The 83,729-nt window shown below is 71.3% G+C and carries 69 protein-coding genes and 1 pseudogene; 46 read left to right on the forward strand and 24 right to left on the reverse strand.

Going from position 1 to position 83,729, the window contains the following annotated elements; all coding sequences use genetic code 11:
• From BLT21_RS15050 to BLT21_RS15060, 3 genes and pseudogenes are all read left to right on the forward strand, one after another.
• Positions 1-773: pseudogene (locus BLT21_RS15050) on the forward strand (HNH endonuclease); the annotation flags it as partial.
• A gap of 133 nt (positions 774-906) precedes the next feature.
• The gene (locus BLT21_RS15055) at positions 907-2,403 is read left to right on the forward strand and encodes a helix-turn-helix transcriptional regulator (RefSeq protein WP_091503759.1); all 1,497 of its coding nucleotides are present in this window, start codon (positions 907-909) and stop codon (positions 2,401-2,403) included.
• 51 nt (positions 2,404-2,454) lie between these two features.
• On the forward strand, positions 2,455-3,201 hold the full coding sequence (locus BLT21_RS15060) for a GntR family transcriptional regulator (protein ID WP_091503762.1): 747 nt from the start codon (positions 2,455-2,457) through the stop codon (positions 3,199-3,201).
• Here the strand turns inward: BLT21_RS15060 and BLT21_RS15065 are convergent.
• Both BLT21_RS15065 and BLT21_RS15070 read right to left on the reverse strand, forming a co-directional pair.
• Positions 3,152-3,853, reverse strand: coding sequence for a sugar isomerase domain-containing protein (locus BLT21_RS15065; protein ID WP_091503764.1), 702 nt, complete (start codon positions 3,851-3,853; stop codon positions 3,152-3,154). The genes BLT21_RS15060 and BLT21_RS15065 overlap by 50 nt on opposite strands.
• Positions 3,844-5,661: a PTS transporter subunit IIC gene (locus BLT21_RS15070; RefSeq protein WP_091503767.1), complete on the reverse strand. Its 1,818-nt coding sequence runs from the start codon at positions 5,659-5,661 to the stop codon at positions 3,844-3,846. The genes BLT21_RS15065 and BLT21_RS15070 overlap by 10 nt, the downstream gene beginning before the upstream one ends.
• 137 nt (positions 5,662-5,798) lie before the next feature.
• On the opposite strand from BLT21_RS15070, the gene BLT21_RS15075 reads away from it, so the two are divergent.
• The 8 genes from BLT21_RS15075 (at position 5,799) to BLT21_RS15110 (ending at position 12,852) form a co-directional block, all read left to right on the forward strand.
• Positions 5,799-6,095 (forward strand): DUF7882 family protein, encoded by a 297-nt coding sequence (locus BLT21_RS15075; RefSeq protein ID WP_091503770.1) that lies wholly within the window; start codon positions 5,799-5,801, stop codon positions 6,093-6,095.
• 86 nt (positions 6,096-6,181) lie between these two features.
• The gene (locus BLT21_RS15080) at positions 6,182-6,550 is read left to right on the forward strand and encodes a hypothetical protein (RefSeq protein ID WP_143025005.1); all 369 of its coding nucleotides are present in this window, start codon (positions 6,182-6,184) and stop codon (positions 6,548-6,550) included.
• 50 nt (positions 6,551-6,600) lie between these two features.
• Entirely contained in the window at positions 6,601-7,128 is a 528-nt protein-coding gene (locus tag BLT21_RS15085; RefSeq protein WP_143025006.1) for a hypothetical protein, read from the forward strand.
• Positions 7,129-7,268: 140 nt separating this feature from the next.
• A complete protein-coding gene (locus BLT21_RS15090) occupies positions 7,269-8,279 on the forward strand; it encodes an SDR family oxidoreductase (RefSeq protein ID WP_091503777.1) in 1,011 nt (336 codons plus the stop codon).
• Positions 8,280-8,421: 142 nt separating this feature from the next.
• Positions 8,422-9,258 carry a nitrilase-related carbon-nitrogen hydrolase gene (locus BLT21_RS15095; protein WP_091503930.1) on the forward strand — a complete coding sequence of 279 codons (837 nt, stop codon included), beginning with the start codon at positions 8,422-8,424 and terminating at the stop codon, positions 9,256-9,258.
• Between the two features lie 32 nt (positions 9,259-9,290).
• On the forward strand, positions 9,291-10,766 hold the full coding sequence (locus BLT21_RS15100) for a purine-cytosine permease family protein (RefSeq protein WP_091503779.1): 1,476 nt from the start codon (positions 9,291-9,293) through the stop codon (positions 10,764-10,766).
• Positions 10,767-10,826: 60 nt separating this feature from the next.
• A complete protein-coding gene (locus BLT21_RS15105) occupies positions 10,827-11,348 on the forward strand; it encodes an ASCH domain-containing protein (RefSeq protein ID WP_091503781.1) in 522 nt (173 codons plus the stop codon).
• 199 nt (positions 11,349-11,547) lie between these two features.
• Complete coding sequence (locus BLT21_RS15110; RefSeq protein WP_091503784.1) at positions 11,548-12,852, forward strand: alpha/beta hydrolase; 1,305 nt, start codon at positions 11,548-11,550, stop codon at positions 12,850-12,852.
• On the opposite strand, the gene BLT21_RS15115 is transcribed toward BLT21_RS15110, so the two are convergent.
• Together BLT21_RS15115 and BLT21_RS15120 are read right to left on the reverse strand one after the other, a co-directional pair.
• Positions 12,849-15,407, reverse strand: coding sequence for a bifunctional lysylphosphatidylglycerol flippase/synthetase MprF (locus BLT21_RS15115; RefSeq protein ID WP_256336120.1), 2,559 nt, complete (start codon positions 15,405-15,407; stop codon positions 12,849-12,851). The genes BLT21_RS15110 and BLT21_RS15115 overlap by 4 nt on opposite strands.
• A gap of 21 nt (positions 15,408-15,428) precedes the next feature.
• Positions 15,429-16,328, reverse strand: coding sequence for a hemagglutinin (locus tag BLT21_RS15120; RefSeq protein ID WP_143025007.1), 900 nt, complete (start codon positions 16,326-16,328; stop codon positions 15,429-15,431).
• Between the two features lie 189 nt (positions 16,329-16,517).
• On the opposite strand from BLT21_RS15120, the gene BLT21_RS15125 reads away from it, so the two are divergent.
• The 5 genes from BLT21_RS15125 (at position 16,518) to BLT21_RS15145 (ending at position 22,340) form a co-directional block, all read left to right on the forward strand.
• Positions 16,518-16,688 (forward strand): CsbD family protein, encoded by a 171-nt coding sequence (locus BLT21_RS15125; RefSeq protein WP_091503792.1) that lies wholly within the window; start codon positions 16,518-16,520, stop codon positions 16,686-16,688.
• 176 nt (positions 16,689-16,864) lie between these two features.
• Positions 16,865-17,416 carry a sigma factor-like helix-turn-helix DNA-binding protein gene (locus tag BLT21_RS15130; RefSeq protein WP_091503795.1) on the forward strand — a complete coding sequence of 184 codons (552 nt, stop codon included), beginning with the start codon at positions 16,865-16,867 and terminating at the stop codon, positions 17,414-17,416.
• A gap of 69 nt (positions 17,417-17,485) precedes the next feature.
• Complete coding sequence (locus BLT21_RS15135; protein ID WP_091503798.1) at positions 17,486-18,496, forward strand: LLM class flavin-dependent oxidoreductase; 1,011 nt, start codon at positions 17,486-17,488, stop codon at positions 18,494-18,496.
• Positions 18,493-20,145 carry an alpha-amylase family protein gene (locus tag BLT21_RS15140; RefSeq protein ID WP_091503801.1) on the forward strand — a complete coding sequence of 551 codons (1,653 nt, stop codon included), beginning with the start codon at positions 18,493-18,495 and terminating at the stop codon, positions 20,143-20,145. Before BLT21_RS15135 ends, BLT21_RS15140 begins: the two co-directional genes overlap by 4 nt.
• Positions 20,146-20,612: 467 nt before the next feature.
• Entirely contained in the window at positions 20,613-22,340 is a 1,728-nt protein-coding gene (locus tag BLT21_RS15145; protein WP_091503804.1) for a sensor histidine kinase, read from the forward strand.
• A gap of 91 nt (positions 22,341-22,431) precedes the next feature.
• On the opposite strand, the gene BLT21_RS15150 is transcribed toward BLT21_RS15145, so the two are convergent.
• Together BLT21_RS15150 and BLT21_RS15155 are read right to left on the reverse strand one after the other, a co-directional pair.
• Positions 22,432-23,493 carry a PAS domain-containing sensor histidine kinase gene (locus BLT21_RS15150; protein WP_176786953.1) on the reverse strand — a complete coding sequence of 354 codons (1,062 nt, stop codon included), beginning with the start codon at positions 23,491-23,493 and terminating at the stop codon, positions 22,432-22,434.
• A 107-nt stretch (positions 23,494-23,600) separates the two neighbouring features.
• Positions 23,601-25,238 (reverse strand): sensor histidine kinase, encoded by a 1,638-nt coding sequence (locus BLT21_RS15155; protein WP_176786954.1) that lies wholly within the window; start codon positions 25,236-25,238, stop codon positions 23,601-23,603.
• A 224-nt stretch (positions 25,239-25,462) separates the two neighbouring features.
• Between BLT21_RS15155 and rplM the strand changes: the two genes are divergently transcribed.
• The 3 genes from rplM to glmM are packed head-to-tail and all read left to right on the forward strand — an operon-like array spanning position 25,463 to position 27,791.
• Positions 25,463-25,909 carry a 50S ribosomal protein L13 gene (rplM, locus tag BLT21_RS15160; RefSeq protein ID WP_091503812.1) on the forward strand — a complete coding sequence of 149 codons (447 nt, stop codon included), beginning with the start codon at positions 25,463-25,465 and terminating at the stop codon, positions 25,907-25,909.
• A 29-nt stretch (positions 25,910-25,938) separates the two neighbouring features.
• Positions 25,939-26,427, forward strand: a complete 489-nt coding sequence (rpsI, locus tag BLT21_RS15165; RefSeq protein WP_091503815.1) for a 30S ribosomal protein S9 — start codon at positions 25,939-25,941, stop codon at positions 26,425-26,427.
• Between the two features lie 5 nt (positions 26,428-26,432).
• Entirely contained in the window at positions 26,433-27,791 is a 1,359-nt protein-coding gene (glmM, locus tag BLT21_RS15170) for a phosphoglucosamine mutase (protein ID WP_091503818.1), read from the forward strand.
• Positions 27,792-27,827: 36 nt separating this feature from the next.
• On the opposite strand, the gene BLT21_RS15175 is transcribed toward glmM, so the two are convergent.
• Positions 27,828-29,033 (reverse strand): NAD(P)/FAD-dependent oxidoreductase, encoded by a 1,206-nt coding sequence (locus tag BLT21_RS15175; RefSeq protein WP_091503820.1) that lies wholly within the window; start codon positions 29,031-29,033, stop codon positions 27,828-27,830.
• 586 nt (positions 29,034-29,619) lie between these two features.
• Here BLT21_RS15175 and BLT21_RS15180 point away from each other — a divergent pair.
• Positions 29,620-31,482, forward strand: coding sequence for a glycoside hydrolase family 71 protein (locus BLT21_RS15180; protein ID WP_143025008.1), 1,863 nt, complete (start codon positions 29,620-29,622; stop codon positions 31,480-31,482).
• A gap of 12 nt (positions 31,483-31,494) precedes the next feature.
• Here BLT21_RS15180 and BLT21_RS15185 read toward each other — a convergent pair whose 3' ends face one another.
• A complete protein-coding gene (locus tag BLT21_RS15185) occupies positions 31,495-32,946 on the reverse strand; it encodes a tyrosine-protein kinase domain-containing protein (protein WP_176786955.1) in 1,452 nt (483 codons plus the stop codon).
• A 124-nt stretch (positions 32,947-33,070) separates the two neighbouring features.
• On the opposite strand from BLT21_RS15185, the gene BLT21_RS15190 reads away from it, so the two are divergent.
• The gene (locus tag BLT21_RS15190) at positions 33,071-34,612 is read left to right on the forward strand and encodes a hypothetical protein (RefSeq protein ID WP_143025010.1); all 1,542 of its coding nucleotides are present in this window, start codon (positions 33,071-33,073) and stop codon (positions 34,610-34,612) included.
• On the opposite strand, the gene BLT21_RS15195 is transcribed toward BLT21_RS15190, so the two are convergent.
• From BLT21_RS15195 to BLT21_RS15210, 4 genes are all read right to left on the reverse strand, one after another.
• Positions 34,544-35,521: a GDP-L-fucose synthase family protein gene (locus BLT21_RS15195; protein ID WP_091503831.1), complete on the reverse strand. Its 978-nt coding sequence runs from the start codon at positions 35,519-35,521 to the stop codon at positions 34,544-34,546. The two genes, BLT21_RS15190 and BLT21_RS15195, sit on opposite strands and share 69 nt — an antisense overlap.
• On the reverse strand, positions 35,518-36,543 hold the full coding sequence (gene gmd / locus BLT21_RS15200; protein WP_091503834.1) for a GDP-mannose 4,6-dehydratase: 1,026 nt from the start codon (positions 36,541-36,543) through the stop codon (positions 35,518-35,520). The genes BLT21_RS15195 and gmd overlap by 4 nt, the downstream gene beginning before the upstream one ends.
• A 136-nt stretch (positions 36,544-36,679) precedes the next feature.
• Complete coding sequence (locus tag BLT21_RS15205) at positions 36,680-37,780, reverse strand: glycosyltransferase (RefSeq protein WP_091503837.1); 1,101 nt, start codon at positions 37,778-37,780, stop codon at positions 36,680-36,682.
• Complete coding sequence (locus BLT21_RS15210) at positions 37,777-38,313, reverse strand: LbetaH domain-containing protein (protein WP_091503839.1); 537 nt, start codon at positions 38,311-38,313, stop codon at positions 37,777-37,779. Before BLT21_RS15210 ends, BLT21_RS15205 begins: the two co-directional genes overlap by 4 nt.
• Positions 38,314-38,434: 121 nt before the next feature.
• Between BLT21_RS15210 and BLT21_RS15215 the strand changes: the two genes are divergently transcribed.
• From BLT21_RS15215 to BLT21_RS15225, 3 genes are read left to right on the forward strand one after another with little or no spacing between them, the layout of a single operon-like run.
• Positions 38,435-39,709, forward strand: coding sequence for a polysaccharide biosynthesis protein (locus BLT21_RS15215; protein WP_091503841.1), 1,275 nt, complete (start codon positions 38,435-38,437; stop codon positions 39,707-39,709).
• Entirely contained in the window at positions 39,702-40,406 is a 705-nt protein-coding gene (locus BLT21_RS15220) for an acyltransferase (protein ID WP_091503843.1), read from the forward strand. Before BLT21_RS15215 ends, BLT21_RS15220 begins: the two co-directional genes overlap by 8 nt.
• A 41-nt stretch (positions 40,407-40,447) precedes the next feature.
• Positions 40,448-41,164 (forward strand): SGNH/GDSL hydrolase family protein, encoded by a 717-nt coding sequence (locus BLT21_RS15225; protein ID WP_091503846.1) that lies wholly within the window; start codon positions 40,448-40,450, stop codon positions 41,162-41,164.
• Between the two features lie 28 nt (positions 41,165-41,192).
• Here BLT21_RS15225 and BLT21_RS15230 read toward each other — a convergent pair whose 3' ends face one another.
• Positions 41,193-41,921 carry a CDP-alcohol phosphatidyltransferase family protein gene (locus BLT21_RS15230; protein ID WP_176786956.1) on the reverse strand — a complete coding sequence of 243 codons (729 nt, stop codon included), beginning with the start codon at positions 41,919-41,921 and terminating at the stop codon, positions 41,193-41,195.
• A gap of 181 nt (positions 41,922-42,102) precedes the next feature.
• Here BLT21_RS15230 and BLT21_RS15585 point away from each other — a divergent pair, with 181 nt between their 5' ends.
• Positions 42,103-47,616, forward strand: a complete 5,514-nt coding sequence (locus tag BLT21_RS15585; protein ID WP_218125837.1) for a LamG-like jellyroll fold domain-containing protein — start codon at positions 42,103-42,105, stop codon at positions 47,614-47,616.
• A 382-nt stretch (positions 47,617-47,998) separates the two neighbouring features.
• On the opposite strand, the gene BLT21_RS15240 is transcribed toward BLT21_RS15585, so the two are convergent.
• Entirely contained in the window at positions 47,999-49,315 is a 1,317-nt protein-coding gene (locus tag BLT21_RS15240) for a glycosyltransferase (protein ID WP_091503851.1), read from the reverse strand.
• Positions 49,315-50,793 carry a sugar transferase gene (locus BLT21_RS15245; protein WP_091503854.1) on the reverse strand — a complete coding sequence of 493 codons (1,479 nt, stop codon included), beginning with the start codon at positions 50,791-50,793 and terminating at the stop codon, positions 49,315-49,317. The genes BLT21_RS15240 and BLT21_RS15245 overlap by 1 nt, the downstream gene beginning before the upstream one ends.
• A gap of 378 nt (positions 50,794-51,171) precedes the next feature.
• Here BLT21_RS15245 and BLT21_RS15250 point away from each other — a divergent pair, with 378 nt between their 5' ends.
• Together BLT21_RS15250 and BLT21_RS15255 are read left to right on the forward strand one after the other, a co-directional pair.
• Positions 51,172-51,618: an FAD synthase family protein gene (locus BLT21_RS15250; protein ID WP_091503857.1), complete on the forward strand. Its 447-nt coding sequence runs from the start codon at positions 51,172-51,174 to the stop codon at positions 51,616-51,618.
• Between the two features lie 135 nt (positions 51,619-51,753).
• The gene (locus BLT21_RS15255) at positions 51,754-53,493 is read left to right on the forward strand and encodes an ATP-binding protein (RefSeq protein ID WP_143025013.1); all 1,740 of its coding nucleotides are present in this window, start codon (positions 51,754-51,756) and stop codon (positions 53,491-53,493) included.
• Here BLT21_RS15255 and BLT21_RS15260 read toward each other — a convergent pair.
• On the reverse strand, positions 53,454-54,398 hold the full coding sequence (locus BLT21_RS15260; protein ID WP_091503863.1) for a Ppx/GppA phosphatase family protein: 945 nt from the start codon (positions 54,396-54,398) through the stop codon (positions 53,454-53,456). The two genes, BLT21_RS15255 and BLT21_RS15260, sit on opposite strands and share 40 nt — an antisense overlap.
• A 67-nt stretch (positions 54,399-54,465) precedes the next feature.
• Here BLT21_RS15260 and coaA point away from each other — a divergent pair, with 67 nt between their 5' ends.
• The 10 genes from coaA to BLT21_RS15310 all read left to right on the forward strand — a co-directional run bounded on the left by coaA (position 54,466) and on the right by BLT21_RS15310 (position 64,217).
• Complete coding sequence (gene coaA, locus BLT21_RS15265; protein ID WP_091503865.1) at positions 54,466-55,422, forward strand: type I pantothenate kinase; 957 nt, start codon at positions 54,466-54,468, stop codon at positions 55,420-55,422.
• A 1,056-nt stretch (positions 55,423-56,478) separates the two neighbouring features.
• On the forward strand, positions 56,479-57,588 hold the full coding sequence (locus BLT21_RS15270; RefSeq protein ID WP_091503868.1) for an esterase/lipase family protein: 1,110 nt from the start codon (positions 56,479-56,481) through the stop codon (positions 57,586-57,588).
• 76 nt (positions 57,589-57,664) lie between these two features.
• Positions 57,665-59,515, forward strand: a complete 1,851-nt coding sequence (gene glmS, locus BLT21_RS15275) for a glutamine--fructose-6-phosphate transaminase (isomerizing) (RefSeq protein ID WP_091503870.1) — start codon at positions 57,665-57,667, stop codon at positions 59,513-59,515.
• A 25-nt stretch (positions 59,516-59,540) separates the two neighbouring features.
• The gene (locus BLT21_RS15280; protein ID WP_091503873.1) at positions 59,541-59,897 is read left to right on the forward strand and encodes a holo-ACP synthase; all 357 of its coding nucleotides are present in this window, start codon (positions 59,541-59,543) and stop codon (positions 59,895-59,897) included.
• Positions 59,894-61,030: an alanine racemase gene (gene alr / locus BLT21_RS15285; protein WP_091503876.1), complete on the forward strand. Its 1,137-nt coding sequence runs from the start codon at positions 59,894-59,896 to the stop codon at positions 61,028-61,030. Before BLT21_RS15280 ends, alr begins: the two co-directional genes overlap by 4 nt.
• A complete protein-coding gene (gene tsaE, locus BLT21_RS15290) occupies positions 61,027-61,530 on the forward strand; it encodes a tRNA (adenosine(37)-N6)-threonylcarbamoyltransferase complex ATPase subunit type 1 TsaE (RefSeq protein WP_091503878.1) in 504 nt (167 codons plus the stop codon). Before alr ends, tsaE begins: the two co-directional genes overlap by 4 nt.
• A 35-nt stretch (positions 61,531-61,565) precedes the next feature.
• On the forward strand, positions 61,566-62,243 hold the full coding sequence (gene tsaB / locus BLT21_RS15295; RefSeq protein WP_091503880.1) for a tRNA (adenosine(37)-N6)-threonylcarbamoyltransferase complex dimerization subunit type 1 TsaB: 678 nt from the start codon (positions 61,566-61,568) through the stop codon (positions 62,241-62,243).
• Positions 62,240-62,707: a ribosomal protein S18-alanine N-acetyltransferase gene (gene rimI / locus BLT21_RS15300; RefSeq protein ID WP_091503883.1), complete on the forward strand. Its 468-nt coding sequence runs from the start codon at positions 62,240-62,242 to the stop codon at positions 62,705-62,707. The genes tsaB and rimI overlap by 4 nt, the downstream gene beginning before the upstream one ends.
• Positions 62,704-63,771 carry a tRNA (adenosine(37)-N6)-threonylcarbamoyltransferase complex transferase subunit TsaD gene (tsaD, locus tag BLT21_RS15305; protein WP_091503885.1) on the forward strand — a complete coding sequence of 356 codons (1,068 nt, stop codon included), beginning with the start codon at positions 62,704-62,706 and terminating at the stop codon, positions 63,769-63,771. Before rimI ends, tsaD begins: the two co-directional genes overlap by 4 nt.
• On the forward strand, positions 63,768-64,217 hold the full coding sequence (locus tag BLT21_RS15310) for a hypothetical protein (RefSeq protein WP_091503888.1): 450 nt from the start codon (positions 63,768-63,770) through the stop codon (positions 64,215-64,217). The genes tsaD and BLT21_RS15310 overlap by 4 nt, the downstream gene beginning before the upstream one ends.
• Before the next feature lies 1 nt (position 64,218).
• Here the strand turns inward: BLT21_RS15310 and BLT21_RS15315 are convergent, their stop codons facing one another.
• A complete protein-coding gene (locus tag BLT21_RS15315) occupies positions 64,219-65,421 on the reverse strand; it encodes a THUMP-like domain-containing protein (RefSeq protein WP_091503891.1) in 1,203 nt (400 codons plus the stop codon).
• A gap of 142 nt (positions 65,422-65,563) precedes the next feature.
• Here BLT21_RS15315 and groES point away from each other — a divergent pair, with 142 nt between their 5' ends.
• The 3 genes from groES to BLT21_RS15330 all read left to right on the forward strand — a co-directional run bounded on the left by groES (position 65,564) and on the right by BLT21_RS15330 (position 68,478).
• Complete coding sequence (groES, locus tag BLT21_RS15320; RefSeq protein ID WP_023954390.1) at positions 65,564-65,860, forward strand: co-chaperone GroES; 297 nt, start codon at positions 65,564-65,566, stop codon at positions 65,858-65,860.
• 139 nt (positions 65,861-65,999) lie between these two features.
• On the forward strand, positions 66,000-66,941 hold the full coding sequence (rarD, locus tag BLT21_RS15325; RefSeq protein ID WP_091503894.1) for an EamA family transporter RarD: 942 nt from the start codon (positions 66,000-66,002) through the stop codon (positions 66,939-66,941).
• A gap of 175 nt (positions 66,942-67,116) precedes the next feature.
• Positions 67,117-68,478: an ABC transporter substrate-binding protein gene (locus tag BLT21_RS15330; protein ID WP_091503897.1), complete on the forward strand. Its 1,362-nt coding sequence runs from the start codon at positions 67,117-67,119 to the stop codon at positions 68,476-68,478.
• Positions 68,479-68,676: 198 nt separating this feature from the next.
• Here the strand turns inward: BLT21_RS15330 and BLT21_RS15335 are convergent, their stop codons facing one another.
• From BLT21_RS15335 to BLT21_RS15355, 5 genes are all read right to left on the reverse strand, one after another.
• A complete protein-coding gene (locus tag BLT21_RS15335; protein ID WP_091503900.1) occupies positions 68,677-68,997 on the reverse strand; it encodes a hypothetical protein in 321 nt (106 codons plus the stop codon).
• A gap of 274 nt (positions 68,998-69,271) precedes the next feature.
• Positions 69,272-69,994: an ABC transporter ATP-binding protein gene (locus tag BLT21_RS15340; protein WP_091503903.1), complete on the reverse strand. Its 723-nt coding sequence runs from the start codon at positions 69,992-69,994 to the stop codon at positions 69,272-69,274.
• Positions 69,991-71,007, reverse strand: coding sequence for an ABC transporter ATP-binding protein (locus BLT21_RS15345; RefSeq protein ID WP_091503905.1), 1,017 nt, complete (start codon positions 71,005-71,007; stop codon positions 69,991-69,993). Before BLT21_RS15345 ends, BLT21_RS15340 begins: the two co-directional genes overlap by 4 nt.
• A complete protein-coding gene (locus BLT21_RS15350; RefSeq protein WP_091503908.1) occupies positions 70,997-71,977 on the reverse strand; it encodes a branched-chain amino acid ABC transporter permease in 981 nt (326 codons plus the stop codon). The genes BLT21_RS15345 and BLT21_RS15350 overlap by 11 nt, the downstream gene beginning before the upstream one ends.
• Positions 71,978-71,982: 5 nt before the next feature.
• On the reverse strand, positions 71,983-73,302 hold the full coding sequence (locus BLT21_RS15355) for a branched-chain amino acid ABC transporter permease (RefSeq protein WP_371113460.1): 1,320 nt from the start codon (positions 73,300-73,302) through the stop codon (positions 71,983-71,985).
• A 200-nt stretch (positions 73,303-73,502) separates the two neighbouring features.
• Here BLT21_RS15355 and guaB point away from each other — a divergent pair, with 200 nt between their 5' ends.
• Positions 73,503-75,008, forward strand: a complete 1,506-nt coding sequence (gene guaB, locus BLT21_RS15360; protein ID WP_091503912.1) for an IMP dehydrogenase — start codon at positions 73,503-73,505, stop codon at positions 75,006-75,008.
• Positions 75,009-75,124: 116 nt separating this feature from the next.
• On the opposite strand, the gene BLT21_RS15365 is transcribed toward guaB, so the two are convergent.
• A complete protein-coding gene (locus BLT21_RS15365) occupies positions 75,125-75,958 on the reverse strand; it encodes an endonuclease domain-containing protein (RefSeq protein WP_091503915.1) in 834 nt (277 codons plus the stop codon).
• A gap of 214 nt (positions 75,959-76,172) precedes the next feature.
• Positions 76,173-77,288: an FAD-dependent oxidoreductase gene (locus tag BLT21_RS15370; RefSeq protein WP_091503918.1), complete on the reverse strand. Its 1,116-nt coding sequence runs from the start codon at positions 77,286-77,288 to the stop codon at positions 76,173-76,175.
• Between the two features lie 102 nt (positions 77,289-77,390).
• Between BLT21_RS15370 and BLT21_RS15375 the strand changes: the two genes are divergently transcribed.
• Genes BLT21_RS15375 through guaA form a run of 5 tightly spaced genes read left to right on the forward strand, consistent with a single transcriptional unit; the run spans position 77,391 to position 83,286 of the window.
• The gene (locus BLT21_RS15375) at positions 77,391-79,079 is read left to right on the forward strand and encodes an ABC-F family ATP-binding cassette domain-containing protein (RefSeq protein WP_091503921.1); all 1,689 of its coding nucleotides are present in this window, start codon (positions 77,391-77,393) and stop codon (positions 79,077-79,079) included.
• A gap of 57 nt (positions 79,080-79,136) precedes the next feature.
• A complete protein-coding gene (locus tag BLT21_RS15380) occupies positions 79,137-80,255 on the forward strand; it encodes a GuaB3 family IMP dehydrogenase-related protein (protein ID WP_091503932.1) in 1,119 nt (372 codons plus the stop codon).
• Position 80,256: 1 nt separating this feature from the next.
• On the forward strand, positions 80,257-81,177 hold the full coding sequence (locus BLT21_RS15385; protein ID WP_371113461.1) for an SURF1 family protein: 921 nt from the start codon (positions 80,257-80,259) through the stop codon (positions 81,175-81,177).
• 10 nt (positions 81,178-81,187) lie between these two features.
• On the forward strand, positions 81,188-81,709 hold the full coding sequence (locus tag BLT21_RS15390; RefSeq protein ID WP_091503924.1) for a DUF3817 domain-containing protein: 522 nt from the start codon (positions 81,188-81,190) through the stop codon (positions 81,707-81,709).
• Positions 81,706-83,286: a glutamine-hydrolyzing GMP synthase gene (gene guaA, locus BLT21_RS15395; RefSeq protein ID WP_091503927.1), complete on the forward strand. Its 1,581-nt coding sequence runs from the start codon at positions 81,706-81,708 to the stop codon at positions 83,284-83,286. The genes BLT21_RS15390 and guaA overlap by 4 nt, the downstream gene beginning before the upstream one ends.
• The last annotated feature ends 443 nt before the right edge of the window (positions 83,287-83,729 follow it).

An 83,729-nucleotide genomic window follows, 5' to 3' on the forward strand; every position in this document is an offset into this window, starting at 1 on the left:
GGATGTCGAACCTGGTGGCGACGCTGCCGACGGTGATCGCTGCGGGGATGTTCGACCGGCTCACGCAGATGGGCCACGCCGTCAAGGACGCTGGGGCGGATGCTGCGGCTGATGGTGGCGCGGGTGCCGTGGCGGAGCCCGATCTGCGGACGATGGATCAGCTCCGCGCCGACATCCTGGGCGACCTCGTCCTCGCCGGGGCACCCGCCGTCGACCCCACCCACGGCGCCGACCGGTCCGGAGGGCTGGGCGCGATCCGCGCGCGGGTTCAGGTCGCGATCACCGCGGAAACGCTCACCGGCTCGGACGAGCACCCGGCGGAGGTCGTCGGGGCAGGGTTGATCGACGCCGACACCGCCCGCCTCCTCGCCGGACAGACCCGCGAATGGGACCGGCTGTTCGTCGATCCGATCACCCGCACCCCGGCGGAGATCGACACGTACCGGCCAACCGCGGCGATGGCGAAGCTGCTGAAAGCCCGGGACCAGCACTGCCGGTTCCCCGGATGCCGCCTCGCCGCGATCCGCTGCGAGATCGACCACACCATCGACTACGCCCTGGGTGGCCATACCCACCTCGCGAACCTCGCCCACCTCTGCCAACGCCACCACTCGATGAAGCAATTCACCAGCTGGCGACTCCGACAGGTCGGCGGGGGCGTTCTGGAGTGGACCTCACCGGGTGGCCGGATCTACCGAGAAGACGTCCCGCTACCCACGGTGTGCTTCATGCCGGGGTCGGGCGGACCGCCCGGGGCGGCGCCTCCCTTCTGATCGCCCGCGCTCGGACCGACGTCGGTGGGCGACGAATTTCGGCGAGCCGCGTCACGAAATGCCTCGGACGGAATCTCTCTGTGCGGCGACGCGACGGACGCGTCCCGCGATCGAGCGAAACCGGAGACCCATCGTGACCACCGAGCGCCGTGCCACCCCGCATCCCACTCCGCATCCCGACTCCCACGCGACCACGCACCCGAGCCGCGCGCTCGAGCTCCGCGAGACCGTGCGACGCGTCGTCGGAGGCTCCCTGCCGGGCGAGCGCAGCGGCCCGCCGGCGCAGCGCGACCTCGCGCAACTGCGCACCCTCGACCCGGGCGACGCGCCGCAGCTGTGGACCGAGTCGAACGTCCACCTGCTCGAAGCGATGCTGATCGCCCGCGTGCGCCTCGACGACATCGAGGGCGCGCTCGCCCTCGTCGAGACGCACTTCACCGACGGGCGGCTGCGCACCCGGGCGGTGCTCGGACTCGACACCCTCGCGTCGCTGTTCGCCGCCGTCGGCGAAGCGTACGCGGCGGCGGGACGACCGCGCGACGCCGGCCTCTATGCCTCGCACGCTCTCATGTTCGCCGACAGCGACCCCGTGCGATACCGGGCCTCGGCCGTGCAGACGCTGATCTTCGCCCTCAACGGCGAGTTCGACGCCGCCACGACGACGCGGGCGCTCTGCGACGGCCTGGCTCGCGACAACGGCTGGAGCCCGCTCGACACCGACTACGCCCTCGTCCTCGGCGAGGTCCTGCTGGCCGTCGCCGCCTTCGACGCCGACCGCGTCGCTCGGGCCTCCGGTCTGCTCCGCTCCATCGCCCCGCGCGACCCCTACGCTCAGCACGCCGCCGCGACCGCCGACGCGATCACGCGCATCCTGCACGGCGATATCGCGGCCGGAGTCGCGGGCTTGCGCACGGTCATCGGCGGCGCCTGGTCGCACCTCAGCCACCGGCTGGTGCGCGACCTCGCGCTGTCTGTGCTGGCCGACGCGACCCTCGCGCAGGGGTCCGCTCGCCGGGCGCTGTCCGTGCTCGACGGCCGCGACGCGGCGCCCGACCACACCGTCTGCTTCGATGCGCAGCGCGCCGCAGCCCATCTCGCGCTCGGCGACGACCGCGCTGCCCTCGACGTCACCGACGCGTGCCTCGCGCTCGGCGCCGCTCACTGCCCCCGCACCCTCGCGGGCGTGCTCGTCCGCCGTGCGATCGCCCGGGAACGACGGGGGCAGGCGGATGCGGCGGACGACCTCTTCGACGAGGCCACCGCCCTCGTCTTCCACACCGGCGGCTCTCTCGCGCCGTTCGTGACGGTGCCGCAGACGTCCCTCGCCGTCCTCTTCGCCCGGCTCGCATCGCGACGTCCCACCCTCGCCCCTCAGATCGAGGCCGTCCGGCAGCAGCTGCGCGCCGCGGTCCCCGACACCGTGCCGGCGGGCCTTCCCGCGCTGACCCCGCGCGAGGGATCGGTCGCGGTCGCGCTGCGCGGCGGCAAGACGTACGCGCAGATCGCCGACGATTTCGTGGTGTCGGTGAACACCGTCAAGTCGCAGATGCGGTCGCTGTTCGCGAAGCTCGGCGTCTCCAGTCGCAACGAGGCGATCGCCGTCCTCGAACGCCACGGCTTCTACCTCTGATCGGTCGCGCCCGGTGGGAGCGCCGGCGAGGGGGGATGGGATGATCGAGGAGTGACCGCGCCCAAGTACCGCGAGCTCGCCGACATGCTGCTCGGGCGCATCGGCGACGCGGCGATCGGCGACCCCATGCCGAGCGAGCGCCAGCTCGCCGACGAGACGGGCGTCTCGCGCATGACGGCCCGGCGGGCGATCGACGAGCTCGTGCGGCAGGGACTCCTCACGCGCGAGGTGGGCCGCGGCACGTTCGTCTCGCGACCCGCGGTGACGATGCCCCTGCAGCTGACGAGCTTCACCGAGGACATGCGTGCCCGCGGCCACGTGCCGTCGAGCAGGGTGCTGCGCAGCGAGACCGCCCCGGCCGACCCGGCATCGGCCGATGTCTTCGGCATCCGTCCGGGCGACCCGCTGCTCGTGCTCGCCCGGCTCCGCCTCGCAGACGGCATCCCGATGGCGATCGAGCGCAGTCAGCTCCGCGTCGACCGGTTCCCCGGCCTCGAGCAGCACGACTTCGCCGTCGACTCGCTCTATCGCGTGCTCCTCGACGAGTACGGCGTCCGCTTCGAAGCCGGCGAGCAGGTGATTCGAGCCGGCATAGTGCGCGACGACGACGCGGCGACCCTCCGTCTCGCGCCGGGCGCCGCCGTGCTCGAGCTCATCCGCACGTCGAAGTCGCACGGCGAGGTCGTCGAGCGCACGGTGTCGACCTACTCCGCCGCCCGCTTCGAGCTCTCGGCGCAGATCGCGCCCGTCACAGCTCCGGGATCCGCGCCGCGAAGCGCTCTGAGAGTTCGGCGTTGACACCGTCGTTGCCCGGCACGTTCGCGCTCCGCCAACGTGGCGCGTCGGGCGCGAGCTCGTAGACGCGCTGCAGCACGAGCGTCCAGACCGTGTTGGTCGCCAGGCTCGACACGGGCGCCGTCACCGGGGCATCGGGCGGCCAGGTGGCGTCGCCGGCGGGCACGGCGGTGTCGATGACGATGTCGGCGACCTCGGTCAGCCGGTGCCGCGCACGCCGGGGTGCCGCCTCGTTCGCGGCGAGCGAGGTCACGGCCACGACCGTGGCCCCGGCGGCGCGTCCCGCCTCGGCGATCTCGACCGGGAACGGGTTCGTGCCCGAGTTCGAGAACACGACGATCGTGTCGGCCGCCTCGATCCCCGCCGCGGCTGCGGCTTCCGCGCCCAGTCCCGCCTCACGCTCGGCGAGCGTCGCGGCGGCCGCTCCGAGGAAGGGAAGCACCCGCGGGTGCCAGATCGGCCGCACGAACGCGAGACCGCCCGCGCGGAAGAACGTCTCGAGCACCGCGGCCAGCGAGTGCCCGGCGCCGGCGGGCCGCACGAGGCCGCCGGCCGCGGCGGTGCGGGCGATGGCCTCGGCGGCCGCCTCGATGGTGTCGACGTTGCGTCGGCCGACGGCGTCGACGAACTCTCCCAGACCGGTCATCACAGCCATCCCTTCTCCTCGAGCCCCGCGCGCAGCTGCTCGCGGATGTGCGCGACGTCGACGAAGTTCGTGATCGCCACCGTAACCGGTGCGATGCCGGCGACCTCCGACAGGTACGACGGCTGGCCGATCACGAGGTCGGGCCGCCGCCCGCGCGCCGAGCCGATGTCGGTGTTGTCGACGGATGCCGTCACGCCGAGCTGCTCGAGCGCGCGCTGCGTCGTCGTGCGCAGGATGAGGCTCGAGCCCATGCCGGCGCCGCAGACGGCGAGCACCTCGAGCGTCTCGGGCCGATCGGTCACGCGCGGTACGGTCGCCGTCGCCGCCCCGGCCGCACCGGTCGGTGCGGCGACCTCATCCGCTGCCACGATCTGCGACGACGGCGTCCCCCCGGGCTCGGGGGAGGCTCCGGCCTCCGGCGACGTGCCGCGAGGCGCCCGCCGTCCGAGCACGATCAGGACGGCGACGGTCGCCGCGACCACGGCGGCGGCGATGACCCACAGGGCCGCCGTCGCGCCGAGCGGCGCGAGCAGGCCGCCGAGCCCGCGCAGCGTCCAGCCGACCACGAACCAGTCGGCGTCGGCGAGGGTCGCCAGCTCGGGCGCGGTGTCGCCCCAAACGCCCCAGCCGATCCATTGCCCGAACGCGAGCACGACCCCGTTGAGCACACCGCCGAAGACCGCCCCGCGCCATCCCGCGACCGCGTTCCCGAAGACGCCGCCCGCACCGCCGCCGAAGAACAGCATGATCATCGGCGGGACGAGCACGAACCATCCGGCTCCCGCGAACACTCCCATCAGGATCAGGAACGTCACGGTCGAGGCGAGGAAGCCGATCATCACGGCGGTCGGCGCCCGCGTGAAGGTCACCGGCAGATCGAGGGCCGGCTTCGCGCCGGGAAGTGCACGCTCGGACAGTCCCTTGAACGCGGGCACGATCTCGGAGAGGAACATGCGTACACCGAACAGCAGGATCGCGATGCCCGCGGCGAAGCGCAGCGCCTGCAACAGCGCCCACACCCACGGCAGCACCGCGGCGTCGCCCATCTGCTCGGCCACGACCGCGGGGTCGGCGAAGAGGATGGCGGCGAGCATGATGATGCCGATGACGAAGGCCGTTGAGACGTTGATGTCCTTGAAGAACGACAGTGCCCGCGGCAGCTTCAGCTGCTCGGCGTCGTGACGCACCGGATCGCCGAGGCGCAACGCCTTCGCGCCGTACCCGGCGGCGATCGCGATGGTCGAGTCGGTGTGCGCGAGCCCCACCTCGTCGTCGCCCATGACGCGGCGCATCAGCGGCGCGGTCCACAGTGGCTGCAGCACCCAATAGCAGCCGATCAGCAGCGATCCGACTCCCGCGAGCACCCATCGGTCCACGTCGCCGAAAGCTTCGACGAGGCTCGCCGCGATCACGACGCTCATCCAGTACATGAGGTGCCCGGTGAGGTAGACGAACCGCGCCGCGCGGAAGACGCGGACGAGGGCGAGGTGCACCACGAAGCCGCCCGCGATGATGAGCGGCACCACCGAGCCCTGACCGGAAGTGAAGTCCGCCAGGGTGGCCTGCGCCGTCGGGGGCTCGAGGCCGAGCGCGCTCGCGACGATCACCTGGAAGCTGACCAGGCCCCCGACGAAGATCTCGACGCCGATGTTGAGCACGACGACGCCGATGGTGGCTCGTAGGCCGCCGGCGACGACCTGTTCGATCGGCTTGCGCTGCAGCGCGAGCCCGACGATCGCGATGATGCCGATGAGCACGGCGACCTGGCTGAAGAGGTTGTCGGTGATGACCTGGACGATGTCCTCGAAGGCGGGCATTGGGCTTCCCCTGACGCGGAGCGGGTGCGGACGATGATGGAGCTGAGCGCAATGGTATAGCCCATTAGAAACCGTCGCATCATATCCGCGCACATCGTGTCGACGCCGATGTCTTCAGGTCGGCTTAAGCTCGTGCGGTGGGCAGATTCTTCTACGACAACGCGGCCAATTCCGTCGAGGTCGACGACCGCGCTCTGGCGCACCTGCGGCTCGTCGTGATGACGAAGCTGCGCCGCGGCGAGCCGTTCATGTTCGAGACCAGTTCGCCGCACGGCACCAGTCGGCGCGACTTCTGGATGCACCCGACGATCTCCGTGCAGTTCCAGTTCGCGGGCAGCCGTCAGCCGCAGATCAACCCCAAGTGGGTCGACGTCCTGATGGAGTCGGCGAACAGTGCGGACGGGCTGCGGATGGTTCCCGAGCCGCAGGGCTGAGCGCGCGGCGCGATAGTTCGACGGATAGTCGGATTCGGTCCAGGAAAACAGGCGATCTCGTTCGGGATGTGGCATCATTCGACGTGATGAGCGCAGACACCCCTCGGGTCCCCGTACGGACCAAGACCCTCCTCGAGGAATGGGTCGCGGAGTTCTTGGCGCAGGGCGAGGCGCCCGGTGTCACGGTCAAGGTCGCGATCCAAGACGGCTCCGACGGTCTCGACACCGGCCTGGTCATCGTGCACCTCGCAAACGCCCCTGCCGACATCTACATGCAGCCCCGCGCGATCGACGATCCCGAGTGGGAGGCGACGCTGACGGCCCGCTCCGACGACCTCACGCTCACCCCGTACGAGATGGCGGGGCTCGCGGCCGAGGTTGCCTTCGCGGGCAACCTCTGCACCTTCCTGCAGTTCAAGTCGATCGAGTGGGATCGCATGTCGGGCATGCGCTGACGCGCACCGCCCCCCTTGTAGCGCCGGCGGTGCTCGCCTAGCATCGCCGGATGTCTCGAATCCGATCGTCCCTGCTCGTCGCGGGTGCAGCGGTGGCCCTCTGTGCGCTAGCGGCGTGCACGCCCGTGAGCGACGGCGACGCCGACGCAGGATCGCCGCCGGCGAGCATCCCGTCGGAGTCCGCCACAACTCCGTCCGTGCTCCCGACGACCCCGAGCGCCACCCCGACACCCGATCCGTGGATCGGCTACTTCGAGGATGAGGCCCGGGACAACCCCACCGACATCCCGACGTTGTTCTGGGGCTCCTTCGGCGACGTCGACCAGGTGGCGGTCAACAAGACGACGCACGAGAGCCTCGAACCCGGGCCCTACGTCGTCGAGATCCGCTGCGCCGGCCCCGAGCGCATCGTCGCCACCGTCGAGACCCCGGACGGCACGCCCCTCGTCGACGACGCCGAGGTGGCCTGCCCGGGTGCCGTGACGCTGCCGGTCGACCTCGCCGAACCCGGGATGTCGGTGACCCTCGACAGTGAGGGCGAGACCGGCGCCTACCTCGTCGGTATCTCGCCGAGCTGAGCGCGTCATCGCCGGGAGTGATCGTCCGTAGACCATTCCGTCGCGCCTGGCAACAGCTGCGTCCGCGCGCCGTGTGATGCCGACAATGGTCGCCTGATCGCGAGCTTCCACCGTGGATGCCTCGGTGGAAGGAGATCGTCATGGTCGCAGCGGACGGGCGCGGAGTCGCCGTCGTCACCGGAGGAAGCGCCGGCCTGGGCCGCTCGATCGTGCGTGAACTCGCCGAGCGTGGGTGGGACGTCGCCGTGCTGGCGCGCGGGCGCGACGGCATCGACGGAGCCGTGAGCGACGTCGCGCGTTCCGGGCGTCGCGGCCTCGCGGTCTCGGTCGACGTCTCCGACGCCGAGGCTGTCGACCGTGCGGCGGCGGAAGTCGAGGACACCCTCGGTCCGATCGATCTCTGGGTCAACAACGTCATGTCCGGCACGATCGCGCCGTTCCTCGACACGTCGGCCGACGACTTCGACCGGGCCACGGCCGTGACCTATCTCGGCACGGTCAACGGCACGCGGGCGGCGCTCCGGCGCATGCGCGACCGCGATCGGGGCCACGTCATCCAGATCGGGTCGGCGCTCGCGCACCGCGGCATCCCGCTGCAGGCGGCGTACTGCGGCGCGAAGCACGCCGTGCACGGCTTCACCGACGCGGTGGTCTCCGAGCTCACCCATGAGAAGAGCAGCATCGCCGTCTCGATCGTCGACATGCCGGCGCTCAACACGACGCAGTTCGGATGGGTGAAGTCCGGCTTCTCGCGGCATCCGCAGCCCGTCCCGCCGATCTTCCAGCCGGAGGTCGGTGCGCGCGCGGTCGCCGACGTCGCCGACCGTCCCCGCCGGCGCACGTGGGTGGGGGAGTCGACCGTCGGCCTCATCCTGGGAACGCGTGTGGCCGGCCGGTTCCTCGACTGGTACCTCGCCAAGAACGCGTGGGAGGGACAGTTCGCGCCCGACTCGGACGCGTCGGACTCGCCGCCCAACCTGTACGAGCCGGTGGCCGGCGATCACGGTGCGCACGGCGCGTTCGACGATCGGGCGTGGAACGGCAGCCCGCAGACGTGGGCCATCCGGCACCGTGCCCCGCTCTATGCCGCGGCCTCCGCTGCGATCGTCGGGGCGATCGCCGGCGCTGCGTCGCTCGTACGTCGGCCCTGACCGCCGATCGCGGGCCGCGAACCGCGTCACGAACCATCGGCTCGGCTTGTGATTCCCACCGGAGGGCCCCCCGTTGTGCGATGGCTCCGCCCCGCCCTACCGTGACTCGGGCAGGTGACGAGAAGGGCGGGCGATGACCGGGATGCGCGATGAGTCCGCGGAGCGCGCACGAGAGCACGTCGGCACGGTCCGATGCATCGCGCTCGGCCCCGAGATCGTCTTCGGTGACGTCGACGGCAACCTCGAGCGCATCGTGGCGGCTCTCCGGGCCGTTCGATCCGACGAGCCCCAGCTCGTCGTCGCCACGGAGCTCGCCACGAGCGGGTACGTCTTCACCGGCCGCGCCGAGGCGGAGCGCCTGGCGATGGCGAGCGACGATGCCCGTTGGCGAGACGTCGTCGACGCCCTCGGCGCCCGCACCGTCGCGGTGATCGGATTCTGCGAGCGCGCCGACGGCGGACTCTTCAACAGCGCGCTCGTCGCCACGGCCGCCGGGATCGCAGCGGTCTACCGCAAGTCGCACCTCTGGGCCGACGAGAAGAAGGTCTTCGAGAGCGGCCAGTCCGCGGGTCTCGTCGTCGAGACGCCGATCGGGCGCGTGGGGGTGGCGATCTGCTACGACAACGAGTTCCCCGAGGTACCGCGCCATCTCGCGCTCGCGGGCGCCGACATCCTCGCGCTCCCGGTGAACTGGCCGCTCGTCGACCGTCCGACGGGCGAGCGCGCGCCCGAGCTCATCCAGGCGATGGCGGCGGCGAGGTCGTCGCGTCTGCCGACGGTCGTCGCCGATCGCACCGGATCCGAGCGCGGCGTCGTGTGGACCGGGGGCACCGCGATCATCGACGGCGACGGCTGGATCGTCGCGGGAGCCGATGGCGCGCCGGATGCCTCGGCCGCCGTCGCGATCACCCCGGGCGTGAAAGCTCTCGGCGACCTCAACGACCTCTTCGCCGACCGCCGCGCCGACCTGTACGGCTGACCGACCGACCTCTTCCCGAAAAGAGTCCCGCCATGAGCGAACCGCGCATCGACATCGCGCACACCCCCGCCGCCCTCCCGACGACGACCGGGATCGAGGTCAAATCGATCGACTGGGTGCCGCTTGCCGAGCGCACCGGCACACCCGGCAGCCTGTTCTCGCTCTGGTTCATGTCGAACGCGAACCTCACGACCCTCGCGACGGGCATGGTCGGGGTCGCGATGGGTGCGAACCTCCTGACCGCCCTGCTCGCCATCCTGCTCGGCGTCGCGGTCGGCACGGTGTTCACGGCCTTCCACTCCGCTCAGGGGCCGCAGCTCGGCTTACCGCAGATGATCCAGTCGCGCGCGCAGTTCGGATACCGCGGCGTCGCGCTCATCTGCCTCGTCGTCATCGCGAGCATCGTCGGCTTCAACATCTTCAATCTGCTGCTCGCCGGCGATGTCCTCGCGCAGACCACCGGCACCGAGCTGAGCTCGCTCTGGTACGTGCTGATCGCCGTGCTCGCCGTGACGCTCGCGATCGTCGGGTACCACTGGATCCACCGGGTGCAGAAGTGGCTCACGTGGCTGTTCCTCGCAACCTTCGGCATCTTCACGATCGTCGCGCTCATCGCGATCCCGTTGCCCGCGGGTGCGCTCGCCGGCGGCGGCTTCGCCTGGCCGGCCTTCCTCGTGCAGTTCGCCGCCGCGGCCGCGTATGCCCTCGGGTGGGCGCCGTACGTCTCGGACTACTCGCGCTACCTGCCGCCGCAGACCAGCCCGCGAGCCGCCCTCGTCTTCACCGCATCCGGGGTCATCGTCGGGGCCGGGTGGCTGATGGCCCTCGGCGCGTTCGTCGCGTCGCTGTTCGCAGGCGCAGACCCCGTCGGTGCGATCTCGGCGGCGGCCGACGCGATCGTCCCCGGGCTCGGGGTCGTGCTGCTGTGGTCGTCGCTCCCCGCGCTCGTCACCGTCATCACGATCAACGTGTATGCCGCGAGCATCGAGCTGATCACGGTCGCATCCTCGTTCGTCACCGTGCGTCCGACGCGCGCCGTCCGCATCGTCGCCTGTCTCGTCATCGGCGCATCCGGCCTGCTCGGTGCACTCCTGGCGACCGGGGAGTTCCTCGACTCCTTCGGCAGCTTCCTCGTCGTGCTCCTCTACGTCCTCGTGCCGTGGACCTCGGTCAACCTCGTCGACTACTACGCCGTCCGCCGCGGCCACTACGCGATCGGCGAGATGTTCCGACCGCACGGCATCTACGGCGCCTGGGGGTGGCGCGGCCTGCTCTCGTACGCGATCGGCATCGTCGCCATGGTGCCCTTCGTCGTGACGACCTGGTTCGTCGGCCCGATCGCGCAGGCCATCGGCGGCATCGACGTCGCCCTGTTCGTCGGCCTGATCGCCTCGGCGGTCGCGTATCTGCTGCTCGCCCGCGGCCTCGACCTCACCGCGGAGCGCGCTCTGGCCGACGAGCAGGCCGGCGCGCAGGGGGTGCACTCCGTCGCCTTCGGGACGCGCTGACGCGACGGCGCACGGCTCCGGATCCGTTGAGGCGCGCATCACCGATGCGAGAATCCGGGCATGACCGAAACTGGCGGATCCTCGCACGCCCTTCCCGTCGACCACGACGCCGCCGCCGAGATGTGGGAGCAGTACCGCACGGCGCATCCCGAGGCTGTGCGGGCCGCGCCCGACTACACCGTCGAGCACTTCGGCGACTCGCCGCGCCTCGCGGACGAACTGCTCGGGATCGTCCTGGCGGGCGGCAAGCGCGCGACCGCCGAGCTGGTGTCCGACTTCGTCGCCCGTGGCCAGCTCATCCCGCGCCTGGGCTCGCACTGGATCGCCTGCGACAGCACGGGGGCGCCCCGCGTCGTCATCCGCAGTACCGAGCTGCGACTCGGCCCGTTCTCGAGCGCGGATGCCGCCTTCGCCGCCGACGAAGGAGAGGACGACCGGTCACTCGACAGCTGGAGCCGCGAGCATCGACGGTACTTCACGCGCGTGTCGGCCGCGCGCGGTGCGGAATGGTCCGAGGAGGAAGACATCGTCTTCGAGCGCTTCTCGGTGGTGTGGCCGCCCGAGGTCGCCGATCCCCGCTGACACCACCGACACCACCGACACGACCGACACCACCGCTCCGTGGGGCTCGGCCTGCGCCGGCCGGCTTCTCGCGAGCTGATGAAAGAGCCACGAATAACACTGCGCGCCCCGTGGCGCCCGGACGCCCGGGATTACGCTGTGCTCGGATCGGCGATCCCGCCGCACCGCCCCGGCTCGACGCGATCCTCGGGAGGTCGATGTGAACTGGCTGCTCGACATCGGCATCCTCTCGGGTCCCGCCGTCGTGCTGACGTGCGCCGCCGCCGGTCTGGCGGTCGCGCTGCTCGTGGCGGTGCGTCCGAGTCGGCGGTGGAACCGGCGACGCTGGGTGCTCACCGCGGCTGTCGCCGCGCTGGTCGCCGGGCTGTTCGGGATCGCCCTGACGTGGCTGCTGGCCGATCACTACGACCTGTTCGGGGTGGTGCTGACGTCCGACACCCGGATGTGGGTCGCCCTCGGCTTCGCGGGCACGGGCATCGCGCTCGCGTCGCTCTGGCGCCCGACGTGGCGCCGAGCGATCGCCGCACCGCTCGCGGCCGTGCTCTTCGTCGTGACCGCCGCGATGGGGGTCAACATCGCGTTCGGGCAGTACCCCACCGTGCGCACCGCTCTCGGCCTGCCCGCTTTCGGCGCCGCCGATCTGCCCGCCGTCGGTGACGACTCCGATCGGCCGACGATCGCCGACTGGACTCCGCCCTCCGGGATGCCGTCGCACGGCGAGGTCGGCACCGTCACCATCCCCGCGACCGCCTCGGGCTTCACCGCGCGACCGGCCGTCATCTACCGCCCCCCGGCCGCGCTCACCGACGACCCGCCCCTGCTGCCCGTGCTCATCATGATGTCGGGTCAGCCGGGTCAGCCCCAGGACCCGCTCATCGCCGCGCACCTGCAGCAGTCGCTCGACGCCTACGCCGCCGCACATGACGGACTGGCGCCGATCGTCGTCTCGCCCGACCAGCTCGGAACGCCCGATGCGAACCCGATGTGCATCGACTCGCCGCTCGGGAACTCGGCCACCTATCTCACCGTCGATGTGCCGACGTGGATCTCGGCCAACCTGCCCGTGCTCGACTCTCCGGAGTACTGGGGCATCGGCGGCCTCTCCCAGGGCGGCACGTGCTCGATCCAGCTCGGCGCCGCCCATCCCGAGCTGTTCAGCGCCATCCTCGACGCCTCCGGCGAGGAGTTCCCCTCGCTCGGCGACGAGGCCACGACCGTCGCGCAGGGGTTCGGAGGGGACACCGCGGCATACGAGGCGGCGAAGCCGGCAGCGATCATGGCCGCTCACGCGCCCTACGAGGGCATGACCGCCGTGTTCGGGGTCGGCAGCGAGGACGCGGGGTTCCTCCCGGGGGTCCAGCGCATCTATCAGGAGGCGCAGGACGCCGGGATGGATGCGACCTATATCGAGGCGCAGGGCAGCGCGCATGACGCGACCTCGTGGTCGTACATATTCGAAAAAGGGCTCGGCATCATCGCCGACCACTGGGGTCTGAACCGCTAGCCCGCGGCGCGCAGCCCGCCGGCCATCCGCACGGCCTGGGGGAGCGTCAGCGTCGGGAGGTAGCAGCGGGTCAGGGCGACGCCCAGCGCCGGCAGCATCGCGGGATCGGGATACACGGCCCACAGGGGCACGAACTCCGGCTGGAACTTGCGCTTGAAGTTCAACAACGACCGGAACCCGTACGCGGGCTCGAGCAGACCGCCCAGCAGATCGAGCAGTCGCGCCATGCTCGTGCGGGACGCGTCGTCGCCGAGCTGCGTCGACGCCAGCGGCGAACCCGACAGGCTGAGCAGCGTCAGCCCGTCCGCTTTCATCCGATCGGCGGCGGCGCCGATCGCGAATTCCATGATGCCGTTCATCGCATCACCCCGCCGGCGCATGAAGTCGAGGGTGTAACCCGTGACGCCGCCGTGCTCGAACATCGGCAGCCAGCTGGTCACCGCCTCGATGCGCCCGCTCTCGTGCACCGCCAGCATCAGCCGTACGGCGGGGTCGTCGAGCTCGTCGACCCCGCCCAGGGTGAACTCCATCTCGGGGAGCGACCGATCGGCGACCCAGCCCTCCGAGATCTCGCGGATCTGCGCGTGCTGCGCCGGTGTCAGTTCGCGCCACGACGTCCACTCGGCGACGATGCCCGACCGCGAGGCGCGGTTCGTGGCCGTCCGGATGTCCTGCCGCTTCTTGCCGGCCGTGTTCCAGTCGGGCAGGCGCAGCACGGCCTCCTCGGCCACCGGCATCCGCTGCCAGCCGAGATGGTCGAACACACTGCCCGGGCGTGCGTCGACGCTGTAGAACACGGCGGTCCAGCCGTGCGCGCCGCAGAACTCCACGAATCCCGACACGACATCGGGGCGGTCGTGGTCGGGGCCGAACGGACCGCCCAGCGTCACGGCGATCGTCCCGCGCACGCGGTACGCGACCGCCGCGTCGGCGTCGGATGCGAACCAGTAGGCGTTGCCCCGCCACGTCGACATGAACGAGAGCGTGTCGCCGCCCCCGCGCTCGAGCACCTCGCGCGCACGCAGTCGGTCGGGGGCGTCGAGCACCGTGCGGGGGGTGAGGAGCACCCGTGCGACCGCGACGATCAGCAGGACCCAGAACGCCAGCGACGGCAGATACCACAGCGCCTGGGCCGCGCCGCTCTCGGGCACGAACTCGACGATGTCCGACGGGATGAGCGTCGGGGGCACGAGTCGCAGCGGGAGGGCGCGCAGGACCGTGACCGCATCGACCTCCGGGCGGAAGCCCGCGGCGAGGGCGAGGGTGCCCGCGTACGACGCGGCGAGGACGGCGCCGGTCCCGACGGCGACGGTCAGGACGAACGCGCGCTGCGCCGATGCAGCCGTCGAGACCCGGGCGGCACCCCGGAACACGATGAGGACGATCGCGACGACGAGCGGCACCACCGCTCCGACGATCACCCCGGTGAGCGTCTGCCACACGAAATCGGCCGTCTCGGCATCGACGGCCTCGCCGATGGCGGCCACCGTCTCGGGCTCGATCACCAGGAAGGTGTAGACCATGCCCGCGAAGATCGCGAGATTCATCGCGACGGCCACCGCGAGCGCGACGCGACGCCCGCTGCGGATGCCCCACGCCGCGAGCAGCAGCACGAGCAACGGCAGCAGCGCGACCAGGCTCGACCAGCCCTGCAGGTCGGCGATCGTCGAGAAGTCGTCGGGGCAGGGCGCGCCGGGCGAGCCGAAGGCGCAGACCTGACCGTCGACGACGCTCAGCGGGTCGATCGACAGGTAGCCGTAGATCGACAGCAGGCCCGCCCCCGCGCCCGACGCCGTCGCGACGACGGGACCCACCGCCGTAATGGCGACGATGGCCGCCAGCAGCACCCGCTTCTCGTAGAACGAGCTGCGCACGAGCCGGAATCCCACGCCCCGCCCACCGAGAGCGAAGCCGAGCGCGAAGCCGACCGGGATCGCGAGCAGCGAGAAGAGGTCGTTCGCTCCGCCCGAATAGAGATACAGCGTCATCGCGGTGAAGAGTGCCAGCAGTCTCGTGCGACGACGCCACAGCGCTCCGAAGAACGCGCTCGCGGCGACGGCCGTGGCCAGCAGTGGGGCGGTGGGCGAGAACACGTCGACGGCGGGTGCGTTCAGCGGGATGCCGGCCAGGTAGCTCTGCTCGAAGAGGTCGATCGCGAAGCCGAGGAACGACGCCGCCACCCCTCCCACGACATAGGCGATGACCGTGCGGATGCTGCCCATCGCGCGCTCTGCGGCACCGATGACGACGAACACGAGGATGACGAAGACCACGAGCGCAGGAACGCTCTCGACGACGAAGAGCGAGGTGACCGAGCTCCACCAGTGCCGGAGCGCCCGGCCGCCCAGGTCGGCGTCGTCGACGGACGCGAAGCCCCAGTCGATCGACGGGAACGCCAGGCCGGCGATGCTCAGCCCGATCGTCAGGATCGCGATGACGAGGGCGACCGGGCGTTTCCGCAGCCAGCCGCGCGCATGTCCGGCCGCCGACCGCAGGTCGCGGAGACCCCGCGCGAGACCGTCGCGAGCGGTCGTCGCCGCACCGGGGGATGACATCACGTCACGCACCATAGTGGCTCAGCCTGTGCGCACCGACCCGAACCACGTCGCGAAGTAGTAAGCGAAATTCCGGTTGCCGTACGACGAGCAGGGACCGCCCGCTCCCCATCCTGCGGCGAGGGCCGCGGGGTCGGGCTGATAGGGCGTGTAGTTGTACAGCGCCGCGGTCGCGTCGTTGCGGATGACGACCTCGGAGCCGCCGCAATCGGGGTTCGGGTGGAAAGCGATGAAGTGCGGGCCCGGCTGACGCATGAAGTTCGACGCGCGGTAGGAGGCGAGGTCGGTCGCGCCCGCGACGATCTGGGCGCCGACCCCCTCGTATTCGGGATCGCACGGCGCCGTGTCGGGGCAGCTCGCGCCCATCGCGGCGCGGAGCCGGGCCTCCGAGGGTGCACGTGCCGCACGGCCCTCGACGAGCGACTGCTCCTTCTGAAGCGTCACCAGGATGACGCGCGCCGAGATCCCGCAGGCCTCCTGCACCCGGTGGATGATCTCGGCGACCGGCAGCTCGCCGCCCTCGATCGCGCGGCACACGACCTCGCCGGTGCGCGCCGACACCCGCTCCTCGCGCGACGAGATCCCCGCCGTCGCGACGTTCAGGCATGCCCCGTTCACGCAGTCGCCGATCCGTGCGTCGAGGAAGTCCTGGATCTCGGACGTCGTCAGCGCATCGGTGTCGAAGAACAGCTCGTCGTCGATGAGGTCCCCCGGGTCGATCGCCCCCGCGTTCGGGGGGAGGTCTCGCGCCTCGCCGCCCGGAGGGGGCGCCGCCGGCGGCACGCTCGCCTCGAGGAGCGAAGCCGCGGTCACCCCGATGGCGACGATGAACGTGACGAGCAGCATCGGCACCAGGACCAGGACGGTGATGATCCCGATGCGACGGCGTCGCCGCTTCAGCATCCGGGATCGCGCAGCCATACGTCGATCGTGTCGCACGCGGGCCCGAGAAACCTGGGAGCGCACGTGGCCGTCCTCTAGCGCATCAGCGGCCAGAACGCGAGCGGGTGCGCGGGCGGCGGGGGGCGACCTACCGTGGACGGACCGGGATGAAGCGTCCCGGCATCCGGGAGCACACGCACCGGACGCAGATCGACGGAAGGGGCCGATATGGGACTCGACGACAAGATCAAGAACGCAGCTCAGGACATTGCCGGCAAGGCGAAGGAAGCCACCGGCAAGGCCACCGACAACGAGCGTCTCGAAGCCGAAGGTCACAAGGACCAGACCGCCGCCAACGTCAAGAAGGCCGGCGAGAACGTCAAGGATGCCTTCAAGTAAGACGCTCCTTCACGCGAACACCCCGGGTCCCCGCGACCCGGGGTGTTCTGCGTCTCCGGGCCCGCACCGGAGCCCGGCGCCCGCCGCGATCCATTCACTCGATTACATTCGCTAGCATCCCCGTGGCGATCCCACAAGCGTTTCGGGTGCGGCCGCCCGGGGGGCACGCTGATCACATGACAGACCTGCTCGTGCCGGACACCGCGGCCGACGAGCCCGAGCGCTCCGGTTCGGACGCCGAGATCGACTCCCTCCTGCTCGCCGCCGCGCGGGGCGACCGAGAGGCGTTCGCAGCCGTCTACGACGCCACCGCCGGCGCCGCGTTCGGACTCGCACTGCGCGTCATCGGCAGCCGGGGCGCCGCGGAGGGCGTCGTGAGCGCGGCGTTCCTCGAGGTGTGGCGCACCGCCCGCTCGTTCGCCGCGTCGGGGATGCCGGCGCGGACCTGGGTGCTCGCCGCCGTCGGCCGCCTGGCGCTCGCATCCGTCCGGGACGCCGCCGGGGTCGTCGAGACGGGACCCGTCGACGTTCGCATCCCGGTCGATCCCCTGCAGGCGCGGATGGCGGAGCTCACCCCCGCGCAGCGCCAGGTCATCGCCCTGGCATCGTTCGCCGGATGCAGTCAGGCCGAGATCGCCGAGCGCACCGGGCATCCGGTCGGCGCGGTCAAGACCCGCATGCGCGAAGCCCTCACCCGCCTGCAGGACGCCTCGCCGCGGACCCGCTGACCCGATACCGCACCCGCGCCCCAGGAGCAACCGGAAGCGTCCGGCATCGGCGCCCGGAAAGACTGGGGCATGGCCTTCATCGGATACCACGCTTCGCACGAACAACTCGCGCCCAGCGCGCTCCTGGAGGCTGTGATCGCGGCCGAGCGGCTCGGGTTCGACGGCGCCTTCAGCGCCGACCACCTCTCGCCCTGGACGCCGCAGCAGGGACACTCGGGCAACACGATCGCCTGGCTGGGGGCGGCGCTCGCGTCGACGCGCTTCTCGATCGGCTCGGTCGCGACTCCCGGCCAGCTCTACCACCCCGTCGTCAGCGCCCAGGCGATCGCGACCCTCGCCGAGATGTTCCCCGGCCGGTACTTCGCGGCCCTCGGCAGCGGCGAGCTCCTCAATGAGCACGTCACGGGAGCGCTCTGGCCGTCCAAGGACGAGCGCACCGCACGGCTCGGCGAATGCGTCGAGGTGATGCGCGGCCTCCTCGCGGGGGAGACCGTGAACCACGACGGCCGCGTGCGCGTGCACGAGGCGCGGCTGTGGAGCCTGCCCGCCGGCCCCTCGACCCTGATGGCCACCGCCGCCTCCGCCGCGACCGCGCGCTGGGCCGCCGGGTGGGCCGACGGTCTCGTCACCGTCGGCACGCGCCGGGACCAGGTCGCCGAGATCGCGGACGCGTACCTCGACGCCGGGGGCCTCGGCCCGACCTGCCTGCAGGTGCACATCGCGCTCGCCGCGACGATCGACGAGGCGACCGCGCTGGTGCGCGACCAATGGCTGCACGGTGTCGTGACACCGCCGGAGGCGTGGGACATCGCGCAGCCCGAGGAGTTCGCCGCCCGGGCGGGTGAGCCGAGCGACGCCGAACTCGCCGAGCACGTCATCGTCGCGACCGACTCGCCGAGCGGCATCGCCGAGCTCGCGGACCGCCTGGCCGACCTCATGGCCGCCGGTTTCGATCGCCTCTACATCCACGAGATCGCGCAGGACCAGCGGGCCTTCCTCGGTGAGCGGGCCACGAAACTGCTCGATGCGCTGCGCGAGCGGCTCGACGGCGCCGCAGACGAGAGGGGAGGCGCGCGATGAAGATCGCCGACACGAGCGACCTGTGGTGGAAGAACGCCGTGCTCTATTGCGTCGACGTCGAGAAGTACCTCGATGACGACGGCGACGGCGACGGCGACCTGCAGGGCCTCGCGCGCCGGCTGCCGTACCTCGCCGACCTGGGCGTCACGTGCCTCTGGCTCATGCCGTTCTATCCGACTCCCGGGCGCGACAACGGCTACGACGTCTCGGACTACTACGGCGTGGACCCGCGCGTGGGGAGCCACGGCGACTTCGTCGAGCTCATCCGCACGGCGGAGGACCGCGGCATCCGCGTCATCGTCGACCTGGTCATGAACCACACTTCCGACAAGCATCCGTGGTTCGTGTCCGCGCGTCGCAGTCGCACCTCGCCCTACCGCGACTACTACGTGTGGCGTGACGAGATCCCCGACGACCCCCGCGAGACGCAGTTCCCCGGCGAGGAGGACGGCGTCTGGGAATGGGACGAGAAGACGCAGCAGTACTACCTCCACAGCTTCTACTCCCATCAGCCCGATCTGAACGCCGAGAATCCCGCCGTCCAGCGCGAGCTCGCGCGGGTCATGGGATTTTGGCTGCAGCTCGGCGTCTCGGGCTTCCGGGTCGACGCCGTCCCCTCGTTCGTCTCGTCGCCCGAACGACGCGAACCGCAGCGCGACCACGATGTGCTGCGCGCCCTGCGACGGTTCGCGCAGCGCCGCTCGAGCGAGGCGATGCTCGTCGGCGAGGTCAACGTGCCGCACGACGAACAGGCCGCGTACTTCGGCGAGGACGGCGACGGCGAGCTGCACATGCAGTTCGACTTCGCGAGCAACCAGGCGATGTACCTCGCTCTCGCGCGCGAGGACCCCGCCCCGCTGCGCGCGTCGCTCGAGAGCCGCCCCGGGATCTCGACGATCTCGCAGTGGGCCAATTTCGTCCGGAACCACGACGAGCTCACCCTCGATCAGCTCACCGACGGCGAGCGCGACGAGGTCTTCGCCGCCTTCGCCCCCGACGAGTCGATGCAGGTCTTCGGCCGAGGCATCCGCCGCCGGCTCCCGCCCATGCTCGGCGGCGACCCGCGTCGCGTGCGCCTGGTCTACAGTCTCCTCTTCTCCCTGCCGGGCACCCCGGTGCTGCTGTACGGCGAGGAGATCGGCATGGGCGAGAACCTCGACATCGACGAGCGCGACGCGGTGCGGGTGCCGATGCAGTGGCGGCCCGACGGCGGCTTCTCCACGGCACCCCCGTCGAAGCACCCGCTCCCCGCGCCCGACGGCCCGTACGGGCCGCAGCACGTGAACGTCGAGGCCCAGCTTCTGGCACCCGACTCGCTCTTCGCTTTCGTCCGCGGTCTCGCGCGCACGTATCGGCAGTCGCCGGAGATCGGCTGGGGGGATCTCGAGATCCTGCCCGTGACCGCCGAGCGCGTGCTCGCGCACGGCGCGCGCACGGGCGACAGCCGTTTCGTCGCCGTGCACAACTTCGGCGGCGAGCCCGTGGCGTTCGACCTCGACCTGGGCGACGAGCCCGAGGGCACCGAGCTCGTGTGCCTCGCCTCGGGGGAGAGCTGGACCCTCGCGGACGGCACGACGTCGATGGAGCTCGACGGCTACGGCGCCCGGCGGATGCGCGTGACCCGGCCCGGCGACGGCCGCCTCCGCTGACCCGCCGTCGACTCCTCCCCACCGGCGTCGCGAGCGCCGTCGTCCCCGAGTGACTCCGGAGCGCCCGGGAGCGCGGTGCGGAGATCGCACACTGGAGTCGGCGCCCGGCACCGGGTGAATCCGGGGGTGAAACTCCCGGATCACGACGCGTTCGCCTGCGCGCTGCTCGCAGGATGGACCTCGGGAAACCCGTGGGGAAGGGGGCCCCGGGTCCGTGTCCGCGCGAGCGGTGCGGCACCGGGAACGGGGAGCCGGTTGGGGAACGGCTCGTCTCACCGGCACGGTGCGGCCCCTCGGGGCCGGCCGTGCCGGCAGTCCGCGGATCGGGCGGCCGGGGGGACCGCCCGATCCCGACCCCCGGGCGGCGTCCTGGGGCTCGCGCACGTCGCACGAACGGTCGCGGTGATAGCATCGCGCCGACATCGGCCGAATCCGACGGCCGGCGTCGTCCGGGAGAGATCCGTCGCATGGCGATCTGGTGGAACGCGGTCTCCGGCGGTGCGTTCTACACCCGCTGGAGCGCCCTGACGTCGCTGATCGTGGCGGCGCTCTTCTCCGTGCCCACCGTCGGCACACCCGACCTCGACGGTTACCTCCGGGCCGTCGCGGTCGCCGCCCTCGGCTGGCTTCCCCTGGCCGCGCTCATCGTTCCCGTCGTGGTCGCGGAGCTGCGATCGAGACATGCGCCGTTGCGGGGAGCCCTCGTCATCCTCTCGCTCGTCGTCGTCTCGGCGCTGCGTCCCGGGATCAACGACACGCTCAGCCGGGCGCTCTTCGACGTCACCCCGACCGGGGCGCCGATGGCACGGGTCCTGACCAATCTCGCCACGGCCCTCGCGCTCTTCTCGATCGTGGCGGTCATCACCTCTCGCCATGCCGCGTCGCGAGCAGCGAAGGCGCGGCTGGACATCGCTTTCACGCACCTGCGCGCCGACGGGACGGCCCGCGCGGAGCACGCCCGGCGCCTCCGGCAGGCGATCGTCGACACTGCGGACTCCCTCCGCGTCGAGCGCGACGCGATGCTGGCCGGGACGATCGACTTCGACGGCGTGCGCGCATACGCGGATCGGGTGCGCGGGGCGAGTCATCGGCTCGATGCGCTCGTCCGAGCGGCGCCACAGGCCGGCGTCGATGCCGGTGGCAGCGTCAGTGCCGGCCGCGGCGAACAGTCGCGGCCGCACACGCGTGCGACCCACGGCCCTCTGCGGCTGCCCGCTCCGCCGTGGCTCAGCGTGCTGGGCTTGTACGGCTGCGTGTGCTTCCCGTTCGCCGTCGTCGTCGGAGGTCCGTTCATCGCCGCGACCGGCGTGCTCGGTGGACTCCTCCTCGACCTGGCCACCGGCGCGGTCCTCCGTCGCGGCGCTCCGGCCACGAGGCGCATCGCGGTCTTCGTGGCGACCTGGGCCTCGAGTGGCACCGTCATGGCGGTCCTCACGATCCTGCTCCTTCCCGGGATCGGCTTCCTGGCGGCGGTACCCGTCCTCGCGGTCCCGGTCGTCGCCGTCCTGCTGAGCCTGTGCCGCGACGCTCTCCAGCGGGTGCGCCGCGACGAGGAGCGCGCGGCGACCTCCCTCGTCGATGCGGCAACCCGGAGCGCCGCCGCCGCGCATCGCGCCGACGCGGAGTCGGCCCGCGCGGTCGACGTGCTGCACGGCCGGGTGCAGGGGGCATGCGTCGTGTTCGCCGCCGCCGTCGACGAGCGAGCCGCGGAGCCCGCCGACGCCTCCGCCTTCATCGCCCGGACGGACCGGGCGTTCGACGAGCTCATCGCTCCGCAGCCGGCCGCGACCATTTCCGTGCGGACGGCCCTCGGAGAACTGGTGGGGGCGTGGTCCTCCGTCCTCGACGTCGCCGTCCGACTCGACCCCGTCGCCGAGGCCGCACTCGACACGGCGTCGCCGGAACGCGTCGTCGACATCGTCGTGTCGACGGTCAACGAGGCGTTCGTCAATGCGGTGAAGCATTCCGCGGCCCGCCGGGCGCGCGTCGAGGTCGAGCCGTCGCCGCACGCCGGGGGGATCGTACTGGTGCGGGTCTCCGCGCCCGGCTCCCTGGATCCGCGGGCGCGGCGAGGGCTGGGCAGTGCGTCGGCCCGGGTGTTCGCCGACGGCGGCGAGGTCGTGTTCGAGCGGCGGATCGCGGTCATCCGGCAGCACGTGTCGGGGGTTACGCAAGTAGGCCCGTGGATCACGTAAGTAGGGCCGCTCGACACGCGAGTGCTGAGGTCTGACCACGAGAGGACGCGTCAGCGCGTCCGTCGCTGCCGTCGCGCCATGACGGCAGCGGTCAGCTCGCCGCCGGCAGCCGCAGGCTGACGGTCGTGCCGCATCCGGGCGAGCTCGCGATCGTCGCGTCGCCGCCGAGACGCCGGAGGATGTCGCGTACGCTCGCGAGCCCCACCCCCGTGCCCCCGTCATCGGGGTCGGACAGGCGCCCGCGCGCATAGGGCTCGAAGATCGTCGCGACATCCGACGGGTCGATGCCGCGGCCGGTGTCGGCGACGCTCACGACCGTGTCGTCGACGCCCTCCGCGACGGTGACGACGATCGCGTCCTCGCTGTACTTCGCGGCGTTGTCGATGACGTTCGCCAGGGCGCGGCGGAGCATCGCCCGGTCGGTCGAGACGTTCGCCCGACCCGATCCCTCCACGTGCACGCGCTCGTTCACGTCGCCGGGCAGCACGAGGTGGGCCGCCTCATGGACGAGCGGCAGGATGTCGGTGTCGGTGTCGGCGCTCGCACCGCCGTGACCGCCGCGGACGTGCGCCGACAGCTCGCCGACCATCGCGATGATGTGGTCGGTGACGCGCGAGACGTGCTGCAGGAGCCCCGCCTGCGCCTCGGGGATCTCGTCCTCGAGCAGGTCCACGTACCCGCGCAGCGCCGTGATGGGCGAGAGCAGGTCGTGGGCGAAGGCGCGGAGGAAGCCGTCCTTCTCGTCGTCGAGGCGCTTCGCGTCGCTCAGGTCGCGCACGATCTTCACGAAGCCGCCGGGCTCTCCGTCCTCGTCCTGCACGGCGGTGATGAGCACGTGGGCCCAGAAGAGCGAGCCGTCGCGCCGGACGCGCCACCCGGTGTCCTCGACGGACCCTTCTGCGCGCGCGACCGCGAGCAGTCGCATCGGCCACCCCCGGTCCCGGTCCTCCGCGCGGTAGAACCGCGAGAACGGCGTGCCGACGACATCCGTCGCCGAGTACCCCTTGAGCCGTTCGGCGCCGCGGTTCCACGACTGCACGACGCCCGCGTCGTCCAGCTCGACGATCGCGACCGAGGTGACCTGCTCCGCCCAGTCCGCCGTCGCGGGCTCGCCGGCGGCCGGCCGGACGGTCGTGGCGGAAAGAGCGCTCATCGTCATCACCTCGTGGGTGCCGAGGTCTCGGATCCCTCGGCGTCGAGCCCATTCTTTCGACGCGTCGGATGTCGTGCCGGGACTTGACAGGGCGCTCGGCGCACCCGTCACGCGGGCGGAGCGACGGGAAGGACGATGGCCATCGCCGTGCCTCCCGACGCCGACGCTCCGACGCGCACCCGGCCGCCGTGCGCGACGACGGCGTTGCGGACCACCGAGAGCCCGATCCCGAACCCCTGGACGGCGTTCTTGCGTGCGAAGTCGGTGCGGTAGAACGGGTCGAACACGCGCGTGCGCTCGACCGAGGTCAGGCCGGGGCCGCTGTCGCTGACCACGATGTGCACCCCCGACTCGTCGATACGCTGCCCGATCACGACGGCCGAGGCCGGCGGACTGAACTTGACCGCGTTGACCAGCAGCTCCTCGAGCGACTGACGGATGCGGACAGGGTCGAGTACGACGCGCTCGGCGGTCGCTCCGACCTGCTGGATGGAGCTGCCGCGGTGCTCGGCCCGCGGCGACACCGCACGAACCGCCGAGGCGATGAGCTCGCTGAGGGTCACCGGGCGCGGCGAGACCTGGGTGTCGGCGGACGCGGCTGCGAGGAGTTCGTTGATCCGGTCTGTGAGCACCAGGACGTTGCGCTCCACCATCGACAGATATCGGGATGCGGTCGGGTCGGCGGCGCGCACGTGGTCGGTGAGCAGGTCGAGGTAGCCCGTCACGCTGGTCAGGGGCGTGCGCAGCTCGTGCGACACCGTGCGCAGGAAGTCGTGGCGTATCTGGGCCGCATCGGCGAGCTCGGTGACGTCGTGGGCGGCGACGAGCGTGCCGAGCAGCGAGCCGTCCGCACGACGCACCCGGTCGGCGTCGGCCAGGATGGCGCGCTGGGCCGCCGGTGGTCCGACCCACTCGACGGCCTGGCCGACGCGTTCGCCGCGCAGAGCGCGGGGGATCAGCTGCTCGTGGTGCGGCACCGGCGTCGAGCGGTCGGCCGCGAGGACGGCGTCGCCCGCGTAGGGCGGCTCGCTGAGCGAGAACCCCATCTCGCGCGAGAGGTCTTCGGCCGTGCGGTTGGCGAGGACGAGCCGACCGGCATCGTCGTAGAGAACCACCCCGCTGCGCACCGTGTCGAGCACCGTGCGCAGGACGAGCTCGTTGTCGTGGGCCTGTTCGAGCGCGCGAGCGCGCTCCTCGTGCAGCGCCCGCGCCCGCCTGTTGCTGCGGCGCAGCTGCTGCGCCGCGATGTTCACCACGACCGCGACGGCGAGGATGAGGCCGGGCAGGGTGAAGACGTTGACCCACTCCAGCGCCGTCGTCGGCCAGGTCCCCCGGACGACGAAGGGGAGCGACGTCATGAAGGCGGCGCCGCCGACCGCTGCGCTGAAGGCGACGGGCGGGAAGCCGTAGGCGATCCACAGGATCGGGAAGATCGCCAGCATCCCGACCGCGGGGAGCAGCCAGATGACCTCGGTACGCAGCAGCGCCACCGCGACGATGTCGGCGACGGCGACGAGGAGCAGCCACGACGAGCGGAACCGTTCCCACGGCACGGCGGCCGCCACGACGGTCGTCGCGACGATGAGGAGCGCGGCCGCGCCGACCAGCGGCGAGGACAGCGCCCGGGGCGCGCCGATTGCGAGGGCGGCGTAGACGACCGCCGCTCCGATGACGAAGGGGAGCTGCGCCCGCAGCAGCACGCGCGTGCGTCCGTGGCGTGTGCGCTCACGTTCGAGCAGGGGCATCCGGGGTCTCCGATCGGGGTGCATGAGAGATCGAGGACGGCCCGGGGGGACGAGCACGGCTTTGATAACGTCGATCGATAGCGTACGCTGTCTCTTTGGTGCCCATGCCCGCTGGCTCGGCACCGCGAACGTGAGCCCTCCACTGGCGTGTTCGTCCTCGGACCGAACCACCCCGGAGCGGGATTCACGAACTCCTCCGTTCGAATCAAGAAAGCAGCACTACTGTGACGCGCACTTTCACCCCCAAGGCTGGCGAGATCCAGCGCGAGTGGCTGGTCATCGACGCAACCGACGTCGTCCTCGGCCGCCTCGCCTCGCACGCCGCCGTCCTCCTTCGCGGCAAGCACAAGGCGTCCTTCGCCCCGCACGTCGACACCGGTGACTTCGTCATCGTCATCAACGCCGACAAGGTGGCGCTGACGGGCCAGAAGCTCCAGAAGAAGATGGCCTACCGCCACTCGGGCTACCCGGGCGGCCTCAAGGCCGTCTCCTACTCGGAGCTCCTCGAGAAGAACCCCGCCCGCGCGGTCGAGAAGGCCATCCGCGGCATGCTCCCCAAGAACAGCCTGGGCCGCCAGCAGCTCTCGAAGCTGAAGGTCTACGCCGGTGCCGAGCACCCGCACGCTGCGCAGCAGCCCACCACCTACACCTTCGACCAGGTCGCCCAGTAAGCGCCGCGAAAACACTCAAGGAAACACTGATGGCGAAGATCGCTGACTCCCTCGAGGAGACCCCCCAGAACTACTCGACCGAGACGCCCGCCGCGGAGGCTGCCGCCGCCGCCCCGCGTCCGGTCCTCTCGGTCCCCGGCGCAGCCGTGGGTCGACGCAAGCAGGCCATCGCCCGCGTGCGTCTGATCCCCGGCTCGGGCACCATCACGGTCAACGGGCGCACGCTCGAGGACTACTTCCCGAACAAGCTGCACCAGCAGCTGATCAACGACCCGTTCACGGTGCTCGAGCTCGCCGGCTCGTACGACGTCATCGCCCGCATCTCCGGCGGTGGCCCCTCGGGCCAGGCCGGCGCCCTGCGCCTGGGCATCGCGCGTGCTCTCAACGAGATCGACGCCGAGAACAACCGCCCGACCCTGAAGAAGGCCGGCTTCCTCTCGCGTGACGCTCGCGTCAAGGAGCGCAAGAAGGCCGGTCTCAAGAAGGCGCGTAAGGCTCCTCAGTACTCGAAGCGTTAAGCTCCGTGGCGCTGTTCGGTACGGACGGTGTTCGGGGGCTGGCCAACGGCCCCCTCACCGCCGAACTCGCACTCACCCTGGCCCAGGCGACTGCCGTCGTCCTGGGCCAGGGCCGTATCGCGGAGGCGCGTAAGTCCGCGGGCAAGCGGCTCACCGCCGTCGTCGCGCGCGATCCTCGGGTGTCGGGTGAGTTCCTCTCGGCCGCCGTCGCGGCCGGCCTTGCATCGTCCGGAGTCGACGTCCTCGACGCGGGCGTGCTCCCGACGCCCGCAGCCGCGTTCCTCATCGGCGACATCGACGCCGATTTCGGCGTGATGGTCTCGGCGTCGCACAACCCGGCCCCCGACAACGGCATCAAGATCTTCGCGCGCGGCGGCGTCAAGCTCCCCGACGAGGTCGAGAAGCGCATCGAGGAGGCCTTGACCGGCCCCAAGCTGCAGCCCACCGGTGCCGACGTCGGCCGCATCCGTGTGTTCGCGGACGCGGAGGACCGATACGTCGTCCACCTGCTCGGTTCGCTACCGCACACGCTCGACGGGCTCCACGTCGTGCTCGACTGCGCCCACGGCGCGGCATCCGGCGTCTCGCCGCAGACGTTCCGCGACGCCGGGGCGAAGGTGACCGTCATCGGCGCAGACCCCGACGGACTGAACATCAACGACGGCGTCGGGTCCACCCACCTCGACCGGGTGGCCGCCGAGGTCATCCGCACGGGCGCCGACATCGGCATCGCGCACGACGGCGACGCGGACCGCTGTCTCGCGGTCGACGCCGAGGGCCGGGTCATCGACGGCGACCAGATCATGGCCATCCTCGCGGTGGCGATGAAGCAGCGGGGACGACTGCCGTTCAACACCCTCGTCGCGACCGTCATGAGCAACCTCGGCCTGCACCGTGCGATGGCCGACCACGGCATCACGGTCGAGCAGACCGCCGTCGGCGACCGCTACGTGCTCGAGCGCATGAACCAGGGACGCTTCGGTCTGGGCGGCGAGCAGAGCGGGCATGTCATCATGAGCCGGTACGCGACGACCGGCGACGGCCTGCTGACCGGTCTGCACCTCGCGGCGGAGATGGCCCGGCAGGGCAAGACCGCCGCTGAGCTCGCCGCGGTCATGACGGTCTACCCGCAGGTGCTCGTGAACGTCCGCGGCGTCGACCGCGACCGGGTCGCGAGTGATGACGGCCTGCAGGCCGCCGTGGCCGCGGCCACGCAGCGCCTGGGCGACTCCGGCCGTGTGCTGCTGAGGGCCTCGGGCACCGAGCCGCTCGTCCGGGTGATGGTCGAGGCGACGACCGAGTCGGAGGCGCAGCTGATCGCCGACGAGCTCGCCGCCGTCGTGGCGGACCGGCTCGCGCTCTAGGCCCGCGTCGCGACGTGGCTCCGCGGGCGCCGGCTCTCAGCCGATGCGTCCGCGGAGCTCCGCCTCCGAGGTCGGCGCGTCCGCGATGACCAGGCGCGCTGCGTCCGTGGCCTCGGCGACGTTCCACAGCAGAACTCCCACCGGCCGACCGGACGCGTCGCGGTAGTAGACCACCGTCCGCGGCCCGGTCTCGTCGGCGCCGGCCTCGACCACGAGCGTGTCGAGCTCGGGATCGAGCGTGCCGACGGCCTCCCATCGAACGCCGAAGACCTGCGAGTAGAAGAACGGCGTGTGCCGGTAGGCCTCCCCGCCGCCCGCCATGGCGCGGCCCGCCGCCCGTCCCATCTCCTGTGCGTTGTCGACGTGCTCGACGCGCGTCCGACCGAGCAGCCGGTCGGGGTACGACGCGATGTCACCCGCCGCCCAGATCGCGGCATCCGAGGTCTGGAGCGTCTCGTCGACCACGACGCCGTCGTCGACCGTGAGGCCTGCCCGCTCGGCGAGGTCGGTCACGGGTGAGGCTCCGAGCCCGAGGACGACCGCGTCTCCGCGGAGACGCGATCCGTCGTCGAGGACGACCTGCACCGCGCCGTCCGTGTCGGAGGCGGCCGGCTCGACGCCCTCGACGCGGCGTCCGGCCATCAGGCGGACGCCGCCGTCGACGAACAGGGCCTGGTACCGCTCCGCCAGCTCGCGCGGGAACGTGTCCTCGCCCAGCACGGCTCCGGGGAAGACGAGATCGACGGCGACGCCGTTCTGCACGAGTGCGGCGGCGAGCTCGGCGCCGATGTAACCGCCTCCGACGACCACGATGCGGCGCCCGTCGACGGCGAGCTCGCGCAGGCGGCGGTAGTCCTCCGCCGAGCGGAAGAAGAGGATGCGGTCGCTCTCGGGCACGTTGATCTCCCGCGGCCGCGCACCGGTCGCCAGCAGCAGCCGCCGGTAGCCGAACCGGTCGCCCGCGTCGGTCTCGACCCACCGGGCATCACGATCGATGGCCGTCACGCGGCTCTGCAGACGCACGTCGGCGTCGGCGTCGGACGCCGTGCCGAGCGGTACCTGGTCCCAGGTGAAGTCGGAGTCGGTCCAGAGCTTCTTCGACAGCGCGGGGCGCGCGTACGGCTCGTCGACGTCGGCGCTCAGGATGCCGATCGTGCCCGCCTCGTCGATCTCGCGGATTCCACGAGCGGCGGCATCGGACACCATCCCGCCGCCGACGATCAGATAGTCGTAGCTCTGCATGGGGCCCACGCTAGAGGGGCCGGCGGATCGAGCCCACCGTGTGCTGCCGGTGGTCCGGACGCGTATGATGCGCCGTCCGAGGACCCACCGCCCGGACGCGCTTTCCCCAACCGCGTCCGGGCAGTGAGCCAGCCCGTCGCACTGACCCCAAACCAGTCGACGGACCCAACTGCGGACCTCATCGGATGTCGGTCCGGTCGGTCTCGGAACTGATTTCAGAGTAGAGGTCGCGAGCCGGGAAAACGGCCGCTTCGGTCAACGTTGAGGCAACGTTGCGTTCGCCTTTGCACTACCTTGCGGTTACGCGTGTGTAAACAGCATTTTGACCGTTTCGGATGCCGTGGCACACTCGTGGGGATTGCTGGGGGAGGGACTCGGCAGGCGGTGCGCGCTTGTCGAGGTGATTGCTACCCACGAGGAAGACATGAAACCCGCCAATCAAGATCCCCAAAACTCCCATCGACGACGACCTTCGCGGGTCATCGTCACGACACTCGCAACACTCGCGCTCGTGCTCGGCGGAGCCGGCTCAGCGCAGGCATCCGGCGTCGTCGCCCCCCAAGCGACAGCGCCCCGTACGGTCACCGTGACACTCTCTCCGAGCGACACGGCGACTGTCTCGTCGCGCACTCCCAAGACCGTCCTGCGCACGCAGGCGCTCAGCGCGACGTCCACGCAGGACCGGTCCTACGCGCGCTTCGCGCTGCCGGCGAACGTCGACACGACCAAGCCCGTGACGGCCTCGCTCGCCGTCACGGTGCGCCACACGACCGCGACTGCGGCCGGCGTCGACGTCTTCGCCGAGCGCGGGTCGTGGTCGAGCTCGACCCTCACCTATGCCAACCGGCCGAGCGAGGCGGGCGACCGCATCAGTCGGTCGGTGCCCACGGCGAAGACGGGCTCGAGGCTGACGGTGTCGCTCGGCGATGTCGCACAGGTGTCGTCGAAGGGGCAGCTGTCGCTGCGCCTCAGCTACCGGCAGAAGCATGTGTCGACGACCTTCTACCGCACGGGCGACAAAGCCCCGTCGCTGAAGGTCACCTACACGCCGAAGCCCGCCGCGACGCCCACCCCGACGCCGACGAAACCGCCGAGCTCGCCGTCGCCCACCGCGCAGCCGGCGCCGCCGGCGACGGTCGACACGTCGCGCAAGGTGTTCGCGCACTACTTCCCGCCCTACCCGGTCTCGATCGACAACAAGCCGGCGGACAGCGACTACTACACGCGCAACTACCTCAGCCCCGACGGTGAGAACGGCAAGCACGCCCAGTACGGGGGACTGCTTCGTGACCGGCCGACGGCCGTGTCCCCGTCGTCGTCGTCCACCTGGAAGCTCGACAACCTGCGGCGCGAGGTGTCACAGGCCAAGAGCGCAGGTATCGACGGCTTCACGGTCAACATCATGAGCGTCAGCGGATCGAACTGGGATGCGACGAAGAACCTCTTCACAGCCGCCGAACGGCAGGGCGGGTTCTCTGTCGTGCCGATGATCGACGCGTCGGCATCCGTGCGCAACACCGACCCCGCGACGATCGCCGACCGGCTCGCCGAGCTGTACCGGTCGTCCGCTGCGTTCCGGGTGGGCGACCGCATGCTGCTGTCGTCGTTCGCGGCCGAGAAGCAGAGCGTCGACTGGTGGTCGCGCATCATCGACCGGCTCCAGCGGGTGCACGGCGTGCCGATCAGTTTCCAGGCCGTGTTCCTCAACGCCTCCGACGCCAACATGTCGGCGTTCCGGAACATCGCCGCCGGCTACGGCAACTGGGGCGTCCGCACCGCTTGGCACACCGCGAACGGCCCCGACTACGCCGCGCGCGCGGCGGCCCTGGGCAAGACATGGATCGCGCCGGTGTCGGTGCAGGACTACCGGCCGCGCGCCGGCGTCTTCGCCGAGTCGGGCAACACCGACAATCTGCGGGCCTCGTGGCAGCGGGCGATCGACTCCTCGGCGCAGTACGTGCAGCTGGTGACGTGGAACGACTACAGCGAGAGCACCCAGTTCGCGCCGTCGGCCGACCACGGCGACACGTTCCTCGACATCAGCCGGCCCTACGTCGACTGGTTCCACAGCGGGACGCAGCCGCGCGTGACGCAGGACCAGGCCTTCCTGGTGCATCGCACGCAGTTCGCCGCGGCGAAGCCGACGCTCGCTCACCTGCTCGCGACGCCGACTCTGGGCGGCACCTCGGGCAGTCCGACGGACGAGGTCGAGGCGGTCGTCTACCTCACCTCACCGGCCGTCGTGACCGTGACCGTCGGGGGCACCTCGACACGGTTCGACGCTCCCGCCGGTCGGTCGGTGTACACGGTGCCGCTGCGCGCCGGCGCGGTGTCGGCGACCGTCGAGCGCTCGGGCAAGAAGGTCGTGTCGCTCACGTCGCCCTACCGCGTCACCGACAAGCCCCAGGTGCAGGACCTCAGCTACTACGGAGTGAGCAGCCTGGGCTGATCCGACGATCCATCAACGCCGCCCCGCGGTCGACGGCTCCTCGTGGAGCTCCTCGGCCGTGGGGCGGTCGTCGTCGGCGGCGCGGGTCATCCCGTCCGGTCGCGGCGACTCGCCGCGGCCGCGCTGGCGCCGTGACGCTTCGGGCGCGAGGGAGTAGGTCGAGTAGCTGCGCCGGTCGGCGCGCGTCGGGCGGGCGAGGTTGAGCACCGCGCCGTGGATCGTCGCTCCGACCGAAGCGAGGCGCGCCACCGCGCGGCGAACGTCGCGCTCGCGCGCGCGGCCTGCACCGACGACGAGCACGGCGCCGCCGAAGAGGCGGGCCAGCACGGCGGCATCGGCGACGGGGTGCACCGGCGGGGCATCGATGATCACGATGTCGTGGGCGGCGCGCAGGGTCTCGAGCACGTCGAGCGCGCGGTCCGACTCGAGCAGCTCGGACGGGTTCGGGGGGATCGGGCCGGCCAGCATCACGTGCAACCGGTCGGGCCCCCACGCCACGAGCGCGTCGTCGAGGCTCGCCTCGCCCGCGATGACGCTCGTGAAGCCGAGGTCGGGCGGGAGGTCGAGGATGCGGCCGAGACTCGGGCGGCGCAGGTCGGCCTCGACGAGACAGACCGACGCGCCGGTCGCGGCGAGGGCGACGGCGGCGTTGGCGGCCGTCGTGCTCTTGCCCTCGCTCGGCACCGACGAGGTGAACACGAACACGCGGTGCTCGTGCGAGGCCTGGACGAAGCGCAGGTTGCCGCGCAGCCGGCGGTAGTCCTCCGAGCGCAGCGAATGGGGCGCCGCCAGCAGTGCGAGCGGCGCACGGTCGGCGGTGCGGTCGGCGCTCACCGTTCCGATGATCGCGGCGCCCGAGGCCTCCTGGGCCTGTTCGACGGTGCGGACCCGCGTGCCGAACATCAGACGCAGAAGCACGACGACGGCCGCGGCGACGAGTCCGCCGAGCGTCCCCAGGATGACGAGCATCGTGGTGTGAGGCGCGGAGGGCAGGTTGGGCGGCACGGCGTTCTCGATCACCCGCAGGCGTACCGGCGAGCTGCCGTCGACCTGCGGCGACAGGGTCGGCACGACCTCGGACAGCTTGGCCGCGACGAGGTTCGCGATGCGCGCGGCCTCCCGGGGTGACGGGTCGACCGCCGAGATCGAGATCATCGACGTGTTCAGCGGAACCGAGGTCGACACCCGTGAGCGCAGCTTCGCCGTCGAGTCGTCGAGCCCGAGCTCGTCGATCACGGGTGCGAGCACGATCTCGCGCGTCGCGACCGTGCTCAGGTTGCGTGCCTGCTGCTGCGAGAAGTTGCTCCCCTGGGCGAGCTCACCCGTCGTCGAGCTGCCGGTCACCGCGACGAAGACGTCGGCGCGCGCCGTGTACTCGCGCGGCACCGACCAGGCGTAGGCGAGTGCAGCGGCGGCGCCCAGCGCCATCAGCACGACCACCGTCATCCAGTGGTAGCGGATCACCCGCAGAAAACGATTGGACTCCATAGCGTCCCCCATTCGCGCGTCGATCTCTCGACGCGGCCCCAATACGCCGCGTGTGAGAACACGCGGACCCCCGTCTGACATGATATCGAGGGGGAGGCTCGTGGGGAAGCACACCGGGACGATCGACGACGCGGTCATGCGCGCCGACGCACCGCTGCACGGCGGCGCGCGCGTCGCGCTGCTCGCGCTGTCGGTCGGCGTGCTGAGCGTCGTGCTGCCGGTCGCGCTCGTCTCCGACATCCCCGACCAGGGCCGCAGCGACGCGTGGATCGTGACGCTGCTCATCATGATCTACGGGGGCGTGCGGCTGTCGGTGTCGTGGGTGTCGGGCCGGCCGCACCTGTTCGACTTCTTCTTCTGGGTGTTCGGCTACATCTTCATGGGACTCGCCCCCACGGCGCAGATCCGTGCGGATGCGGTGTCGACCACGACGCCCGGCATCGATTCGGCCTTCGACCTGCCCACCGCGGGCATCGTGGCGCTGGGCTTCGGCTGTTACGAGCTCGCGCGCGCGGGCTGGATGATCCTCCAGCACGCGCGTCCGCCGCGGGCGGCTCGCGAGCCCCGTGCGGTCGGTCCCGTCCGCGCCATCGCCCTCGCGGTCGTCGGCCTGGGCATCAGCGCCTTCTTCGTCGCGCAGCTCGGGCCGGCGGCGGCGCTCGGCAGCCGTGAGGCGGCCTTCGCCGCCCGCGAGGCCCGGTGGCCCGACCCGGCGATACGCGCCGTCATGTACGCCGCGGCCGTCTACCCCCTGCTCATCGCGACCGGCGCCATGGCCCAGCTGCGACGTGCCGCGCGGTCGCGCGCCGCACGCATCGCCTTCACGCTCGCGGCGCTGACCGCGGCCGTCGTGCTGCTGCTCATCGTGAATCCGATCGCCAGCGCGCGCTACACCTTCGGCACCGTCGCCGTTGCGCTCGCGATCTTCGCGGGCGCCGTGGCGACCCGCCTGCGGGCGCGCATCACGATGCTGCTCGCGATCGTCGCGTTCCTGTTCGTCTTCCCGATCGCCGACGCGTTCCGCACCGACGAGGTGCGGGTGAACCGCACCAGCTTCTTCGGCGAGTACCTCGCCAACCCCGACTACGACGCGTTCTGGCAGATCGCGAACTCGCTCGCCTACTGGCTCGACGGCCTCGTCGAGCCGGCTCGGCAGTTCCTCGGCAGCATCCTGTTCTGGGTGCCCCGCGTCGTGTGGCCCGACAAACCCACCGACACCGGCATCGTTCTCGCGGAGTATCGCGGCTACACCTTCGACAACCTCTCGGCGCCGCTGTGGGCGGAGGCCATGGTCAATGGCGGCGTCATCGCCGTCGTCATCGTCTTCATCGCTCTCGGCATCCTGCTGCGGGCGATGGACGTGCGCATCGTGCCCGCCTTCGCGGGCGGCGGCGTCTGGGCCATCGTCGGCGCGGTGCTTCCGGTGTACATGACGATCCTCATGCGAGGCTCGCTGCTGCAGGCCACCGGCGCGACCACCGTGATGATCGCGTGCCTGCTCCTCGTCGCCGGGCGTCTGGGTTCACCCGGCGACGAGGGGTCGGAGAGCCGCTCCGTGACCGGAGCGGCCGGTTCAGGCGGCGCGCAGCTCGGCGTGGCTGCGCCGGTACCAGGCGATCGTCCGGGCGAGACCGCCGCGTAGACCGATGCCCGGCGTCCAGCCGGTCGAGCGCAGCAGCGAGATGTCGAGCAGCTTCTGAGGCGTGCCGTCGGGCTTGCTCGTGTCCCAGCGCGTCTCGCCGTGATAGCCGACGATGTCGGCGATCTGCTCGGCGACCTCGCGGATGGTGGTGTCGCGGCCGGTGCCGACGTTGACGTGCGAGTCCCCGTCGTAATGCTCCATGAGGTGAAGGATGGCCGACGCCAGATCATCGGCGTGCATGAACTCGCGCCGCGGCGTGCCCGATCCCCAGTTCGTCACGATCGGACTCCCCGAGGCGGCGGCCTCGTCGTACCGGCGGATGAGCGCCGGCAGCACGTGCGACCCGAGCGGCGAGAAGTTGTCGTTCGGACCGTAGAGGTTCGTCGGCATCGCCGAGATCCAGGGCAGGCCGTACTGGCGGCGGACCGCCTGAGCGTTCAGGATGCCGGCGATCTTCGCGATCGCGTACGCGTCGTTCGTGGGCTCGAGGTGACCGGTCAGCAGGCTGTCCTCGCGCAGCGGCTGCGGCGCGAACTTCGGGTAGATGCACGACGAGCCGAGGAAGACCAGGCGCTCGACCCCCGTCTCGGCCGCGGCATCCATCACGTTCGATTGGATGCGCAGGTTCACGCTCAGGAAGTCGACCGGGTAGGTGCTGTTGGCGAGTATCCCGCCGACCTTGGCCGCGGCGAGCACGACGTAGCGCGGCCGCTGCTCGCGGAAGAACCGGAAGACCGCGTCGCGCTCGGTCAGGTCGAGCTCCGACGAGGTGCGGATCACGAGGCGGTCGAAGCCCTCGGTCTCCAGCCGTCGGAGGACAGCGCTGCCAGCGAGGCCACGATGACCCGCGACGAAGAACGTCGCGTGGCGGTCGAGGCGGCCCGGGGCGTACGCGAGCCCGTCGCTCACGCGGCCCAGCCCGCGAGGGCGACCGTGTCGATCCAGGGACGCCCGGCGTACTCGAGGGCGCGGATGTCGGCGTCGACCATGATGCGGGCGAGTTCGAGCGGGCCCACGGTGGCCTTCCAGCCGAGCTTCTCCTCGGCCTTGCGGGGATCGCCGATGAGCGCGTCGACCTCGGTCGGGCGCAGGTAGCGCTCGTCGAAGCGGACGTGGCGCTGCCAGTCGAGACCGGCGTGCTCGAACGCGGCCTCGAGGAAGTCGCGCACCGTGATGCCGATACCGGTCGCGAGCACGAAGTCCTCCGGCTCGTCGGCCTGCAGCATCCGCCACATGCCCTCGACGTACTCGGCGGCGTAGCCCCAGTCGCGAACGGCGTCGATGTTGCCGAGGTAGACGTGGTCCTGCACACCGAGCTTGATGGCCGCGACGGCGCGCGTGATCTTCCGCGTCACGAACGTCTCGCCGCGGCGGGGCGACTCGTGGTTGAAGAGGATGCCGTTGACGGCGAACATGTCGTACGCCTCGCGGTAGTTCTTCGTGATCCAGTAGCTGTAGAGCTTGGCCGCGGCGTACGGCGAACGCGGGTAGAACGGCGTGGTCTCGCTCTGCGGCGGGGGAGTGGCCCCGTACAGCTCGGACGACGACGCCTGGTAGAAACGCGTCTGGATGCCGGCCATGCGCACGGCCTCGAGCAGTCGCACCGATCCCGTGCCCGTCGTGTCGGCGGTGTGCTCGGGCTCGTCGAACGAGACCCGCACGTGCGACTGGGCCCCGAGGTTGTAGACCTCGTCGGGCTGGATCTGCGAGAGCAGCGTGGTCATGCGCACGCCGTCGCTCAGGTCGCCGTAGTGCAGGAACAGTCGTGCGCCGACCTCGTGCGGGTCGACGTACAGGTGGTCGATGCGCGACGTGTTGAACGTCGACGCACGGCGGACGAGACCGTGAACCTCGTACCCCTTGGCGAGCAGGAGCTCGGCGAGGTAGGAGCCGTCCTGGCCCGTGATGCCGGTGATGAATGCGCGCTTCATGAGCGTTCTCCCCAAAGCCTCGGCGCTGCAGCCCCGTCGCGCGACCCGAGCAGACCCCTCCGCTCGGCGCGTGCCGATCCCCAAATCGACGGTGTTGCGAGTATAGGGAGGCCGAGCGCCGCACCACAAGCGCGACTCACTCGGAGTACAGCGACTCGAGCCTCTCCGCGATCGCGGGCATCGTGAACCGCTCCCGGGTGAGGGTCCGTCCGCGAGCGCCCCGGGTGCGGGCATCGGCCGGGTCGTGCAGCAGGCTGCGCATGGCCGCGACGAGAGCCTCGACTCCGCCGTCGGTGACGTGCCCGGCGCCGGCTTCCCGGACGGCCGGGGCGAGCCCGCAGCTGTCGGTGACGACGACGGGCAGGCCCGCCGACATCGCCTCGAGCACCGACATCGGGTAGGGCTCGTCGACCGCCGGCAGCACGTAACCGCTCGCCCGCCGCATCCGCTCGCCGGTCCGCGCCGGTTCGAGCGCGCCCTCCCAGCGGATGCGCTCGGCGAGTCCCGACCGCGCGATCGCCGCCGTCACGGCGTCGCCCTCGCCCTCGTCGGGGCCGACGAGCGTGAAGCGGACGTCGGGGAACTCCCCGGCCAGCCGTGCCGACGCCTCGACGAAGTGCACGGGACGTTTCCGCGGCGCGAGGCGGGCGAGGTAGAGCAGCTCGCGGCTGTCGGGGTGCGCCTCGGGCGACTCCGGCACGCCGTTCGGCAGATCCACCAGGTGCGCCCGTCCGCGGCCGACGGAGCCGAGCGACACGCGCTCGCGCTCGGTGAGGTACGTGACGGCGCGGGCCGCGGCGAGCGCGGGGCGGGTGAGGGCCGCATCGAGCGGCACCGCGAGCGGATTGCCGGTCTCGTCGATCATCCCGTGCGTCTGCAGCACGGTGGCGACGCCCCGCACCTGCGCGATGCGCGCCGCCGGCAGGGTCACGAGGTCGCGCGCGGCGTGCACGTGGACGACATCGAACTCGGTCGCGTGACGTCGCAGGGCGGCCAGCAGTCCCGGCGATCCGATGCCCGCGAACCCGATGCCGGGCACGAGGGCGCGTGCCGGGTACAGCCGCGCGGGGATGCCGTCGACCTCGTCCGGCACGATGTCGTAGCCGCGCGCCGCACCGGCGAGGACGACGTCGTGACCGCGGTCGCGGAGGGCGGCCAGCTGGTTGAGCGCGACCCGGACGGGTCCGCCGTACTCGCCATGCGGGCTGACGAGGGTGACGACCGCGAGGACCCTCACGATCGCACGACCGCGGCGGGAGCGAGCACGGTACCGCCGTCGGGGACGTCGCGCACGACGAGCGCCGTCGCGCCCACGAGTGCGCCCGCGCCGATGCGGACTCCGCGCAGGACCGTCGCGCGCGCGGCGACCCAGGCTCCGTCGCCCACGACGATGGGGGCGTTGTCGAACTCGAAGGTCGGCGACCGGTGGTCGTGGCTCCCGGTGCACAGGAGGGCGCTCTGCGAGATGCACACGTCGCTGCCGATCGTGACGGGCTCGAGGTTCAGGATCCACACGCGCTCGCCGATCCACGAGTCGTCGCCGACCTCGAGCTTCCAGGGCCAGTGCACCCGCACCCCGGCGCGGAGATTCACCCCGCTGCCGATGCGCGCGCCGAACGCCCGCAGCACCGCGATGCGCACGCGCACCGGCACGAACCACGGCATCACCGCGATCGCCGATGCGACCTGCCAGGCCGCCTGCCACGCGGGCCCCCGGCCCTTGTCGTATCCCCTGCCGCTGAACCCCGCGAGCCGTCGCCGTTCCCCCATGGCGCCTCATCGTACACACGGGCGAGCACGCGACTGGAGACAGATGGCCGCCGGATGCGGTACGGTCTCCTCCGTACGGACAGGCGTGGGGACGCGGTCCGGATTCGGGGGTATTGGGGGAATGTCCGACGTGCGACGGCGACTGCGCCGTCTCTCCGGCGGGCTCGGCAGGATGTCGGGTTTCGCTCTGTCCATCGCGCTGCTGGCCGTCGCGTCGCTCGCAGCGATCCCGGTCATGGTGGCGGCCGAGGGCGACCGGGGCTGGGGGGCGATCGCGCTCGGGCAGGCCGTCGGAGCCATCGCCGCCGCCGCCATCGGCTTCGGATGGGGCGTGTCGGGGCCTGCTCGCATCGCCGTCGCCGACGAGCCGCATCGCCGCACCGCCTACGTCGAGTCCGTGCGAGCGCGACTCGTGCTCTTCGCGCCGATCGCCGCGTCGAGCGGTCTCGCCGCCGCCGCGCTGTCGCCGCAGTCCGCGGGTCTGGCCGTCCTCGGAGCGGTCACCGCCGCCGCCGCCGGCGTCTCGGCCAACTGGTACTTCGTCGGCCGGGGCGCTCCGTACGCGCTGCTGCTCGCCGAGACGCTGCCGCGCGTGGCGGGCACAGCGGTGGGCATCGCGCTGATGCTCGGCGGCAGCGGCGCCGCAGCCGGACTCGCCGGCATGCTCGGCGGCATGATCGCGGCTTTCGCGTGCTCGACGACGTGGATCCTGGTGCGCACGCGCCGTCATCGTGCGCTCGCACCGAGACCGGCCCGCTTGACGCGCATCCTGGCCGACCAGCGGCACGGCATGGGCTCGGCCCTCGGCTCCGCGGTGTACATCGCCGTCCCGCTCGTCGTGGTCACGATCGTCGCGCCCGCAGCCCAGCCGGTGTTCGCGCTCGTCGACAAGTTCCAGCGGCAGGTCGGCGTCGCCCTGCAGCCCGTGATCACCGTCGCGCAGGGGTGGGTGCCGCGCCGGGACACCGTCCAGAGCGCGTCGCGTGCCCGCAGCGTTCTCGTCGTGGGCGGCGGGATGGCCCTCGTCATCGGGGTGGCCGTGCTGCTCGCGGGCGCACCGGCGCTGACCTGGCTCGGCAGCGGCGAGATCGAGGTGGCCACGATCGCCATCGTGCTCATGGCGCTCTTCGTCGCCGTCAACTTCTTCGAGTCGCTCGTCGCGAAGGCCCTCCTACCCTCGCTCGGTCGCCTGCGCATCGGCGCGCGGGCGACGATTGTGAGCACCCTCGTCGTGGTGCCGCTCGTCGCCGTCGGCGCCGTCTTCTGGGGTGCGCCCGGCGCGCTCGCAGCGGTCGTCGGCGGTCTCCTCACGCGCGGGATCGTCGAGGCGGTCGCCGCGGCCCGCACCATCCGCTCGAGCAAGACCGTCGTCATCCGGGAGGAGATCGATGCCTGACAAGGTGCGCGACCTGCTGAGGCTCGCCCTGTGGCTGCTGCCCGCCAGCCCCGTGAAGAACGCGTTGCTGCGGCGCGCGGGCCACCGCGTCCATCCCACCGCTCGGGCGCGCGCGAGCATCGTCTGGCGGGCCGCGAGCGTCGAGCTCGGCCCGGGGTCGTCGTTCGGCTCCGCCAACGTGGTCAAGAACATGCGCGAGATCCGTCTCGGGCGCGACGCCATGATCGGACGCTGGAACCTGATCTCGTCGCATCCGTCGTTCATCCGGCACCTGCCCGAGGGTGGGGTGCTCGTGCTCGGGGACCACGCCAAGATCACCAGCCGTCACCAGCTCGACTGTTCGGGCTCGGTGCGGCTCGGCGCTTTCGCCTCGATGGCCGGTCACCAGAGCCGCGTCATGTCGCACAGCGTCGATCTGCGCCGCAACGCCCAGGCGGCGTTCCCCGTCGCGATCGGCGAGCGGGCGTTCGTCGGAACCCGCGTGCTGATCCTGGGCGGCGCGGTGCTGCCGCGCCGATCGGTGCTGGGCGCCGGATCGGTCCTGACGCGCGCCCGGGGGGTGCCGGACCCCGGGTTGTGGGCGGGCGTGCCCGCCACCCGTCGCGGCGACGTGTCGGGTGCCTGGTTCGACCGCGACGAGACCTCGACCCACGACCTGTGGATCGCCGAGACCGACACGATCGTGAGCACGCGGTGAGCGCCACGTCCCGCTCACGCCGCGTCACGAGATCGGGGCGGGTGCCGAGATCACGCCGCGTCGGTGCGCACTGGTGGCAGCACGACTGGGGCGGCATGCCGGTGTGGGGCGTCGCGCTCTCGGCCGTCGCGATCGGCGGCCTCATCGCAGGCGGCGCCGCGCTGCGGCCCAGCACGGCGGCGGAGGAGGCCCCGTCGCCCATCGTCGTGTTCCTGGGCGACTCGTACACCGCGGGGGTGGGCGCGAGCGACAAGTCGCTCGGCTGGGTGAATCTCGTCGGCGAGGCGGAGGGGTGGCGGGTGCGCAATCTGGCGCGCGGCGGCACCGGTTTCGCATCCGAGGTGACGGGCGAGGCCGCTCCGGCCGCCTGCGGGCGGGCCGACTGTCCGGACTTCGGTGAGATGGCCCTCGAGGGGTCGTCGCTCCTGCCGGACATCGTCGTCATCTCGGGTGGCCGCAACGACATCGGCGATACTCCGGTCGACGCCGACGTCGACGCCTTCTTCGACACCGTCGCCGCGGCCTACCCCGGCAGCCGCATCTACGTCACCGACGTGCTGTGGCACCAGCAGGCGCCCGAGGCCGTCGAACGGCTCACATCGGTGGTGCGCGACGATGCCGAGCGCATCGGGGCGACGTGGCTCGACATCGGCCAGCCGTTGGCGGGCGGCGGGGGACTGCTCGCGCCCGACGGCATCCATCCCAACGACGCGGGCCACGAGGCCATCGCCCAGGCCGTCATCGCCGCTCTCGGCTGAGGCGATGGCACAGCCCTGAGCCGTCGGCTCACGTCGCCTCAGGGGCGGCGGGGGCGGGCGCGCCGTTCGCGGCCGCCAGCGACCGGAACCACTTGCGCGCGAGCAGGACCGTGATGCCCGTCGTCGCGATCAGCAGCAGCGCGTAGACCACGACGAACAGGTCGGGAGCGCCCCAGAGCACGAAGGCGACGGCCAGGATGCCGTAGTCGGCGGGGAGCAGCAGCACGGCGCGCAGCGTCGACGGCGGCGGTGTCGTCCCGGACGCGGGCGCGAGGAGCGAGTAGAGGGTCAGCCCGGCGAAGAGGACGACGGCCACGAGCGCGTACGCCAACGGCAGGAGCAGCCACGCGCCCCCGCTGCGGCCGCCGGCGGTGAACCCGATGAGCACGGCGGCGTGCACGGCGACCATCTTGCCCGCGTCGACCACGTGGTCGAGCCACTCGCCGGCGCGCGACGAGGCGCCCGTGAGGCGGGCGACCTGGCCGTCGGCCGCATCGAGGGCGAACCCGATCACGAGGAGCGCCGCCGCCACGATGCCGCTCGCGATGCTCGCCGGAACGGCGGCGACCACCGCGAGGCCCGCGATGGTGGCGAGGGCCGAGACGCCCGTGACGGCGTTCGGTCCGACCCCGGTCGCCGCGGCCGCAGCCGCGAATACGCGGCCGAGGGGGCGGTTCACCCACCGCGAATACAGCGATACCCCTCGTTTGCCCTTCTGGGCCTGTCGCAGGCTGCTCCACGCTTCGTCGAATCGCATTGTTCTCCCCAAATCCATCGGTCGTTCATATTCGACCTATGCGTCCCCTGAGCCACAGTGTACGATGCACGAAGTCGGACTGGTGCTGGGGCACCGGTTCGAGCTTGGGGATCGACGCACGACGGGGGTCGTGCGTTCTGGGGGAGCGTCCGCGAGGACGCGCAACACTTGGGGAACACTCGTGCGTACACGCATCGCGGCCGTCGCCGCTGCCGTCCTGGCTCTCATCATCGGTGTCGGCGTCGTCGGCGTCACCGCTCCGGCATCCGCTCTGTCACCGGGGGTGTCGTTCGCCGCCGAGGATCAATCGACCTGGCAGACGAACGGCACCGTCTACGCGCTCGGCGCAGCCGGGGGCAAGGTCGTCGCCGGCGGCACCTTCTCGCAGATCCGCCCGCCGGCGGGGCGCACGGATGCCGCACGGGCGCAGAGCGCTCTCGTGATCCTCGACGCCGAGACCGGTGAGCCCGACGCCTGCCAGCTCGGCGTCACCCTCAGCGGCGGCACCCCGACGATCCGCGCGATCACGGTCAGCGCCGACCAGTCGCGTGTCTACATCGCGGGCAACTTCTCCGCCGTCGGCGGCGTCAACATCGCGCGCATCGCCGTCCTCGACGTCCAGGCGTGCACCGTCGCCCCGTTCCGGGCACCGCTGCCCGGCTCGACCGTGACGGCGCTCGCGCTGCATGGCAACGTGCTCTACGCCGGCGGCCTCTTCAAGACCGTCGGGGGCCAGACCCGCGAGGCCTTCGCGGCATTCAACGCGACGACCGGTGCGCTGCTGCCCTGGACCGCCAACGCGGTCCGCGGCCGCACCGACCTTCCGAAAGAGGTCAACGAGGGCCGGGCGATCGCCGTGTCGCCCGACGGCGCCAAGGTGGTCGTCGGCGGCGACCTCTTCTCGATCAACGGCCAGTACTCGCACTCGATCGCGATCGTCAGCGGCGCGAGCCTGAGCGACGGCACGGGCGGCGAGGTGCTCCGCACCTACGGTCCGGGCTTCATCCCCGACACCTCGGTCACGAAGACCATCATCGACGGCGGCGACGGACGCTTCTACATCGGCAACGAGGGCACCGGCGGCGGCGTCTTCGACGGTAAGGCCGCGTTCTCGTGGGCGACCGGCGACCAGGTGTGGCGCGACACGTGCCTCGGAGCGACGCAGTCGCTCGTGATGTACCAGGGCACGCTCTACTCGGCCAGCCACGCGCATGACTGCAGCGGTATCAACGCATTCAACGACGGCATCCGCCGCTACTTCATGGCGCAGAACCCCGACTCGATGGAGGTGCTCGGCTGGCTTCCGCTCGGCAACGACGGCATCGGCGAGGGCATCGGCCCCCGCGCGCTCGCCGTCGCCACCGGGAACGCGAGCGGACAGCGCTACCTGTGGTCGGGTGGTGACTTCACCACGATCAACGGTCGCGCGCAGCAGGGGCTCACCCGCTTCGGGCCGCAGGACACCGGCGCCCCGCCCACGCCCGTCGTCAGCGCGCAGGCCACGAGCGACGGCACGATCCAGGTCCGCTTCCGCACCGTCGTCGACGCCGACGACAGCCACCTGACGTACAGCGTGTACCGCGGCAACGCGACCGACCCGATCTGGACCGGCACCGGCAAGTCGCTGTGGTGGGAGCGCCCGCAGATCACCTTCGTCGACGCGAACGTCACGCCGGGGGCGAGCTACTCGTACCGTGTGACCGCCAGCGACGGCACCAACACCTCGGCCCGCTCCGCAGCGGTGAGCGCGACGGCCCGAGCGGCCGGCGCCGACTATCCCGCAGCCGTCCGCGCAGACGGTCCGACGAGCCTGTGGTCGGGTTCCACCAACGGCACCTGGGTCCACGACTCGGGCGCCGCACAGACCCGCACCGACGCGGTCCCCGCGATCCTCATGGACGGCGCGACCGTCTCGACCAACGGCGCGGTTCCCGCTGCGGGCGGCTCGCTGCAGTTCGACGGCGTCGACGACTACGCCATCACCGACCAGCTGCGCCCCGGGCCCTCGACCTACACCGTCGAGGCGTGGATCAACACGACGACGACCGCGGGCGGCAAGATCGCCGGCTTCGGCAACGGGCGTCCTCGCACCGGCTCGAACACCTCCAACCTCAGCGGGTCGTACGACCGGCACGTCTACATGCAGAACGACGGGCGCGTCACCTTCGGCGTCTGGATCGGCAGCGCCTCGACCGTGACCAGCCCGCAGCCGCTCAACGACGGCCAGTGGCACCACATCGTCGCGACGCAGGGCGCGAGCGGGATGGCGCTCTACGTCGACGGTCTGCGCGTGAGCTCCAACAGCAACCGCGACCAGCAGGGCTACTGGGGCGTCTGGCGCGTCGGCGGCGACCAGCTCAGCGGCTGGCCCGGCCAGCCCGCCAGCAACTTCTTCGGCGGACTCATCGACGAGGTCGCGGTCTACCCGACGGCGCTTCCCGCCGCCCGCGTCGCGGCGCACTATCAGGCCTCGGGTCGCACGCTCGATCTGAACGACGCACCGGCAGACGCCTATGGTGCCGCGGTCTTCGGGGCCGAGCCCTCGCTGTACTGGCGCTTCGACGACTCCGGGGCCGTCGCGGCCGACTCGTCGCTGTTCGGCACGAGTCCGGGCGCCTACAACTCGGGCGTGCAGACCCAGCCCTCGGGCGCGGTCTCCGGCAGCGGATCGATCACGCTCCCGGGCAACGATTCGGGCACCGTGGCGATCGCGCAGCGCACCGCGCCGTCGCCGACGACCTCGGGTGAGATCTGGTTCCGCACCGACACGACGGCGGGCGGCAAGCTCTTCGGCTTCGAGAACGTCCCGACCGGCACGGGCTCGAACTACGACAAGCAGCTGTACATGACCAACGACGGACGCCTCATCTGGGGCTCCTACCCGGGGTACGTCGCGACGGTGGAATCCTCGAAGTCGTACAACGACAACGTCTGGCACCACGCCGTCGCCGTCATCGACGAGACGGGGCGCAAGCTCTACGTCGACGGCGAGCTCGTGGCCGCGAACGGTCAGACCGGCGCCGAGACCGGTGAAGGCTACTGGCGGGTCGGCGGGGGCAACCTCGGCGGCTGGCCCGGCCAGCCCCAGTCGTTCTACTTCGACGGTGAGCTCGACGAGTTCGCGATCTACCCGACGACGCTCGACGCGGCCACCGTGGCACGTCACCACGCGATCGGCATCGCCGACACCGTGCCTCCCACGGTCCCGACGGCGCTGACCGCGCAGGCTCTCGCCGACGGCGTGCACCTCTCGTGGGCGGCCGCGACCGACGATCACGCGGTCGTCTCGTACACCGTCTACCGCGGCACGACGGCCGACTTCGCGCTCAGTGAAGACACCCGGCTCGGGACGAGCACGACGACCGGGTTCGTCGACTCGGCGCAGGTGCCCGGCACGCGGTACTACCGTGTCGTCGCGGTCGACGCCGCCGGCAACGTCGGACCGGCCACGGACGCCGTACAGGTCGACCTCCCCGACACGACGGCGCCGCAGACGCCGGCTGCACCCGTCGCCACCGTCGGGGCAGGGGAGATCTCGCTGACGTGGAACGCGGTCGCCGATGACGTCGCGGTGACGGGCTACACCGTCCACCGCGGTACGACGGCCGACTTCACGACGGATGCCGCGAACGTCGTCGGCACGACGGCGACCACCGGATTCACCGACCCGTCGCCCGCGCCCGGCACGTACTACTACCGCGTCACCGCATCCGACGCGGCGGGCAACGTCAGCGCGGCCTCGCCGGCCTCGCTTCCGGCGACGGTGACCGCTCCCGACACGACGCCGCCGACGGCGCCGGCCACAGCCACGGCCACGCTGGTCGACGGCACCGTGCAGGTGCGGTGGACCGCGGCCTCGGACGACCGCGGCGTGACGGCCTATCGCGTGCACCGCGGCTCCGACGCCGCCTTCGTCGCCGACGGGTCCAACCGTGTCGCCGAGGTCACCGACCTGAAGTTCGACGACCCCGGTCTCGCGCCCGGCGTGTACCACTACAAGATCACGGCGGTCGACGCGGCCGGCAACGTCGGAACCGCGGCATCCGTCGCGGTGACGATCGAGTCGGTCGAGCCGGTGGTCGTCACGGTTCCCGTGGCCGACGACGCGATGGTGGTGCAGGGCGTGCCCGGCACGAACTACGGTGCGAGCACGCAGATCTCGAGCCGCGGCGGCACCAGCCAGATCGAGTCGCTGCTGTCGGCTCCGCTGCCGTCGGCACCGAGCGGAACGGCTCTGACGCGGGTCACGCTGAAGCTCCGGACCTCGACCGACCCGTCCGCGGGAACCGTCGAGCCCACCGACTTCGCGGTGATCGGCGACGCGTGGAACGAGTCGACCGTCACGTGGAACACCCGTCCCACGACGCCGGGCGCCGCCGCCGGGCGCCTCGGTCAGGCGCCTGCCGTGAACACGGCGTACAGCGTCGATCTCTCGACGGCATCGCTGCGGCCCTTCCTCGGACAGAACGCGACGCTCCGGATGACGGGCACCGGTGCCGACAACCTGCGGCTGTGGTCGTCGGAGGCGGCGAACAGCTCGTACCGTCCCGTGCTCGTGCTCGAGTTCACGCCGCTGTCGGCACCCGACACGGCGGCGCCCACCGCACCGACGGCCGTCCAGGCCGCCGCTACGGGTTCGACGGTCGGCCTCTCGTGGACCGCCGCGACGGACGACCGCGGGGTCGTGCGCTACGACGTCCACCGCAGCACGACGCCGGGCTTCGCGGTGTCGGGTGCGAACCGCATCACCCAGACGGCCGGGACGACCGCGCAGGACGGCCCGCTGCAGCCGGGCACCTACGTGTACCGCGTCGTCGCGTTCGACGCCGCGGGCAACGCCGGCCCCGCATCGAGCGAGGTGACGGTCACCGTGACCGCGCCCGACACGACGGCGCCCTCGGTTCCGGGGGCCCCGGCCGTGACGGTGAACGGCGGTTCGGCCCAGGTCTCGTGGTCGGCGAGCAGCGACGACGTCGGGGTCACCGGGTACGAGCTCCACCGTGGCACCAGCGCCGGCTTCGCCGCCGATGCGGCCTCGCGGATCGCCACGGTCGCGGCCACGACGTACACCGACGCAGGACTCGCTCCGGGGACGTACTGGTACCGGGTCGTCGCGCGCGACGCGGCGGGGAACGCCAGTGCGGCATCGGCCGCGGCCTCGGCGACCGTGGTGGCGCCGGTGCAGACGGTGACGACGACCGTCGCGATCGACGCGGACGCCGCCGGCTACGCCAACACGCCGACGCAGAACTACGCGACCTCGAACCAGCTCGTCTCGCGAGGCGACGTGGGCCAGCAGAGCTTCCTCAAGCTCGCGCTGCCCACCCTCCCGGCCGGTGCGACGCTCGTCTCCGCGACCCTGGGCGTGCGGACCTCGACCGACCCGTCGGCGGGCAGCACGGGTGCTCACGACATCCACCTGATGGATGGCGCGTGGGACGAGGCCACGCTGACTTGGAACAACCGCCCGACCACGGTGCGCGGCACCGGCCCGATCGGGACGCTGTCGAGCGCGCCCGCGACCAACACGCCCTACAGCGTGGCGCTGGCCACCGACCAGCTCGCCCCGCTTCTCGGTCAGACCATCACTCTGCGCCTCTCGACCACGTCCGCCGACAACCTGCGGGTGTTCTCCCGCGAGGCGACGTCGGCCGGTCAGCGGCCGAGCCTGACCATCACCTACACCCTGCCCTGACGGGCCGGGGGCGGCATCCGCCGCACCCGGAGGCCCGGATGACGCGCCCGACGTCATCCGGGCCTTCGGCGTGCCGGGGGTGGGTCTGCGCCACGTGACGTACGTCGACGCGAGCCGCCCGAGCACCGTCACCATGACGAGGCACACATCTATATACGGGCGGCCCCGCAGGATGCTGTCGGGGAGCGCGCGGGCGGGACCCCTTCACGACCCGTGGCGCCGCGCCGTCCGCGTTCGTGCGGTGCGCACGGAACGACTCAGCACACGGGCAGCGGAGACGACGGCACCCGGACGACGGGACGAGCGACGCGGTCTCGGAGACGCCGAAGCGGGGGCCGCCGAAGCGACCCCCGCCGGGGGCGAGTCGGACGACGTTGTCCGCTCACGAGGGTGCGCGCTGCACCGTCACGGGTGCAGCGGCGCCGCGCTGTCGAGCTCGACGCGCCGTGCGCCGGGCAGAGGACGCGCGGGTGTCGGCGATCGCGGACGAGATCGTGCGCGCGAAGGCGCTGACCGCGGCGTCCTCGGTCAGGATGCGTCGCCGATAGCTCTGAGCGGCCAGTCCGTAGCGGGCTGCCCGGTCGGGATCGGCGGCCAGCTCCTCGGCTGCCGCCACGAGGGCGGCGGGCGCGGCCGCGGGGACGATCGGACCGGCGCCGGCCGCATCCATCTCCGCGTGCGTCGTGCTCGATGCGTCCACCGCGGCGAGCACGGGGCGGCCGACGGCGAAGTACGAGGTCAGCTTGCTCGGCACCGACATCTCGGTGAGGCCGGGGCGCTCGTTCACGAGCAGCACGTCGGCCGCGGCGAGCACGCGCAGGAAGTCCTCCTCGGGGAGCGGGTCCACGAAGGTGACCGCACCCGCGCCCTGTCGCTGCTCGAGTGCGGCACGCTGCCCGCCGTCACCGACGAGCACGAACCGAACCCGCGACCCGCGGTCGCGCGCGATGACGGCCGCGTCCACGACGTTCTCGAGGCCCTGCTTCGCACCGATCGCGCCGGTGTGCAGCACGATCACCTCGTCGTCGCCCCAGCCCATCCGCCGCCGCGTCGCAGCGACGTCGTGCGAGGCCGGTTCGGGTACGTGCGACCAGTTGCGCACGACATCGATCGGGCGGGCGACCCCCAATCGCTCCTCGAGAGCGGTGCGGAACCGGCGATGGATCACGACGACCCGCTCGGATGCCGCGAGCAGGCTCGCCTCGACGGCGCCGATGGCACCGGCGCCGGTGCCAGACCCCGCTTCCTGAACGCCGAGCGCGTAGATGTCCTGCACCCACGTCACGACCGGGATGCGCTGCATCCGGGCGCGCAGCGCCACCAGGCGGGACGCGAGCAGTGCGGGCGAGACGACGACGACGGCCTCGGGCGCGTCCCACCGGCAGAGCACGGCGCGCAGCCCGAAAGCGACCTCGAATGCGGCGCGCTTGAGCGCGCTGGGAGTCCGGGGGACGTAGTGGCGCAAGCGCCGGACGTCGACGCCGGAGACGGCCGCCGTGCGCGGCAGATCGCGGTACTCCTCGGGCGTCCGCCACCACGGGTAGTGCGGGTAGGACGTCAGGACGCGGACGTCCCAGCCCTCGCGCGCCAATCCCTCGGCCATCCCTGTCGTGTACGGGCTGATGCCGGTGGGCTCCGGGGCGTAGTTGATGCCGACGAAAAGCACGGCGGCCGTCGTCGGCTGCTGCTCGGGACTCATCAGTAGGCTCCCACCGGTCGGAGCATCACCTTGACGGTGCGCCACATGATCATGAGGTCGAGGGTCACCGACCAGTTCTCGACGTATCGGAGGTCGAGCGCGACGCTGTCCTCCCACGAGAGGTCGCTGCGTCCGCTCACCTGCCACAGTCCGGTGATGCCGGGCTTGATGTAGAGGCGGCGGAAGACACGGCCCTGGTAGTTGCGGACCTCGGAGGGCAGCGGCGGCCGCGGCCCCGAGATGCTCATGTCGCCGCGCAGGACGTTGAAGAACTGCGGCAGCTCGTCGAGCGAGTATCGGCGCAGCACGCGCCCCACCCGAGTGACCCGGGGGTCGGCTCGCAGCTTGAACAGCGGACCGGCCCCGTCGTTCGCGGGGAGCAGCTCGGCGAGCTCCTGCTCGGCCGTGTCGGTCATCGACCGGAACTTGAGCATCGTGAACTCGCGTCCGTCGCGTCCGACGCGGCGCTGGCGGAAGAAGACCGGACCGGGCGAGTCGAGCTTGATCGCGACGGCGATGGCCGGGGTGATCAGCGCGACGGCCGCGCAGGCGGCGGCGCTGACGATGAGGTCGAGCAGCCGCTTCAACGTGTGCGCGGCGCCCTCGAAGACCGGGATCTTCACGTGGATGAGAGGCAGGCCCTCGATCGGGGTGAGGCTGATGCGCGGGCCGGCGACGTCGGCGAGTCTGCTCGACATGATGAGTTCGGCAGCGGTCCCCTCGAGCTGCCACGCGAGCGAGCGCGAGAAGTCCGGATCGTCGTCGGGCACGCTCGCGACGACGATCGTGTCGGCGCCGACCTCCCGGGCGACGCGGGCGATGTCCTCGGCGGTGCGCACGGCGTGGACGCGGCCCGGGTCGGCGACGGCACCATCGTCGGTCAGCGCTACCGCGATCACGGTGTACCCGTTGTCGGCGAGGGCGAGCTGGCGGGTGACGTAGTCGACATCGCGGCGCCGGCCGGCGATGAGGGTGGGCGAGGCGTACTCGCCCACGCGTCGACGCGTGCGCAGCCATGAGCGCCACCGCCACCGCGCCACGAGCAGGGCGAGCAGCCCGGCCGGCAGCGCGACGATCATCTGCATCCGCAGGCCGCCCCACTGCGCGACCTCGAAGACCACCGCGAGCGTGGCGAAAGCGACGCCGGTGGCGTTGGCGACGCGCTTGTACTCGCTCGATCCCGCGCCCATGATGCGCGGCTCGCGCGACCCGAACAGCGTCAGCGCGGAGAGCCACACGACCAGCGTCGCCGCGGCCGTCGTCGCGGCCGTGTCGGCCGACATGCCGAAGCGCGTCGACGCGAGACCGGCCGCGGCGACTGCTGCTCCCGCGACGAGCGTGTCGGTGACGCGCAGACGCCGGGCGTAGCGGCGCTCGCGCTGACGGCGCAGTGCGAGACTCGGCAGGCGTCGCGGTGAGACGGCCGGATCGCGTCGATCGTCGGATCCGACCTCCGCCCGATCGTCGACCGCGGTCATCGGTTCGATCCGTGTCCGCGGGAATCGACCCGCGTGACCGCATGGCTGACGCGCATGAAGTGCTCCCCCCAATGGAACATCGCGACGAAGTCGCTCAGATCGATCGTGCGTTCCCAGGCGCATGACCGAGTGCGTCGGATTTCTCCGCGGCCGTTCCCACAACGACCCGCTCTCGTTTTCTACACCATGAAGGTGCCCGAGGGGAAGCCCTGATCCGCCGCGATGCGCGGCGAATGTCGTCGACGTGTCCGCGACACGCCGACTACCGAAAGTCGCCGAATGCGGTGTACTGTCTGTCGCACCGGCGCGATGTCGGTATTGGGGAATGCGCTCGTCGGGTGGGACCGACGGGCGGGTCACGAGCGTTTTGGGGGCGCCATGACACAGCGAATCGGGTATGCCGCGGGGGCGTTCGATGTCTTCCACATCGGCCATCTGCAGATCCTTCGGCGTGCCCGCGAGCACTGCGACATCCTCATCGCCGGGGTGGTGAGCGACGAGATGCTTCTGCGCACCAAGGGCATCTCGTCGTTCATCCCGACCGACGAGCGCGCCGAGATCGTGCGGCACATCGACTTCGTCGACGACGTCCACATCGAGCGCGTGCCCGACAAGCTCGACGCCTGGCGGGAGGTCGGGTTCACGCACTTCTTCAAGGGCGACGACTGGCGCGACACCGAACGCGGGCGCGAACTCGAGCGTCGGTTCGCCACGGTCGGGGTCGAGGTCGTCTACTTCCCGTACACCGCGCACACTTCGAGCACGCAACTGCGACGCGCGCTGTCGGCCGCCGCCGACCGCGGGCGCGCTGCCGCCAGCGCCTGAGGGGGTTCCCGCCGCGCCACGCGGTCGGGCGATGTCTTTCCGAGTTCGCTAGGATTTCCGCCAGCGAATGATCGACCCGCGAATGTCGAGGGGGCGGATGTGACCCGGGGGCGGACGTCGCGACGTCGTCCGCGCGTGCGAACCGGGGTCGTGATCTGGTGGGATGCCGTATCGAGCGGACGGTTCCTCACCCCCTGGAGCGCCGTCGTCGCGGTTCCGCTGGCGGTCATCGTCCTCGCCCCGTATGCGACGGTCGAGACGCCGCGCGAGTTCCTGACGGCGCAGCTCGCCTCCTTGATCGTCGCGCTGCTGCTCAGCGGTGCGCTGTTCCTCGTGGCGCTCGCCGAGCGGCGCATGTCATCGTCGACAGCACGCGGTGTGCTGGTCCTCGTCGCCCTCGTCGCGGCAGCCGTCTGCCGGCCGTTCCTCAACGACATGCTGGCGGTCGGCGCATTCGGCCTCGGACCCGACCCCGCGTGGGCCGAGCGCATCGTCACCAATGTCGTCGCGTGGGTCAGCATCCTCTCCTTGGTCGCCGTCACGGAACAGCTCTACGCGAGCTCGCGCGTCGCCCGTTCGCGCCTGGCCGAGGCGCTGCGCACGGTCACGGACGAGCAGCTCCGCGCCGGCCGCTACGAACGCGAGAGCCGCGACTTCCTCGCCGCCGAGATCGCGACTCTGCGCGTCGCGCTCACGACCCTCCTCTCGACCGCCCTCGACTTCGACCGCGTCCGAGATTTCTCCGGAATCGTCCGCGATGCCAGCCACCGCGCGCGGCGGCGTGCCGGTCTCGAACTCGCCGACGTCGCTCCCGAGGGCGGATCCGCTCCGTTCCCGGGCGGGACGCGCGTCTTCTGGGAGCGGCTCCGGCCGCCCGCCGTCGGCCTGGTCGGCGCGATCTTCGCCGCCGGCAGTGCGCCGTTCGCGCTGCGGGCAGGCGGGCCCGGCCTCGCCGTCGTCGTCATCGTCGGCGTCATCGCGCTGTGCCTCGTGGCCGACAGCGCGACGCGGCGGCTGTCGCGGCGCCGATCGCGGCGGGAGCGCGGGATCGTGCTCGTGGCGGGGTGGGCGGTCGCGGGTCTGCTCGTCTCGGCGATCGGCTCGGCCATCATCGACGGGCACGCGCTGATCTTCTTCATCCCCGTCGTCTCGCTCCCCGGGGTCGCCGTCATCGCTGCGCTGTGCGCCGAGGCGGTCCACCGGGGCACGGTCGAGTCGCGGCGCCTCGGCCGGGCGCTGCGCGTCGTCGTGCGATCGGCGGCGGACCGGGCCTCGGGGACGCGGCAGAACCTCGTACACGCGTCCGACGTCCTCCACGGCCGCGTGCAGGGGACGTGCGTGGTGCTCGCCGCCCAGGTCGACGACGAGGTCGCGACGCCCGCCGACATCCGCGCTTTCGAGGTCGCCGTCGGGGAGGGCCTCTCCGCCGCCCTCGGGACGGGGCTCCCGTCCGATGTGCGGCCGGCCGATCTGGCCGAGACGGTCGCGATCTGGGAGCCGGTGCTGACGGTCTCATCGGATGTCGATGCGGCCGCGACGAGCGCGATGACGGACGCACTCGTGTCGACCCGCGTCGTCGCCGTCGTCGCCGAAGGACTGGTCAACGCCGTCAAGCATGCTGCGGCGCGGTCCGCCACCATCGAGGTACGCAGTGCGGAGGACGGGGCGGTGCTGGCGGTGCGCGTCAGCACGCCCGGTCGCCTGCGCGTCGACGCGCGCGGACCGGGTCTCGGGGTCGCGGGCCTCGGCCCGTCGGCGCGGGTGTTCCAGCGCGGCGGCGACGTCGTGCTCGAGGCGTCGGTGCCGACGGGCGCTCCGTCGCTCGCGGCGGTCGGTCAGGCCGGCGGCGCGCTCCACGACAGCGACTCGATGTAGCGCAGCAGCACGCCCTCGCGCAGGGCCCAGGGCGAGATCTCGAGCTCGTCGACGTCGAATGCGCGCATGGCCTCGTGCAGCACGACCGCGCCCGCGACGATCTGGAAGGTGCGGTCGGCGGTGATGCCCGGCAGCTCCTGCCGGGCGGAGGCGGGGATGCGCGCGAGGCGCGGGATCCACGACCCGAGCGCCGATCGCGGCAGCGTCATCCGCTCGATGCCGGACCAGCCCGGCACCGGGTACCCGGCGAGCTTCGCGAGCGAGCGGATCGTCTTAGACGAACCGACGACGTGGTCCGGTCGGGCCGCATCCGACATCGACGCCACGACGGGCCGGAGCGTCGCGCGGGCATGCTCGCGCAGTCTCTCCACCGCGCCCTCGCCCGGTGGGTCGTCGGCGAGGAACTGCACGGTCATCCGGCCCGCGCCGAGCGGCACCGATGCCGCCGCGTCCGGCAGCTCGTCGCTGCCCGCCGCGATCTCGAGCGACCCGCCGCCGATGTCGAACAGCAGGATCTGGCCCGCCGACCAGCCGAACCATCGCCGCACCGCGAGGAAGGTGAACCGCGCCTCGGACTCGCCGCCCAGCACCTGCAGGTCCTGGCCGAGGGCCTCCTCGATGGCGGCGATCACGTGAGCGCCGTTCGCCGCCTCGCGGACCGCGCTCGTCGCCGTCGCGAGCAGCTCGGCCACGTTCTCGGTGCGTGACACGGCCACCGCCTCGGTCACGGCAGCGACGAGCGCGCGCACGCCCTCCTCGCTGATCGCTCCGTCGGGCTCGAGGTAGCGCATGAGCCGCAGCACGGTGCGCTTGCTGGTCCGCGCGAGCGGGCGCCCGCCCGGCCGAACGTCCGCGACGAGCAGGTGGACGGTGTTCGAACCGATGTCGAGGACTCCCAGACGCACACGCTCACAGTAGTCGGCCGGGCCGATCGCACGGTGCGGAGGGCGCCCGCGGGCTACGATGAGCGCGATGTCCCCTGAAGATGTGCAGGCGCTGACGCCGCTCGCCCCCGCGCTGTACCGAGAGATCGACCGCGCCGACTGGTCGCGGCTCGCCGCTGGCGTCGAGCAGCCCCTCACCGAGACCGAGATCGTCCAGCTCCGCGGTCTCGGCGATCGCATGGACCTCGGCGAGGTCGCGCAGGTGTACCTGCCGCTTAGCCGTCTGCTCTCGCTCTACGCCAGTGCCACCCGCCGCCTCGGTGCCGCGACCGACGCGTTCCTCGGCGAGGAGGACAGCACGACCCCCTTCGTCGTCGGGGTCGCCGGGTCCGTCGCCGTCGGCAAGTCCACCGTCGCGCGATTGCTGCGCGAACTGATGAGCCGGTGGCCGGGCACGCCGCGCGTCGAGCTCGTGACCACCGACGGCTTCCTGTATCCGAACGCCGAGCTCGAGCGCCGCGGGCTGATGGCCCGAAAGGGGTTCCCGGAGTCGTACGACCGGCGCGCGCTGATCGAGTTCCTGACCGAGGTCAAATCCGGTGCACCCGAGGTCCACGCGCCGTTCTACTCGCACATGCGCTACGACATCGTCCCCGACGCCCAGATCACCGTGCGACGCCCGGATGTCGTGATCGTCGAGGGCCTCAACGTGCTGGCGCCGCCGCCGGCCCCCCACGAGGTGGCGGTCAGCGACCTCTTCGACTTCTCGATCTACGTCGACGCCGACGCCGAGCACATCAGCCAGTGGTACCTCGATCGCTTCATGGCGCTGAAGGCGGGGGCGTTCAACAACCCGTCGTCGTACTTCAACACCTTCGCCGACGTCGGCGACGACGAGGCCGTCGCCATGGCCCGGGGGTTCTGGAACGACATCAACCTGCCGAACCTGGTCGAGAACGTCCTGCCGACCAAGCACCGCGCGACACTCATCCTGCACAAGGGCGCCTCGCACGCGGTCGAGCGCGTGCTTCTCCGGAAGGTCTGAAACCCGCTCCGAGAAGCGGCGTGCCCGCCATCCGAACGGACGACGGGCACGCCTGGGTGTGGACGGCCCCCACTCAGGGGGAGGGGTACGACCCGAGACCGCGCGGTCCGATCGGACGAGCCGGCGAGGCCGGGGCCCGGGTCGCGGTGATCGAGCGTGAGCCGCCACATCCATGCGGCGCGTGTCGGAGCGTCGGCCGTGACCGCGCGGGCGGAGTCGGCCCGACCCGGTCGACACCGACGCGCGGGCTGCTCCCCAGCAGCCGTGCGAGCGCGTGACGTCGCCTCGTCATACCTGTCCCCAATTCCCCAGCGGGAGCCGAATTCGTCCGGCATCCCGTTCCCCAACACCGCCGGGTCGAGTGCGCCGGGTCCCATCCCGGCGAGTCGAAATCCCCCGCGTTGCGCCCGGGCCGTAGCCACGGGCTGCGCTCAGTATGTCAGAGCCTCGCGATGGCCGGAAGCATCAATATCGGGTGGATGCCCTCGGCGTGTCGTGGCCCGTGTGCGTTGTGCAGTGCGCGTGCGCGGCTGCGCACTGCACAACGCCCTCACGGTGCACAGATCCCCATCGACACCTTGAGTTCGACACACATCATGACTCCCATACCCCCCAAAAGCAGGGAGTCTGCGCGTCGAGGTTGATCGTACAGCGCCGACTCGTGTCCGCCAATAGGGGGACAAGACACTTTCGGCAATCGGTGCCCTCCCAGCGTGCATCCGCTAGGCTTCCTTTGCCTGCGCAGTACTCGAACCGTTCCCCAAGCGGTGATTCGGTCGCCCCGCCGTCCCCAACGGCCCGACCGAGAGCGTGCGGGTGTTGCGGGGCCCTCTCGAGTAAATCAGTCCCCAAATGGCTGACTCGAGAGGGCCCTCGTCTTGCCCGGCGCAGGATACCTCCCGGTATTGCGTTACGCACCCGTCATCACAACCTGCTAGGTATGAATCCATGGAACTGGGGCGTCGTCCACGCGCGCTCGTGCGCGCTGTGTTACGCGCGCGCTCGCGGGTGCGTCGGAGGCGTTCGCGGTGGCGTTCTCTCGTCGCCCTCAGCACGGTGATCCTGCTGGCTGCGACCGCCACCCTCGCACCGGCCGCCGCGTCGTCCGCGTTCGCTCCGGCTGTCGCGACGGGCGCCGTGACGGCCGCTGCCGGCGACCGCATCGTGCGCTTCAGCGACAGCGCCGAGCAGGACTCGCGGGCCGTGCTCCTCGTGCACGGCTGGCTGAGCACGGTGCTCCCCGACGCCGAGGATCAGCGCTCTTTCGCACGGTCGCCCTTCGCCCGCCCGGTCCAATGGCGCGACGGCTCGGGCGCACGCGTCGCGCGGGGGATGTCCGCGTCGCTGCAGCAGCGGCTCGAGGCCATGCCCGGTGTCGCGGTCTACGCCTTCGACTACTCCGCCAACTCGGCGGGGTGGGTCGGCTCGAACGGGTCCGCCGACAACCTGGCCGCGGCCATCCGCACCATCGCCGCGAGCGTCGACGGACCCGTTGACATCGTGACGCATTCGATGGGCGGTCTGGCACTGCGATACGCGCTCCGCGACGATCCCGACGTGGCGGCGCTCATCGGCGAGGTCGTCACCGTCGGCACACCCACGCAGGGTTCCGACATCGCGAACGTCGCGGTCGACATCGCCGGCGTCATCCGGGCGACGATGTCGACCCTGCCGGTGCTGCAGAACCTCGTGCTGCCGTGGATCGGCGCGGTGTGCAACAACCAGCTCGCGTCCGACGCCCTCGCCGGGTGCGAGCTGCCGCCCATCATCCGCACCGGCATCGCCGCGCTCGGGCCCGGCGGCACGGCGTTGCGCGCCGGCTCGACCGACCTCGCCGACCTGCCGGATTGGCCCCCGGGACTGCACGTGCACGCGATCGCCGGCTCGGCGGTGGTGGCGATGCCGCTGACGTCGGGGAAGACCTGGGAGGCGAGACTCGGCGACGGTCTCGTCGCCGAGACCTCGGCCGTCGCCGGCACCGATGACGCGACGGTCATCACCTGCCGCACCGACCTGGCACCCGGCCTCGAAGGCATCGGGGAGGTGCTCTCGGGACAGGTCGCCGCGCCCCCGTTCGGCGGCGCGTGCGGCCACGACGCGATCTTCTCGAACCTCGAGGTCGTCGACGCCGTGCTGGCGGCGCTCGACGGCGCGGCCTCCCGCTGATCCGTCGTCCCCGCCAGGCGCCGGGGCGGGTCGCGTCAGCCGGATCGGGCCGCTGCCGCGATCTAGGATGGACCCCATGTGCGGAATCATCGGCTACGTGGGTCCCCGTCCCTCGCAGGACATCCTCATCTCGGGTCTGGCCCGCCTCGAATACCGCGGTTACGACTCCGCAGGCATCGCCGTCATCGACGGCGAGGGGTCGCTGGGAACGCGCAAGCGCGCCGGCAAGCTGCAGGTGCTGCGTGACGATCTCGCCGCGCACCCGCTCACCGACGGGACCACCGGCATCGGCCACACGCGGTGGGCCACCCACGGCGGTCCGACCGACGCCAACGCGCACCCGCACCTCGCCGACGACGACAAGCTCGCCGTCATCCACAACGGCATCATCGAGAACTTCTCCGAGCTGAAGTCCGAGCTCGTCGCCGAGGGGTACACGTTCCGCAGCGAGACCGACACCGAGGTCGCCGCCGTCCTGCTCGGTCGCGAGTACCAGGCATCGGGCGATCTCACGCAGGCATTCCGAGCGACGGTGTCTCGTCTCGAGGGCGCGTTCACTCTCCTCGCCCTGCACCGCGACCAGCCCGGCCTCGTGGTCGGCGCCCGCCGCAACTCCCCGCTCGTGATCGGGCTCGGCGACGGCGAGAACTTCCTCGGATCCGACGTCGCGGCCTTCGTCGAGCACACCCGGCACGCGCTCGCGATCGGGCAGGACGAGATCGTCGCGATCACCCCGCAGGAAGTCACCGTCACCGACTTCTCCGGTGCCGCCGTCGAGGTCGAGCCGTTCGAGGTCGTGTGGGATGCCGCCGCCGCCGACAAGGGCGGATGGTCCTCGTTCATGGCCAAGGAGGTCTCGGAGGAGCCCGAGGCCGTCGCCAACACCATCCGCGGTCGGGTGCACGACGGACTCGTGCAGATCCCCGAACTCGAGGGACTCGACGAGCTGTTCACCGGCATCGACCGCATCATCGTCATCGCCTGCGGCACCGCCGCCTACGCCGGCATGGTGGGCAAGTACGCCCTCGAGCAGTGGGCCCGCGTCCCCGTCGACGTCGAGCTGGCGCACGAGTTCCGTTACCGCGACCCGGTCATCGGGGCTCGCACCCTCGTGGTCTCGATCAGCCAGTCGGGCGAGACCATGGACACGCTCATGGCGGTCAAGTACGCCCGCGAGGCCGGGGCGAAGACCCTCTCGATCTGCAACACGCAGGGCGCCACCATCCCGCGCGAGTCCGACGCGATCGTCTACACCCACGCCGGACCCGAGGTCGCCGTGGCGTCGACGAAGGCCTTCGTCGCGCAGATCACCGCGCTCTACCTGCTGGCGCTCCACGTCGGCCGCGTGCGCGGCGCGCTCACCGACGACGCCATCGCCGAGCAGGTCAGCCAGCTCGAGGCCGTGCCCGAGAAGATCGCGCGCGTGCTCGCGAGCGAGCAGGAGCACATCGAGCAGTTCGCCCATTGGATGGCCGACACGCGCTCGGTCATCTTCCTCGGTCGGCACGTCGGATACCCGATCGCGCTCGAGGGGGCACTCAAGCTCAAGGAGATCTCGTACATCCACGCCGAGGGCTTCGCCGCCGGCGAGCTCAAGCACGGTCCGATCGCGCTCATCGAGCCGGGACAGCCGGTCTTCGTGATGGTGCCCTCTCCGACGAGCTCGCCGCTGCTGCACGCGAAGGTGGTCTCGAACATCCAGGAGATCCGCGCCCGCGGCGCCCGTATCATCGCGGTCGCCGAGGAGGGCGATGCCGCCGTGCTGCCCTTCGCCGACGAGGTGCTGCGCATCCCGCTCGCCGAGCCCCTCTTCGAGCCGCTCCTCGCGGTCGTGCCGTTGCACGTCTTCGCGATGGGTCTCGCGACGGCGAAGGGGCTCGACGTCGATCAGCCGCGCAACCTCGCCAAGTCGGTCACGGTCGAGTGAGCCGGTCGGAGCAGCGGGGGATGCCGTGATCGCGGGCATCGGCGTCGACCTGGTCGACGTGCCGCGCTTCGAGCGCTCGCTCGAGCGCACCCCCCGTCTGCTCGAACGGCTGTTCTCGCCCGCCGAGCGCCCGCTCAAGCCGCGCTCGCTGGCGGCACGGTATGCCGCGAAAGAGGCGCTCATCAAGGCGCTCGGCGGTTCGGAGGGCGTCCACTGGGTCGACATCGAGATCGCATCCGAGGCCTCCGGCCGTCCGGTGTTCGCCCTGACCGGCGAGACGGCGGCGACGGTCTCGCGGCGGGGCATCACCGCGCTGCATCTCTCGCTCTCGCACGACGCGAACCTCGCCACCGCCTACGTCGTCGCCGAGGGCGCCCCGTGACCGGGCGGCCGCTCCGCGAGGCGCTCATCGACGTCGAGGCCATCGAGCAGAACGTCCGGCACCTGCGGCGCCTGGTGCAGACCGAGGTGATCGCCGTCGTCAAGGCCGACGGATACGGGCACGGCGCGGTGCGAGCGGCCACGGCTGCCTTGTCGGGCGGTGCCTCGCGTCTCGGCGTCGCCGACATCGCCGAGGCGGTCGCCCTGCGTCGGGCGGGCATCACCGCTCCCGTCGTCGCGTGGCTGCACGGACCCGATCCCGACTTCCGCTCCGCCGCGGAGCACGGCATCGAGCTCGGGATCTCGAGCATCGTGCAGCTGCAGGCCGCCGCTGCCGCGGCATCCCCGGACCATCCCGTGGGAGTGCACCTCAAGGTCGAGACGGGCCTCGGACGCAACGGAGTCGAGCCGCGCGAATGGGTGCGCGTCTGCGCCGAGGCCGCCCGCCTCGAGCGCGTCGGGCATCTGCGGGTCGTCGGCGTCTTCAGCCACCTCTCCAACACGAGCCTCGCCGACGACCGCGCCGCGCTCGCGCGCTTCCACGACGCGCTCGACGCCGCGGCCGAGGTGGGCGTCCGGCCACCGCTCCGCCACATCGCCGCGTCCAACGCGGCGATCGCGCTCCCCGAGGCGCGGCTGAACTGCGTGCGCCTGGGCATCGCGATCTACGGCCTCTCGCCCCTCGCCGACCGCTCGTCCGCCGACCTCGGCCTGCGTCCGGCGATGACGCTCCGCAGCTCCGTGGCGGCCGTGCGCCGCGTGCCGGCGGGCCAGGGCGTCTCGTACGGGTACACCCACCGCACCGCCGCCGAGACGACGTTGGCGCTCATCCCGCTGGGCTACGCCGACGGCGTGCCCCGACAGGCGTCCGGGCGTGGCCCCGTCATGATCGGCGACCGACGCTTCACCGTCTCGGGCCGGATCGCGATGGACCAGTTCGTCGTCGACGTCGGCGACGCGCAAGTGGCCGTCGGCGACGAGGTCGTGCTCTTCGGCGACCCGACGCTCGGTCGCCCGGCTGCCGCCGAATGGGGCGATGCCGCCGACACGATCGACTACGAGATCGTCACCCGGATCGGCCCCCGCGTGCATCGCACGGCGGTATCGTCCGAGATGACGGGAGGGCGGCCATGAGCGGACTGGATGAGTACCTGGGCGAGCGCGAGGTGACCTCGGCCGAGGACATGGAGGCGTGGGGGCGCGAGATCGGCTCGCGGCTGCGCGCCGGCGACCTCGTCGTCCTGACGGGTCCGCTCGGCGCGGGCAAGACGACGCTGACCCGCGGCATCGGCGCGGGTCTCGGGGTCCGCGGACCCATCCAGAGCCCGACCTTCGTCATCGCCCGCACGCATCCGTCGCTCGTCGACGGGCCGCCGCTCGTGCACGTCGACGCCTACCGACTGGGCTCGCCCGCTGAGCTGTCCGACCTCGATCTCGATCTCGACGCCAGCGTGACGATCGTCGAGTGGGGCCACGGCATGGTGGACGGTCTGCGCGACAGCTGGTGGGAGATCGAGCTCGAGCGCGGCTGGAGCGGCACGGGTCTCGACAACGCCTGCGGCACGAGCGGTCCCGCCGCCGCCGAGATGGCCGATGCGGCGCCGCGTCTCGTCACCGTCACGCGCCGTCCCTGAGCACACGGCTCCCGGGCCGGGCTACCCTGGGTGACGTGATTCTGGGCATCGACACCTCGATCGGCACCGCGGTCGCGCTCGTCGACCCGGCCGGCGGCATCCTCGCCGAGATCGTCAGTCCCGACCCGCGCGGGCACGCCGAGGTCATCGGCGATCTGCTCGACCGGGCGTTCGCCGCGGCGGGCGTCGGACCGGCCGACGTCACGGCGGTCGCCGCGGGGATGGGGCCCGGCCCGTTCACGGGGCTGCGGGTCGGCATCGCCGCGGCGCGGGCGTTCGCTCTCGGCCGCGGGATCCCCGTCGTCGCAGTCGCCAGTCACGACGCCGCTGCCCGAGCGCTCGCGGACCCCGCCTTCGCCGTCGCCGCGAACGCGGCCGACAGCGCGCCCGTCGTCGAGGGGCAGCCGCTCGCCGTCGTGACCGATGCGCGCCGTCGCGAGGTAGCCGTCTCGGTCTACCGCGTCGAGAGCGGAGAGCCGGTGCGAATCGTCGATCCTCACCTCGTGTTGCGCGCGTCGACCGATCCCGTCGAGCTGTTCGGGGCTCCGGCATCCGAACTGGCGGAGACGACCTCCATCAGCGCTGCGGCCCTCGCGCGGATCGCCGCCGAGCGGCTCGCCTCCGGGACGGCGGTGACCGACGCAGCCGAGCCGCTGTACCTGCGCGCGCCCGACGTCACGATCTCCGCCGGACCGAAGAAGGTGGGCACGTGAGCCTGCGCACGGCGACCCGCGACGATCTCGATGCCATCATGTCGCTCGAGGAGTCGTCCTTCCCGTCCGACGCCTGGAGCCGCACGGCGATGTCGGCCGAGCTCGCCTCGCCCCACGGCCGCTACCTCGTCGACGTCGAGGACGGGCGCGTCGTGGGATACGGCGGTGTCCGCGCCATCCACGGCGCCGCGGACGCCGACATCCAGACCATCGCCCTCGACGCCGGGCTGCGGGGCGTCGGTCGCGGCCGTGCGCTGCTGCGCGCGCTCGTCGGCGAGGCGCGCGAGCGGGGAGCGCGCGAGCTCTTCCTCGAGGTGCGCGCGGACAATCCCGTCGCGCACGGGCTCTACGTCTCGGAGGGCTTCGTCGAGATCGCGCGCCGACCGCGCTACTACCAGCCCGACGACGTCGACGCCGTCATCATGCAGCTGAACCTGCGCGACGAGGAAGACAACGACCGATGACCCGTGCGACCCCTCGCCGCGAGCCCCTCGTCCTCGGCATCGAGACCAGCTGCGACGAGACCGGCATCGGCATCGTTCGCGGGCGATCACTGCTGTCGAACACCATCGCGAGCTCGATGGCCGAGCATGCCCGCTACGGCGGGGTGGTCCCCGAGGTCGCGGCGCGGGCGCACCTCGAGGCCCTCCAACCGGCGATCGAGGCGGCGGTGGCCGAGGCGGGCGTGTCGCTCGACGAGCTCGACGCCGTGGCCGTGACGAGCGGTCCGGGCCTCGCCGGTGCGCTGATGGTGGGGGTGGGGGCCGCGAAGGCCCTCGCGGTCTCGCTCGGCGCCCCGCTCTACGCCGTGAACCACCTCGTCGGCCACATCGCCGCGGACATCCTGACCGGCGACGACGTCGAGTACCCGACCGTCGCGCTCCTGGTGAGCGGTGGACACACCTCGCTCCTGCTCGTGCGCGATCTGGTCTCGGACGTCGAGATGCTCGGCGAGACGATGGATGACGCCGCCGGCGAGGCGTTCGACAAGATCGCGCGCATCCTCGGACTGCCGTACCCGGGCGGTCCCGAGATCGATCGGGCCGCGGCGGCCGGCGATCCGAACGCCATCCGGTTCCCGCGGGGACTCTCCCGCGCCTCCGACATGGCCGCGCACCGCTACGACTTCTCGTTCTCGGGCCTCAAGACCGCCGTGGCCCGGTGGGTGGAGCAGCGCGAGGCCGCGGGTGAGACGGTACCCGTCGCCGACGTCGCGGCCTCGTTCCGCGAGGCGGTCGTCGACGTCCTCGTCACGAAGGCCCTCGACGCGTGCGCGCAGCACGGTGTGCCGCGGCTGCTGCTCGGCGGTGGCGTGATCGCGAACCGCCGGCTCCGCGACGTCGCGCTCGAACGTGCCGCCGCCGCGGGCGTCGCCGTGCGCATCCCGCCTCTCAGCCTGTGCACCGACAACGGCGCCATGATCGCGGCCCTCGCCGCCGAGCTCATCTCGTCGGGCGCCGAGCCCTCCACCCTCGCGTTCGGCGCGGACTCCACCCTTCCCGTGACCGAGATCCAGGTCCGCGGATGAGCGACGACCGCGCCCGCAGCCCGCGCCCGGCGGTGGAGGCGCCCTCCGACGACGTCGTCGCGGCGCCCGGCGTCACCGCTTTGCCCGGTGAGCATCGCGGCGGGTTCCAGCGCGAGTTCACGCAGCCCACGCCGCTGGCCGTGCCGATCGAGGTCGAGCGCGAGACTGAGGCGCCCCGGGTGGAATGGGCACCCGCACCCGAGGTGCTGCCCCGATCCGGGGCCTGGGCGCTGGGGCTGTCGATCGTCGCGCTCGTGCTGTCGTTCTTCGTGGGGTGGGCGGTGCCGCTCGGGATCGCCGCCGTCGTGACGGCCGTCATCGCGCTCCGGCGCCCGTGGGAGAGCAGGACGATCGCCCTCTGGGCGCTCGCGCTCGGTGTGCTCTCGGTGCTCTACAGCGCGGGGTGGCTCGTCTGGGCGGCCTACCGGGCCGACCTGATCGGCTGATTCAGCCGCCGACGGTGTCGTCGACCCGGTCGGCGAGCACCGCGACGCGGCGGTCGGCGATCCGCGTGAGGAAGAGGGTGGCCGCGCCCGACCCGGCGAGCGCGAGCTTCTTGCGGAACTGGGCCGGATCGATGTCGACGCCGCGCTTCTTGATCTCGAGGATGCCGATGCCGGATCGCTTGAGGGCGGCGTCGATGTCGCGGGTCTTGAGCGGCAGCACCTCCCGGACGCGGAACGTCGCCGCGAACGGGCTCGTGCGGCCGTCGTCGGAGGTCATGTACGCCGTGCCGCCCGCGAGCATGCCGGCATCCAGCTCGCGCGCCACCTCGCCGATGAGGCGAGCGCGGATCACGGCCCCGTCGGGCTCGTGCAGGTAGGCGCCGAGCTCGCGCGGCGCGGCGTCGTCGGCGTCAGCCTGCGCCGTCAGCTCGGCGGCGCGGTCTCCGCGCAGGACGAGGGCCGAACGGCCCACGCCGGGGCGCGCGAGCGTCCCGGACCACAGCACCAGCTCGATGGTCGACCCGTCGGCGCTGATCCACTGCGCCTCGCCGTGCTCGGGAAGGTCGTCGCGGTCGAAGGCGGGACCGAGCTTGATGCCGGTGGGCATCCGTCCGGCCAGGTCGAACGCCCAATCGAGCGAGGGTGTGTAGTCGGATGCCGCGACCCGGCGCGTCTCGCCGTGGCCCGAGGTGCGGCGCGCGGGATCGAGCCAGACCGCGTCGATGCCCGTGAGATCGGTCTCCTCGGCGCGTCCATGACGCACACGAGCCGACGCGCCGAAGGGGGCGAGGTTGTACGCCGCGATCGCGGCGGTGACCTCGTCCGCGTCGACGGCGAGGACATCGAGCCCGATCCCGGCGAAGCCGAGCGCGTCGCCGCCGATCCCGCAGCCGAGGTCGGCGACGTGCGCGATGCCCGCGTCGCGGAACCGTCCGGCGTGACGAGCTGCGACGGCGAGGCGCGTGGCCTGCTCGAGTCCGGCACGCGTGAACAGCATCCGGTCGGCGAACGGGCCGAACTTCGCCCGTGCGCGCTCGCGCAGGCGGGCCTGGCCGACGACGGCGGAGACGAGATCGGGGGGGAGGCCTTCGCGCCGCAGCCGCGACACCGCTGCCGCGGCATCCGCCGTCGACGTGATGCGCAGGGCGTCGACGAGACGGAGTCCCTCGGGGGTCAGCAACGCGGAGAGCTCGGCGTGATCCACCCCGACAGCCTACGGGCGACACCGCGGGCTCCCTCGCGACGTTGGCACTCGCGTTGCGTGAGTGCCAACGTCCCCCTAGACTCGTTGCTGGCACTCTCAGGGTGAGATTGCCAACAAGTCTTGTCGAAGAAAGAGGTAGACCGTGTCGGTTTCCATCAAGCCGCTCGAGGACCGCATCGTCATCAAGCAGGTCGAGGCCGAGCAGACCACTGCGAGTGGTCTGGTCATCCCCGACACCGCCAAGGAGAAGCCCCAGGAGGGCGAGGTCGTGGCCGTCGGTCCCGGCCGCATCGATGACAACGGCAACCGTGTTCCGCTCGACGTCGCCGTCGGCGACCGCGTGATCTACAGCAAGTACGGCGGAACCGAGGTCAAGTTCGGCGCAGACGAGTTCCTCGTGCTCTCGGCGCGCGACGTCCTCGCCGTCGTCGTCCGCTGACGCAGAGCTCTTCGACGAAGGCCCGGGTGCGCATCGCATCCGGGCCTTCGTCATACGTCGCGAAAGCGTTGGCAGTCCGACGACGACCGATGGCAGTCCGCCACGCGCGCTCGTGTCATGACCGTCCTATGCTTGGCTCGTGACACCCCTCGACCCCGCCCGTGAACGCTCGCTCGGCGGGGTCTACGCGTTCTCGGCGTACGTCCTCTGGGGCTTCATGCCCCTCTACTTCCTCACCCTCGCGCCCATGGGCCCGTTCGAGGTCGTGTCCTGGCGCATCCTGTTCTCGCTCGTCTTCTGCGCGATCCTCCTCACGGTGCTGCGGGCGTGGGGCAAGCTCGTCGCGATCCTGCGCACGCCGCGTCTCGTCATGTGGACGATCGTCGCCGGCCTGCTGATCTACGTGAACTGGCAGGTGTTTCTCTACAGCACCCTCTCGGGACACGTGATCGAGGGGAGCCTCGGGTACTTCATCAACCCGATCGTCACGGTGCTCTTGGGCGTGCTCGTGCTCAAGGAGCGCCTGCGCGTGGCGCAGTGGATCGCGATCGCCATCGCCGCGGTCGCGGTCGGCGTCATCGTCGTCGGCTACGGGGCGTTCCCGTGGATAGCCCTCACCCTCGCCGCGAGCTTCGGAACCTACGGCCTGGTCAAGAAGCAGATCGGTCCGTCGGTGGACGCGGTCAGCGGTCTGACGCTCGAGTCGCTCTGGCTCGCTCCCGTCGCGATCGTGCAGGCGATCGTCGTCGCCCTCACGGGCGGGCTGGTGTTCGGCTCGGTCAGCCCCGCGCACACGCTGCTCGTCACGCTCGCGGGCGTGATCACGGCCGTGCCGCTGCTCTTCTTCGCCGCCGGGGCGCGGCGCAGCAGCCTGACCGTCATCGGCCTGCTTCAGTTCGTCGCCCCCATCCTGCAGTTCATCACCGGTGCATGGATCCTCGGCGAGCCGATGCCTCTGGAGCGATGGATCGGCTTCGGGCTCGTGTGGCTCGCCCTCGTCGTGCTCAGCGTCGACTCGCTGCGCGGCGCCCGCCGCTCGAAGCGCGCGGACGCGGCATCCGACGTCGCGCCGGTGGTCTGATCGCTGGCACCGGTACCACCCGCGGAATTCCGGGGTTCGCGGACACGGGCAGATAACGATTGGGTCGCGTAACAGACCGTTAACACATCGCAACATCGCCGACGCGAGAGCGCCACTAGGTTTGACCCAACCTCGCGGGGCTTCGGTGCCGCGTTCCGACTCATCAAGGAGCACAATGGGCGTTCTCACCCGTTCCCGCACCGCGAAGGTCCTCGGCGGTATCGCCGTGATCGGCGCGAGTGCCCTCGTCCTGGCCGGCTGTGCCGGCGGAAGCGAACCCGCCGCCTCGGGAGACGCCGGCGGCGACAGTGCGGCGGCCGACTTCCCGATCGACTGCGACGCAGCGGCGCCCGCGTCCTACACGCCGGAGTACACCTCGACCTCGACCGGTCCGGGCACCGACCTGACCTACACGATCGGTACGGCCCTGCCCGTCACCGGCAACCTCGCCTTCCTCGGCCCGCCCGAGATCTCGGCCACCGAGTTCGCCGCGTCGGAGATCAACGCCGCGGGCAAGGGCATCACGATCGACCTGAAGCAGGGCGACTCGGGCGACACCGACAACAAGGCGTACGAGACCGAGATCCCGCGTCTGCTGGGCGAAGGCGCCACGGCGATCATCGGCGCGGCCTCCTCGGGCACGTCCCTGCAGTTCATCGACCAGGTCATCGCGGCCGACGCCATCCAGTTCTCGCCGGCCAACACGTCGGCCGCCTTCACGGGATACGAGGACAAGGGCCTGTACTGGCGCACCGCCCCCTCGGACGTGCTCCAGGGCGAGGTGCTCGGTAACCTCATCGGCGCCGACGGCAACGAGACGCTCGGCATGATCGTCCTGAACGACGCCTACGGCACCGGTCTCGCGTGCTTCACGAAGGCCGCGTTCGAGGCCGCCGGCGGCGAGGTCGTCGCGACCTCGCTGTACAACACCGGTGACACGAACTTCTCGGCCCAGGTCGAGGACGTGCTCGCGGCCGGTCCCGACGCGATCGCCCTGATCACCTTCGAAGAGGTCAAGACGATCATCCCCGAGCTGATCGGCGCCGAGTTCCCGGCCGACAAGATGTACTTCGTCGACGGCAACCTCGCCAACTTCTCGGAGGACTTCGACCCGGGCACGCTGGCCGGCGCCAAGGGCACCTACCCGGCCGTCGACCCCTCGACGATCAGCTCGTTCCGCGACAGCCTCCAGGCGTACTGGACCGGTGCCGGCAACGCCGAGCTCGCCGACTACACGTACGCTCCCGAGTCTTACGACGCAGTCGTCCTGCTCGCCCTCGCGGCGCTTCAGGCCGGCTCGACGGCGGGCCCGGACGTCGCAGCGAACCTGCAGTCCGTCTCGGGCGGCACGGGCGAGGGCACGAAGTGCACGACGTTCGCCGAGTGCGCCGACCTGATCATCGCCGGTGAGGCCGCCGACTACGACGGCGTCTCGGGCCCGATCACCTTCGACGAGGTCGGCGACCCGACCGAGGCGTCGATCGGTGTCTTCGAGTACGGCGACGACAACAACTACGAGTTCCTCCGCGTCGGCTGACCCCGCGCACGAAGGGCCCCGGTCATCTCGACCGGGGCCCTTCGTCGTGTGCCCGCCGGGCGGAGCGAGGGTCGGTTGGCGCGTGCAGCCGCATCCCGGGGTGTGATGGGGCACCTGCTGCCAGGCGAAAGAGCGGGGCCAGGGCATCGCGGCGTCGGTCGGCGGTTGTGGCCCACGCCCTCGGGCGAGCGCGCCCCGTCAGCGGGCGGAGGACCACCCGCCTCGCCGCAGCGCGTCGCGCACCATCGGCACGGCGAGCGGGTGAGGGTGCCGGATGTGCGCCGAGGTCAGCCGCACGACCTCGAACCCCAGCGCGGCATACGCCCTGTGCTTCTCGATGTCGCGCGCCCACTGACTCCGCGACGTGCGATGGTGGTCGCTTTCGACCTCGGCGATGACGCCGTGCTCGGGCCAGACGGCATCCGCGATGCCCGCCAACCGCCCGCCGGGATCCCGGACCTCGCGGTCGAGGAGGGGCTCCGGCAGCCCCGCCTGTGTCAGGACGACGCGGTGGCGCACGAGAACGCCTCGCCGAGCGATGCGGGGAGGGGCTCCGGGCGTCGCGGCATCCCTCGATCATGCCGACGGTGCTCCGCAGCGCAGACGGCAGCCTCTCGACCTGCGCGCAGCTCGTCGCTCTTCCCCGCGGGGGAGGAGCCCCCCCCCGCTGCGTGCCGCGCCTCATCCCGGAAAAGCAGTTCGCCTGGCAGTTCCCGCCCCCTCCGTGAGAGAGAGGCGGCGAGAACTGCCAGGCGAAGAGGCACGAACCCCGGCCCTGGCCGAGCCAGAGGGCTCAGGTGCCGAGGGTGCCGAGGTAGAGGCCGATGACCTTGGGATCGTTCAGCAGTTCGCGGCCCGTACCCGTGTAGGCGTCTCGGCCCTGGTCGAGGACGTAGCCGCGGTCGCAGATCTGCAGGCAGCGCCGTGCGTTCTGCTCGACCATGATCGTGGTGACCCCGGCCTTGTTGATCTCGGACACCCGCAGGAAGGCCTCGTCCTGACGCGACGGCGACAGACCCGCGGACGGCTCGTCGAGGAGCAGGACGTACGGGTCCATCATGAGCGCGCGGCCCATGGCGACCATCTGACGCTCGCCACCCGACAGCGAGCCCGCCCGCTGCTGCAGGCGCTTGGCGAGGTCGGGGAAGATCGACGTGACGAAGTCGGTGCGCTCGGCGACCACCTTCGGGCGCTGGTACGCCCCCATCTGCAGGTTCTCGGCGATCGTCAGGCTCGGGAAGACGTTGTTCGTCTGCGGCACGAAGCCGACGCCTTTCGAGACGAGCTTGTTGGCGCGCAGGCCCGTGATCTCCTCGCCGTTGAGCTTCACCGAGCCCGAACGGACCTTGACCTGTCCGAAGATGGCCTTGAGCATCGTGGACTTGCCGGCACCGTTCGGGCCGATGATGCCGACCAGCTCGCCCGGAGCAGCGGTGAGGTTCGCCCCGTTGAGGATGTTGACACCGGGCAGGTAGCCCGCGTGGACGTCGGACAGCTCGACGACGTTCTCGGTCACTTGCGGTCCCCATCCTTCTCGGCGTCCGGAGCGCCGGCGGCATCCGTCGGCGCCTCGTCGATCGCCTGGTCGAGCTCGTGCACCGTCTCGAGGAGCTCCTCCGCCTCCGGCGGCAGCTCACCGGCGTGACGGCCCGTCACGACGCCGAGGTCGACGTCCTGGTGGGCGCCGAGGTACGCGTCGATGACGGCGGGATTCTGCATCACGGTGTCGGGCGGTCCCTCGGCGACGACGCGTCCCTCGGCCATCACGACGACCCAGTCGGCGATGTGCCGGACCATGTGCATGTCGTGCTCGACGAAGACGACGGTCATCCCGAGGTCCTTCAGGTCGAGGATGTGGTCGAGCAGCGACTGCGTCAGCGCGGGGTTCACACCGGCCATCGGCTCGTCGAGCATGACGAGGACGGGGTCGCTCATGAGTGCTCGCGCCATCTCGAGCAGCTTCCGCTGCCCGCCCGAGAGCGAGGCGGCGAAGTCCTTCTCCTTCGTGTCGAGCTTGAAGCGTGCGAGCAGCCCGCGGGCCTTCTCCTCGATCGCGGTCTCCTGCTTGCGCCACAGGAAGGGCAGGATGCCGGCGAAGATGCCCTCACCGGTCTGCTTCGGAGCGCCGAGCTTCATGTTCTCGAGCACCGTGAGCAGACCGAGCGACTTGGTCAGCTGGAACGTGCGGACCTGCCCCATGCGTGCCGCCTTGAAGGCGGGGATGCCGGCCAGGTTCTTGCCGTCGAACGACCACGAGCCCGAGTTGGGCTTGTCGAAGCCCGTCAGCAGGTTGAACAGCGTGGTCTTGCCGGCGCCGTTGGGTCCGATGAGCGCCGTGATGGCGCCGCGGGGGATCTCGAGGTGCTCGACGTCCACGGCGGTCAGACCGCCGAAGATGCGCTTGACCCCGTCGGCGACGATGATCGGGTCGTTCTTCGCGACGCCGGGGCGGACCTCGCCGCTGCCGTCGTCTTTGTGCAGGCCGGTCGCCTTGGGGCGCGGGGTGGGGGGAACGACGTCAGCGGACAAAGGTCAGCTCCTTCTTGCTTCCGAGGATGCCCTGCGGGCGGAAGATCACCAGCAGCATCAGCGCCACGCCGACCAGCACGAACACGAGCATCTGGCTCTGCTCGGTGGTCAGGAAGGGCAGCCATCCGATGTTCACGAGCGCCGGCAGCAGGTTCGAGAGGAATGCGCGGACCACCCAGAACAGCACCGCGCCGAGCACGGGGCCGAAGATGGTGGCCGCACCGCCGAGCAGCAGGGCGGTCCAGACGTAGAACGTCTGCGAGGTGACATACACGTTCGGGTTGACGTTCGTGCCCATCGCGGTGACGATGCCGCCGGCCGCGATGATGACGCCGCCGACGATGAGCGCCTGCATCTTGAACGCGAACACGTTCTTGCCGAGCGAGCGGACGGCGTCCTCGTCCTCGCGGATGCCGCGGATGACGCGTCCCCACGGGCTGCGCATGAGCAGCCACACGAGGGTGATGACGATCGCGATCGTGATGATGCCGACGATGATGACCCACCACTGGTCCGACTGGTAGGTCCAGGGGCCGAAGCCCCAGCGCCCGGGCGGCAGGGGATTGCTCGCCCGGAAGCCGGCCTGGAACCCCGAGAGGCCGTCGGCCGATCCGGTCTGGTTGCGGAACGCCGACGTGAGGAAGAGCAGACGCAGCACCTCGGCGGCGGCGATCGTGACGATCGCGAGGTAGTCGCCGCGCAGGCGCAGCGTCGGGATGCCCATCACGAGGGCGAAGACGACCGCGGCGATGAGACCGATGAGCGCCGCGACCGGCCAGGCCAGGCCGAAGGTGAGGATCGAGATCGCGAACCCGTACGCGCCGATGGCCATGAAGCCGGCGACGCCCATGTTGAGCAGACCGGCGAAGCCGAAGTGCACCGAGAGCCCGATGGCGGCCAGGATGTAGCCGAGCGTCGCCGGGGCGAGGATCTGGGCCGCGGTGTTGCTGAGGATCTGAAGGATGTTCACGATGCCTATCCGATTCGCTCTCGGCGCCCGAGGAGACCCTGCGGGCGGAACAGCAGGATGACGATCAGCACGACCAGCGCGCCGACGTACTTGAGGTCCGAGGGGATCCACAGCGTCGACACCTCGACGAGCAGCCCCACGATGATGGCGCCCACGAGCGCGCCGAACGCGGTCCCGAGGCCACCGAGGGTGACGGCGGCGAAGATGAGCAGCAGGATGCTCGTGCCCATGTCCCACTTGATGCCGGGCCGGAAGTACGCCCACAGCACGCCGGAGAGGCCGGCGAGGGCCGCAGCGACCACCCAGACCACGCGGACGACGGCGTCGACGTCGATGCCGCTCGCGGCAGCCAGCGACGGGTTGTCGGAGACGGCGCGGGTGGCGCGTCCGATGCGGGTGCGCATGAGCCACCACGCGAAGCCGGCGATCACGACGAGCGAGACGCCCATGCTGACCACGTCGGTGATGGTCAGGCGGATCGGCCCCAGACCCGGGATGACGGCCGTCGAGCCGCCCGGGAGCTGCGCCGTGCCACCGCCGACGAACATCTGGAAGATGTAGCGCAGGGCCAGCGAGAGACCGATCGAGACGATCATCAGCTGCACCGTGCCGAGACCGCGCCGTCGCAGGGGGCGCCAGAGGCCGGCATCCATCGTCAACCCGAACAGCGCCGAGACGGCGACTGCGAGCGGGATCGCGATCCAGATCGGCAGGCTGAAGCCCGCTGAGAACAGCAGCGCCGCCAGCGCGCCGAAGGTCACCATCTCGCCGTGGGCGAAGTTCGACAGGCCGGTGGTGCCGAACACCAGCGACAGGCCGATGGCCGCGAGGGCCAGCATGAGCCCGAAGTTCAAGCCGTTCACGGTGCGCGAGATCAGCTGATCCAGGAAGGTCGCGGTCTGACGCTCGGCCGCTTCGAGGGTGAAGTTGCGCGTGATGGTGCTCGTCGCGCCGAACTCGACCTCGATGGTCGACTCGAAGCCCTCCGGGACCGTCACCCCCGAGGGGAGGCTGTCTTCGACGAGCTCGACCGTGTAGGCGACGTCCTTCGTCGGGACGCCGATCGCGAAGCTTCCGTTCGCCTCGGTCTCGCCCTCGGCTTCGAAGTCGCCGCCCGTCACGACGATCGTCGCGCCCTCGACGGGCTCGCCGCCCGTGCGGACGTTACCGGCGATCGTGAACGGCAACGACTCGGGGTCGTCACCGGCGGCCATTGCGGGGGAGGCGATGCCCACGAACGCGACCGCGGCCAGGAGGCCGGCGATCAACGTCGAGAGCACTCGCCTCGGGCGACGAACAGCGTGCGTCGTCGGGGTGATCGCCACTGGCACCTCCTGAGTCGTGGTCGAACGCGCCGAGAGGTACCGGTTCGGTGGCTTCGGCGACACCTGAACGTATGCGCTGATTGTTGCCTGCGTGTTACCGGTGCGCAACTTCGATCGCGGTGTGTCGTTTGCGGGATGAAGACCGGGAATTCCGCGGGGCCTCGGACGCTTAGAATCGTTGAGACTTTCAAGGAGTGCGCATGAGCGACTACAACGACCCGTTCGGATTCGTCGGCCTCACCTACGACGACGTCCTCCTGCTTCCGGGGCATACCGACGTCATCCCCTCCGAGGCGGACACCTCTTCGCGCGTGACCCGTCGCATCACCGTGGCCACCCCGCTGCTGTCGGCGGCGATGGACACGGTCACCGAGGCGCGGCTCGCGATCGCGATCGCGCGCGAGGGCGGTCTGGGCATCATCCACCGCAACCTCTCGATCGAGGATCAGGCGGCGATGGTCGACCAGGTGAAGCGCAGCGAGTCGGGCATGATCACCGACCCCATCACCACGACCCCCGACGCGACCATCGAAGAGGTCGACGCCCTGTGCGGGCAGTACCGCATCTCGGGCCTGCCCGTCATCGACGAGGAGGGGCACCTGCTCGGCATCGTCACCAACCGCGACATGCGCTTCGTCTCGGGCTTCGAGCGGCAGACCACCAAGGTGCGCGACGTCATGACGAGCGAGAACCTCGTCACGGGCCGCGTCGGCATCGGCGCCAACGAGGTCATCGCGCTCTTCGCCCACCACCGCGTCGAGAAGCTCCCCCTGCTCGACGACGACGGCAAGCTCGCCGGTCTCATCACCATCAAGGACTTCGACAAGAGCGAGAAGTACCCCCTCGCCACGAAGGACGACCAGGGACGCCTGCGCGTCGGCGCCGCGATCGGCTTCTTCGGCGATGCGTGGCAGCGGGCCGAGGCCCTGCGCGACGCCGGTGTCGACGTCATCGTGGTCGACACCGCCAACGGTCAGTCCGCGGGCGTCATCGACATGGTGAAGCGCCTGAAGGCCGACGCATCCTTCGAGCACATCGACGTCATCGGCGGCAACGTCGCGACCCGCGAGGGTGCTCAGGCGCTCATCGAAGCCGGCGTGGACGCTGTGAAGGTGGGCGTCGGACCGGGCTCGATCTGCACGACGCGCGTCGTCGCGGGTGTCGGCGTCCCCCAGGTCACCGCGATCTACGAGGCGTCGCTCGCGGCGCGCGAGGCCGGCATCCCGATCATCGCCGACGGCGGCCTGCAGTATTCGGGCGACATCGCCAAGGCCCTCGTCGCCGGCGCCGACTCGGTCATGCTCGGCTCGCTGCTCGCGGGGACCGACGAGTCGCCGGGCGAGATCGTCTTCCAGGGTGGCAAGCAGTTCAAGCAGTATCGCGGCATGGGATCGCTCGGCGCGCTGCAGACCCGCGGCAAGAAGACCTCGTACTCGAAGGACCGCTACTTCCAGGCCGATGTCCCGAGTGACGACAAGCTGATCCCCGAGGGCATCGAGGGTCAGGTCGCCTACCGCGGCCCGGTCTCGGCCGTCGCGTACCAGCTGATCGGTGGACTGCGTCAGTCGATGTTCTACGTCGGCGCGCGCACGGTCGAGGAGCTGAAGGCGCGCGGCAAGTTCGTGCGCATCACCTCGGCCGGTCTCAAGGAGTCGCACCCGCACGACGTGCAGATCGTCGTCGAGGCACCCAACTACAAGCGCTGACCCGCGCTCGCCAGAGCGCACACGGAGGAGATCTGCACATCTGAGGTCCGTCAGACGACGGTCGCCCTCCGATGTGCAGATCTCCTTCGTTGTGTGGGGGGCATCGGCGTTCCGCGTCAGCTCGCATGGTGCAACCCCTGGGCGACGGCCGTCGCGATGAGCCCGTGCACGTGCGGCCAGTCGTCGACAACCTGCGCGTACGTGACGCGGATGACGTGGTAGCCATGCAGCATCAGCCGCGCGTCGTGCTCGATGTCGGACGCGCGCTGACGCCCGACGTGGTGGCCCCCGTCGATCTGCACCACGAGGCGCTCGCCGACGAGAAGATCGACCGGCCGCCCCAGTACCCAGACCTGCTGCCGTAGCGGCACTCCGAGCCACCGCAACCTCAGGGGAAGCATCGTCTCGAGACCGGAATCCGAGTAGGGGGCAGCCCGAGCCCACAGCCGCCGCGCGGCCGGCGGCAGGTCGAGCCGGCCCAGCACCTCGCGCGAGGTGAGCTGCTGGCGGAGCGCGGACTCCCAGATCACGAGGGCGGGTTCGAGCGGCTGGCACCGTGCCACGGTCACCAGGACGTTCTCGATCGGGTCGACGAGCGCATCCGGATGCCGCGGCACGGCGGGCTCGTGCCAGTGCACGGTCGCCCGCTGCGTGGGGGCCCGGCCCGCGTGCGGCCTCGCCGCGACGTGCGGTCGGTCCTCGGCGAGGACCCAGAGGCCGAGCCTCCGAGCCGCGCTGATGCATGCGATCACGACGCCGTGACGTGCGGCGCTGACGAGTTCGGGGTCTGCATCGGGGAGCGCGACCCAGCCTCGTCGCACCCGGAGCAGAGCGCCCGTCGCGATCGCGGTCTGGATCCGATGCCGTGACGCGCCGGCATCGGACAGGGCGCTCGTCCGTGCGACGCCGCCGGTTCGCCGCATCCACGACGCCAGGTGGCCTTGGTCCATCGCTCGATGCTCGACCCGCCGCATCCGGGATGCTGCGTCTCGACCGCGATCTGGGGATGCGAGCCGGCGGTGAGGTGCCGGGGAGGAACGGCTACCGGCGGTGGCTCACCTCGTGGGGGAGGAGTTCTGCGTCAGGGAGGAGACGCGCGCCCCATGTCTCCTCCGACGTGTCGATCTCCTCCTCAGCGTCCCCTCGCCGCGCCCCCGCCCGGGCTCATTCTGCGGGCAGGCGGAACGGCGCGGCGGCGCGGGCGGCGGGGTCGAGGGCGAGATCGGCGAGCGTCGCGCCGACGCCGGGGGCGAACTTGAAGCCGTGGCCGGAGAAGCCCGCGCCCACGACGAGCGGGCCGACGCGATCGAGCACGAAGGCGCTGTCGTCCGTCGAGGTGTACGTGCACGACAGATGCACGGCTGAGTCCGGGTCGAGGCCCGGCATCCACTCGCGCACGTAGTCGACGAGCGTGTCGTGATGGGTCACGCGGTGCGGCCGCTCGTCCGGGTCGACCACGTCGCCGACGCGGTGGAACCCGACCTTGATCCCTTCGCCGGGGGTGGGCATGCCGTAGACCGGGGCGGGATAGCGTGCCGGGTCGAGGCGATGGTTGAACGAGGGCCACGGGCCGGTCGTCGCCGCGAAGTGCGCCGGGGTCTCCTCCGTGACCGTCAGACGCGGCAGGCGGATGCCGGGCAGCAGGCCCGCCGTCCACGCGCCGACCGTTGCGACGATGACATCGGCGTCGATCGCACCGCCATCCGCGAGCCGGACGCGCGCGCCGTCGTCGCCGAGGTGGTCGATCCCCGAGACCGGCGCACCCCACCGCACCTCGCCGCCGGCCCCGAGCACCCGCCGCTCGAGCTCGAGCATCGCCGTCGATGCGCGAGCGACGCCGGCGTCGGGAGAGAACAGCACATCCGAGGCGAAGCGCATGCCCGGCCACCGCAGGACGGCCTCCGGACCCGTCAGCATCTCGGCGGGGATGCCGCGGTCGAGCAGGCTCCGAGCGATCGTCTCGAGTCCGGCCTCGCCGTCGTCCGCACCGCCCCCGAGGTCGCTGCCCGCACCATGGGTGACGAGCCCGTGCCGCCGGAGCAGCGGCTCGCCGTCCACGTCGCCGAGGGCATCCCACCCCTCCCGCGCCCGCTGCAGCAGATCGAGGTAGTGCGCGTCGGCGTAGGCGTTGTTGAAATTGCGGGTCTCGCCGTGCGACGCCCCGTGGGTGTGTCCCCGTCCGAAGCGCTCGAGCACGAGGGGTCGCTCGCCACGCCGGGTCAGCGCCCAAGCCGTCGCGAGGCCGATGATGCCCGCGCCGACGATCACGATGCGTGTCATGACGCCAGCATCCCACCCCCACGGGGCGGGCGTGCACGACCGCCCCGCCGAGGTGCGATAGCCTGGTCGGCTCCGCAGTGGAGCGGAAAGGCCCGGTCCACCATGGGTTCGCTCGACATCCAGGGTGTCTCGTTCACCCTCCCCGACGGCAGGCCGCTGCTCGACGAGGTCACGTTCCGCGTCGCCGCGGGCTCGACCACCGCGTTGATCGGCCAGAACGGCGCGGGGAAGTCGACCCTCCTCCGCATCGTCCGGGGGGATGCCGCGGCACACGGCGGCGTCGTGCAGATCGACGGCGGTCTCGGGGTCATGGACCAGTTCGTCGGGCACGGCGACGCCGGGGAGACCGTGCACGATCTCCTCATCTCGGTCGCGCCCGAGCGTGTGCGCCGCGCCGCGCGCGAGCTCGACGACGCCGAGAACGCCGTGATCGCCTCCGACGAGCTCGACACCCAGATGCGGTACGCCGGCGCGATCGCCGACTACGCCGACGCCGGCGGCTACGAGTACGAGACCGTCTGGGACACCTGCACGACCGCGGCCCTCGGCATCCCGTTCGAGCGGGCGCGCTTCCGCGAGCTGACGACGCTGTCGGGAGGCGAGCAGAAGCGCCTCGCACTCGAAGCCCTGCTGCGCGGCCCCGACGAGGTCCTCCTGCTCGACGAGCCCGACAACTATCTCGATGTCCCGGGCAAGCGCTGGCTCGAGGAGCGGCTGCGCGAGACGGCGAAGACGGTGCTGCTCGTCTCGCACGACCGCGAGATGCTCGCCCGCGCCGCCGATCGCATCGTCACGCTCGAGGCCGGGGGAGCGGGCAGTACGGCGTGGGTGCACGGCGGGGGCTTCGAGACGTATCACCGGGCCCGCGACGACCGCATGGCCCGCCTCGACGAGCTCCGTCGCCGCTGGGACGAGGAGCACGCGAAGCTGAAGCGGTTCGTCGCCGATATGAAGGCGAAGGCCGCGGCCAGCGACGAGTTCGCCTCTCGCTACCGCGCGGCTCAGACGCGCCTGCGTCGCTTCGAGGATGCCGGTCCTCCCGAGGAACGCCCGCCGGAGCAGAACCTCGAACTGCGGCTGCGCGGCTCGCGCACGGGCAAACGCGCCGTCGTGGCCGACGGTCTCGAGCTGACGGGACTCATGCGGCCGTTCGATCTCGAGGTGTGGTTCGGCGACCGCGTGGCCGTGCTCGGGTCGAACGGCTCGGGCAAGTCGCATTTCCTGCGTCTGCTCGCCGCGGGCGGCACGGCACCCGATTCCCTGCTCGGCCACATCACCGCCGTCGGGGCCGGCCTCGAGCCCGTCGCGCACACCGGCACGGCCGCCCTCGGCGCCCGCGTCGTGCCCGGCTGGTTCGCGCAGACCCATCGGCATCCGGAGTTCACCGGACGCACGCTGCTCGAGATCCTGCACCGGGGCGACGATCGCCGGGCCGGGATGCCGAGGGATGCCGCCAGCTCGGCGCTCGACCGCTACGGCCTGGTCCGCCAGGCCGAACAGGGCTTCGACAGCCTGTCGGGCGGCCAGCAGGCGCGCTTCCAGGTGCTGCTGCTCGAGCTGTCGGGGGCGACGCTGCTGCTGCTCGACGAGCCCACCGACAACCTGGATCTCACGTCGGCCGAGGCGCTCGAGCGCGCGCTCGCCGCCTTCGAGGGGACGGTGCTCGCGGTTACGCACGACCGTTGGTTCGCCCGCTCGTTCGATCGGTTCGTCGTCTTCGGCGGCGACGGGCGCGTCTACGAGTCCGACGAGGCCGTCTGGGACGAGCAGCGTGTCGTCCGTGCGCGCTGAACGGGCGGCCGGTCCGGATGGCGGGTCCGGACCGGCCGGTAGGCTGAGGGGGTGACCATGGAGATCGAGCTCGGCCGCGCCAAGCGCGCCCGTCGGGCCTACGCGTTCGACGACATCGCGGTCGTGCCCTCGCGGCGCACCCGCAACACCGAGGACGTGTCGACCGCCTGGTCGATCGACGCGTTCCAGTTCTCGATCCCGGTGCTCGGCGCCCCGATGGACTCGGTGACCAGTCCCCGCACCGCGATCATGCTGGGTCAGCTCGGCGGCCTCGGCGTGCTCGACCTCGAGGGGCTCTGGACGCGCTACGACGACCCTGAGCCGCTGCTGGCCGAGATCGCCGCGCTGCCCGACGTCGCGGCGACCCGCCGCATGCAGGAGCTGTACGCCGAGCCGATCAAACCCGAGCTCGTTCGCGACCGTCTCGCCGAGATCCGCGCGGCGGGCGTCACCGTCGCCGGCTCGCTGACTCCGCAGCGCACCCAGGAGCTCTACGAGACCGTCGTCGCCGCGGGCGTCGACCTCTTCGTCATCCGCGGCACGACCGTCTCGGCCGAGCACGTCTCGAGCGTCGACGAGCCGCTGAACCTCAAGAAGTTCATCTACGACCTCGACGTGCCCGTCATCGTCGGCGGAGCCGCGACCTACACCGCGGCGCTCCACCTCATGCGGACGGGAGCAGCCGGTGTGCTCGTCGGTTTCGGCGGCGGTGCGGCATCGACCACCCGGGCGACGCTCGGTCTGCACGCCCCCATGGCGACGGCCGTGGCCGACGTCGCCGGTGCGCGACGCGACTATCTCGACGAGTCGGGCGGACGCTATGTCCACGTGATCGCCGACGGCGGGGTGGGAACCTCGGGCGACATCGTCAAGGCGCTCGCGATGGGCGCCGACGCCGTCATGCTCGGCGTCGCGCTCGCGCGCGCCACCGACGCGCCCGGTCACGGCTTCCACTGGGGCCCCGAGGCGCACCATGCGCAGCTCCCTCGCGGGCACCGCGTCAAGGTCGAGCAGGTCGCGTCGCTCGAAGAGGTGCTGTACGGACCGGCCCCCGTGGCCGACGGCACCGCGAACCTCATCGGCGCGCTGAAGAAGTCCATGGCGACCACCGGCTACTCCGACCTGAAGGAGTTCCAGCGCGTAGAGGTCGTGGTGGCGCCGTACAGCGTGCGGTGACATGAGCTCTCCCGACCCCGCTCCGACCACGCCCCTGGCGGCCGCCGCCTTCGCGCCGACCTTGCGCGAGGTCATGTTGCGACCCTGGTGGCTGGGCATGCTCGCATTCGCCCTGCTGGTCGCGGCGGTCTTCGCCTGGCTCGGGCAGTGGCAGCTCTCGCGCGCGGTCGACACCTCGCCGCCCGCGCCGGGCCAGACCGAGCAGGTGCGTCCGCTGGCTGACGTCGTCGCTCCGGGCGAGTACCTCCCGGAGCCGCTCGTCGGTCAGCGCGTGGAGGTGAGCGGATCGTTCGTCGCGGACGACTTCGACATCGTCTCCTCGCGCTACGACCGGGGCGAGGAGGGCTACTGGGTCACCGGACAGCTGCGCGTCGATCCCGGGGATGTCGCATCCGGCGTCCCGACGTCGATCGCGGTCGCGGTGGGGTGGACCGCCGATCGGGCCGAGGCCGAGCGCGTTGCCTCGACGCTCGACGTCGAGCCGCCCCAGGCGGTCGAGCTGGTGGGGCGCATCATCTCCGACGAGGGGCCGGCGATGCCGCCCCGGGGCGCCGACCCGCAGGAGATGACGCGGATGTCGCCGGCGGCTCTCCTCAGCCGCTGGCACGACACCGGGGGGCTCGACGTCTACCGCGGGTACCTGACGTCGGCGGAGTCGTTCGGCGGACTCGTCGCGATCCACTCGCCCGCGCCCGAGGAACGCTCGAACGTCAACTGGCTCAACATCTTCTACGCCGTCGAGTGGGCGGTCTTCGCGGGCTTCGCGTTCTACATGTGGTATCGCCTCGCCAAGGACGCCTGGGAGAAGGAGCTCGAGGACTTCGAGGACGCGGACTCCGACGGCGAGGGTGCCGCTCGCGGCCCCGCGGCGCCGGCGGACGCGTCGATGGCGGCGGGAAGCAGCCCGCCGGGCCGCGACTAGACTGGACACCATGCCCCGCGCCCCGAAGCTCGCCACGTTCCCGGCGATCCGGAACGCCCTGAGGTTCTACCAGATCTGCTCGGTCATCACGGGCGTGGGTCTGCTCCTGCTCCTGGCGGAGATGATCCTGAAGTACACCCCGATCCACACCGAGCTCTTCGCGGGCGGTTCGGGTGGTCTCCTCTGGTTCGCTCCGGTGATCGCCGGAGCCGACTGCGAATGGTGGTCGCTGTTCCTGCCGCAGACGAACTCGTGCGAGATGGTCTCGACCGGTGACGGCTTCAACATCTCGCTCGCGATCCTCGTCGTGCACGGCTGGTTCTACGTCGTGTACCTGTTCTCGTGCTTCCGCGTGTGGAGCCTCATGCGGTGGTCGTTCCCCCGCTTCATCCTGCTCGCGCTCGGCGGCGTCGTTCCCGCCCTCTCGTTCTTCATGGAGGCCCGCGTCGGCCGCGAGGTGAGGGCCTATCTCACCCAGCGCGAAGCCGCCGAGGCCGCCGCATCCATCCCCGCCACGGAAGGCACCCGGTGACAACTCAGACCGAAACGTCGCAGCGCCCTGTCCTCGTCGTCGACTTCGGCGCCCAGTACGCCCAGCTGATCGCCCGGCGCGTGCGCGAGGCCGGCGTCTACAGCGAACTCGTCCCGCACACCGCGACGGCGGAGGAGATCGCGGCGAAGGACCCGGTCGGCATCATCCTGTCGGGCGGCCCATCGTCGGTGTACGAGCCGGGCGCACCCGCGCTCGATGCCGGCGTCTTCGATCTCGGCGTGCCCACGCTCGGCATCTGCTACGGGTTCCAGGTGATGGCCCAGGCCCTCGGTGGCGAGGTCGCGAACACCGGGTTGCGCGAGTACGGCGCGACCGACGCGACGATCGTGACCGAGGGAACGCTGCTCGAGGGGCAGCCGGCCGAGCAGAACGTGTGGATGAGCCACGGCGACCAGGTCTCGCGTGCGCCCGAGGGCTTCGACGTGCTGGCGCGCACGGCGGCGACGCCCGTAGCCGCGTTCGCGAACGACGTCCGGAAGTTCTACGGGGTGCAGTGGCATCCCGAGGTCAAGCACTCCGACCACGGACAGAAGGTGCTCGAGAACTTCCTGCACAAGGCGGCAGGGCTTCCCGCCGACTGGAACAGCGGCAACGTCATCGCCGAGCAGATCGAGCGCATCCGAGAGCAGGTGGGGTCCGGACGCGTCATCTCCGCGCTGTCGGGCGGTGTCGACTCGGCGGTCTCGACGGCACTCGTGCACAAAGCCGTCGGAGACAAGCTGACGGCGATCTTCGTCGACCACGGTCTCCTCCGGAAGGGGGAGCGGGAACAGGTCGAGAACGACTACGTCGCATCGACGGGTGTCCGGCTGATCACGGTCGACGCCCGTGAGCGGTTCCTCGAAGCCCTCGCCGGGGTCAGCGACCCCGAGCAGAAGCGCAAGATCATCGGTCGCGAGTTCATCCGGGCCTTCGAGCAGGCCGAGCGCGACCTGATGGCCGAGGCGGCGGCCGACGGCGAACCGATCCGGTTCCTCGTGCAGGGCACCCTGTACCCGGATGTCGTCGAGTCGGGCGGCGGGGCCGGCACGGCCAACATCAAGAGCCATCACAACGTCGGAGGCCTGCCCGAAGACCTGCAGTTCGAGCTCATCGAGCCGCTCCGGACGCTGTTCAAGGACGAGGTCCGCGCGATCGGCCGCGAGCTCGGTCTGCCCGAGGCCATCGTCGGACGCCAGCCGTTTCCGGGGCCCGGCCTCGGCATCCGGATCGTGGGCGAGGTCACCGCTGATCGTCTCGAGATCCTGCGTGATGCCGACGCCATCGCTCGAGCGGAGCTGACGAAGGCGGGATTGGACGCGGAGATCTGGCAGTGCCCGGTCGTGCTGCTCGCCGATGTCCGTTCGGTCGGAGTCCAGGGGGATGGGCGCACCTACGGCCACCCGATCGTGCTGCGCCCCGTCTCGAGCGAGGACGCGATGACCGCCGACTGGACCCGCCTGCCGTACGACGTGCTCTCGAAGATCTCGAACCGCATCACGAACGAGGTGCGCGAAGTGAACCGCGTGGTGCTCGACGTCACGTCGAAGCCCCCGGGAACGATCGAGTGGGAGTGAGCGCGTCTCACGCGATGACGGCGGATGCCGCGGCCGAAGGGTCGCGGCATCCGCCGTTTTCCGCGTGATGACGCGGTTCTCGGCTTCCGACGGCCCCTGCGACACGCCCGGGATGTCGCGCCGCTTTGCCACGATGCCGGGAGCCGCGTAACTTATTACTTGTTCGCCCCACAGGGAAGAGCGAGAAGGCCGGGAGGCCTACGCCCCCTCAAGCGGAGAACAAATCCCATCCCAAACCTCCTTGCGAGAACAAAGCGCTTGCGTCTAGGATGGAACCTCCACCCCGAAGAGCAGTCCTCGACTGACACGGAACCTCGTTCCGGAGCCAGATCGAAGCGCGTCGTGGTGGGGTATGGTTGTGAAGTTGCCCTCTGGGCTGGCTGTGAGGTCAGTTGGGGGAGCGTCCGATCCTTGAGAACTCAACAGCGTGCACTTGTCAAATG

It is taken from the genome of Microbacterium sp. cf332 (assembly GCF_900102175.1).
Classification (GTDB): Bacteria; Actinomycetota; Actinomycetes; order Actinomycetales; family Microbacteriaceae; genus Microbacterium.

Excerpts from the sequence above, each read along its gene's own strand:
- BLT21_RS15065 (WP_091503764.1), bottom strand. The coding sequence starts at position 3,853 with ATGGCTGTGATGACCGGTCTGGGAGAGTTCGTCGACGCCGTCGGCCGA.
- BLT21_RS15070 (WP_091503767.1), bottom strand. The coding sequence starts at position 5,661 with ATGCCCGCCTTCGAGGACATCGTCCAGGTCATCACCGACAACCTCTTC.
- BLT21_RS15080 (WP_143025005.1), top strand. The coding sequence starts at position 6,182 with ATGAGCGCAGACACCCCTCGGGTCCCCGTACGGACCAAGACCCTCCTC.
- BLT21_RS15085 (WP_143025006.1), top strand. The coding sequence starts at position 6,601 with ATGTCTCGAATCCGATCGTCCCTGCTCGTCGCGGGTGCAGCGGTGGCC.
- BLT21_RS15090 (WP_091503777.1), top strand. The coding sequence starts at position 7,269 with ATGGTCGCAGCGGACGGGCGCGGAGTCGCCGTCGTCACCGGAGGAAGC.
- BLT21_RS15095 (WP_091503930.1), top strand. The coding sequence starts at position 8,422 with ATGCGCGATGAGTCCGCGGAGCGCGCACGAGAGCACGTCGGCACGGTC.
- BLT21_RS15100 (WP_091503779.1), top strand. The coding sequence starts at position 9,291 with ATGAGCGAACCGCGCATCGACATCGCGCACACCCCCGCCGCCCTCCCG.
- BLT21_RS15105 (WP_091503781.1), top strand. The coding sequence starts at position 10,827 with ATGACCGAAACTGGCGGATCCTCGCACGCCCTTCCCGTCGACCACGAC.
- BLT21_RS15115 (WP_256336120.1), bottom strand. The coding sequence starts at position 15,407 with ATGTCATCCCCCGGTGCGGCGACGACCGCTCGCGACGGTCTCGCGCGG.
- BLT21_RS15120 (WP_143025007.1), bottom strand. The coding sequence starts at position 16,328 with ATGGCTGCGCGATCCCGGATGCTGAAGCGGCGACGCCGTCGCATCGGG.
- BLT21_RS15125 (WP_091503792.1), top strand. The coding sequence starts at position 16,518 with ATGGGACTCGACGACAAGATCAAGAACGCAGCTCAGGACATTGCCGGC.
- BLT21_RS15130 (WP_091503795.1), top strand. The coding sequence starts at position 16,865 with ATGACAGACCTGCTCGTGCCGGACACCGCGGCCGACGAGCCCGAGCGC.
- BLT21_RS15135 (WP_091503798.1), top strand. The coding sequence starts at position 17,486 with ATGGCCTTCATCGGATACCACGCTTCGCACGAACAACTCGCGCCCAGC.
- BLT21_RS15140 (WP_091503801.1), top strand. The coding sequence starts at position 18,493 with ATGAAGATCGCCGACACGAGCGACCTGTGGTGGAAGAACGCCGTGCTC.
- BLT21_RS15145 (WP_091503804.1), top strand. The coding sequence starts at position 20,613 with ATGGCGATCTGGTGGAACGCGGTCTCCGGCGGTGCGTTCTACACCCGC.
- BLT21_RS15150 (WP_176786953.1), bottom strand. The coding sequence starts at position 23,493 with ATGAGCGCTCTTTCCGCCACGACCGTCCGGCCGGCCGCCGGCGAGCCC.
- BLT21_RS15155 (WP_176786954.1), bottom strand. The coding sequence starts at position 25,238 with ATGCCCCTGCTCGAACGTGAGCGCACACGCCACGGACGCACGCGCGTG.
- rpsI (WP_091503815.1), top strand. The coding sequence starts at position 25,939 with ATGGCGAAGATCGCTGACTCCCTCGAGGAGACCCCCCAGAACTACTCG.
- BLT21_RS15175 (WP_091503820.1), bottom strand. The coding sequence starts at position 29,033 with ATGCAGAGCTACGACTATCTGATCGTCGGCGGCGGGATGGTGTCCGAT.
- gmd (WP_091503834.1), bottom strand. The coding sequence starts at position 36,543 with ATGAAGCGCGCATTCATCACCGGCATCACGGGCCAGGACGGCTCCTAC.
- BLT21_RS15210 (WP_091503839.1), bottom strand. The coding sequence starts at position 38,313 with ATGGGGGAACGGCGACGGCTCGCGGGGTTCAGCGGCAGGGGATACGAC.
- BLT21_RS15215 (WP_091503841.1), top strand. The coding sequence starts at position 38,435 with ATGTCCGACGTGCGACGGCGACTGCGCCGTCTCTCCGGCGGGCTCGGC.
- BLT21_RS15220 (WP_091503843.1), top strand. The coding sequence starts at position 39,702 with ATGCCTGACAAGGTGCGCGACCTGCTGAGGCTCGCCCTGTGGCTGCTG.
- BLT21_RS15230 (WP_176786956.1), bottom strand. The coding sequence starts at position 41,921 with ATGCGATTCGACGAAGCGTGGAGCAGCCTGCGACAGGCCCAGAAGGGC.
- BLT21_RS15240 (WP_091503851.1), bottom strand. The coding sequence starts at position 49,315 with ATGAGTCCCGAGCAGCAGCCGACGACGGCCGCCGTGCTTTTCGTCGGC.
- BLT21_RS15245 (WP_091503854.1), bottom strand. The coding sequence starts at position 50,793 with ATGACCGCGGTCGACGATCGGGCGGAGGTCGGATCCGACGATCGACGC.
- BLT21_RS15250 (WP_091503857.1), top strand. The coding sequence starts at position 51,172 with ATGACACAGCGAATCGGGTATGCCGCGGGGGCGTTCGATGTCTTCCAC.
- coaA (WP_091503865.1), top strand. The coding sequence starts at position 54,466 with ATGTCCCCTGAAGATGTGCAGGCGCTGACGCCGCTCGCCCCCGCGCTG.
- glmS (WP_091503870.1), top strand. The coding sequence starts at position 57,665 with ATGTGCGGAATCATCGGCTACGTGGGTCCCCGTCCCTCGCAGGACATC.
- tsaE (WP_091503878.1), top strand. The coding sequence starts at position 61,027 with ATGAGCGGACTGGATGAGTACCTGGGCGAGCGCGAGGTGACCTCGGCC.
- tsaD (WP_091503885.1), top strand. The coding sequence starts at position 62,704 with ATGACCCGTGCGACCCCTCGCCGCGAGCCCCTCGTCCTCGGCATCGAG.
- BLT21_RS15310 (WP_091503888.1), top strand. The coding sequence starts at position 63,768 with ATGAGCGACGACCGCGCCCGCAGCCCGCGCCCGGCGGTGGAGGCGCCC.
- BLT21_RS15330 (WP_091503897.1), top strand. The coding sequence starts at position 67,117 with ATGGGCGTTCTCACCCGTTCCCGCACCGCGAAGGTCCTCGGCGGTATC.
- guaB (WP_091503912.1), top strand. The coding sequence starts at position 73,503 with ATGAGCGACTACAACGACCCGTTCGGATTCGTCGGCCTCACCTACGAC.
- BLT21_RS15365 (WP_091503915.1), bottom strand. The coding sequence starts at position 75,958 with ATGGACCAAGGCCACCTGGCGTCGTGGATGCGGCGAACCGGCGGCGTC.
- BLT21_RS15370 (WP_091503918.1), bottom strand. The coding sequence starts at position 77,288 with ATGACACGCATCGTGATCGTCGGCGCGGGCATCATCGGCCTCGCGACG.
- BLT21_RS15375 (WP_091503921.1), top strand. The coding sequence starts at position 77,391 with ATGGGTTCGCTCGACATCCAGGGTGTCTCGTTCACCCTCCCCGACGGC.
- BLT21_RS15380 (WP_091503932.1), top strand. The coding sequence starts at position 79,137 with ATGGAGATCGAGCTCGGCCGCGCCAAGCGCGCCCGTCGGGCCTACGCG.
- BLT21_RS15385 (WP_371113461.1), top strand. The coding sequence starts at position 80,257 with ATGAGCTCTCCCGACCCCGCTCCGACCACGCCCCTGGCGGCCGCCGCC.
- BLT21_RS15390 (WP_091503924.1), top strand. The coding sequence starts at position 81,188 with ATGCCCCGCGCCCCGAAGCTCGCCACGTTCCCGGCGATCCGGAACGCC.